This is a genomic window from Streptomyces sp. NPDC007901, from assembly GCF_042959465.1.
Classification (GTDB): domain Bacteria; phylum Actinomycetota; class Actinomycetes; order Streptomycetales; family Streptomycetaceae; genus Streptomyces.
The window spans coordinates 1-99,667 of sequence record NZ_JBIBKW010000029.1; the positions used below are offsets into that span (position 1 = coordinate 1).

Consider the following 99,667-nt stretch of genomic DNA (forward strand, 5'->3'; position numbering starts at 1 on the left):
CTGTAGGGGAGTTGGGGAGTGCTTCGCACTCCCGGGGGCGGGTCCGCTGCGCTCCCCCGCCTGACGGTCCGTCCGGCTTCGCCTCCCGAACCTTGAGGCCCGCTGTCGCGGGCCGGGCTGGTTGTGAGGGTAGGGGTGTCCCTCGTTCGTGTCGGGTTTCACGATAGCAGGTGCATCAGGTTGATGCGGCATGTACCGTTGGCGGAAACACGAGACACCCCCCAACCAGACAGAGCCGGGGCGCATTTGTGAGAAAGCGTCAGGCCGATGTTTCGGTCCATCAATTCACGCGAGGAATCAAGAATTGGGAAGTCGCGGACCTCAGCCGAAGAACGGAACCCCGGCTAACGCAAAGGCTGAATTACGGCGTGCGGAGGTACCGGAGCCGAACGGCCCCTCGGGCCGGGCGGCGCAACCGAGTTCCGGCACCAGCAACGCCTTGCTGGTGCTTGTGTCGTCACGGCCGGCACCACCCGAGACTCAGAGCCGCTGGCGCCGCCTACGGTCCGCAGCTGGCTCACGGAGCTGCACGCGAAGCCGCCTCAGCCCCGACGGTGCCCGGCCCGCGGCTTCTCATCCGACATCAGATAGGGGCAGAGCTTACGTTTCTGCTGGTCACGACGCTGCACGTGGGTCGCTTGTGACTCCTGACAACGGACACGGGGCCCTTCTTACGTCCCTTCTGGGTAGACAGATCGGCCTTGAAAAGTCGGCATACCTGACGTGCGGACGCGCGGAAGGTCAGGAATGCCGACCTCTTGGCGCACGGAAGGTCAGCAATGCTGACTTTCCGTGCCGGAAGTCGAGCTGTCGGTGCCACACCCTCATGGATGCCCCGGCGAGCAGGAGTTCGTGCAGGAGATGTGTCACCCCTGGGGGGACACAAGACTCGCCGGAAGTCAGAAATGCCGACCTGGAGGTCAGAACTACTGACCTTCTGCTACGTTGCTGGACGCCCGGGATCTTGGAGTTTTGGAGAGCTGCTCGTGTCCGAGTCACAGCGCCGCCGTAGTGCTGCCAGGCCCGCGCCGAACCCGGGGCTGGCGCCGGACGATCCCCTGCGGGCATTCGGCGAGCGGCTCCGGAAGATCGACGGCCTGGACGACCTGGCACGGTCGTACCCGGGCCGCGAGATCACGGTCGGTCGCCAGCGGCAGCAGTTGGAGTTCTACTCCGACCCGGACCGGCCTAACGCCTTTGCGATGGTGGCGCTGGAGTTCTTCCTGGTGATCGCCCAGTACTACCGCGAAGCGCTGCCGCTGCGGCTGATCCTGCTGCTGATTGCCGGACAGAGGGCCGGCGGGCGGATCCCCCTCACCCAGGACGACATGGCGCAGATCCTGGACGTCCCTCGCCAGAAGATCAACCTGGGGATGAAGGAGATCATGAGCCACGGCATTGTGATCAAACTCGGGCGCGGGGTCTACCAGTTCAACCCGCCGTACTCCTACGTCGCGGCCGAACTGGTCCGGCTGTCCGACGGGAGCACCGAGTATGTTCAGGTGGACCAGGCCGACGCTCTTGCGGAGCTGCGGGCCGCGAAGCTGCCGGACCTCGTCAGGTTCCCCTCGTTGCAGCACATGCGTGAGGCGATCGATGAGTTCCGCAAGGAGCGGGCACAGAAGCGTAGGGAGCGCCGGGAGCGGTTCGAGGCCATGACGACGGACAAGGAGGGCGATCGGTGAGCAGGGGCATGTTGTTCGCGCCGGTCAACGCGGAGGGCGTCGTCGCGGCCCTGGACCTGCCGGGGCCGGCCTACCGCGTCCTGCTGACCCTGCGGTCGCGGAGCGAGCCCGGCGGCCGCGTGGAGATGGGCCAGAACCAGATCGCCGTCCTGCTCGGGCTGAGCCGTCCCAGCGTCACGTCCGGCCTGCGCGAGCTGATACTCGCTCGGCTGGTGAAGAAGCAGCGCAACGGCGTCTACCGCCTTAACGCGATGCTCGCTTCGTACGAGACGCCGGCCGACGCCCGGGCCGCCATCGACGCCATGGACCCCGCGGACCGGCTGGACGACCCGCACTTCGTCGCCCGCTACCACCAGGCCGGCCAGGACTACCGCGACCAGCTCGCCCGCGACCGCCGCAAGAAGCTTCACGTGGCCTGACCGCGCCCGGCCGGCACCACGGCGCTGCACCAGATCCACGGTGCAGCGCCTTTCTCGTGTGCTTCCAGGGCGGTACATCCGGACGCCGACGACCTCGGGCACCGCACCCGCGTCCCGCTCGCCGGGCGCCGGCTCGCCGAGGCCCTGCTCACGCAGCTGCTCGCCGCGGAGCTCCCCGCGATCACCGAGGCGGAACTCGCGAGGTACGGACCGGAACCCAGCTACCTGACGGTGTCGATCGGCCGGGACGTCGGCACCGTGCCCCTGGACACCCGACTCGTACGCGGGCTGACCGCCCTGGCCGAACTCACGGCCGCGAACGAGTGCGGCCTGGACGGCGAGCGGTGCATCTGCACGACACGGCGGGCCGTGCAGCAACCGGAAGCAGCGGGGCGAGCGGTTCCGGTGCAGCGGAGCAGCACAACCATTTTCCGGGCGCGGCGGCCAGCGGTCCCGCTGCAGCGCGCGAGCAGCGCCGTGCCGGGACCTGTTGCTGCCCGACCGAGGCCGGCCTGCTGCTCGTGCAGCACCCTTGTGCCACACGGGTCGTGCGAATACTGCGCCACAGTCCCCGACCCCGGGCAGCAACCGTCCTTGCACCCTTCACCACCAGGAGCAGCAGCCGGTTGCCCAACGCTGCTGCACGCTGCAGGCCGGGAAGGGTGCAAGGGCACTGCAACGTGCAGCACGCAGCAACGGCGGACTTCACCAGGAGTAGTGGAGCCCTGCCCGGACGGGGGCTGAGCGACGGCGGATCTTGCACCCCATTAGTGGTTAGTGCAGACAACGGTTCTCTGCGGGTTGTAGATCCTTCCCCCTGAGAGCAGAGCTCGGTCCGGGAGCAGCCGAGAGCCACCGCGCGACGTGACGACGACGGCGAGACGATCGTGGAGCCGCACCGAGGGGATCAACGGCCCATCGGTCCCCCGGCGCTGTACGGCGCTGTGAGCGCCCCTGACGGCCTTGATCGCCCCCTCGGGGCTCGGAGGGCCTCAGAGCGCCACAGACGGCCGTACGGGGCCGGGAAGGATCATGTACGCGGGGCGCTGGCAGGCTGTCCTGTCTCACCGAAGGCTGATCGTTCTCACTGAAGATTGACCGCCTGGTCAGCGCCGCTTACCGAGTCCGGGCAGTCCGCCAGGCACCGTGCGAACGCTGCTAGAGGATTCGTCGGTGGCGTGCCGTTGGGCCGCAGGAGGAGAGGGCTTCCGCGGAGTTGTCAGCGATGGCATCAGAAGGGGTTCACCGCCCTGCGGGGCTGCCACGACGTCTCCTGAAGCTGAGCATGCAGCGAGTTCACCTGGGACCTGGTGGGAGTAGAGCCGCCCCGTCTGAATGTTGATCTTTGTCTTTGCACCGCAGTCGTCACATTCATGCCGGATGGCATTCGGGTTTCGCACTCTGCCCCCTACGAGTGGTCGCCGTCGGCGGACCTAATGCCGACTGGCTCCCATCGTGGCCCCTGAGCGCTGGCCTGCGGTAGGGCATCACGAGTTCCGACCAGTCAAACTCCGGTGAGAACGGTCAACCTTCAGTGAGACAGGACACAGGCCGTCGTCACCGGCGAGGGCAGATCACCGGGTCCCGTTCTGCGAGCTCTGCTCTCAGGGGGGAAGGATCTACAACCCGCAGAGAACCGCTATCTGTACTAACCACTAATGGGGTGCAAGATCGGTGTCACGCCACTCCATGCCGTCGGCGATCGTCTCGCAGTAGCCCAGGGCTGACGCCGTTTGCGTGAGGTCGCCCTCCGCCGCGGCCCGGCGCGCCAGCCACATCATCGTCAGCATGCTGTGCTCTGGCCCGTCCTCATCGGCGTCGGCGCCTTGCTCCAGGCGCTCGCGCAGCACGCGGTCGGCCTGGTCCAGGACGTCGGACCACACACCGCCGTACGCGGTCGGGTCGACGCCGGTCAGGGCCGTCAGCCACAGATCCGCGTGCGACTGGAGCACCTGCTCGGCCGGCCGGAAATCGAGGACCGTCCCGCACGGCATCGAGTCCTGGGCGGCGTGGGTCTGGGTGGCCGGCCACCCGGGCAGGCCATCGGAGTGCGCGGGGCACAGGAACGCAACCCAGGCCGTGCCGGGCCCGTCGCCTGCGGCCGGGCCTTCCCGGAGGACCGTCGACTTCGCCTTGCACTCCACGACGGTGCGCAGCGCAGTGAGCTGGCGGTGGGCGGACAGCTGCTGAACGAGGGAGGGCACACGGGCTCCTTCGGCGGCTAAACCTCGATGTAGGCGACGACCACGACGGTCCGCAGGGCGGTCACCCAGTACAGGAGGCGTACGCGCTCGACTTCATCGGTGTACTGGCGCAGCTGGGGGCCGGCGGTGCCACCAGGGAGCGGTTCGCCGACGTCCGGGTCGACGGAGACGACGACCAGGGCGCGGTCCAGGGCGTGGATCTCCGCCTCGCTGGTGATGTTCTCCAGCTGCTTGGCCGCGGAGTCGGAGAAGGCGATCCGGGCGCGGCGCGGGCCGTGCTGCGGGGCCATCAGGCGACGGCCGGGCGCTGGCGAGCGAGCCGCGCGAGGTGGGCCTCGCGCAGCTCCTCCCACGGCGTGCAGTCCTCCACTGAAGGCAGTCCGTTGGCCGCGATGTCCTCCAGGACGGCGGCGAACTGGTCGGCGTCCTCGCGGGTCTTTGCCGCGTACGCGCGCACCGCGTCGGCGGCCGCGGGCTCCAGCTGCTGCCGGGCGTGGTCGGCGGTGGCCGGCTGTTCGCTCATCGAGGGCTCCGTAGGGCGCGGAACTGGCGTATCCCCCAAAGGTATCGGCCGCCCCGCCTCCTGGGGACCACTCCGGACGAACCCGCCCGCACCCAGCACAGGGGCCCAGCTGCCTGGCCGGTGGGTCTGGCCGTCGGTGATGACACAGATCAGCTGAACAGTGACACAGACAGGCACGTCCACCTGGGCAAACAGGGGGGTGATGACACAGGTCGGCCGGACTGTTCATCACTCCTACCGCTCACCGCAGGCTGCTGCCCTCCAGGCGCCGCTCCCTGCTGGGCAGCCGGTAGGCCGGGTGCAGCCACAGCACGCTGGCGCACTCCCACCCAGCGAGTGAGGGTTCCTTGCCCAGGTACCGGTCCTTGTTCGCCGCGAACCCGTCTTTGGACACGTACACCGCGTCCCAGTCCGCTGCCGCCATCGCTTCCCAGTCGGGCGCGGAGAGGCCCATCAGGTGATCAAGCGGAAGCGGGAAGGCGGCAACCAGTCGGTTCAGATCGTCTTCGGTGTCGATGGCGTAGATCCGCGCCTCGGGTAGTGGTTCCACGACGATGGTCCAGGTGTAGGAGCCGTGCAACGAGGACGGCTTCCCGGTCAAGTCGCCCGGGTTCGCGCACCAGTCGGTCCAGGCTGTTCCTGTTCGGGTGACCGGGGAGCACCAGGTACCCCGTGCCGGCCTGTTGCTGTTCTCCAGATTGCTGACGTCCTCGAATGTGTCCGGGCGCGGTGGCCGGCCACCGTCCGCGAAGACGTGAGCGATCTGGGGCAGCAACTTGAGATCCATTGGCATCAATTCCACGCCGGGCATCCTTCCGCAGCTCGGATAACTGAACCCGGCCAACGAGCACGACGCCATGCAGCCTGTCCTCTGACACTGAACCTTGACCGGTCGCCACTGAAGGTTGATCGCCGCAGATCGGGGAGGTGGCACGGTGCCGGGTCTACAGCCGAATGAGACGGTCCCTCGAGCGGCAGATCTGCTTCACATGCCTCGGACCGAGATCATCTGGTCTACGGACTGCTGAAGCTTCGGCAGGAACGCCGTGATGGTCTCGTTGGTGGGTTCCTCACCGAGCAGTTCCAGAGCGGTCACGCGGGTGAGGACGATGTCGGCCTGGTAGACCAGGCCTGCGGCCCACACGTCCAACTCCGCTTCGGTGCCCTCGTTGCCAGGACCGTAGTTGATGTACAGAACGGGGAGCTCAGCGGAAGAGTCCAAAAGGGTACGGATGTCTGTGACGGTAACCTGCGGCGCTGGCCTGTCGACGGTCGGCTCCATGGAGTGACGCTCCTCCGGTTGATAGCCGAGTCAGCCTATGTCCGCTGCGACGATCGATCTTCAGTGTCACAAAACGGCGTTGGTCAACCTTCAGTGGCAACCGGTCAAGGTTCAGTGTCACGGGACACAGCCGGTCTGGCACCGACACGGACCGTAGTCGGGACCGGCCCGTGTCACGCTGATCGGCAAGGTGCCCAGGGCAGGGGCTGATCCCTGTCATCGTCGGCCGAACAGTCTGCGTGACACCCGGCGTGACAGCTGCGTGACACCCCTGGGGGTGACAGCGTGACAGTCACCTTCCGTGACTGTGGTCGGTGCTGGCCGTCCCGATAGCGCGGGCGAGGAATGCGGCGAGGTCGGCGGCGGCCTCGGGTTCGGCGGTGGCGAGCCGGGCCGCGAACGCCAGCTGGCCCATGTCCGCGGACGGGACCAGGCGGGCGAGTTCGGCGAGCAGCGCGGCGTGGGCAAGAACAGGTGGGGGCAGGAGGCCGCCGGCGGCCGTGCGCGCGGCAGGGTCGCGGTAGTGCCCGAGGTGCGCGGCCAGGGCGCGGGCGAGCCAGGCGTCGACGTCGGACTGGATGTACGGACCCGGCGCGGCGGGTGAGTTCGTTCCGGACGGCTTCGTCGCCCTCGCGGGGCTCGGCCTGCTCCAGCGTGCCGAGCTCGCGCAGCGCCTGGAGCTCATCGGCGCGGGCAGCGATCCGGGCGGCTTCGCGCAGTTCGGCTTCCCGGGCGGCGGCGGCCGCGGCTTCGGCGGCGAGCTCGTCCCGGACGGGCGGGTCGATGTCCGGGTCGTAGACCGTGTCCGGGGCCGCGGCGGCGAGCAGCTGGTCGATGCGCTCCCACTCCGCGAGCTCCGCCCGGCCGCGTTCGTCGTCGGCGAGGTGCTTGTGGCGGGAGTCCTGCCGAACGTCGAAGCGGGCTTCCTCGAGGGCCGCCGTGACGGCGGCCGCGGTCATCCCCCTCGCCCGGCGTCGTACCACCCTCCGGCCGATCCGCGCGTGGTCGCCCGGTTCGCGGGGCGCAGCCGCGCGGGGAACGGGACGGCGGACAGTGTGCCGGGGCGGCCAGGGGCTGCTCATCAAGGCCTCGCCTTCGGGGTGCGGAGTAAGGAGCGGGCCGCCGCCAGAGCGCTGTGCGACGGCCCGCAGAATATGTTTTATAGCAGGCCTTGAATTACGCGGGGTCAGAACTCTATCTCTATCGACTTCACGTGTGTGAAATCCGCTCGCAGCCCGGGGCAGCGGCTGCCCCAATTCGTGAAATAGGACTCGGTGATGGCCTCCGCGACGACCGGATGCAGGTCCTCCTCCGTCGCCCCTGCCTCCTGGAGACGGAGGATCTCGGCGGCGTGGGTGGGCGGGATCGCCGTGGTGATGAACCGTTCACGGCCGTCGTCGGAGCTGCCGGAGGCCTCGAACCCAAAGTAGGCGTACACCTTCACATGCATGCCGCCGGACGTGGCTGCGCGCTCCCTCGCCTGTGCCCTGACCTGTGGTTGCCACTCCGTGGCTGTCTCCTCCACCAGGGCTGCCTGGAGCCGCTTCTGAGGCTTCTTCAACTGCCCGGTGCGGTAGCGCTGCACCGTGCGCTGGGAGATGCCCAGACGTTCGGCCAGGGCCTTCGTCGACCCCTTCGCGCGCGTGAGGAGGAATTTCATCTGAGCCTTCGCGGATTTCGGCGCGGGCCGGGTGAACACCTTGCGCTCCGCCCGGGTGAGGGCGTCCAGGACCTTGCCGCCGCGCGCGGCCGGCTGCTGCGATTCGTGCTGATCATTCATGAGGACAGCCTCAGGCAGGTCGCCTGTGGACAGGTTCCGGCGAGCCCGGCCCTGGTGTCGAACCGGCGGCGGTGGTGACTCGCAGGATAGTTCGCCACTCGCAGTGCTATCTGGCCGCAACGGCGTCCTGGGCGGTCGTCTTGGCCCTGGAAGCCCGAGACCCCGGGCGAGGTCTGGATCGTAGTTGTGTCTGTTCCTGGGCGGGAGCGTCAGTCCCGTTCGACCTGTTCCGGGTTCGCCTGTTCCGGCAGGGGCGGTGATGGCGGGAACAGGTGGTCTTCCAGGGCGGGTAGCCCGAACAGCATGAGAAGCGGCACCGCTGGGCCGAGCAGAGCTATCACGATCACGGCGCCTCCCGCGAACTAGCGATCACGGCTGTTACTTGGCGGCAAGCCGGCCACGTTCACCGTGCGGCCGAACGGGGGACACCGCACATGGGGACGAGGCCCGTGTAGGCCGAACGGGTGATGTCTTGTCGTGCGGATGAATGGCCGGGCCGCGGTGGACCGCGGCGGCCTGGCGCGCTCCGGCAGCGCAAGTGCGGCTGAGCAACCCAGTCGCCCCGTGACACTCGGAGTCGCTGCCCTTGGAGGTGCCCGATGGTGAGGGGCCGACCGTCGGCCGCCCCCTGCATAAGGTGTGCAAATCTGACTGGCGGCAGAGGCTGGGGAACGGGTGACGACGCGGGAGGCACGCGATGCGTGAGCACTACCACGATGAACTGGATTCGATCACTGATGGCCTCATAGAGATGGCGAACCTCGTCGGCTCGGCCATCGGCCGAGCCACCACCGCACTCCTCGATGCCGATCTACAAGTCGCCGAGAACGTGATCTCAGGCGATGCGGAGATCGATGATCTACAGCGTGACTTGGAGGACCGCGCGATCGCGCTGTTGGCACGGCAACAGCCGGTCGCCACGGACCTACGGATCGTGGTCACCTCACTGCGGATGAGTGCCGATCTCGAACGGTCGGGAGATCTCGCCCAGCACGTGGCCAAGCTGGCGCGGCTGCGCTATCCCGAACAAGCGATTCCGCGCGACTTGCGCCGCACGATCCTGGAAATGGGCCAGCTCGCGCAGCGTCTGATGGCCCAGACCGCCGAGGTGCTCATGACCCGCGACGTTGACGCGGCGCTTCAGATGGAGCGGGACGACGACCGCATGGACGAACTGCACCGTGCGATCTTCCAGCACCTCATGGACGACCGGTGGCACCACGGGGTCGAGACGGCCGTGGATGCCACGCTCATAGGCCGCTATTACGAACGCTTCGGCGACCATGCTGTGGCGGTGGCCCGCCGCGTGGTTTTCCTCGTCACGGGTGAGCAGGCGGACGACCTGCTGACCGAACCGCCTGCGATCGCCTGACCGATCCCGGGGCGCTCGCACGCAGTAAACCCGGCCGGCCACGGCCAGCCGGGCTCACCAGGGAGGTCCGGACCACATCACCGTTCCTGACCTCCGCGTTTCCAGGCTACGCGCGCTCCGGCTGGTTACGCCCGCACCCGACGATCGGCGCGCCGCCGGATGACCGCAGGCGCAGGCTGGCCAGCTATCGCTGGAAGTCACAGGCGGTGTCGGCGGGTCGAACTACTGTTGGGGCCGTGACGACGTACCACTACCCCGACGATCTCCTCAAGGCGCAGCAGGACCTCAACGAGGTACGTGCAAGCCTCGAAGCCCTGGTCAAGACCCTGCCGTACTCCGTGGTGCCCATGGAGGCCTGGCAGCGTCCCGAGGGCTACTGGCTCTCCGCCTCCCCTTCGTACCCGGCCTCGCCGGGCTGGTCGGACCAGGAGCAGAAGGACGTCGCGGCACTGCGCGAGCGTGAACGTGACCTCGCCGCCGCGATCGTCACGCACGCGTTCTGGAACGAGGTCGCCGAGCCTCAGCGGCCCGATGCCCGCTCCCAGCTCAGGCACGCCCTCGAACGCGGGGACGGCGAGGGCCAGGAGGCCGCGTAGCCGTGGCGGTCACCCCGCCCGAGCTGCCGGCCGGGCACCGGCCTGGGCGTCGCGGGTTGGCCGTCACCGGTTGTGGGTGATGGCGGCGGTCCGGAGCATCTCGAACAGAGCGGGGATCTCCTCCTTGGTGGCCTTCGCCGACATCGCCAGGTACCCGATCACGGACAAGCTGAGCTCCCTGATCGCGGACCCTTCGGCGGTCTTGGCCCACTGCCGGTAGGCGTCGATCAGCACCGCGGTGACGGCTGCGGCGTGGTCGGCGTCCACCTTCGCGAAGGCCTCGGCCTTCTGGTCGTCGGCCAGGTCCTCGCCGATCCCGAGGCGGATGAGCATGTAGATCTGCCCGAAGCGGTCGGCGAGGTCGATGACCACGTCGATGATGTCCCGCTCGGAGTCTTCACGGCGGGAGAGCACGTCGACGGCGGTGTCGTCGCCGTCCCAGACTGCCTGGAGGTAGGCGACGGCGGCGAGGATCTCCTCCTGGGTCATGTCGGCCGCCGTCATGACGCCGGGCCCGTGGTGTAGACGGCTTCCAGGGCCCATTGGGTGCACACGTCGACCGCGGGCAGCTCGGACATCCGGCCGATGCCCCGCGCCAGCCCGCCCGAGTTGGCGGTCGGCGAGGTGGTGGGCCAGCGACGCGTCAGCCACGCCCACTCCGCGGCTGCCTCCCCCGGCGCGCCCGGATCCGCCAGCCCGAGGACCTGTCCCAGTGCGTGCACCGCCTGCGGTCCCTGTTCCAGGAGTTCGACCAGGTCGTCCGCACCCACCAGGTCGACGGGGCGGTCATCGCGCTCAGCGATTCCGGCGACGGCGACGGCCAGCACGCCGCGCACTGCCCGTTCGTCCCACGTGCCCGCCAGATGAAGGGTCGGCTCCGTGATCGTGGCCGCCCTCGCGACCGCCGTACGCCACCGCGCCGCGTCCATCTGCCCCGCCTTCTTCTGCCGGTCTGCGGAAACCGTACAGCGCGGATTTGTGCGGCAGACCCGCTCGACGCCGCGGAACACGCGGGTGTGGTGTCCGGCTGTGTGCCCTGTGCGTGCCGCTGCTGAGCTGGACCCCGCGCTCAGCCCGTTCGGCCGCGGCCTCGGCACCGGGGAGTAGCCCGGGAACAGCGGCGCGGTCAGAGGCTCCACACATCGCGAACAAGCAGGATGAGCAGGGTCGTTGCACGGCATCGGCGTCCCCAGCGGAAACCCGGTGCGCCTCGTTTCCGCCCGCGCGTACGCTGGCCGTGCCGCAGGCGTGACGACATCCCGCCCGGCACAACCCTGAAGGACTTCACGTGACCACGTCATTCCCCTTCCTGCAGGACTGGATGGACAAGGCCCCGCAGGACCACCCGCTGGCCGACCTGATCACCGAGGCCACCGGGAACAGCCCCGCGGACAACTTCGCCTTCGCCACCGTCGCGGCCTTCGAGAACATCATCGAGGCCCTGGAGAAGGCGCGGCCCGAGCGTCTCGCGGGGGTACGCCGCGACTTCCGCAACGCCCGCACCTTCAACAACGACCTGCTGATCGTGCGGGCCGAGATGGTCGCCGGAGCCAAGCTCGCGCGGGCCGGGATCCTCTTCGACTTCGGCCGGCGTAACGGCGCGACCGACCCGGACCTGGTGCTGCGGGAGATGAACCTGGGCATCGAGGTCAAGGCCCGCCGCCTGGACGGCCTGGAGGACCTGCGCGACGAACTCGCCGTCGCGCTCGCCGAAGTCGACACCAAGGTCCTCGTCACCGTCTGCCCCGACTCCCAGCCGCTCATCATCAAGGCCGACGTGCGGGCCAAGGTCGTCGCAGACACCATCCAACGGGTGCGCAGCGGGAGTCTGGGCAGTGCGGTGACCGAGGTGGAGCAACCTTGGTCGGCCCGTAAGCGCCTCCTGCTCAAGATCTCCATCCATGAGGCGGACAACTTGCCAAACGGGTCCCTGGTCACCGTCGTGAACGGCTTCTGGGACAGCGAGCCGGGCCCCCACATGCTGGACACGGAGGCACAGGTACTGGCCGCCCTGCATGACGAGCAGAAGATCCGACAGGCTCAGGCCATGCCCACCATCCTTCTGGTCGACGTGGCCCGCACGGGTTCCGCCTACATACGCTCCCCGAGGGTCTGGGCGCAGCGACTGGAGACGCTGCTGCCCGACACCACCCCGTTCGTGGGTGTTGCCGTGATGGTTCCGTCGGCCGACGACCCGGACGTGGGGATCTCCCTGGGGCTGCGCTCCAACTTGTCCGACCAGGATCGCGCCGCTGTGGACGAACTGACCCGCCGCCTCGGACTCACCGGAGTGTGACGCGGCCGGCCCCGGCGCCGGGGCGGATACGCGCGCGAGCCCGGGCCAACTGGTCCGGGCTCGCGGGCTGTTCGTGGGCCGTGCTGCTACAGGTCGAACTCGAGGTGTTCGATGTCGGTGAAGCGGACCTCCTCCAGCTGGCCGGCGCGGCGGCCGCTGTCCTGGAAGTACACCTCCTTGAGCGCCTCGGCCGCGATCTCCTTGAGCTGCTGCTCCGTTGCGCCGGCTTCCTGGGCTTCGAAGAGGCGGGCGGCGTAGCGGGGCGGCAGCGCGACGGTCAGGTGCCGAACACGGTCCTGGTCCGTCGACCCGATCGGCGCCGTGTACCCCATGCGGGCACGGGTGTCGATGACGATGCCGCCCGTGGTCGCCGCCTTCTGCCGGGCCTGCGCCCGGATCTGCGGCTGCCACCGGGCCTTCACCTCGCGCTCCAGGCGCGCGGCGAGGTCCGGGCGGGGCTTCTTGATCTGCTCCTTCACGTACCGTTCGACGGTGCGCTGGGAGACGCGCAGCATCTGGGCGACGGCCTTGGTGCCCTTGAGCTGCTTGACCAGGTACCGCATCTGCGCGCCCGCGCTCTTGGGCGCCGGGCGGGTGAACGCCTTCTGTACCGCGGCATCCAGGCCGTCCCCGAACAGGCTCATCGCGGTCTACTCCCCGCTGCTCTGGTGGTCGGTGGTGTAGGTGATCTCGATGTCGACCCATCCGTCGGCGGCGTAGTGCCAGTTCCCGGCATTCCGGGCGCCGTGTTCGGCGTGAAGCTCCAGGCTGGCCAGGAGCCGGTTCCAGGGGAGGTCCAGGGCGTCGGCTTCGTCCTCGGTGAGGCCGGCCACCGACTGCTCGGCCGCCCTGGAGACGGCGGACACGACGTCTTCGAAGGAGGCGACGCGAGCGGTGCCGGTGGTGACGCCGGATGGCGTGGTGAACGACCAGCGGGCCGCCCAGGAGCACGTGCCAGAGTGCATGGTTCCGTCCCTGCCTCGCATGTCTCCTACTCTCCGTTGTCGACGTTGGTGACGGTGCCGTCCTTGATGTACCGGGCGAGGTTGAGCTCCGGGGCCTTGAACTGCTCGCGCACGCCCTCGCCCCACAGCACCTCCTGGGTGCCCTCCCACTTCACCAGGCCCGGGTTGATGCCGAGCTTGAAGCCGCCGGGCAGCGGCTTGCCGTCCCGGTACGGCAGGAAGTCCAGCGGCGAGGCTCCGTCGACCGCGTACACGACGCAGTCGGTGAGGATCGCCACCGGGTACTGCCCGGTGAACGCCGCATGCTTGATGATCTTGCGGTGGAGGTTGACGCGGGTGCGGGAGATGACCGCCGCGCGGATGTCCGGCCGCCACGTCGGCCGGGACAGCGCCCGCCACGGCTCACCGGACTTCCAGCCTTCGCCCCGGGGCCGCTCGCGCATCTTGCCGATGCCGCCCTTGACGGTCGCCTTGACCGCGTTTACGACGATCGCCATCTCCGGGTCGCGGCCCTTGTAGCCGTTCATCGCCTCGAGGAAGTCGGTCGGCGCCATGTCCGCGTGGACGCCGAGGTCGGCCATGGTGGCGAGGAAGGCGTCGCGGAGCCGGTTGTACCAGGAGTCCAGGAAGCGGCCGTTGTCGTACCGCACGTAGGCCTCGATCGGCTTCACGTCGTAGCCGAGCTCCACCGCGTACGCCACGGAGGGCGTCGCGTACCAGGCCGGGCCCGTGGGGCGGTCGCCGTTCGGGGTGAACGGGCTCGGCAGCAGGCTGCCGTCCAGCTCCACCCACTTGTCCTTGGCGACCTTCACCCGCGACAGGTCGACGTGGGACAGGTCGACCAGCCACGCACCGGGCAGCTTCGCATCGAACACCGGCGCTTTGACGTACGTCGGCGCACCGAGGCCGACCACCAACCCGTTCGCCCCGGCCGCGAAGGCCATGTTCACGTCGATGCCCACCAGATGCCTCTTGGTGCATTCGGCGTCGGTGAGCGGGCGCGCCCAGTCGAACGACTCCTCGAACATCATCTCGCCGGGGCCGCGGACGTGGAAACGCGGCAGGTCCTTCAGCAGCGGGTGCCCGTCCGGCGCCTCGCACGGCGCGCAGTCCACCGGGTCCTTGCCCAGCGAGCCGGGGTTGTGCTCGGAGTGCCGCTTGCCGTCGGCGTCGGGCTCGGAGGCGCGGGTCGGCGGGTGGAATGCGGTCATCAGCTCCAGGCTGGTGACGGCGGCAGAGCCGCGCGGCGTCATCACCCGGGACGCGTACACGCCCAGGACCCGGGCCAGGTCCGCCGGCGCAAGCTCCGCGGCGTTGCCCCAGACGCGGGGATCGAGCGCCTGCCAGGACGGGATGCACAGCTGCACGCAGTTGCGCTCCGAACCCTGCGCCGGACGGTAGATCCGCGCCCATGGCCCGAACCCGCGCTTCGTGAGCTGCCACTCCGCGCGGGCCAGCTGCTTGACGACCTTGTGGCCCTCGGGGATCCGTCCGGCGTGCCGCTCCTGCTCCGTGAGGGCGGCGGGCAGGCCGTAGCGTTCCAGCGCGGACCGGGTCAGGACGATCAGCGGGTCGGCGTCCTTGCCCGGCCCGGAGAGCTTCGGCTGGCCGAGGCGGGCCTCCTTCAGTGTCCAGTCGACCAGGGACGGGAGGGACTTGGCGGGCACGTCCAGGATCAGGCCGCCGACGCAGTACGCGAGGACCTGGCCGTCCTCGTCGACATCGACGACGGCGAGCGGGCCGTTGACGAAGCGCGAGTCGACACCGGCCGGGGTGTTCGCCGGGGCCGCCTTCCGCGCGGCCGGGCGCCGCGACGTCGACGTCGGCCTGGCGGTGCGGGCCGGACGCGACGCGGCGCCCGGAGCGGGCTCAGGGGCGGGGGTGGGCTGGGCGTTCTGTTCAGTCTTCATGACCGCAGCCTCGGAGCCCGGGCCTGTGGACAGAGGCTGTGCTTCCGGCGCCGGGGCGGGAGTGCTCGCGAACGTCGCGGGAACGGCCGTTTCCTGGACGGGAGTTCCGGCGTTGGCCTCAGCGGGGTAGAGCTCCGCGAGCTGCTTCAGCAGACGGGCGTACGCCTCGCGCTCCTTGCCCCGCGGCTCGGTGGCCTTGGTGCTGGACTCCCAGCCGCTGACGGTCGCCCGGCGCACCTCCAGCGCTTCGGCCACCTCATCCAGGGTCAGGCCGTGCGCGGTACGCAGCCGCTTGCGCTCCGCCGGCGGCGGCAGCGGGGACCGGGACGCGACCAGTGCATCGACCCGGTCGAACAACTCGGACATGGAACACCTCCTGTCTCTCAAGTATAGAGGTAACCGTACGGATCGCGTACCAAATGCGTACGGATCGCGAACATATTGCGTGATCGTGCCGCTAGGGAGTCAACCGCCCCGGCCGGTCAGGCCCGTACGAGCGGGCCCGCTGCGGCGACGAAGGCGTTGTGTGCGGCCCGGGCGAGGCCTGCGCGCCGGTCGCGGTCGGCCCGGTCGGGGGCCTCGTGCAGGGTGAAGGTGACGTCGACGACCCGGTCGGCGAGCGCCAGGACGCGCGGGTCATCGGTCAGCAGCTGGAGCTCGGTCAGGGCCTCGCCCACGGCGGTGCGCGCTTCGAGCGCGGCCGTCTTGGCCGCCGCCTGGTCGCCCTCGGAGGCGCCGCCCTCCCGCAGGACGGAGCGCTCGTGCTGCAGGCGGCGCATCGCGGCGAGCCGGGAAAGGAAGCGCACGAACGCCTGCCGCAGCTCCTGGCGCTGCTGGACCTGCTGGGCGAGCCGGTCGCGGCGGGCGGCAGACCGCTCCTGCAGACGGAAACCGAGCACGGTCGCCAGCAGTGCTATCAGAGCGGCGACGGCGGACGAAGCCAGTTCCATGGTCATGTCTCCCCGGTGCGGAACGAGGTGGGCGGGCAAACGGCGAACCCCCGGCGCGCGGCCGGGGGTTCGGGCGGGACTACCAGGAGTTCGGCGCGTACTTCTCGATCAGGCCCATCAGCCAGGCGGGGGTCACGTCCTCGTCGATCCCGCTGCGCAGCGTGACGGTACGGGCGTCCATGTCGACGACGCCGTTGGGCAGGACGCGGTGGCCGGAGACGGCGGCCTCCCAGGTGGTCTCCGTGGCGCCGGCCTCGCGCCGGTAGGTGATCCACGCGACGTACGGGGCAACCCGCAGGTCGAAGGTCGGGTCGGCCAGGTGCGGCCGATCCGCAAGGCGCAGAATCTCGATGTGCTGCTGGGCGAGCCGCTCGCCGGGCGCGACCTCGGACCGGATCCGGGCCGCGGTGGTCACGCGGGTGGCGAGCTCGCAGAAGTACCGGTCCTGCGCGGTGCCGGTCTTGACGCCGGCCACCATCAGGTCACCGAGGAACCGGCAGAACGCCCAGGGGCTCAGGGCCTGCACGTACTCCAGGGCGGCCCCGGTGGCCTTCTCCAGGTAGATGAACCGGTGCCAGGCGACCGCCGCGGTGTAGCCGGCCGCGATGACGTCGTCGCCGTCCAGCGCGGCCTGGTCCCGGACGCGCTCGCGGGCGAGGCGGATGACCTGGTAGGTGAGGCGGTGCTGGTCGCGGCCCTGGTGAAACCGGGGCATGTCGGGGGTGAGCGCGAGCACCGCGCGCAGCCACCACGCGAAGTCCTCGGCAGCCTCTTGGTCGGCGGCGCGGGCCACCTCATCGGCGGGGGCGGTCGTCTTCGTGGTGCTGGAGGTGCCAGTCGCCTGCTGCATGGTGCTCTCCCATCCCGAAGAAAAGTGGCTTGCCACTAAAGTAGCCCCAACTCTTGAAAGTGGCAAGCCACTTATGTGATGATCTCTCCATGAGCAGTCAGCATCGAGAACCGGCCCTTACCATCCGGCCGCCGACAGACCTGAGAAAGGCCGTGTCGGGGGAGCTGAACGAGCGGAACCTCGAGGTGCAGGCCTTCGTCGTTGCCTGCTTCAACGCTCTGCTGGCCGACCCCGAAGGGTTCCTGGGAGAGCTCAGTGAGCACTGGCCTGACAAGAAGCCGCGCGGTCGCCCCCGCAAGACAGATCCGGCCAGAACAGAGTCCGCCCCGGAAGCGCCTCAGGGACATCAGTGACCGAGCAAAGCAGCAGTCCGGGCTTGCTGCCCGCGCAGGAGAGCTTCGAGGTTCTCCATCGAGTGATCCTCCCAGGCGCAGCACGGGCAGCCGTCCGGCAGGACCGGCCGGTCGTGGTCGTGGTTACCGGACAGCCCGGCTCCGGGAAGACCTGGATCGCCGATGTCGTGCAGGCGGCGCTGGACCGCCGCGGCGGCGCTGTGCGGGTCGGCCGGGACCCGTACAAGCGACTCCACCGTCACTACAGCCGCGCCCTGGCGGCAGACGTCCGTACGGCCGGCGCTCTGGTGCGGCCCGACACCGTCCGCTGGCAGGGCGGCGTCGAAGCCCACGTCCGCGAGATGGGCTTCGACGCCGTGGTGGAGTCGGCGCTTGACGACCCGGACGGCTTCCGCGCCTCCTCCGGCGCCTACCGCACGGCCGGTCACCGGATCGAGGTGGTCGCCGTGGCCACCCCGGAGGCATTGAGTCAGCTGGGCATCGTGGACCGCTTCCTCGCCGAGGCCGCCGCCGGTGGCGGCCGGTACGTGTCCTGGGAGAACCACGACACGTGCGCGAAGAAGCTGCTCAATACCCTGTCCGTCATCGAGGCCGAGCAGCTCGCCGACCGTGTCACCGTCGTACGGCGCGACGGCACGCTGCTGTACACCAACGAGCTGACGGCCGAGGGCGGTTGGCGTTGGCGCCCCGCAGCGGACCGGGCGGTGCGGTTGGAACGGGCGCGGCCCTGGACTGCGCCCGAGACCGCCGTTTTCCGTCGTGAACTGGCCCGCAGCGACCGGCGCGTGCACACCGAGCTGGCCGATGAGGACCGGCGCCTGGCCGTGCAACGTGACAGCGAACGCGCGGCCGCCTGGTCCGAGCCGGTCCGCCGCATCGCCCAGCCCACCGCAGCACCGCCCGGGGTCGCATATCACCGGCTGTCGGCCGATGAGCACCGGTGGATCTTCGACGAACTGATCACCCCGACGGTCCTGGCGGGCGTGACCCCCCAGGACGACCCGCGCGCCGTGTACGTCCTGGGCCAGCCCGGGGCGGGCAAGCTGTCGGTTGCCAGGATGATCCTGCGCGCGATGCGGGCCGGCACAACCAGGCTGGTCGGCGACGACTTCAAAGCCTCCCACCCCGACTACTTCCAGCTGTTGCGCGACGATCCCCGCGGCGCGGGGGCGGCGATCCGCCCCGACTACCGCGCCTGGTTCTCGAGGGCCGAGGCATACGTGCGGGGCCGCCGCGGCGGCGTCCTGATCGAGGCCGCTCCCGGCAGCGTGGAGGAGTTCCTCGACAGTGCACTGCCCTTCGCGGCCGACGGATATCCGGTGGAGCTCGTCGTCCTGGCCGTACGTGCAGCCGACAGCCGGCTCGCCACCGCACTGCGTTACGCCCGGGCGCTGCAGCTCGGCGGCACCGGCCGGTTCACCACCCGCTCCGGGCACGACACCTGTTTCAAGGCGCTCACCGATATCGTCGCTGCTGCCGAGCGGCACCCGCAGATCGCGGCCATCACCGTGATCCGCCGTGACGGGCAGGCCCTGCTGCGCCACGAGGCCGGCGGCTCCGGCCGGGCATCGTGGGCGCTCGCCGCGGAACGGCTGCGCCCGTACACCGAGCAGGAGGCTCTGTCCTTCCTCCAGCTCCACCATGCGCTGCGCCGGGCGCTACCCCGCCACCGCGGCGAACTGGACGACATCGCCGCGCTCGCCCGGCCCCTGATGCCCCCTCGGATGCAGCCGGCCCGCATCGACCGGCCGCACCCACCGGTGTGGCCCCTGCCCGTTCGGCGGGAGGCCTCCGGCTACGACTTCTTGAGCTCGCTCAGCCGGGCCGCGTAGGCGGCGGCGATCCGGGCCGCCTCCTCCGAATCGGCGGTCGCCAGCTGCGCCTGATCGGCGAGCGCGGCCTCGCGGCCGGCCTTCAGCGTCTCGATCCGTTCATCGTCGGGCACCGGTGCGCGGCGTGCCGCGACGATCTGAGAGTTGTACCAGCCCACCACCTCCCGCACGATGTCGTCGGCCTGCTGGTCCTCGCCCCCGCCCAGGCCGGAGAAGTCGGGCTCGTTTGATGTGCCGGACACGGCAAACTCCCTTTGATCTTGATTGGGCGGACATTGTCCCCTCCGCACGGCGGCCTCGCTCGGCAGGGCCACTAGCCCTGCCGAGCTTGTTGCAACTTCTCCAAGCGGCGGTATCTCCAGTCCCAGCGCCAGCTTCTCCAGCGCCAGCGCCACGCCCGGATACGCCGGTGGGCGCGACCGACCCGGCTGTCGAGCACGTGATACTCGGGACCGGCCAGGCGGACCAGGTCCTGGTCGACGCCCAGGGAGATGCCGAAGAATGTGCCGTCCTGGACTTCCTCGTACAAGACGACTCCGCTGACGACGACCGTGTTGATCGGCGCGATCGTCCGGTACGCCTCGCGTGCGCCGGGCAGCAACTGGGTGTGACGGATGTCCGAGTCGTCGAACCAGTCGGGGGCCACGGGAAAGGCGTTGTAGCCGAAGTCGTTGACTCCGACGTACCACGAGCGGTAGCCGCCGACGTTGCCGAAGTAGTGCTCCTCGAAGTATCCGTAGCGGCGGTTGCCGAGCCAGGCCCGATGGATGACAGCGCCCTCGCCGAGGCTCGCGAAGGTGCTCTTCCCCAGCCGGACCCGCGTCTCGTGGACGCGCATCCAGGGCCGGAACCACCAACTGGTCGTGGTGATCCCGTACATGACCACGATGTCGCCCTCACACCAGGTGACCAGGTAGCAGAGGTTCGACAGGAGCCAGGTCCGGACCGTGAGATCGACCTTCCGTTCCTCGTCACCGGCCTCTTCGGGCTCGATCGGAGGGAGCCGTGTGCAGTGCATCGTCGACTGCCACTTCGGCTCACCGAGCATGGACTCGACATAGTCGTGCCGGACACCCGGAGCAATCTTGCGGAGCCGGGTGGTGACGTAGCGCCGGCGGCCGACCGTACGGCGCCATCCCTCGGTCAGTGTCTTGGTGAGGGTCCAGGTGGCGACTAGGACGCCCGCCAGGGTCCAGAGGTTGAGCGTGGTGCTGTACCACGGCTCGGGATCGGGCTTCATCGCTGAAGAATGCCCTACTGCCTCGGCAGTCCGCGGCCCGGAGCAGGGCGGCCTCCCCAACCGGAGCGTGTCGGGCATAAGTTGGAGCCCGCAGGTGATCACCATCGGGGGTGGGTGTGGCAGGCCGGGATCTGAGGGCCCTGTTCAGCATGAACGACCGCAGCGTGGAGGCCGCCGAGGCGTTCACGAACCGGTCCTCGCAATGGGACACGGTCGCGGCCGCGCTCACCGAGCACCTCCAGCACGTCGGCGCCTCCGGCTTCGACCCGGAAGACCTGGAGGCGCCCCGCAACCACGTGCTCGTCTTCCACGGCGTGGGCGGCATCGGCAAGACGACCTTGTCCCGGATGCTGGAGGCGACGCTCGCGGACGCCGGGCGCCGCCCCTCCCAGTGGGGCGCGCCGGGCTGGCCGGCCGACCGGATCCTGCCCGTACGCATCGACCTCGCCCGCTCCGCCGGCACCGACTTCGAGCAGATCGTGCTGACCATCCGCGCCGCCCTCACGAGGATCGGACGGCCGCTGCCCGCCTTCGACCTGGCGCTGCGCCGCTACTGGGAGGCCAACCATCCCGGCGAGCCGCTGGAGGAGTACCTGCGCCGCGGCGGGCTCGGCGCCCGCTTCGGGCAGGCACTGCCGCAACAGATGCAGTCCGCGCTCGCCGACGTCGCCCAGACCCTCATGCTGCCCGGCACCATCGGCTCCGCCGTCGGCCAGCTCACCGGCGCCCTCGTCAGCGCGCTGCGCGAACACCACCGGACCGTACGCGCCCTGGCGGGCTGTGCACGGCTGGCGGACCTGCTGGAGGCCGAACCCGACCTGGACACGCTGTCCTTCTCCCCGCACCTGCTGGCGTGGGAGCTCGCCCGCCTCCCCGACGGCAAGCGCGTCGTCCCGGTCGTGCTGCTCGACACGTTCGAGGACACCGGCGACCGCACCCGCCGGGACCTGGAGCGGCTCATCCAGCGGACAGTGTGGCTGCTGCCGAACGCCTTCTGGGTGATCACCGGCCGCTCACGCCTGCAGTGGGCCGACCCCGCCCTGCAGGGCCAGCTCGACTACACCGGCCCCGCCGCCTGGCCCGGCCTCGCCCACACCACCGTGCCCGCCGCCCGCACCCCGGGCCGACCTGCCGCCGGACGGCAGGTGCTGGTCGGCGACTTCTCCCTCGAAGACTGCGACGACTACCTCGCCCAACGCCTCACCCGCGAGGGACAACCCCTCATCGGCGAGAACATCCGGCAGGTCATCACCGCCCGCTCGCACGGCCTGCCCCTCTATCTCGATCTGTCCGTCGCCCGCTTCCTGGAGCTGCGCCGCACCGGCAGCAGCCCGCAGCCCAGCGATTTCGACCACGACTTCCCCGCCCTGGTCGCCCGCACCCTGACCGACCTCACCCCCGACGAACGCCACGTCCTGCGCTCGATCAGCCTGCTGGACGCCTTCGATGTCCCCCTCGCCACCCGCGCCGCCGGCCTCACCCACGAAGGACCCGCCCTGCGGCTGACCGAGCGCCCCTTCATCCGCGAAGACCCCTTCGGCCTGTGGCCCTTCCACCTGCACGGCCTGATCTGCTCCGCCGTACGCAACGCCGACGACACCACAGACGACCGCTGGAGTGAGGCAGATTGGCGGCAGGCCGCCCAGCGCGCCTTCACCGCCCTGGGCGAACAGCACCACAATCCCTCCGGCCCCGGCCGGCTACTGCTGATCGCCTGCCTGCGCCAGGGCCTGCGCCTGGCCCGTGACCACCGCCTGGACCTCGACTGGCTCACCGAAGCCGCCTGGACCTATGTCAGCGACTCCGTGTGGGAGCCGCTCGCCCCACCCGACACCGACACCGCAGCAGGCCTCGACACCGCTGCAGACGCCCTGGTCGAACTCCTCAGCGCGCTCGCCCGGCGCCAACACGAACACCGGGCTCGCACCGTCAGCCGGCTCACCGCCGTCCTCGTCGCCGAACTGCTGCCCGCCGACCTGCAAGAGATGGCGCTCTACTACCGGGCCAAGTCCCTGCGCGACACCGGCCAGGCCACCCCATCCCGCCGCGACTACCAACAGGTCGCCGACCAGGGCGGCCGCCTCGCCCCGGCCGCCCGCCGCGGCCTGGCCCACGCCGCACGCCTGGCCGGCGACTTCCCCACCGCCCTCGCCGCCGCCCAGAACCTCGGCTGGGAAGGCCGCCACCACCGAGTGATGGGCGACGTGTACTGGCTCCAAGGCCAACCCGAGCGCGCCGCCGCGGCCTACCTCGCCGGACGCACCGAAGCCGAACGGCATGGCAAGGCCGGCGAGGCAGCCCACAGCCAGGCCCTGCGCGCATTCGCCATCGCGCTCTACGCCCCCGACCAGGCCACCGCGGAAATCGACCTCGCCCACCAGCTCTTGGCCGGCCTCAATCTGCGCGCCACCACCATCAACGTCCGCCGGGCCGAACTCATCCGCGATGCCGGCAGCGACAGTGTCGACGACCGGATCGCCACGCTGCGCACCGAACTCGATATCGCGGGCCTCGCCTCGCTGACACCTGCGCTCGAGCTGGCCGGGGCCTTCCACCAGGCCGTCCTCGACGACCGCATCGCACTGAACGCCACCCTCATCCGGCTACGAGAACAGACGTCCGACGAAGATCACGCCTACTTCGTCGACATCGCCCACTTCATGGCCGGCCTCCCGCTCCCCGCCGACCACACCGCCCCGCAATGGCTCGACGGCGAACCGGCCACTCGCGCACGGTGGCACAACCTCGTCACCGCCCGGCGCGACTTTCTGCACGCCAGGCGGTGACCCATGGATGCCGGACTGGCAGGTCTTCTCGGTGGTGTGATCGGGGCAGCTGTGGGAGCGATCGGCGCAACGGCGTCGGCGTACATCACCGGCCGCAAGGCGGAGCAGCAGACACGAATCCAGACCCAGGCCCAACTGGCACAAGCCCACTGGCAACTCCGCCTGGAGTACCTCAACCAGCGTCATGAGCCCCGGGCACAGGCGTACACGGCCGTCCTCACCCTCGCTGCCGAGGTCCAACAACTGCTGGAGCGGGCCCTTGGCTGCATGGAGGCGAACGACAGTGCCCAGTACCCGGCCGTCGTCCAGCAGATAGAGGAGAAGCTGAAGGCCTTCGCTCCCCTGTATGCCAGGGTCCGGGTGGAGGGCCCCGAGTCGATGCTCTCCCCGACCCGGGTCATCGAGGCCTACCTCCATGATTTCCTGTGGCCGATCGAGACCTTCTTCGAGTTTGACCAGGGCGAAGGACTCGAGGACTACCGCAACAGCGTGACCACCGCCGTTTACGAGTTCGAGAAAGCCGCCCGCAACATACTCAACGACGACCTTCTGACCAGCCGCCTAGCCGCTGCGTTCGAGCCTCCCCAGTAGCCCCGCTCAGGCACGTACGAGCGCGACCGCGGCTGCGACGAAGGCGTTGTGCCCGGGCCGGGCCAAGTCTGCGCGCCAGTCTCGGTCGGCCCGGTCGGGGACCTCGTGCAGGGTGAAGGTGACGTCGACGACGCGGGCGGCGAGCGGCCGCCATGGCCGACCGACCCCAGCCCCACGGACTCGCCATCCACTGGCCCGAGGAACACGCCGTCCTTGCCCACTGGCGTGCCCTGGTCCCCGCCCGCCAGGAACTCCTTGCAACGGTCCCACCCCGGCATGAACGCCCTGGACGGTCAGACCGTCCGGACAGCGGGTCAGGGCTTCCACGTGCGCAGGAGGACGGCGATCTGTTCGGCGGTGCAGCGAGGGCTGTTCAGTTCGCGGGCCAGCGCTGAGAGCTGTTCCCGGGTGGGGTCGACCGGGATGTTCGACGCCGCAAGGTACATGACGGCGACCGCGCAGGCGACGGTGAGGTTGGAGCGCTCCAGCCACCGGCAGCGTCCCAGGGTGTGTACCAGGGCGGCGGCGCGTGCGTAGGGGCCGTCGTAGACGGAGCGGTCGAAGAACTCGCCGCGGTGACGGGCGACGGCCGCGACCGGAACGCCGTAGTCGTCCACGCCCGGATCGCGATGACCGGCCCGTTCCGCAACTTCCAGGATCCAGGACTCGTCGACGTGCACGATCACGCCGCGGCCCCCGGACGCACGTCGCCGCCCGGCTCGTCGAACTGACGCTCCAGGTCATCGAGGAAGCCGCCGTGCTGGTCGATGAGGCGCTGCGCGGCCTCCATGCCGGCGGCCCGCGCCCCGGTCGTGTCTTCCACGATCAGCCGCTCGACGTACTTGTTGAAATCGAGTCCGCGGGCCTTCGCGGCGTCCTTGCCGGTGGCGAGGACGTCAGGGGACAGGCGGAGCTGGGTCTGCTTCCGGTCAGAGGCCATACGGCATGGTAGCAGGGTGGTAGCAGGCGAGCGGTCCGTGACCGGATCACGGACCGCCCGGCAGCCCGTTGGGCGCCCGGGACGAGCGCGGCTCCCGCGCGGAGGCGTGCTCGCCAAGGGCAGTAGCCGTGGCGGATGAAGGGAGGTGCCGGGCTCCGGCTCGGTGGGTGCCCGGGCCCCACCCCACTGGGGCCGGCTCATTGAGGGCAGGGCAGACGGCAACGCGCAGTCCGCGGTCACCGCCGTGCGCCGCCGCTCGCGGATGCCGGCGTGCCGGTCCTCGCCCCATGCTCGGCAAGCCGACCGGACAGTTTCATGCCGGTGGCGCCGTCGGTTCCTCAGCGCGAACACGTCTGCCCGTCGGGCACTTCCAGGACCTCGGGACCGGCTTGGGGGTCGTCGCGGAGCAATGCGCTCACGTGGCGGGCGAAGCCCGGGCCAGGCAGGGGAATCTCGAAGTCGTGACGGAGGTAGCCGATGTCGACGGCGGTCGGCAGATAGGCCATCAGGTCGGTGACGGCACTCGCCCGGTGGTGGCTTCTGGCCAGCTGGCGCAGGACACGCAGCATGGTGGTGGGGAACTCGCCGAGAGGATGGCTGGCAGGTGCCCATTCCCTTTCACAGGCGGGTGTCTGGGCGGAGGTGTCGTCGGTGGGCACGGGTGCGGCGATGGCATCGGTCTGCTGCTGCCACCAGTCCGCGATGTCATCCTCCCCGTTGGACAGGTGGTGCAGGTGGAGGCAGTAGGCGGCCGCGCTCTGGCCTGCGCCGGCCGCGTACTGCCACCAGAAGCGGGCGCCGTCGGCGGTGTCGGTGAGCTGCAGGACGCAGGCCAGCGCGAGGGCGCTGCGGGGACCGGGGACCTGGTCAGTCACGAAGTCGGCGACGTCGGCCGGCGAGGTGTGCGACAGGACGGTCTCGCACAGAGCACGCAGGTCTTTGGCCGCCTCGGCTGCCCCGCACCCGTCCCCGGCCGCATCCGGCGCGGGCAGCGGGGTCGAGGCGGCCGGGACGACGTCGGGGGGCACGATGCGGTCGCGTGCCAGCAAGGCACGCGACAGGATGTCTTCGATGCAGGTCACGAGAGGGTCCCTTCCGGGTCGGTCGGCGGGCAGCACAGGATGCTGTCGAGGAAGCGGATCGCGTGGCGCTCGTCGGAACGCACGGTAGCCAGCGGGACACCGAGCAGGTCGCTGACCTCCTCTTCAGCCATCCCGCCCAGGGAGCGCAGGACGACGACATCGAGCTGGTGGCCGGGTAGCCGGCTCATCGCCCGGAACAGGGCCTCGGTCTCGGTGAGCTGTTCCACGGCGGCCTCGACGTTCTCGGGGCCCGTCAGGCTGCGCAGGGCAACGGTGTCGAACGCGGTGTGCATGAACTGGGGACGGCCGTCGATGAGAGGTGTACGGGACATCACCGTGGCGCGCAGCACGTTCCAGGCGTGGCGGCGGGTGTCGGCGCTCGCCAGCGCCTTCGTCCACGACAGCCAGAGCTGGTCGTAGGTGTCCCGTACGGCGGCCTCGCGCTGCGGGTCGGTCAGGAAGACACCGGCGTAGAAGTCGTACCCGGTCTCCGTCAGAGCGCGGAACGCGGTGTGATCCATGGGCGGGGCGGGCCGGACCGCGACGGCCTCGGAGGAACGCTCGTCGTGCCACGACCGGGACTTGCGGCGGAGCTCCGGGGCGGCCTGCCGCCACAACCGGTACAACGGCCCGGCCGGAACCCCGAGTTCGGTAGCGAGCGCCCCCAGCAGTTCCCAGCGGGGATACAGGCGACCGCTCATCAGCTCGGAGATCTTCGACTTGGCCATGAGCAGATGCCGGCTGAGCACGCTCATCGTCAGCGGGGACTCCAGATAGGCCTCGCGCAGCGGCTCCAGCCACGCGCGGTGAGCCGTGTCGCAGCCCTCCACGATCGGTCCCAGCGGCCGGCCGGCCCGGCCCGGCCGGGAAGAGGGAAGATCGTCGCGCGATGCGCCGGCGGGCCGGACGGACGGGTCATCGGGCGGACCGTCAGGGGCCTGGGGCGGGTCGGGGGGTGTCACGGCGCACTGTCCTCCTCACGGTCCACTGCTTCCTCCACCCGCCGCTCCGAGGACGCGCCGGCCTGCGGGCGGAGCGCGCTGGCGATCTGCTGCACCGTCACCCCGAGCGCGGGCGCCAGCGTCGCGACCGCCGCGACCTGGCCCGCCACGGCCATCACCACGCTCCACGCGAACACCGTCAGTGCGACGGCGATGATCACGCGCCCTATCGGTCGAAACTCCACAGACGTATCTCCTCAAGGTGGTCGGCCCGGAGAGCCAGTCGCTCCCCGCCCGCCAGCCCATCCGGAAGCTGGCAGGTTCCCCGGCCCGGACGGGTGCCGAATCCGTCCAGCGGGAAGGTCAACCAGCATTACGCGCCCACAAGTTGCTACGCCACGTGATCACACATTCACGGAACAATGAACTTCGATCCCGCCCGCCCACCGCCCACACCTGATCGGCCCGTGGCCCCAAGACGAGCACCCCGTACGCCGTGTGGTGAGAAGTTCCCAGTTTTCCTTGCAATCCGGCGCTGCACCAACGTCAATGGGAGACAAGGCACCCTCGGTGTCGGCCTTCCATCCGGAAGGGCCCGCCCCCGTGCCGAGACTCAACCAGGGGGCGAGCAGCATCCGCTCCCGCCTGACCCGGCGAATGGGTCAGGCGGGAGCGGAGCGGTCTACACGAGACAGATCCGACCGTAGCCGACCCCACTGACAGCGCACCCCGCCTGTGCCCCCAGAGCCTCCATGCGCCCCGGCGCACTACCCCCGGTCGCAGATCATGCGGGTCCGTCAGCACTACCGTGTGATCAGCCCGGCATCGTCGCCTTCGCCCCGCCGAAACAGGTCCGGCCCGCACCCCGGGGAGCAACAGACCAGCGGCACTGCGGAGTCGACGGCGAGTCCGGCGAACGGCGGCGCCGTCGTCGGGCGCCCCACCCTCCCGTAGAGCGTGTTCTCCACGGCATCTGAATCGCGTCGCGACCGCCTGCTCCCGGACGCCGGGTACGAGCGTGCGGCACCGCCGACATGACGACAGGAGAATCAGGCCGCCGCGCCCAGGCGGTGTGATTAGTTCGCCAGGCGGGTGAACCCGCATGCGACTGGCCGTCATACTGCTGCCCCGGCCGCTACGAAGATCACAACCTGTTCGTGATCTTCGAAACGGAGACCCGGCCGTGCGCCTCGCCCGTACCCGACGCACCCTGATCGCCGCGCTGTTCGCGCCGCTCGCCCTGCTCATCCCCACCACCAGCACCGCCGCCCACGCCGCCGAGGCGCCCGCGCACCAGCCCGTGCGCCACGTGCCGGGCGAGACGGTCACCCTGCCGGTCCGGGACGCGCTGGCCGCGCTGACCGTCGCGGACGAGAGCCGCGCCGGCTACTCCCGGGACAAGTTCAAGCACTGGACGGACGCGGACAAGGACGGCTGCAACGCCCGCGCCGAAGTCCTCCTGGAGGAAGCCGTTACCGCCCCCGAGGTCGGCGCGAAGTGCGCGCTGACCGGCGGCAGCTGGTATTCGGCGTACGACGACCGCTACTTCGACAGCGCGAGCAAGCTGGATGTCGACCACCTGGTCCCGCTCGCCGAGGCCTGGGACTCCGGCGCCTCCGCCTGGACGGCCAAGGAGCGCGAGGCCTACGCCAACGACCTCGACGACCCGCGTGCACTGATCGCGGTCTCGGCGGCCTCCAACCGGTCGAAACTCGACAAGGACCCGGCCCAGTGGCTGCCCCCCTACAGCCCCTACTGGTGCACCTACGTCACCGACTGGGTCGCCGACAAGACCCGCTACCAGCTGAGCATCGATCCCGCCGAGCAGGCCGCGCTCGCCGAGCGCCTCACCGCCTGCCCCGACCAGCCCATCACCGTCACCCTCGCCCACTAGACACACGTCCGGGCCCGCCGCTACGGGGGAAAGCGACGGGCCCGGACTTCTGCCACGCTCCCACACCACCGCCGCCGGCGCACGGCCTTCGCATCCTGCATTCCCGGCCGGCCTCGGCCGGGTCACTGGCCGCCCGGTCAGCTGAGGCCGAGGCGGGTGAGCGCGGTCGTCCAGTCGGTGACGATGGCCTGCTGCGCGGCGGCGAGGGTGACCTTGCCGGAGCAGACCGCGGTGTGCAGCTTCGTCTCGACCGGGTCCTTGAGGTTGTTCACCCCGGATCCCTTCTTGTGGCCGGGGTCGGTCGGCTCCACCCACAGATTGCGGTAGTCGTTAGGGTCGCCGCCGAGCTGAAGGCTGATCAGATGGTCGTACTCGGCGTCCCGCATGCTCCCGGTGAACCCGTAGGAGGCCGCGTTCAGTTTCTTCTCCTTGCCCGTCACGTAGGTGGAAGGGCGCACCCCGGAGGTGTAGCCGCCCTTGCGGCAGATCGTCGACGCCAGGTTCGCCTGGGTGACGGCCGGGGAGACCGCGCCCGGCGTGCACGCCGGGTCCTCCAGGGGCTCGCCCTTCTCGTACCGGTAGTGGCACGACCCCGCCGCCGGCTGCTGCTGGACCGTGTACTTCTTCTGCGGACCGGCCCCCACCGCGATCGCCCGGCCCGCTCCCTTCGCCCCCGACGCCGCTCCCGGCGCGCTCGTGGTCCCGGACGGCGACGAGCCGCCCAGCGAAGCGGACTTGCAGCCCGCGAGCAGCAGACAGGACAGCACCACGGTCATCGTGGCGCGGCGGGTGAATGACATGACAGCCCCTCATGGTCGGGCGACAGCTGCCCAGATGCTGCCCTACCAGGCCGGCGCCGTAGCGCACGGGGTGGGGCGCGCGGACGCACACCCGGCGTACACCCGCCCGCAGAGCTCAGAGCGAGGGACCTGCACCGGCACGGACACGGGCCTCACCGTGCTGGCGTGGACGTACGGGCTAGAGCAGGCGCCGGGTTGCTGGCGATCGGGTGGCAGTTGTCTCGCCCGGTCGGCGGCGGACACCGATCGCTCCGGATCCGGCGGCGCCCCCTGGAGCAGGGAGCGTCGCCGGACCGGTGTGCCGTAAGCCGGGCCCGGGGTCACCGGTCGCCGGCACCGCCGGGTGGGTCAGCGGCGCGTGGCGCCGCCGTTGCGGTGTTCCCCGCGGTGCTGGCCCCAGGTGACCTCGTCGACGACACGGTCGTGGTTGTTGCGCAGGATCGCGGTGTCGGCGTCGTTGTTCCACACGTAGGCGCGGCGGTCCTGGTACACGTCGGTGGCGCTGTCGCGGCCCTCACCGGTGTGGACGCGGACCGTCGCCCGGCCCTCCAGGCGGAAGTGGCGGAAGGTGAAGGTGTGGCCTGCCTCGTCGGTCAGCGTCCAGTCGTCCAGGTTCACCGCCCGGCGGGTGGAGTTGGTGATGTCCAACCACTCCTTGTTCAGCGAGCGGTTGGAGCGGTCGTCGCGTCCCGGGGAGTCGTACTGCACGGCGCTGATGACCACGTCGTGGTGCGGGCGGGCCGGGTGCTGGCCCACGGCCGCGGCGGGCAGCGCGAACGTCCCCATAACGGCGGCGGCCACGGCAGCGGCGGCGGTCAGACGACGGGCGGAAACGGATACGGACACGAGGTCCCCCTTCTCGGGGCCGGACACTCCTGGGAAGGCGACGGAAAGTCGCAGGCCACTTGGGGTGCGTTGTACGGTTCGGCGGCCGGTCGGCCGTGCACCCACACACTGCCCACGGTGCGGAGGAAATGTGATGGACAAGCGAACGTCATGACAGTTCCGTCATATTTCCATGACTCTCACATGCAACATCCATGTATGCGTCGAATGCGTGATGTTGACGGAGGCTCACCGATGAATCCTTTGGGGCCTACGGCTTCTCCGGGGGTCGCCACTCCTGTACGCAGTCTCCGCCGTCTTGGCCGTCACCCGAAAGTGCGCAACAGGCACCATGCCCCATACGGACCTCCACACCCATGACTGCGGCGGCTGTCGCGCGGCCAGAAAGAGTAGGTTGGCGCGTCGCCCTTCGCGCAGGCTGAACCTGTTGCCTGTCCAGGGGCCACAGCCGGGCGCGACAGCGAGTTTCTGGCGGTATCCGGCTGCCGCACTGGAGGTCCAGTTGGCCGCCGCGCTCACACCGGGGCCGAAGTGCAAGGTGTTGTCGGCGTGCGCGTGCACGGGAGAACCCATTGGACAAAAGTTGCGTTGTTGCATGCGGCGATATCCAGCGGAGCACGTCCTGAACCCTGGATGATGGGTAACTAGCCGGTGACGGAAAGTGAAGAGAGGCGATGCTGTGGGGGCTACGATGACCACGCAGGAGACCGATCACGCGGGGGACTTCCCTCCGCGCTGTTCCTCCGAGCAGCACCTGGGCGGAGCGCACCGGCGTCCGCGGTCCGATGGCGGCCGGGCTCTGTCGTCCGCTGTGTTCATAGCCGCATGCACGGTCTTCGGGCTCGCCGTGGCCGCCGCGGCGGTTCTGGCCGCGCCCCGTCATGAGCGTACGGCGGTGTTTCTGGCCGTACAGGCTGCGGCGACCTTCCTGGCAGTGATCCTGGGACTGCTGCGCCGCACACGCCGTGCTTCAGATACTTCGTCCGGCGTTACCTGGGCGGCCGCGGGCGAGTATCAGGGCACGGCCGTCAACGGCGGCGGTGCGATCCCTGGCCCCGGCTAGAACTGCGGCCGCCTCCGCGCCGTCCCGGCCCCCCGCGCTTTCCGGAGTGGCTGGTGCTGCGGCGGCGGCTCACGGTTGCCACGCCCACTCCGCCAACCGATGTCGCCGTTCCCGAGGCGATTGCCCAGCCGGGGACGCCCGCGGCGTGAGCGGCCATCACGGTTGCGATCAGTGATGCTGGCAGCAGCAGCACGAGCAGGGCGAGCTGGAACACGGCAGGCCACGCCGTGTCATTTTTCGTGAAGACCCGTTCCGAAAATCGGTCCAGAAAATCCAGAAAGCTTTCAGGCGGGGTACCGGAACGGTCATTTGGCGTTCCCGTTCCCCGGCTATAGATATGTGCAGCATCCGCAGAAGAGGGGCGTCCCGTGCCGTCCCGCCCTGAACCGCGGCGTCCATTCGGGCGGGCCCCGTTCTGCGAGGGAATATCCGACGTTCCGGAACCGGACTCAGGCATCCCTGATGCCGTGGGAACAGGATCGGGCACCGGGAACTCCTGACTGATACACACCAACATGAAGCAGCGTGAGCCGCCCCCACCGCACCGAGCAGCAAACCAGCCCCCGGTCACAGGCAGAACGCATCCGCATCGGGCACCGCCTGCGGCGATCCTCTGATCGTCTTTGCCCATCCGCACGTCGTCACGCCATCGGCCCCGCGTGACAGCCACGCACGGACGGAAGCACAATCTATAGCTCCCGGACTCCCGGCACGCGTGCGCTCAAGAATGCGGAACCGGCAATCGGTGAACCTCTCGCACCCCCGGCTCAACAACAACACCCTCTACATGCCTGTTCGGACTCCCGAACCCGCGACGGGGTTCCTGAAACGCAGCCTTTTCACCCCGGGGAGTGACACCGCCCGGCCCAAGACAGGAGGTTTCCTCCGTGGCTCCGGACACCAGCAGGGACTCAAAAACTAGTACGTGAGGCGCTAACCGACTGCAGGACCCGATCTTCATATCTGACCGGTGACCTGCCGGGCAGTTCTGACCGGTGACCCGCCTGGCAGTATCAGCTGACGGTGATCAGGATCCCGAGATCCTCTCCTTCGGCGGCGAGCTCGACTCACTGCCCACTCCTCTGCCTGCGACCCGGGCCAGGCCGCCGAGATCATTCGCATTGCGCTGGAACAGGGCGGGTCAGCACACCGAACCGACCGGACTCAGACTTGAGGCAGGGGGCCGAGATGGCGAGAGGCCGGTGCGTGATGGCGGAGGAGATGGGGGCCGCGCTGTCCCTGTTCCTGGAGCGGTCGCACACTGCCTCGCCGCTGCAGGTAGCGCAGCTGGTCGACGAGGCGGCCCGCCGGCTGGGCATGTTGTCGGCAGTCGTCTACCTGGCGGACGTGCAGGAGGACCAGCTGGTGCCCCTGCCCAGCAGCGACCGGCAGGGCGACGTCGCTCTGCCGGTGGAGGGGACGGTGGCGGGATGGGCGTACCGGACCATGTCGCTGCGGCTCTCCCGCCGCCGGCCGCTGGCGGTGTGGCTGCCGCTGGTCGACGGCATCGCGCGGATCGGAGTGCTGCGCGTCACCGCCGACCAGCTCACCCCCGCAGTGCTGGACGGCGCCACGCAGCTGGCCGCGGTGACCGCGCTGACCATCGTGTCCAAGAGCGGATTCAGCGACCTGTTCAGCCGAACCTCCCGCCAGCGCCCGATGACCACCGCGGCGGAGATGGTGTGGGCGTTCCTGCCGCCGCGCACCCTGGGCACGGACAAGGTCACCTCCAGCGCCGTGCTGGAGCCCGCCTACGAGGTCGGCGGGGATGCTTTCGACCACGGCCTGGACGACGGACGCCTGCACCTGACCGTGGTCGACGCGATGGGCCACGACCTGGCCGCGGGACTGGCCTCCGCCGTCGCCCTGGGCGGCTGCCGGTCCACCCGCCGCGCGGGCGGCACCCTGACCGACATCACCGACCGGATCGACGAAGACCTGCACCGATGGCGGCCCGGCGGCCTGCTCACCGGCGTCTTCGCGCACCTCGACCTCGACACCGGACAACTGGACTGGATCAACGCCGGCCATCCGCCGCCGCTCCTGATCCGCGCCCACCACATTGTCCCCGGAGCGCTGGAAGCCCGCGGCGAGCTGCCGCTCGGCCTCGGCCCGGGCTACCATCCGTCCCGGACCGTGCACCAGGCCTACCTGGAACCCGGCGACCGCGTCCTGATCCACACCGACGGAGTCACCGAGGCCCGCTCCGGAGCCGGCCGGCTCTTCGGCGAGGACCAGCTGGTCGACTTCGTCACCCGCGCGCTCGCCGCCGGCGAACCCGCCCCCGAAGCCCTGCGCCGCCTCATCCACGCCATCCTCGACCACCACCACGGCCACCTACAGGACGACGCCACCATCCTCCTCGCCGAATGGCACCCGGACACCGACGCCCGCCCGCGATAACCCACCGTCGACCCCGAGCACCGCACCGGCACCCCCGCGCACATCGAGGCCAGCCGCTGCCTCCGTCTGTACCCGCGAAGCCGTGCCCTGGCAGCCGTCGCCACCACCACCTGGCTCCCCTACGGCGACCTCCACCACTACGCACACTCCGCCTGCCCCGGTGTGCGGTGGAACTACCTACCCGTCTTCGAACGCCACCTCACCCCGCCCCACTACACCCCTGACGCACTCCTGCTCGGGACAGACACCGTCGCCCGCCGCTACCGCCAGGCGCTCAACGCCGCCGCTACGGCACCGCATCCACAGACCGTCTGACCAGGCACAACGGCTGCGGCCCTGAACACCGGAGAGGTGTTCAGGGCCGCAGCCGTATATGCGGGAAGGCTCAGACGGCGTCCGGGTCGATACCCTGCGCACGGGCGAGAGCGAACAGGACCCGTTCGATCGAGTCCAGACGTTGCGCGATCGGCCGGTCCCCCGGCGCGCCGATGGCGTTGGCGAGGGAGTCGATGTTCCCGAACGCCGTGCGCTGCTGCTCACGGATCGCCGCCAGCTCTTCGCTGTGGTCCGCGAGCGTGCGACCGGTGCGGAACGCTTCCGCTTCCAGGTCCCGCAGCCGTCCGTCGTACGTCCCCGCCTCATTCGCCATGCTCACCATCCTGTCAGACCAGCGCCCCGGACATTGCCCCGCTGACACACTCCGCGAACGGTCAGCACGGTTCGCTGCCCAGCTGACGACCGTCGGGAGAGACCGGTTACACGATCAGTCGGTGACGTGCACGGTGACGTACAGGTCCCCGGGCATTCCGCCGTGCTGCCCCGGCGCACCCAGCTCCCTGAGCCGGACCTTCTGCCCGTCCTTGACGCCGGCGGGGATACGGACCTTGAAGGTGCGCCGATCGCGGACGACCCGGCCCTCCCCCTTGCACGTGGTGCAGGCCAGCACCCTCGTCTCGTCACCTCTGGGGGCGCAGTCACGGCAGTTCTCATGGGAGGTCATGCGCAGGGGAATGACCACACCGTCGGTGGCTTCGTCCGGGCGGAGGTGGACCTCGGAAGTGATGTCGGCGCCGCGGCTGGCTGGAGGGTCACCGATGGGCCGCGTCTCACCGAAGTAGCTGTCGCTGATGTCCTCGAGGCGGTCGTAGACCTCATCGGCGCTGTCCAGCCGCTGGGCGGGGTCCTTGGCCAGGAGCTGGCTGACCAGCCGTTCCAGTTCCGCAGGCGCGTCCGGGCGCAGGGTGCGCAGCGGGGCGGGCGGTTCCTTGAGGTGCTGGTTGATCAGCTGCCAGGACGTGCCGGTGAAGGGCCGGCGTCCGGTGACCGCCTCGAAGAGCACGCATCCGAGCGAGTACAGGTCGGAGCGGTGGTCGAAGGAGCCTGACAGCGCCTCGGGCGCCATGTAGGCCGGGGTACCGATCAGGACACCGGTGGTGGTGATGTCGTGCCGCGCGTCGCTGCCCTTGGTGATGCCGAAGTCCACCACCGTCGCCTCACCGTCGTCGTCCAGGACCATGATGTTGGACGGCTTGATGTCCCGGTGGGTGAGGCCCGCCTCGTGCGCGGCGCCCAGGGCGTCGGCGACACACGACGCCGTGTACAGGGCCGTCGGCAGGGGCAGTCGGCCGGCTTCCAGGACGGAGCTGAGGGACTTGCCGGAAAGCAGCTGCATCACCAGGTACGCGTACGGCCGTCCTCGGTGCACCGCGGAGCCGAAGTCGTGCACGGTGACGATGTGCGGATGGGACAGGCCGCCGGCGACCGCGGCCTCGCGGGCGAACCGGGCCACCTGCCGGTCGTGGTCCGCGCTGCCGTCACTGGTGAGGACCTTGACCGCCACCAGGCGGTCGACCCGCGGATCGTGCGCTCGCCAGACCTGCCCGAAGCCGCCCGCACCGACGGGCTCGATCAGCCGGTAGCGGCCGTCCAGCACGGTCCCTGCCTGCACGGCTCCCCCTTCTCGGTGCGCAACGCGACGCACGGCGTACCAGCCATGTACCCGTAACGCTACGCCGGGACAACTACCAGTAACAGGGGGTGCTGATCTATGAGTTGGGCTCACGCCGTGGTCCGCAGCGCACCCGCCTCCCGGACGGCGGCCGCCGTCCCGGCCTTCCGGGCCGCACGCTCCTTCCGGGCCCGGCGCAGGGCGGCGGCCTCGGTCGCCGCGGCCTGGCGGCGGCGCTCGGCACGGGCCGTCTCGATCGCGGCCGGAGCGTCGTCCGGCGGCTCGGGGAAGGCGCGGCGGCTGAGCGCACGCATCGCGCGGGTCTGACGGGCGACGGCCTCCGCGATGCCCGGGTCGATCCGGCTGGGCGGCGCGGCGGACCGGTGCGCGGCAACGGCCTGGTGGTAGCCCTCGGGCGCTGGCCTCCGGGGCTCCACCGGCACATCGAGGGCGGCCGCGGCCGCCGGGGCGGGCTGCGTTGTACGACGCTCTGGCGCGGCGCCGGCGGGCAGGACGCGGATCGTGTGCACGGCGTCGGTGTCGGCCGTGTGGTTCGCCATGGCGATGATCCGGGCGGTGATGAGCCGGAGCTGGGTGGCGTAGGCGGGCGAGTCGGGGAGCAGGTCCAGCTGCCGGGTCGCCGGGTTGTAGGCGACGGCGCTGACGTGGCTGGGCAGCTGTGGCGAGATGCCGGCCGCGATGTCGGGCCAGCGGTCCAGCACGGTGCCGCCGGCGGCCGGAACCTCCCAGGCCCGGTCGGCCATCAGGCCCTGGAGCACGGCGGCGAACCCGCTCGGTTCCCGCCCGTCGCGCCGTACGGCGGTCTGCTGGCGGCGGCGCGGGGTGCGGGCCTCGCTGTCGCCGCGCTTCTTGGCGGCCTCGCGGGCCTGGTGCAGGGCGACCCGCGCGAGGTCGACGCCGGACACCGCCGGGGCGGTGCCGCTGGTCTGCTCGGCAAGGTTGATCGTCTCGGTCACGTGGTCCTCCTACCGGTATCGGATGGTCGTCAGCGAGCTGTGGGCGAGGCGCTCGATCTGCTGGGCGCGTCGCACCAGGTCCGCGCCGAAGATCCGCAGCGCCGTCTCCTTGCCGAAGCCCGTGATCAGCGTCGTCTCGCCCTGCATCAGCTCGCCCTCGGCTGTGGCGATCAGCGCGGCGAGCTCTTCGGCGCCCAGCTCCAGGCCCGCGTCCTGGCCGTCGCCGACGTCGCCCGGGTCCTGGCGCCGACCACCGTGATCCAGTTCCCTGACCTGGGCGAACGCAGCCTCCACCTCGAGGCGGACGGAGCGGCTGACCGGGGCCTGCCAGTCGCCCTCGTACCGCTCGGTGCGGGCCCGGACCTGCCGGATGCGGTCACGGCGGGCGGCCTCCTGGGTGCCGCGCCACTGCTCGATCGCAGCGGTGCGCTTGGCGGGGGTGTCCAGGACGTTCTCCGCGTTGGCCAGCAGCACGGCGAGCAGGCCGGAGCCCCGACGGACGTGCGCCGCCTCGCCGCGGAAGTGCAGCCAGGCCTTCACATCGGTGAGGGTCCATCCGGCATCGGCGACGGTACGGGCGACCCAGGCGATCCGGGGCACCGAGTAGCCGCGCAGCCAGCCCAGCTCCTGGGTGAGCTCCCTCGCCAGCTGGAAGCGACGACCGACGGTGTTCAGCTTCCGGCGACCGCCGGCCTTGGCCTTGGACTTCTTCGGGGTGGGGGACTTGCTGACCCCGCTTGCGAGCTTGCTCTCAGGGGGGAGGGAAGTAGAACCCGCAGTGGAAAGACCTGAGGTACCGACCTGCATTGGGGTGCAACGGACCTCATCCGAAACAGCCGTCACAACCCTCTGCTCAGCACCCCTGCGGGCACCCTTCGCCGGGGCCTTCGACGACGTCTTCGAGCGCGGCTTGCGGACCTTGCGGGCCGCCTTCTTCGCGAGCTTCGCCATCAGCTCCCGGCCGGCCTCCGCGATCCCGCACGCCGCGCGCGTGTACGCGGGCGCGTCCTCATCGCGCAGCACCGTGCGGATCCCCAGCGCCTGGTCGAACTCCACCGGGACCATCCGCGTGAACTCGCTCGCCTGCGCCGTCTCCCCGGAGATACGGGTCCCGCGCACGATGTACGCGAGCAGCCCGGCCTCCCGCAGCATCCCCAGGTGGTACTCCACCGAGCGCTCGGACAGACCGGTGCGGCGCACCAGGTACCCGACGCCCGGACGGCACGGGAACAGCTGCGCGAGCTCCTGGGCTACCCGCACCGTCGTCGGCCCGAACGAGCGCGGCCCGTGCGACCGGTACCGCCGCGGCTTGTACAGCCCGGATCCGGCGACCCAGTGGACCGCCTGCATCCACGAGTAGCCCTCCGGCGCGATCCGGCCCGTCGACGTCGACAGCCACTGATCCGCCTCCGGCACGTACAGCGCGGGCAGCACAGCGACCGCGACGTCGTCGGACGACGAACGCGCGGCGGGAATCATCGCGACGGCCGGTGCCGCCACGGTGCTCACCGGTCCGCCCGGAAGGACGTCAGGGCATGATCCATTCGGCGACCATGGACCAGGTCACCTGTGGACAGAATCTGCTGAGCGGCAGCAGGCCTGTGGATGACGGTTCCGGACGCGGATGCGACGGGAGCCGGGGAGAGGTGCACACCTTCTACGGGTGTCGAGATCGCGTCCCGTGTGACACCGAACGTGCGCGAGATCGCAAAGCCGCCCCGAACAACAGGACGTACCGGGCGAATCGGGCTGTGAGATTGCGTCACACGGGATGTCGTGGGCGAGCAAAAGCGCACGAAACAGGCATAAGCGGGCTGGCGAAAGCCCGCGCGGTCGTGCAGAATGACGACGTCCTCCTTCTATGAGGGTGGAAATGGCGAAGCCCCTCGTGGCGCTTCGTGGTTCGGCGAGAACCAGAGATCGAACTGTTCGACCGGGTGCGAACCGGACGGACAATCCCTTCGGAGGGCGTGCGAAACCCTCCGGAGACAGATGGGGCGCCAGCCGGGGTGATTGCGAGTCACCTGGGTAGCTGAGCGTCCCGGCGGCGAAGCCGCCCCAGACCTAGGTCATCTCAACCCCCTCTGCGGAGGGCTGGTCGGGGTGCGCGGGAACGCGAGAAAGCCCCGCTGACGTGCATCGCGAGTGATCGCGGATACGGCGGGGATCTTGTGTGCGGGCGAAGGCCCACGGGTACAGTGGTGCCATGAACACCGAGGACCTCCAAACCAGGTTCTCTACACCCCCGGTGCTTACCAAGGCGCCGGGGTTTTCCATATTCAGATAGATCTTGATCGCAGCCACCATACTCCGCTGATCACGCTTCGCGTAGAGGGGGGCGTGGGCGAGTCGGTGAGACGTGTGTGAAAGGGGCATCTCGCGGTGCTGGAACGTGGGCTGACGGTGGCTCAGGGCAAGATGAGCGGCATGCCTGACTCCCCCGCGGACATCCTTCCAACCACGTACGCGACGGCCGCGCAGCAGCGCACGTACATCGCCACCATGGAGAAGATCCGCGCAGCTCGGAAGCCCGGCGATCCCATCCGCGTCTACATCTGCGCCTCGCCGCACATCGCGCGACGCCCGCAGTGGGACGAACGAGTCGCGAAGATCCGCCACCGCCTCCCCGGCGTGGAGCTGCTGCAGTTCGACGACGTCTTCACCCCGGAGAACTACGCGCAGAAGTGGCCGGAGCTCGCACCGACCTTCGACGGCCTGGTCGTCGTCGGTCCCACCAAGCGAGGCGCGAACGGTCACGTCTACCTTCTCGGTGAAGTCGCCCGCCTCGAGGTCATCGACATCGTCAAGACCGGCAAGCCGGTCCTCCTGCACGCCCGCCGGTACGGCCTCATCCCGTTCGTCGACTGCAAGATCCACCGTGTCGGCACGCCAGAACGACTCCGCACGAAGGTCACTGCTCCGGCCGGCTGGGACCCGAAGGACTACGAGCCGACTCTCCAGGCCGCCCTCCGCGCACTGCGGCCACGCCGCACCGACACGGAGAAGATGCACGACGACACTCCCCCGCACCTGGCCCATCCGTTCGCCGCACCTCCCCGATGACGTCGTCGACCTGTTGTCGACTAAGAACGTGCAGGTCGCGCTTGTAGTGCCCATGATCCGAGCAGACTTTTCCGGATTCGCCAAGAGGGTTATGCCGGATTCGCCGGATCTCCCGTCCAGCGGGCAACTTTCCCAGTTGGCCGCCCGCCTGACGGGAAGCAGAGGACCAGAACAGCATTCACGATCAACGCCCGATGCACCAGGAAGAGGGGCTTCCGGTAGGAACGTACAAATGCTTTGGTCGATCCTGCCTGGAGGCTGCAGAGCCGATGCATCGGACCGTCGGGTTGACGTCACTGGCCACCCCGAAGTTCGCGAAGGTGAGCGACGAAAGCCTGCGCCTCGGAGGCGTGCGCGTAGCGGGACTGGAGCGCCTGCCCGAGGTCGGCGGCCACCATCGCGAGCGACGGCAGAGACTTCCGGTCCCCGGCCAGTGCCTTCTCCCCATATGCGAGGGCGGTGTCGAGATCGCCCTCACGGGCCGCGACGACACCGAGAGTCACTCGCGCCTCCGCGTTCCGCATAGGTGAGCGTTCCGTACCGTCGAAGTCAGTCCCGGCCCGGATCACCTCATTCGCCAGCTGCTCCGCGAGCCGGTTCTCGCCCGACTTCCTCAGCGCGTCCATGCGGTAGAAGTCGTACTTGCCCGGGTCAACGACGAAGTGATTCTCGATGTTCTCCGGGTACGGGAGGCGCTCCAGGAGCTGCCGTCCCTGATCGAGCGCGACCTCCGTCTGGGATCGATCCCCCAGCCGCGCCCACGCCTTGGCCTTCTGCGCATACAGCTGCGCGGCGACGCTCTCGTTTGGCGCGACTGAGATGCCGGCGTCCGCGGCGGCGATGACACCGCGGTAGTCGCCGCGCGTCAGTGCGAACCAGGCACGCATCTCGTGCGCCCAACCCTGCACACTCAGCTCCCCGGCCTCCTGACCGAGCATCAGCGCGGCCTGCCTGGTTGCCTCCGCGTCGCGCGGTCGTCCCGAGTCGTACTCCACACAGCCCACCAGGAGCGACAGCTTCCCGGCGAGCGCGATGAGCTCGCGGTGCTGAGCCAGGCTGACCCGCTGGTGCTGGAGACCTACGACCCGGGCCAGCCACGCCTTGCCTTCAACGAGCAGCTGGTCGGCGGGCATGTACGCGTACTCGCAGCACAGCCGATCGGCCGTGATCCGTAGCGCGTCCAACGTCGCCACGTCCACGTCGGACGCGCGCAGCCGGGCGATGATGTCCACGGTGTCCATGCCGCTGACCTGCAAGACCTCGGAACGTCCGTCACGCCGGCCCTTCTCGGGGAAGAACGCGCCCGTGGTCGTGCCGAAGGTCTGAGCGATCACCGACCGATACTTCGAGGGCTGAGCCTCACCGGCCTCCCACCGCTTCCACTGACGCAACAGGTCCTGCTCGCTCACGGCCTGGTCCTCGGGGAGGCGGGCCATCATGGCGCGCACCGCGTCGGTCTGCGACCACTCCCGCGCCGCCCGCTCCTCAACCATCCGGCGTGCCCAGTCAGGACGCTCGTCAGCAGTCATCGCCAATCCCCTTCCCCGTGCGGTCCCGCAGCGCAGCCTGCGCCCCGACAGGGTGATGCCCGCGGAGCGGAAGCCGGCCCTTCTGCGGCCGAGCATGGCACGCCCCCTTGATCGCGCGGAGGTGACAAGTGGCGGTGACATTCTGAATGTCACCGACTGCTGTCACTTTCCGTAGCCGCAGGACCCGAGCACGGTCATGGTCATCAGGTGCCAGGAGTTGCGTGCGGGAGGTAGGGGTCAATGCGGTCCGCCATCCATGGAGGGACGTGCACGGCGGAGCGTGGCCAGCACGCTCTCCGGGTTTCCGTCGTACACGATGTGCGGCTCATCGTCGGTCGGCGGGGAGAAACGGCCCGCATGCCTGAGCAGATCTTCCTCGCTGAACTCGATGCTGTTCGCGTCGACCAGCGATTGCTCGTTGCGCTTCCGGATCCGGTCCCAGCGTTCTTCATGCGGTACAGGCAAGTAGATGAGAACGGGCTCGCCGCCGGCCTCCATCACGGTTGCTGCCCACTGTGCCCGCTCTTCCGGAGTCCAGAAGCCGTGGTCGACCACGGTGTCGTGTCCAGCCGCCAGGAGTCCCTGGAGCTCAAGGGCGATGTCCTTAAGTACGGGCGCCTCCCTGATCCTGAACTGGCCGCGGGGAAAGTCCCTGCCGTAGTGGCCGTAGCGGCGGAACATCTCCTCATCAGGGCAGAGGCGCCGAAACCCGGCCTCCTCCAAGGCGCGGGCAAGGGTGGTTTTGCCAGCGCCCTGGAGACCGGACATAAGAATCGCGCGAGGCGCGGGGCCCGGTCTGCCGGACATAGCGGCGGAGATGCGCGTGATCTCGAATCGTCCTTCCAGTGTGAGGGTGTCGGTGTGTTCGGCTCGAAGGAGCTGACCGAGGCGGGCTTCGAGGCAGGAGACGAGCGTGTCGTCCAGTACGGCGGCGTCGCACCTGGTCACCGCCGCACCTCTGACGTCGTGCGACGGGTGCGGCCCGGGGCGCCCAAGTCCACGCCGTACTCCAGCAGCTCGCCGTCGGCGTCCAGGAAGCGTGCGGTCAGCACAAGGATCGCCGCGACGGTGTCGGCCTCCAGCTCTAGGAGCTCGAGGTCGCGTTCCGTCGCGATGCGAGCAGTCTCCTCATCCACGCGCTTATCGACGTGCCGCCCGGTCGCCCGAGCGATCAAGTCGAGCGACAACCCGCCCTTGAGTCGCTCGCTTCGCGCCAACTCGGGTACGACCTGGGCGAATTCGGCCGGGATCCACGAAGTTGAGTGGGAGACGATGCCATGACCGTCCCGGTAGACACGGCTACGGCGAATCACGTCGTCACCAGGCGAAATACCCAGCACGTCAGCGACGTCCTCGGGAGCTTCGACTATGCCGGCGGTGTGGCCGGACGACTTCTCACCCACGCCCCACGACGACTTTGTCTTGCTGCTGCGGTCGTGGCGCTCCGCCCCGGAGGACAGCGAGATGGGGCGTGCCATCACCTCAGTCCCGACGCCCGGGATGCCCTGCACGAGCTTTTCTTCGCGCAGCAGTCGCATGGCCCGGTCGGCGGTGGCTGTGCTGACCTCCCACTCGTTCGCCAGCGTCTTGATGCTGGGCAGGAGGTCGCCCGGCGAGAGCTCCCCAGAGCTGATCAGCTCGCGGTAGTGGCCCGCGATGCGCGCATACGGCGGCCGATTGTCGGCTCGGGGTGGCCCTGACATGTGCCTTCGCCTCCTTCGTTTTACCTCTGGGTGCCTCACTATACCGCTTGACACCTGAGGGTACCTGATGCAACCTGATGTATGTAAGACGTCGGTGATCCTCCGGGAGCACCGAGTGAGCACCACCGCAAGACCGCAGTAATCGCCACCTCGGTGGCCCCGGAGTCTTTGCACCACGAGGCACCACTAACTCCTCCGGGACCTGAGCCCTTTGGCTTAGGGGCTGCTGCGTGAGCAGCGCTGATGCGTTGTCCGTCCTGCGGGACGCCGGCCTAGCCGAGCGTCCTGCGGTGGCGGAGAGAGCACCCGCGATGCCGTACCCCGCCCGCTCCGTACGTGAGGAGTCCACATGTCTGCTGCCACCACCGAGCGCACCGCCAAGGAACGTGTCCGTCGCACCCGTTCCCGCGGCCGCAACGAACTCGCCCCGCTGCGTGTTTCCGAGCTCGCCGTGCACGAGTACGACCTGGACCCGGCCTGCGTCTCGCTGGTGTGCCCCTCCTGCCGCACCTGGGTTCCGATCAACCGGCCGAACGGGCAGCCCGGACGTACGCGACTGGTGCCCCATCACACGGAGAAGGCCGGCACGGCCGCTCCGGTCTCCTGCAAGGGCGGCAGCCACCGGCGCGTCATCATCGACGTAGAGATCGAGCATTGGCGGCAGCGCCTGGTGGAAGGGACCGCGGAGACCGACGGGCGTCGCTCGAACCGCGTCACGCGTAAGCCGAAGGTCGCGGTGGCCCCGGCCGTCGCCCAGATTCAGGTGGCGCTGGACCAGAAGGACACGCTGAAGGCGCTGCAGACACACCTCAAGGCCTGCCCGACCTGCACGTCAGGCCAGTCCCACTGCATCGAGGGAGACCGCCTCGCCCGCTTCCACGTGCACCAGCTGCGCACCACGGAAGAGCGCGAAGAAATGATCAAACGGCAGGAGATCGAGGCGGAGCAGCGTGAGCCCGGCCTGCGTGAGCGCCAGTGGGAGCTGACCGCAGACGCGGTACGAGGGGCCGACATCCAGCGTGTTCACGATGCGCTGGAGATGACGCTCAAGCAGCACAGCGAAAAGCTGAACGACTGGGAGCGGGCCGACCTCGCAAGCGCGATCACAACGCTCGCGACGAAGCTGGAGCAGTTGCACCGCCTGTAACCCACCCGCACGAACGACCACGGCCCGGCCGACCCGATTACCTCGGGTCGGCCGGGCCGTGGCTGCTCGTACGACCAGCCGACTCCCCAACGGGGGAGTGAACGCGACAGCCCCGGCGACTTGGAACCCCCCGGGGCTGTCCAGGACCTGACTGGAGGACCTGTGCAGACCAGCATGACACTCCCGGCGCCCGCCGCCGAATCCGACCCGATGATCCTCGAAGCCCTGCGCCGGGTCGTCGACGACCAGATCGGCCCCCGCACGCCCGGCTCCATCTACCAGAACGTCGACGGCGCCTTCGAGGTCCTCGCGGTGATCCGCGACCCGCAGCGTGCTCGTGAGTTGCTGGGGCGCCGGGGCGCGCAGTGGGCCCTGGTCGTGAAGGACGTGCTGCGGCCCGGTGCCGAGCCCTTCGCGATCGGCTCCGCGTGGACGACGTCGGACCACCTGGTCCACGACGCTGCGGCAACCGGAGAGGTGAAGTAATGGACTGGCGTCACAACGCGGTCTGCCGCGAAGAGGACCCCGAGCTGTTCTTCCCGATCGGCAACGTGGGGCCGGCGCTCCTGCAGATCGAGGAGGCCAAGTCCGTCTGCCGCCGCTGCCCGGTCATGGACCAGTGCCTCCAGTGGGCGCTGGAGTCCGGACAGAACGACGGCGTCTGGGGCGGGCGCTCCGAGAACGAACGGCGCTCGATGAAGCGCCGCGCCGCCCGTGACCGCGCCCGGAACGCGGGGTGACGGTATGAAGAGGGCCACCCGTGGGCGCTTAGCCGCCGTCTTGCGCCTGGTCCTGGCCGTGACCGGCCAGTGCTCCGAGTGCGGTGGACGATTCGAGGGCTGGTCGGGGGGCGTTTGCGACGCCTGCCGGAACCGCGGGTGATCGTCGTGCCCGACGATCTACTTGCCCGCTACATGAGGGCCGACACTGCCAACCGCGCGCACGGTGAGACCTGCACTGAGTGCTCGCCGGACGTGCGGTGCGAGGTCGGCCAGCGTCTGCAGGAGTCGTTCGAGCGACTCCAGGACGCCTACCTCGCTCAGCAGAAGAAGCGGATCTGACCCGCAGGACGGGACGGAACCCCAACTCCCTGCCCGCGCGACGCTGTTCCACCAGGCCGGCCGCCCGCACCACGGGCGGCCGGCTTTTCGCACGTCTTCCGCCCGGGAAGGTCCCGGGATCGTCCTCCCCGCAGGAGTCCCCATGGACAGCACCGCCCAGCTCGACACCGCGACGACGGCGACCGGCACCACCACGCTGCCGGACTCGCTGTGCACGCACACGCCGAAGTGCCCGTCGGCCGACAGCCCCGACCGGGAGGCCGCGCACGCCGTGGCCAGCCACCCGGAACAGGGCTGGAGCTTGCTGTGCAACGGCGTCCTGATCTTCGACGACACCGGCGAGCTGCTCCCCGACGGCCGGGTCGTCGCCCCGCACCGTCACCTCACGGTCGTGGCCTGACGGCTGCCTGATCCGCCCGCACCGACCGCCGATCCTCCGGCGGCTGGGTCGGGCGGTGACTGGGAGCCGGACAGTCCGGACCCGCTGGCCTTCGGGCCGGTGCTCGCGATGCGAGGAGAGCACGTGACCCAGCAGTCACAGACGCAGGCCACCCAGTCGCAGACCACCTACACCAAGGGCGACATGGTCCTGTTCCGCGACGTCGAACGCTTCTGGCTCGGGCTGCCCGGCCACACGTTCGTCGGCCGGGTGGAGCGGGACTGGCGGCACGCCGACACCGGCAAGGTCCTCTACGACCTGACCGAGCTGAGCAGCAACCGGGCCCGCGCCGGGATCGACCCCGCCTACATGCGGCTGCTCCCGCCGGTCGATGCGATGCGCGACATCGACACCGCGCCGCTCACCGAGCCGGACAGCGGCGCGATGACCCCGGCCGCCGTCGCCTGGCTGACCCAGCACCTCGCGAAGGACAGCCGCACGCTGCCCGCCCCGCGCTGACCACTGCCTCGACAGAACGGCCCTCCGAGTCCTCGGCATTAGCGCTGCTGGGGCCTCGGAGGGCCTGGTCACGACCCTACCGACCGCCAGTGATCCACGGTGCCCCTTCTGCACGGAGGCGCCCGGAAGAAAGGACACCCCCGTGGCCACCACCAAGACAACCCGCCGCCGGCGCCAGCCCGCGACGACACCGAAGCCCCGCGGTGGGCGCACCACGACGACGACGGCGGTGGCCGTTCCCGTGCAGGCCACCGCACCCGAGCCCGAGACCGCTGCTGCTCCGGTGGTGTACCCCGAGGCCGACCCGCAGCTGGCCGACGCGGTCGACCGTGCCGCCGACCTCCGGGCCCTGGCCGCCGCCGACGCTCACCGGATCCTCGCCGACGGCCAGGAGCGCGCCGGTGAACTGCTGGACGCGGCCCGCGAGGAGGCGGCCTCGATCACCGAGGCGGCCATCACCGAGCAGGCCCGGATCCTCGCCGACGCCCAGGTGTCCGCCGACCAGGTCCGTGCGGACACCGCGACCAGCGCGGCCGCCGACGCCGACCAGGTGCGCACGACCGCCGAAGCGAAGGCGGAGCAGCTGCTCGCCGACGCCCGCTCGGAGGCCGGCGCCCTCGCCGCGGCTGCGACCGGCAAGGCCGACCAGGTCCTCGCCGACGCGCGCCGTCAGGCGCAGGACGTCGTCACCGAGGCGAGGGAGGCGGCCCGCGAACTGCGGGCGGCCGCCGACCGGGACGCGGCTACGGTCCGCGCGGATGCCGAGGCCCGGCGCACCGAGCTGCTGGCTGACGCGGACCGTGCCGCGACCGAGATCCGCGCCCGGGCCACCCAGGATGGCGACCAGGTCCTTCAGCGGGCCCGCGCAGACGCCGACCGGATGCGCGAGAGCGCGGACGACCAGGCCGCGCAGGTGAGGGCCGGAGCCGAGAAGGTCGCCGCGGGTCTCCGCCAGGACGCCGACCGGGCCCTGGCCGGCGCCCGCACTTCCGCTGATGAGCTGCGGGCCGCTGCAGAAAAGGACGTCGTCCGGCTGCGGGAGCAGGCGGAGACGGACGCGAAGACGGCCCGGGATGCAGCGGCGAAGGCCGTCGCCGACCAGGCCACCGCCGAACGCATCCTGGAAGAGGCGACGCAGCGCACCGTTCAGCGGGCCCGGCGCCGCCAGATTCGCACCGATGCCCGTGCCGCCCGCCGCAAGGCACGCCACGACGCCCGGCCCGTCGGCGGTGTCCCGCCGCTGTCCGGGCAGGAACTGCTCGGGGCCGTCGCGATCGTGCTGGCCGCCGCGGCCGTTTCCACCCTCGGGCTGCTGTCCTCCTACACCGCGCTGGAGACCAAGGCTTCGGGGTGGGGCTGGGACTGGCCGTGGCTGCTGCCGGTCGGCATCGACGTCGCGATCCCGGCCTTCACCGGCGCCAACCTGTTCCTGATCCGCATGGGCATGGAACTGCGCTGGATCCGTTGGGTGCCCCGGGCGTTGACGGCGGTGACCGTCTACCTGAACTGGAACGCCTCGCACTCCGCCTCGGGCCGGATCGGCCACGCCGCCCTCACGCTGCTGTGGGTGATCTTCTCGGAGATCGCCTCCCACGTGTACGCCACGAGGATCGGCGCGGTCACCGGCAAGGTGCGGATGGAGACGGTGCGCCGCTCCCGCTGGATCCTCGCTCCGATCCCCACCGCTCGGCTTCGCCGCCGGATGATCCTGTGGGAGATCACCTCCTACGAGGACGCGCTCACCCGGCTCCAGCAGGAGACCTGGCTGCGCGCGCAGCTGCGTGAGGAGCACGGTCTGCTGTGGCGGTGGAAGGCTCCGCTGGAGCAGCGGATGGCGCTCAAGCTCGGCAGCGCGCCCGCCGCGCTCGCCGACACGCTCACCCCGGACGACGCTCACACGATCGAGCGCGTGGAGGAGACCGAGCACGCTCACCCCGACGCGAGCGCGCTCACGTCGGGCGAGGTTCGCGGGGAGCGTGAGCGCCCGGCGCTCACCTCCGGCGCTCACACGGGTGAGCGCAGTACGGGGGGCGGTGGCGCTCAGCGAGCGGAGGGCGCTCGTACGCGCAGTGAGACGGAGGCGCTGACCGAGCGTCGCCACGCACGTGTCCGTCTCCTCTACACCGAGCTCGGGCGCCGACCCGAGTGGACGGAGATCCGTGACGCGCTCACCGACGCAGGTCTGTCCCCCGACGGACCGGTCTCCCGCCCGACCGCTCAGCGGCTGCGCGCTCAGGTCGAAGGGGCCGCACCGGGCGGGCAGTGAGCGCCCGGTGAGCGCCTGAGCGCCCACCCCCTGGCGCGATGCCCTGCCGCTCATGGTCGCCACCGGCCCGAGCCCACGCGTGAGCGTGAGCGCGGACTGGTGACGGCCACGGCCGGCAGGCCGATTTCCCGTTCCCGCCCCGAGCAGGAACGGCCCCCGACCCGCATCGGTGCCGACCGATCGCATCACCCCCGCAGAGGAGAAAACCCCTGATGAGCAGCAACAACCAGCCGCGGTGGACCCCCGACTTGCTCGCCGAAGGCCCCGAGAAGCGCCGTGTGTTCATCGAGCAGCGCAGGGCGTTCCTGGCTCCCCTGCTCGCCGAGTCGAAGGCTCTGCTCGCCGAGATCGAGGCCGACCTGGGGGAAGTCGACAAGCTGCCCGGTGACCTGCCGTTTCAGGCGAAGCTGCGGGCCCACCACACGGTCCGGCCGCTCGCGAAGGTCATCGAGGACCTGGAGGACGTGATCGTCCAGCTCACCACGTACAGCGCGCGGTACCGGCGCAGCTACGAGGAACTGCCCGAGAAGCGGGCCGCGAAGGAGGCTGAGAAGCAGCGTCTGAAGGAGCTGAAGGCAGGCGGTGGGCAGCCGCAGATCGACGCGCCCGCGCCGAAAGCGGAATCCGCTGAGGACACGAACCCGTTCTTCGCGCACCTCAACAAGGGCGCGTGATGACGGGCAAAGATCCCGCCCGGTCGAAGCGCCTCACCTTCGAGCTGTGGTCGCCCCGGATCCACGGGGCGACCACCCCTCGCGACCGCGTCGTCGTCCTCGTCGACGCGGCCCGGGCACACCTTCCGGACGACGATCCGATGTGGGCGGCGCTGGACGAACAGCTCGGCAAGTACCTGAAGGAGAAGGGCTTCGGCTCGTAACTCTCCGCGTTCAAAATCAACGTTCAAATTAAGGAATCCGGCCGCTGAGGCTGTCGCCACACGCGCGCGTCACGCGCGCGCTTACGCGAGGCGAGCGGTTACGTCAAGTGAGGACGAAAAGATGGCCGACGACGGTCGGGGCGCGGACGTCATCACGCTCCCCATGCTCAATCTGTCGCCCCCCGGCGGCACTTCCGACGACGGGACGCCGCCCCCTCCGGAAGCCGGTGACCTGGCTCCGCCCCCCGACTTCTTCCTGCCGTTCCTGACCCCCGGCGACGACGACGATTCGAGCACCGTCGACCCCGACGACGTCGCCCCGCAGATGATCGCCAACGCCTCAAGCGGAACCGGAACACCCGCCCGCGCGACGGCCTCGATGGCCATGGTCACGATGGCGGCGATCGCCGTCGCGGCGCTGCGCGGCACGTGGTCGGTGGCGAACTACCTGAAGGCGCGGCGCGAGCATCACGACGCCGTCGCCGACAAGGCGCGCGGGGCGGCCGACAAGCAGAAGGTCGCCAACGCTGCGAAGGCGGGCAAGGTGCAGTCCGGGCCCGAGTTCGGACGCGGCGCGACCGGCAAGGGCGGCGGCGGTCGCTCGGGCGGGTCCGGCGCCGGCGGCGGCTCGGGGCGTGGCACCTTCGGGCAGCAGCAGAAGCCCTCCCCGAAGACAGGCGGCCGGGGCAGCTCAGCCAACGGCTCCACCGGGGCCGGCGGCCGCGGCACGGGGCCGAAGGGATCGAACGGAGCTGCCGGTGGCGGCTCGCGCTCCTCCGGGCCTGGCTCATCGGGCAAGGGCTCGAAGGGCGCGGCCGGGGGCGGCACTGGGTCGTCGGGCTCCGGCTCGGGATCGGGCAAGGGCTCACCGAGCGGGGCGAAGAAGTCCCCCGGCGCGCTCGGGAAGCTCGCGACGGGCCGTCAGCAGCGCAAGAACGACGAAGCGAAGGCGCAGCGCCAGGCCGCGGCCGACCATCGCAAGGCTGACCTGGACGACCGCGCGGCGGCCCGGAAGGAAGCGGCGGCCGAGGCCGCCGACCGGCGCAAGCGCAAGGCCGAGAAGCGGCAGGCGAAGCGCGAGCGGCAGCGGGAACGGGAGAAGGCCGGCGGCACCAGCCCGAAGGAGACCGGCAAGGGCAAGCCCGACGAGACGGTCGACCTGACCAAGAAGCCGAAAGCTGATGACGGCACTGGGACGAAGAAGGAGGACACCGAGAAGGTCGACCTCACGAAGAAGCCCAAGGCCGGTGACGGCACGGAGGCGAAGAAGGACGACACCGAGAAGGTCGACCTGACCAAGAAGCCCAGGCCCGACGGCTCGAAGGGCGGGACGAAGAAGAAGCCGAAGCCGCCCCGGAAGAAGAAGCCCCGCACCGGGCGCCGGAAGCCGAAGGGAAGTACGACGGGACCGAGGACGGGTCGGCGGCGCAGGAGGGGCCGCACCACGACCGACCCCGGATCGATGCCCGGTGCTGATGGCGAGTGGCTGCGCCCCCCGCCCGGCTGGGACGTCGAATACAAGGTTGAGGACATCCGGGCCGAACAGCGGCGACGACAGCCCGCTGGGAGCATCACCACAGGTCGCAAGGGCCTGCCCGCCGGATCCTCCGGTCAGGTCACGCCCACCCGATCCGTACCGAAAGAGAGCCCGATCGTCATGGGTACAGCCGCTGCAGTCGGCGAGGTCGGCGACACCCAGTTCGTCGACGCCGAGCTGACCGTGTACGACCTGATCGACTCCGACGAAGAGATGAGCGAGCAGATCCTTCAGGGCGTTGAGCACATGAACCTCGTTGCCGCGAAGTGCGAGGGCCTGAAGTCCGGGCTCGAATCGCTCTACGCGATGTGCCTCGAGAAAAAGGTGCCCGGGGTCCTCACGAAGTGGTGCATCCGCCTCATAGAGCGGGCCGGCAGCGTGCAGGACAAGGCTGAGGCGCTGCGGGACTCCCTGCCCCGCGCCTCCGAGGCGATCCTGACGGCGCGAGACACCGCCGTCGAAGCCGACAAGCTGCGCGCCGACCGGGTGAAGGAAGCCGGGCACGTGGCACCGGCTGAGCGCGAATACCACGACCGAAGCGGGGTGTGACCATGAGCACTGAAGCCGAAGCCTCCGCCGGGAGCGGCGGCGCGATCGAGCCGACCAACGTACAGACCAGCTCGGAGGTCACCGCGTCCGGTGCGTCCGACCTGCCGGCCCCCGGAGAGGGTTCGGACGGCGGCGGCGAGCTTGCCCCGCTGAACAGCGGCCGGATCGTCGACGTCATCGCGGACGCCCTCACGTTCATGCTCGTCATCGCCCGTCTCGGGATCGCGGCTGCGGCGATGAGGCTGCTCTCGCAGGCCGTGAAGGGCGCGTACTCGTACGTTGAGGACTGCGCACAGACCGTTGACGGGCTCGCCGACGTCGCCGCGTCGCTGGCCGTCGACGACTCGGTCACCTCTTCGCACCACGACGCGGCAGCCACGATGCGCGAGTCCCTCGAACTGGCCGACGCACTCTCCGCCGAGGCGGCCGAGATGTCGACCGAGTTCGACAACGCGGCCCGAGACCACGCGAGCGACTACGGCGACGTCAACGAGGCGATGCAGTCCGGCACCGCCGACGTCGCCGAACGCGAGTGGTACAGCAACCGCTGACCCAATCCGGCCCCGAAGGCGCCCGGCCCCCCGCACGAGGGGCCGGGCGCCTTCCGCATACCTGAAAGGAGTGCCGGCGATGATGCCGCTGCGCACGTACATCGAAACCACCCGTGCCGGGTCGGTCGTAAGCCGTGCCGGGTCGGCCGCAGTCAGCGGCGTCGGCCGGCTTGCGACCCTCGCGGGCGGCACCGCCATGACGGCGGGGCTGTTCACCGACGCCGGCACCTTGCCCGCGATCCTCGCAACGATCGCGGCCGGGCTGGGCGGGGCGTTCCTGTCGCCCCGGTTCCAGCTCGCCCACCCGATGAAGAAGCCGATCGCGTACACGATCTACCTGACGCCGCACACCGTGCTCGCCGCGAACCTCATCACCGAGCTCGCGTGGGACGCGACCGAGGGCCGCCTGGTCCAGGGCGGCGTCGCCGTGCTGTGGACGGCTGGGGTGTGGTGGCTGCGTCCCGGGAAGCTCGCCAAGCGCGTCGCGAAGTGGCCCGAGCCGGTTGTCGAGACCGACGACGCCGAGGGCGGCCAGGACGGCGCGGGTACCGAAGCCGAGACTGCCGTCGCGCTTCCCGACGATCCGGCTGGCCGGTGGTGGGCCCTGAACGCGGCCAGGGAGGGCGGCGTTGCCGAGGGCACGCGCGTGATCGACGTGCGGGCGATCGAGGACCGGCGCCGCGTCGCCGTCGCGCTCACCGCGATCGAGAAGGGTGAGCCGGTGCCCGACATCAAGATCAAGCGCCTGTCGGCCCTGATGAACGTGCCTGTGGAACTGCTGGAGATACAGGAGATCCCCGGGCACGGCGCCGGATTCGCGATGCTGCTGATCGGCCCCAAGCCCGAGGCGGGCCCGGCGCCTGATGAGGACGTCTGGTCGGAGATCGGCCGGTCCGCGCTGCCCGGCGTGACCCTCACCGAGATCAACGAGTACGACATGTCGAAGGAGTTCAACCCGTGACGCCGGCAGCCCTCGCGAAGCAGCACGTTGAGGAAAAACAGCAGGTGATGCGCGAGTACATGCTGCGCACCCGGCCGGGCGGCGTGAAGGGCGCCGACCACGACGCCCTGTGCGACCTGCTGGAGGTCGACGACCCCAGCCGCGTGATCTTCGAGCAGGGGCGGGGCCGCCAGGCCGTCGTCCGCGTCTTCCCCGTGAACCCGCTCGCGAAGATGCGCGCGATCACCCTCGAAGACCTCCAGTTGGATGAGAACGGCTGCATCCGGATCGGCTCGTACTACGACGGCGAGCCGCTGCGGATGCGGGTGCACGACCCCGAGACCGGCAACGCCCAGCGCATCATCATCTTCGGCACGACCGGCGCTGGTAAGAGCCGTGCCCTCCAGGCGTTCCTCGCCGCGTGCAAGCGCAACGGGATCGTCGTGCACCTCGCCGACCTCAAGGGCGGCCAGTCCGTACCCGAGGCGAAGGGCAACGTCGCCACGCACGTGCGGACGCTGGAAGAGGCGATGGGCCTGCTGCGGGCCGCCGTCGCGAAGGCCGAAGCGCGGTTCAACCGGTACGCCGACATGGGCCGCTCCGGGTTCCTGATCAACAACCCGGACCCGCTCGAATACGTCGTCATCGACGAAGCCAACCGCCTGCTCGAAAAGGGCAGCCCGTTCCGGGCCGAGGCGGCCCGGCTGATCAAGGAGATCGGACGGACCGGGCGCAGCGTCGGCATCGGCATCGTGCTCGCCGCGCAGGCCGGGCACCTTGACGAACTCGGCGGCAGCGACACATTGAGGGCCATGTTGAAGGAAGGCGAGGTCGTCCTCCTCAGGTGGAGCTCGCAGATGATGGCCTCACTCGTCGGCGACGGCCTGCTGCCGACCGGTGAGAACCTTCAGCCCATCCCGAAGATCCTCGGAGCCACCCGCAGCATCCAGCGCTGGGGAGCGCCCGTCGACCGCAGCAAGGAGAAGCCGAACAGCCAGGGCATGTGCTACCACCTGACGTCGGCCCGGCCGACGTCGATGGCGCGCTACTTCCTGGTCGGCTCGCTCTCGCCGCACGAGGGGTTCGACCCGGTGATCCGGGAGCTGTACGGCGACGCACCGCCCCCGGGTAAGCCCCTGAAGCTGATCTTCCCGCCGCCCAAGGACGGCAAGGGAGGCCAGGCCGCAGAGGACAGCTACGACCTGGAGTACGGCGACGGCGACGAAGATGAATCGCTGCCAGCGATGCCGAGGACGCTGAAGGAACGGATTCTCGCCGCACTTGAGTCCGGCCCCCTGTCCGAGGCAGACCTCCTCGCGGCCCTCGATGAGGACGGCGGGAAGGACGCCAAACGCGGCTCCGTGCGCACCACGGTCAGCACCCTTCGGGGCGAGGAAAAGCTTGCCCCGAAGGACGCCTCCGGCCTGATCAGCCTGCCCATGTGATCACGGGCGCCCCCGGCGCCGACCTCGAGGCGCCCCCGCGCCCTCCTCGCCACCACGGCGGGAGGGCGCTCCGCATCTCCGTCATCAACGCCGGCCTCAAAGGCGGCCAGCCCGTCGCTGAGGCGTACGGGGCCGCCGACCTTCCCGAAGGAGTTCCCTACCGTGGCGCTGACCGTCTCCCTGGTCGTCCTCGCCGGAGTCGCCGTGCTGATCCTGCTCCGCACCGGCTACCTGCGTATCTGGCCCGCCCTCGCCGCCGGCCTGTTCGGCTTCACCCTCGCCTCCACCGGCATCGCCCCCGCCATCACCAACGCCATCAGCAGCATCGCCGGAATGCTCAGCAGCCTCGGCTGAACCGCCCCGCTCCCCCACCCTCTGCGCCCTCCCCGCCACCACGGCAGGGAGGGCGCCCCCGCATCTGCACGGACGGAGAACACCGTGAACTTCGAGCACATCACCCGCCCGCTGACCGACGACGAAGCCAAGGCCGAAGCCGAGCGGATCATCGCCCGGTCGTACTACGGGCCAGAGGCGCCCGCTGTACGGCACATGCCGACGTCGTTCCGCGACGACACCCCGCTGCCCGCCTACGGCGACACCCCGCCCGTCCATCAGGACGACAAGCGGATCGTGCCCGCCTGGGCGGCCGGGATCGCCGTCGCGTCCATCGGGGTCGGCGCCGGCTCCGTCGGACTCGGCTGCTGCGCCTGGCTGGTCCTCAACGGCCTCGCCTCGGTCACGCTCAACAGCGTGCTGATGGTGACCCTGCCCTTCGGGGGTTTCGCCATGGCCGTCACCGCGATCGGCGGCGCGATCAGCAAGGCCCGCAGCGCCGTCACCAAGAACGTGTACGAGGGTCCGGTCACCCAGAACACCGAGATCAACAACACCAGCAACCAGCGTGGGATGTTCTCCCGCACTCGCAACGACGTTCGCTGACCCCGGCCGCCCTGCCTCGCATCCGACACCCCGCCGCACGAGCAGGGCTTCGGGTGCGGGACAGACCGTCCGGCCTCGCGGCCAGTCGCAGCCGATCCAGACGCGGCCATGGTCATCGACCTCGGCACCCCGGATCTGCTTGCCGACCGCCGCCGTCGCCTCCGGGCCCGCCGCTCACCGCGTGGCCCCTTTTCGCACGCTCCGTGAACACCCCACCGACACCTTGGAGTTGCCCCGTGCAGTCCCACGACAACACCCCCGGCCAGAACCACCAGGAGCTCACCTACCTCCCGGTGCCCTTCACGAAGGCGCCGCCCAAGCAGCCGCGGTTCGCCGCGCTACGCGCCTGGTGGGACACCGCGTGGGACGAAGACGGCGTCCTGCACAACATGTGGGAGGACGTGCTGCGCGCCCCCGTGGTCGGCTTCCGGCACATGGCCCCCTGGCTCCGCGCCGTCCTGATGGTGGCCGGAGTCTCCTTCGTCGTGCTGATGGCCAAGACCGCCAGCGAAGTCGTCCTGGACGCGCTGCACCAGCTACTCACCACCGTGCCCAAGGTGCAGGTCGGCGTCGACACCTCCGGCGGTGTGTTCGCCGTCGTCGACCAGCCGGTGCGCACGTACATCGCGCAGCACGCCGCCGGCCTGCCCGTCGCGGCCTCCACCGTCTACACGCTGTGGCTGCTCACCGGCATCGTCGCCCTGGTCCTCGGCTTCCTCTCCAAGAACAACGGAGTGCGCGCGACGTGGGCGGCACACGGCGCGGCCACCGCGTGGATGGTCTGGACGGCCACCCCGGACACCAGCCGCCCTGTCGCGGCCGCCCTCGCCGTTCTCGCCTGGACATTCCTGTCTGCGTTCGCGATGCGCGGCCTGACCCTGCGCCGCCGCGTCGTCGTCGGCCGCCCGGCGGAAGTCACCGTCAAGCCCGAGATCCACATTCCGGTGCAGCCCCCGGCCGCGCCCGCCGACCAGCACAACGGCTGCTGCCCTTTCCGGGACTGACCTCCGGACGCTCCGCCTGGTCCTCGCCCACCCGCCCCGGCGCGGTGGGCGAGGACCGGACAGGCCGTCCGGCCTCACGCACCACCGTCCCTGTCCCCACCGCCCGCAAGGAGATCGCCATGCCGACCAACACCCAGACCCCGAAGCCGGTGCAGGGCTGGTTCATCCCCGCGCAGCCCACCGCCCCGGCCAAGCCGAAGATGCCGCTGCTGAAGCGCCTCGCGCTGGCCGCCGCGGCCGTCCTCGCGATCGTGCTCGGCTCCCACGCCAACGCGGACGGCCAGCCCGCCACCCCCGCCCCGAGCCCGTCAGCCACGACGACCGGGCGGTGACAGCCGTGGAACTCAAAGTCCCGTGGATGAGCCGCTCCGACCGGCGCCGCTGGCGGTCCGCCCGGACCATCAGCGACCTCGGGGAGCTGATGGCCCTCTGGCTGGAAGGGAAGATTGCTTCCCGCCCCGGCTACCAGCCGCGGTACGGCCCCGACGATGAGACTGCGCACCTGGTGCCCACTCTCGCTGCCCTGTGCCGGGCCGGATACGTCACGACCTGCTCGCAGCCCGGACTTGTCGGCACCGGTGCGGACGGCCTGTGGTGGGAGCAGCGTGCCGCAGTCGAGCTGGTGGTCACCGACCCGAAGCTGTTCCACCGCCTGGTCGACGCCGCGTACGCCGCTGGGTTGATCGTCCGGATCAACGACTACCGTCCCGGTGGCGGTGCCCAGGAGCAGCCCGTCGTCGTCACCACCCGCGACGGCGAGGCCGTCACCGCGTTCGGCGGACGAATCAGCCGCGCGGACATGGCCATTCAGTGGCCCGGCCTGGACCGCGACCTCTACCTCGAGGTCAGCACCGGCACGTACCTCTCGATCGTCGCCCCCGAGTACGGGACCGCCGGCGAGTGGATGTGGGTCGTGCTCGATTTCCTCACCGGCCTGCGCCGCAATGACCCAGCCGACCCGTGGGCGAGCAGCATCCAGCCGACCGGCCCCGCCCGCGGCTGACCTTCGCCCGAGCTCCGGTCGTTCCGCCTGGTCCTCGTCCACCCGCCCCGGCGCGGTGGGCGAGGACCGGACAGGCCGACCGGCCGCCAGCACCACCCCGCGCCCCGCCGACACATGCCGCGTCGGCGGGGCGTGCTGCTTGCTGCCCACCGACGTCTGGAGGACCCGCCCGTGCTCATCCCCCGACCGCGCCGCCGGATCGGCCGGCCCCGGCCCCTTCGTCCCGGTCTTCGCTACCCGCAGCGCCCCGCCCGGCTTCCCGGCGCCTGGAGGGCGTGATGGACCGCCCGAACGAAGACGACCTGGTCGACGTCGACCTCTACGACGACGGCAGCTTCCCGGAGTACGGCTTCCTTCAAGCCCCGGGTGCTGTCGCGGTGTTCGCAGCGTTACGCGGGACCGGGCCCATACCCGAGACGGGACTCGTGACCCGCCGCCAGCTGCGCGCGCTGGGCTTGAGCCCCGGCGGCCAGGAGCCCATAGCGGGACTCACGTGGCGCAACGGGCTGCGAAAGGCCTGGTTCTACCGCATCGAACTGGCGGTTCCGAAGCGGACACCCACCCTCGCCCAGGAGATGGCCCTGGACCGGGCGATGGCGGCGAGGCAGACGTGCCCCGAGTGCCGCAGGCGGTACTACGCGTGCCTCCCGCTGCGCACCCAGGGCCGATGCGACGCCTGCGAAAAGGGCTTCGAGCCCAGCCCCGACACCGTCATGATCCCGGCCCCGGACACACACCGGCTCGCCGCCTGACCAACGACCAGCCCTGAAGGAGAGCCCCCATGTTCCGCCTGTTCACCCGCAACCGCAGCACGATCGCCGAACCGTCGGCCCCCGAGCCGGAGCCGTGGCCGGAGAACTGGGCGCCCGACGGCGTCATGGTCACCGAGCGCTATCACAACCAGGTCCTGGCCGTCGTCCTCGTGTACACCACCGACGCGAACGGTTCCTCCTGCGCGGTCGCCTGCCTGGGCTGCCACTACCAGACCATGAGCAACGGCCGGAGCGCCTACCGCTCCCTCTACTCGCTGGCCGACGCGGCGAAGGTCGCCAACGAGCACGCTTCCACGTGCCGGGCACTGCCCCGCCCGCTGCTCCCTCGCCCGGACGACAACGACGCCCGCGACCTGCTTCACAAGTGGGTGCACGGCAGCCGCAGCCGGAAGGAGGACGTCACCTTCCACCTCTGCGACTTCGACCTGGGGCGCCTGACCCTCCAGCGCACCCGCACCTGGATCGAGACCGAGCTGGAGCTCCTGGCCGCCGCCGAGCCCGACGTGCTGCACGCCAGCCGCTGCGAGTACAGCGGGGCCCTGGTTCTGCACATCCTCCGCCATCCCGATGACCGGAGCTGACCAGTGCGCACCCGAACAGCCCTGCTGCTCGCGGCCGCCGTTCCGCTCACGGTCACGGCGGCCTCCGTCGCACTCAAGGCCGGCTCCTGGGAACTGGTCGCCAACCGGCACGAGATCCGGCTTTCTCCCCGGCCCCGGCCGGACTGCCCCGACTGCCGAGGCGAGGGCGGCTGGTGGAGCGAGGGTCTCTACCCGGGCGGCGAACTGTGCTGGTGCTGGGACCGGCCGACACGGACCCTCCGGCTCCTGCCGCGACGGGACCCCTGGCCGGACGAACCCCCGTTCTGACGGATCCCCGTGCCGTCCCGACCAGCGACAAGCGCTGGCCGGGGCAGTGCGGAGGACCGGACAGCCCGGTCGCTCCGGAACCCCGAAGGAGCTGCACATGACCGAGACCCTCACCGCGCCCACCGTCGCCGCCGGTGCGGACTCGCCGCTCGCCCTCCTCTTCGACATCGCCCGTGAGATCGGCACGGTGGGCGAAGACGAACAGCGTGACGACGCCGAAACCGCCGCCCTGGACCACATCTGGAACGTCTACCCCGACACCCTCGGCAAGGTCTTGCACGCAGAGGACTGGAGCGGCCGGCCCGCCCTGGCCGGGGCCGGACTCCAGCCGTGCGCCGTCGCCTACCTGGACGGCGGCCTGTGGCTGCACCACTCCAGCGACGGAGACCGCGAGCACGGCGTCCTCACCCTCATCGCGCCCTGCACCTGCGGACGCGGCTACATCGACACCGTCCTGGACGGCGAGTCGGACCTGCTGCAGGTCCTCACCGAGCTGCGCGCCACCGAAGGCCGCTTCCCGCACCACGGCGACGACCTCGACTGCGACAGCCAGCACCGTCTGCGCGCCTGGAGCGACGTCCGGCCGTGACAGCACGAAAGGGGCGGCTGGCGCGCTCGAACCGCGCCAGCCGCCCCAACGCCCCATCACTCATTGCGAGATCAGGAGAACACCAGCATGCCCCGTCTGCCCCTCACCACCGAGCGCCTGGCGCTGTTCGCCACGCTGCTGGCCACGTTCGGTGAACTGCACCCGTTCTGCGACCACTGGGTGCAGGGCTCGAAGTCGGCGTCCCGGAAGCGCCTGTACGGCGAGGACCTGGTCCACGCCGACGGCTCCCCGGCCGACCCGGACTCCCCCCATCCGACCATGACCGAAAGCCAGCTCGGCAGGCGTGCCGTGGCTTTTCACGTCGCCTCCTACACCGCCGTACAGGTGGCCGCGACCGTCGCGGTCACCCGGGCGTTCGGCTACCGCGTCACCCCCGGGGCGCTGCTCGCTGGCACGGTCATCAACGCCGGGACGCACGCCGCGATCGACCGCGGCGCCTTACTGATGTGGCTCGCCCGCAAGAGCGGCAAGACCGGCTACATCGAGCACTGCAAGGCCGTCCGCGTCGACGACAAGGACCAGATCATCTCCGAGTTGACCGGGCCGGGCAGTGCGTGGATGGAGCTGGACGCGGCCCTGCACCGCGCGATCGGCGTCGGTGCCGCCGCCGTCACCACCTGGCTCACCACCCGCCCCGGCTCCCGCCGGTGAGCCGTACCCGCCTGGAACGCGTACGCGCCTCGGTCGGCATCGCCCAGCTCGCCCTCCAGCAGATCGAGGACGACCTGAGCGCCGACGACGTCGACCAGGCGGAGCTCGCCGCGATCCTGCGCGAGCTCATCGAGGACACCGACCCGCCCGGCGGCCTCATGGCGTCCCTCGCGCAGCTGGTCACCGCCGCCGCGCGCCGGGCTGCGCAGATCGAGCCCGACCGCGACGGCGACGCCTCCTGCCCGCTGCACGAGGCCGCCGACCTGATCACCGACAACGCCGGGCAGCTCCTGATCTGGGCTGCCCGCGCCCTTGCCCCCCCAAGGAGCCACCAAAAGTGACCGCCCTCCTCTACCCGGACCTGCCGAAGAACGCGCTCGTGGTGCTGATCGGTGCCTCCGGCGCCGGGAAGTCCGTACTCGCCGCGACCTGGCCGCCCAGCCAGGTCGTCAGCCTCGACAGCCTGAGGGGCGTGATGGCCGACGACTGCGGTGATCAGAGCGCCACGGCCGACGCGGTCGACGCGATGCTCCTGATCGTGCACCGCAGGATGGCCCGCGGCCTGAACACGGTCGTGGACGCCACGTCCGTCCTCGCAAAAGACAGGGCCCTGCTGGTCGACGCGGCGAAGAAGCACAACATGCCGGTCATCGCGGTCATCGTCGCCACCCCGCTGCCGGTGTGCATCGCGCGGCAGCAGACCCGGCCCGCCAACCGGGCCGTGCCCGACAATGTGGTCGCCAACCAGCACCGGGCCATGGTCGCCTCCCACCCGAACCTGCGCTCGGAGGGCTTCAACGAGGTCTTCTTCTCCGACAGCCTGTACCGGCTGGAGCCGCTCCTGGAGCAGATCAGCAACACCCGGGTCCTGGAGCTCGGACAGGGAGGCGACGACGGCCTGGGCGACCTCATCGTGCCGCGCCGGTTCTTCGGCCCCGAACTCATGCCGCTGTGGCGGTGGCAGGACGGCTCCCGCCTCGCCGGAGACGACCGCGTCGCGGAGATCCGCATCGGCCAGCAATACCTCACCCTCGCCCTGCGTACGGACATCGACGGCGAGGGCAGCATCGGCTTCGAGGTCCTGCTGCCCTGCCCCTTCGACGACGAATGCGAGGGCGAGGCATGGGCGCCGGCCTACACGGTCACCGACCTGTGGGGCGCGCTCACCGGCGACCGCGACCAGGACCCGGACATCGTCTGCACCGTGCACGGCAGCTTCGACGACGTCGACCAGGAGGCCGACGACCACGACCAGGACGACGACCCCGAAGGCCGCGCCGACCTCGAGGCGCAGTACGCGGAAGCGGTCCGCGCGTGAACCGTGCCGCACCCGGGCCGCACCCACACCCGCTCACCACGCCGCCCGCGGCCCGCTCACCACGCGGGCCGGGGGCGGCACGGCGGCCCTGCACGATCCACCTCGACTACCTGTAAGGACGTCGCCCATGGCCACCCAGACCCGCAGTAACACCGACACCTTCGCCGCGCTCAGCCAGTGCTTCACCACGGACCTCGCCGTGCTCACCAACGAGGAACCGCCGGCCGCCATCACCCCGACCGGCTTCGTCGACCTCGTAGAGCGCGCCATGCACGTCTTCAGCTCAGCGAACCGCGACCACCTGCAGCGCGCCGGCGAGGAACTCGACTACGCACGCAGTCACCTCATCGACGCGCTGACCCTCACCGGGGCCGACCAGCGCGACCGGCTGGCCCGGGCGCGCACACATCTGCGGTACGCCATCGAGACCACCCGCTGACACCGCGCGTTGAGCGCACTCTGTGCCGCCCCGGCCCCCGGCAACCGTCGGGGGCCGGGGCGGTCGCAGTGGCCCCTCAACCACGAGATGCACGAAGGGAGATGGACGTCATGGGCCTGCCCGTGTACGAGGTCGACGTCCCGATCAGGAGCATTACCCTGCCCGGCCTGAGCGGGGTGCACGTCTTCACCGGCCCCGCCGACAGCCGCAGCGCCGCCCTGCGGATCGCGCACGAGGCCTACGCCGCAGCACGCGCCGCACAAGAGGCCGGACTCGAGATCCCCGGCAAGCGGCCGGACGGCTGGGGAGCACGCGGATACCGGCCCGGCTGGGAGGCCGACTGGCTCTCCGCCACGGCCGGCCGCTGGAACAACCCGTACAGCTGGATCCGCGCCGACAACGATGGCGACTTCGACCTGTAACTACGCCCCGGGACAGCCGCTCTGCTTGCCGGCCGGACGACTGCCCCGGGCCCAACCCACCCCGTACGAGACGAGAGGGAGATCCTCATTATGGGCTCAGCCCTGCGCGTGCAGGCCCTGTTCGGGCAGCGCGCACTCTTACTGACCACCGCCGCGGTTCCGTTGACCGGCTGGACCGTGCACGCCATCGCGCTGCACCGGCGCCTGGAAACGGCCCACCGCGACCAGCTCACCGGCCTCCACGCCCGCCCCGGCTACGTCCAGCACGCGACCCGCCGTCTGAACCGCCACGGCGACAAGACGATGCTCGTGTTCCTGGACGCGGTCGGCTTCAAGGCCATCAACGACACCCTCGGGCACGACGTCGGCAACGCCCTGATCATCGCCATCGCCTCACGCCTGGAGCAGTGGGTCGGCGACGACGGCATCGCCGCGCGCCTGCACGGTGACGAGTTCGCCGCAGCTCTCACCTGCCCCGTGGCTGACCGCGACCGGCGCCTGGCGCAGCTGCACCACGTGCTCCACCAGCCGGTCGACGTCGACGGCCAGGCGGTCGACGTCGCCGTGTCGATCGGCGCGTCCAGCCCCAGCTACCTGCACTCCCGTGACTACACCTACGTGCTGCGCAGCGCCGAAGGGGCGATGTACGAGCACAAGCGGGAGGGCACCGGCCTGTACCGCATCGGCACCGCGAAGCACGCCAACGAGCCGACGGTCAACGGTCGGCGCCTCGGCCGCAGGGGCACCACCGCCCACCCTCTCGCCTCGGAGGACCCGCGATGACCCTCTCCCCCGTCGCGGACACCGCCCTGCTGGCCCGGTTGTCCCGCGAAGCCATCCCCACCGGCACCTACTTCCGTACCCGCACCCCGTCCGGGACGCTGCCGCTGACCCCCCAGCAGCAGCGCACCAACTACGAGGCGCTCGCCACGGTCTCCAGCCGGCCGCAGACGGCCCCGGACCACGACCTCACCCCGATCCGGTGCCTGACCATCAGGCCGCCCTGGTCGGACCTGATCGCGTTCGTCGACGACCAGGTCGCCAAACGCATCGAGAACAGGGTGTGGAGCACCCGGTGGCGCGGCACCCTGCTCATCCACGCCGGATCCGAAGTCGACATGCAGGCCCTGGCCCTGGCCGCCGTACGGGAGACGCTGGACGACGACTACGAGCTGGTGCGCGGGTCCGTGGTCGCCGTCGCCGACCTTGTCGGCGTCCACGCCGACGACGGCGAGTGCACCCGCTGGTCCCAGCAGGGCTGCTTCCACTTCGAGCTCGCCCGGGTACAGCGGCTGACCACGCCCATCGGGGCCCGCGGCGCCCAGCGACTGTGGAAACCCACGCCGAAGCTGCTGCGGAGGATCGGCGACGCCAACCCGCACCTGCGCGGCCGGCTCGCCGACGCGAACGCGGGGGTCGGCGCGTGACCATCACCGACACGACAACGCGGCCGGCCTCCGAGGCGGAGCAGCCGGTGGCTGCCATCGTCGACCGGGCCCGCGGCGGCGACCGCGAGGCGTTCGGCGTCCTGTACGCCCGCTACCAGCCGCAGATCTACGCCTACCTGCTGCGCCGTACCGGCGACCGGCAGCTGAGCGAGGACCTGACCGGCGACGTGTTCGTACGGGCCCTGACCCGCATCGGCACCTTCACCTGGCGCGGCAGCGACATCGGCGCCTGGCTGAACACGATCGCCCGCAACCTGCTGTTCGACTACTTCAGGAGCTCCCGGTTCCGCCGTGAGTGGCCGACCGCGGACATGCGCGACCACGACCAGGCCGTCACCGACGCCGTCGACCAGGTCACGGACAGGCTCGCCCTGGCGCCCGTCGTCGGTGAACTCCGCAAGGCGATCACCGGGCTGACCCCCGACCAGCAGGAGTGCCTGCGGCTGCGGTGGTGGCACGACCTGCCGTTCGCCGAGGTCGGCCGCCGTATGAACCGCTCCGGGCACGCCGCCCAGATCCTCCACCGGCGCGCACTGAGCAATCTGAGCGCCCCGCACATCAAGGCCGCACTGTCCGGCCCGGCCAGGCCCGAAGCCGGGATCCCGCCCGGCACCTTCGCGGCCAGCACCACCTCGCCCCTGCTTCCCGGCCAGAACACCCCCGGAAGGACCCGCCCCATGGCGACCCCCGACGCCACCGTCACGCTCACCCCGCTCACGGCCAGCCAGGCCGTGGCACTGGTCCTGCTGCGTGAGGGCTACCGCGAACGCAGCATCACCCAGCGCACCGGCGTCACCGCCGACACCCTGTACCCGCTCGCCGCCACCCACCACATCACCGCCCCGCACGGCACGGTGGAAGGCCACCGCTGCCACGAGGCCGCCGACACCGAACCGTGCGACGGGTGCAGCCTCGCCGACGGCCGCGACCAGGCCCGCGCCCGCGCCCGGCACCGCAAGTCCCTCGGCTCCCTGCCCCGATCCCTGCAGAGGCAGGCCACCCGCCGCACCGCACACCGGACGGCGGCACGCTGATGGAACCCATCCCGTACGCGCTCACCGGCTACCTGGACCGCGGCGTCGTCTCCTGCACCCGCCCCGGCACGGCGGCCTGGCGGCTGACCTCATCCCCCCACGACTGCACCGAGGAACAAGAAGCGATCATCCCGTGCACCACCAGCGACCCGGCCCTCGCGGACAGGGTGCTCAGGTGCCAGACCGGTGACCTGCTGCGCGTCAGCGGACACCTCACCCTCCCCGACACCGCCGACGGCTACATCCGGCTGGACGTCGACACCCTTGAGGTCCTGTGGGAGGTGGCGCTGGAACTGGAGCAGCCTCTGCCGGAAGAAGACGACGCCGAGCCGGACGCACCGGAGACCGCAGACCACAGCGGCCGGCCCGCAGCAGTCCAGGCCCTGGCCGAAGCCCTCACCGCGCTCCCCCACCAGCCCGGAGACCAGCCAGGAATACGCCTCGTCATCGGCCCCGTCGACGACAACGCCCTGGACCTCACCCACGGCCACATCATCGACATCACCCCGGCCACCACCCACGAACTCGCCCGCGCGGTCACCGCGATGACCGCCATGCTCGCCAGCCTGCCCCCGCAGGACGCAATCAGCCTGGACCCGCTGACCATCGCAGAACTCACCGACTACTTCGACGACCTGGACCTCACCGAACTCACCCGGGCCGTCCTCGATGAGACCCGGCCCGAGGACCGGCTCGCGGTCACCCGCGCCCTGGACGACCTGTTCGGCGACATCCCCGTCACCGGCATCGACGACAACGACCAGTAGACCGCCGCCCGCGGTCCCGAACACCAGCTTCACCGGCCTGGGCGGGCCGCCTCCACCTCGAGGCGGCCCGCCCAGGCCCTTTCACGCCCCCGCAGCCACGATGAAAAGGCCCTGATGAAACTCACCATCGACACCGACAAGCTCGCCGACGCCGCCCAGTGGGCGCTGCGCGCCGTCCCCGGCACCCCGCCCATCCCGGTGATGGCCGGCATGCGGCTCGAAGCCGCCGACGACAACACCCTGACCCTGGCCGGGTACGACCACTACCGCTCCGCCCGCGCGGCTGAGGACTGCGAGGTGTCCGAGCCCGGCACGCTCCTGGTCCCCGGCCGTGTCTTCACCGACCTCGTCAAGGCCTTCCCCAAGGGCAAGCCCACCACTCTGGCCCTGGACGGAACTGACCTCGCCCTGTCCTGCGGCACGGCGCACATCCTCCTGCCGACCCTGCCGCTGGACGACTACCCGACCCTGCCGACGATCTCCGCCGCGAGCGGCACGGTCGACGGCGCCACCCTGGCCGCAGCCGGCGCCCGGGTTGCGGCGGCCTCCTCCACTGACGAGACCCTCGTCAACCTGACCGGCGTCCAGTTCGGCCTCAGCGACACCACGATCACGCTGTCCGCGACCGACCGGTACACGTTCCACGTCGCCGACATGCCCTGGACCCCCAACCCGGATCTCAAGGGCAAAGGCAAGAACAGGCCCCGCGTCGCGGGCAACACGCTCGTACCGGCCGACGCCGTGCGCGACGCAGCCCGCATCCTCGCCGACGCCGACACCGCGGAACTCACCATCACCGACTCCCAGTTCGCCATCAGCGTCCCCGGCCGATGGGCCACCAGCAGCCTGCTCGAAGGCGGACTCCCCAAGTACGCCACCCTGTTCCCCACCGAGTTCGAGTCCGTCGCCACCACCGGCACCGAGGCCCTGATCGACGCCATCAAGCACATCCAGCCGCTGCTGGGCAAAGCCGACCCGATGCTCCTCGAAGTCGCCGACGGCCAGATCACCGTGCGCGCCGGCACCGACGACAAGGGCCGCGGCCGCGACCAGGTCCACGCCGACCTCGAAGGCGCCCCGCTGACCATCGCCTTCAACCCCGGGCTTCTGCTCAGGACCCTCCAGCAGATCGACGCGCCCTTCACGCAGTTCAACTTCACCACCCCGACCAAGCCCGTCCTGCTGCACGCCCCCGAGCAGGCCGACACGTTCCGGGGCCTGATCATGCCGATCCGCCTCACCAGCATCAGCGGCTGAACCACCCGCCCGGACCACGGGCGCCACCCTGGCTGCGGGGCGGCAGTCGACACCGCTCCGGCCGCCCCGCAGCACCACCCGTCCCAGCACGTCTGACCCCAACATCCCGGAGATGAGGAAGCGCATGAAGGCCCGCGCATTCTGGAAGACCGTCCACCGTCTCACCGCCCTCGGTACCGACGGATACATACGCGACCAGGAGGACGCCCTCCGTCCGAAGATCGTCGTGCTGTGCGGATCGACCCGGTACTGGGATGAACTCGCCGAAGCCAACGGCTACGAGACCGCGGCCGGCCGGATCGTCCTCGCGCCCGGCTGCAACCTCAAGCAACCCCACCCGCTGTGGGCCGACCCCACCCAGGCCGACCGCCTCAAGGAGGTCCTGGACGACCTGCACCTGCGGAAGATCGACCTCGCCGACGACGTCCTCGTGGTCAACCCCGGCGGATACATCGGCCAGAGCACCCGCCGCGAGATCGAGTACGCCCGCAGCCTCGGCAAGCCCATCCGCTACACCCACCCCGTGGGCGGCGAGGACGGCCGTGGCTGACAGCACGTCCATCGAGTGGACCGACAGCACCTGGAACCCGGTCACCGGCTGTACCAAGGTCAGCCCCGGCTGCGACGGTTGCTACGCCGAAACCTTCGCCGAACGGTGGCGCGGCACCGCCGGCCACCACTTCGAGAACGGCTTCGACATCACCCTGAGGCCGGAGCGCCTGCGGCTGCCGATGACGTGGCGCACACCGCGCCGCGTCTTCCTCAACAGCATGTCCGACCTGTTCCACACCGACATCCCCGACCACTACATCGCCCAGGTGTTCGCCGTCATGGCGCTCACCCCGCAGCACACCTACCAGGTCCTCACCAAGCGGCACGGCCGCATGAAGACACTGCTGTCCAGCCCGGCCTTCTGGCATCTCGTGGCTGAGCAGGGCCGTGAGCACCTCATCGGCTGTCAGCAGGACTGGCTCGCCGTCGGCGCGATGCTGGACGGGAAGCCGCTGCCCAACGTGTGGCTGGGCGTCTCGGTCGAAGACCAGAAGTGGGCCGACATCCGCATCCCCGCCCTGCTGGGCACCCCGGCCGCCGTGCGGTTCCTCTCCTGCGAACCGCTGGTGGCGCCCGTCGACCTCAAGCGGGCCGTCATCACCATGGGCAGGGAGCACGGTCACGGTCTCACCGCCTCCTTCGTGCACGCCAGCGGATGCTGCCAGAACGGCCTGCACGGCATCGACTGGGTGATCGCGGGAGGAGAGAGCGGACCCCGGGCACGACCCATGCACCCGCAGTGGGCCCGCCACCTGCGTGATCAGTGCGCATGGGCCGGGGTGCCGTTCTTCCTCAAACAGTGGGGGGAGTTCGCACCCGAGGACCACGGACACGACCGCGGCCGCGTCGCCCTCATCGACACCCAAGGCCGGAGCTGGACGGAGCGGGAAGCACCCGCCCCACAGGACACGGTCCGCATGCGCCGCGTGGGCAAGACGCGGGCCGGACGGCTCCTGGACGGCCGGCACCACGACGGCTTCCCGGCCCGGTGAGCGGAATGACCGGCCGGGTGTACCTCGAGCGCGGCCAGCCCGTCACCGTGCTCATCGCGTACTGCGCCCGCCGCGTTCCCGACATCACCGGCGACTGGCTGCACTTCCACTGGCCCGGCCCGCGACCCGCCGCCGGGCCACGCAACGTGGCGATCCGCCGCACCGACGGATCGATCGCCGTCAGGCCATTCCGGGGCCTCACCCGCAGCATCCCGGACGACGGCGCACCCACCCCACGCCCCCGGCGCCCACGCGGCGCCAACAGCCCAGGCCCACCGCACCCGAGGAACCCATGACCACCACCCATCCAAGCCCCTACACCACGGCCTCCAAGGCCGCCGACGCCCTGCTCGCCACACACCCCGACCTCTCCGCCACGTCGGTGGACGTCGCCCACGTGCGCGGCCTCGGCCCGGCCGCCCTGATCCAGGTCGAGAACAAGTCCGCCCTGAGGGCCTGGGCGCAGGCCCTGAACACGACCGCCCGGTACACGGGCACCAGCGCCTACGGCACCACCGAGCCCCGCCAACAGGCCGGCCTGCCCGAGTGGATGTGGTGGCGGATGACGTTCATCGACACAACCGTCGGCCAGATACCCATCCGGCTGTGGACGCTCGAAGTCACCGACCACCCACGAGCCCTGGCCACCTTCCTCGCCTCCACCGCACACACCCCCGTACACACCACCACCAAGTAGCAGCCACACCCCGGAGCGGGGGGGGCCCCCCCCCCGGGGGGGGGGGGGGCCCCCCCCGCCCCCCCCCCGGCGCCGGGCCCCCCCCCCCCCCCCCCCCCCCCCCCCCCCCCCCCCCCCCCCGCCGCCCCCCCCCCCCGGGCCCCCCCCCCCCCCCGGGGGGGGCCCCGGCGCTCCCCCTTTCAGCAATGCCTGTCGGGCGGCCGCCGACACCGACTCCGGCCGCCCCGCAGCACCACCCCATCCGGAAGGAACCCGAGAAGCCCATGACCGCCTCCCCCGCCGCCGGCCAGCCCACCGTGCCGGACTGGCTCGCCGCCGCCGAAGCCGCCCACCAGGAACAGCAGATCGACACCGTGGCCCAGAAACTGCAGCGCGCACAGCGCCACGCCGACCTGATCAACGCCCGCCTCGCCGAACTCGGCATCGAGCCGCTCGAGGCCGCCGGCATCGACGACCACGGCGACCTGCGGCCCGCCCGGCTGACCCAGCCCGAGTACGAGCCCTACGCCTACTACGAGGTGCGCGCGGCCTGGAGCGAGGACGACAAGGAAGTCGAACTCCACACCGCCGACTGGGAGGCCGACCACCCCCAGTTCGGCCGCGTCAGTCTGCTGAACTCGCTCGCCGACGTCGCCGCCGCCCGCCGCGAATGGCCCACGTTCCCCGAGCCCCGGTGCGACTACCGCCGCGAGGCGATCGGTGCGATGGAGCGTCTCAACGCCGACAGCCTCAACCACGCCGGCGTCGAAGCGATCGCGAACGCCATCCACGGCAACACCGCGGCGCTGCTGCACCTCGCCGACACCATCGCCCGCACCAACACCACCGTCTGAGCACACGCCCCGCCCCGCAGAGCCAGCCCACTCACTGAAAGAGCCCTCATGACGGACACCACCACCCGCCTCACCCGCCTGCGCACCCGGCTGCTGAGCGCGGCCTACGCCAACGCGGACTTCTGGACGCAGCGCTCGGCGCTCCTCACCGACCAGGCCCTGGCCGCCCTCGCCGACCGCGACCCGGCTGCCGCCGAAGACCTTGCACACCGCCAGATGGACCCGGACTTCCTCAACGACACCCGGGTCCTGGGCGCGGCCATTCAGGCCGGGATCGACACCAGCCACTGGGAGGAACGCCGCGACAAGATCCGCGACTACGCGCGCGAAGCCGACTGGCTGAACACGGGGACCGACCCCGACACCGAGGCGAAACGGCTGTGGGCATCGCTGTACGACCACTACCCCGCCATCGCGCAAGCCCTGGCCGCCTTCCTCACCGGACTGCCGCCCACCTGGCACGAGGACCTGTTCACCCGCACCTACCTCTTCCCCGCCCCCAACGGCCCGGCCAAGCCGCAGCTCCCCGGACCGGAGACCGCCCCATACGACGAACAGAGCTGGGAGGACTGCCCGGCCTGCACCGAAGCCCAGGACTCCTGCCGCTTCCACAAGGGCGTCAGCGTCGGCATGGACTACCAGGCCAACCTGATCAAAACGCTGCTGGCCGACCACCAGGCCACCGAGTACGTCCAGCAGCGCCACTCCGAACTGGAGGCGCGCGCCGCCCAGTCGGCGACGACCGACACGAACACCTCCACCACCCAGTGAACGCCCGGGGCGGCCGTCGACATCGAGTCCGGCCGCCCCGGCGCCCACCGGCACCACGAAGGGAAACCCGTGCCACCGACCCCCATCGAGCTGACCTCGTTCGGCTACCTCCACCAGCCGACCGGCACAGACGGACAGCCCGTGCCGCCCACCGCCGACCGCACCGAGGACATCCGCGAGCGCCTGCGCGATCCCGCCGCCGCCCGCAACATCCTGGACCTGGACGGCCGCCACCCCGACGTCCAGGCCGTCGTCCTCGCCACCCCCGGCGCCCCCGAGTTGCTCGACAACCTCACCGCCTACGCCCTGCTCCCCGCCGGACCCCGCCGCATCGCGATCGGGTGCGCCGGCGGAAAGCACCGCGCATGCGCACTGGTCGAACTGCTCGCCCCACGCCTCCTGGAGCACGGCGTCCCGGTCACCATCCGGCACCTCCACGCCCACCTGCCCCGCGTGCTGAAAACACCCGCCACCAGTCCCGAGCAGGAGCCCACACGATGAAGCGTCTCTTCCGCCGCTGCGGCCACGCGCCTGGCACCCTCGCCCCCGAGGACCAGGCCGCCGTCGACCAGTTCCGCGCGCTGCTCGCCGCACTGCGCGACATGGAGACCTGGACGCCCGGCCTCTACCGGGACATCGCCGTACGCGTCGGCCCGTTCGTGGAACGAGCCCACCCCCGCCCGGGCGACGACCACGGCCCCGACCTGATCGCAGTCTCCCTGGTCCACCCCGACACCGGCCACGCCGCGGCCTACCTCCACGGCCACCAGCTCGGCTACACCGGCAAGGGCTGGCTGCGCTGCGAGACAGACAAGATCCTCGGACTGTGGCACCCGGCCCTCACACCGCTCACCCACGCCGCGGCGGGCCTCGACATCCCCGACGACGTCGGCATGAAGCCTGCGCACTACGCCGTCCACGTCGAAGCCCGCCGGAAGGACAACTCCGGCCGCATCCTGCTCCGCATGGGCCCCTACACCCAGACCTGGCTCGCTTCCCGTGACGCGGAACGCCTCAACACCCTGCTGGAGGGCAGGGCGGCCACCGTCATGCCCGGGTACACGGTCACCGCGAAGGACACGGTCTTCCACGTCAGCGACCACGCCTCCTACAGCGACCCGCACGAGGCCGACGCCTGCGAACTCCTGGCGGCCCTCCTCGAGGACGTGAACGCCCCATGGTGACCACGGCCCTGTACGAGATCGAGACCAGCGAAGCCGACGACGGCACGACTGTCCCTGCTGAAGGCATCTGGACCCCCAGCAGTGAGGACGCGGCCGACAACGGATTCATCGCCCACGGCGAGTTGTACATCGCTGGCATCGGAGCACCGGACGACGACAGCCTTTACCCGGACAGGTTCGTCGTCCTCGGTCACCACCGGTGGGCACACATCATCGAGGCCGCCGCCGCGTACATGGACCGCGTCCACGGCTGGCGCAACCTCCACCTCTACCCCGGTGACGACCCAGAGGTGCTCATCCCTCGCATCCCGCGCGCGGTCCTCACACACGGCGTCTTCTTACGGCACCCGCATCAGGACCACCCGTGCGGCTGTGAGTGGGAGGACACCTGGCGCGTGGTCTGGGCACCTGAGACCGAACCCGGCGCGGTCCCGATCACCGCGATGCGTCATCCGGCCGCACCGAGGACCGCGGCAGACCTCCCCAACCCGGACCACGGAGCCGTGCCAGCAACTTGGGCCCCTTGATCAGGATCGCCCGCCACACCAAGAAGGCCCGTACCCCCGCCGATCGCGGGGATACGGGCCTTCTTGCGTTTCAGGGCCGTGGGAACTCAGGCAGGCTGCTGCTCTTGCTGGGTCAGCTCCTGGAGCAGCGCGCCGTACGCGGCAGGGTGCTGTTCGCGCAGGATCCTCAGCCACACGCGAGCGCCGTCAGCGAAGACCGCTGGCTCCATCTTCAGATGCAGGTGGGTGACCACCGAGAAGGCATCGTCGTACGGCAGTTGCCTCGGCTGTCCGGCCTTGGACTGCGCCGCGATCTCCGGCCCCTGAGCCTCCTGGGTATTAACGGCGTTAACGGCCGGCGGTGCGGGAGAGCCTGTCGACGCCTCGCCCTCGGGGGTATTAACGGCGTTAACGGTTGAGGTCTCGCTTGTCTGTTCCGCTGCGGGCTTGCGCCGCTGGCGTGGAGCCTTGGCGGCCTCGATGGCCTTCTTCGCCTCGCCTGCCTGCTGAGCCTTGGGGAGCCGACCGATTCGACGTGCCGGTTCCACCTTCAGCTCACCGGTCTCCACCTGTTCCTGGAGCTCGGGCGTGAGCTCCAGGAGCGCCAGGCGCTGAGACACCCAGGGAGGTGTCTTCCCCAGTCGCCTGGCCACCTCGCCCTGAGACCCATGTACCTTCACGAGATCCTGGATCGCCCTCGCCTGGTCCAGGGGAGCCACATCCTCGCGGTGAATGTTGGCGATCAGCGCGGACTCCAGGAGGTCCGCCGCGCTTGCTGCGAGGTCGTCGTTGACGTCGATCCGCAGCTCTTCGAGGCCGGCCAGATGGGCGGCAGCCAGACGCCGGTTGCCGTCGATGACGACGTACTCGGCTTCCCCGAGCGCCTCTTCCTGCCCGGGGTGCGCCGTCAGGAAGGCAGCTCGCCGCGCCACGGTGACCGGTTGGATCTGTCCCTTGGCCCGCAAGGAAGCTGCGGTCTCCTCGAGGTTGGTGAGCTCTTCGCGAGGGTTGAACGGATTGTGCGCCAACAGCTTCAGCGCCACCGAGGCCGGGGGCCTCTTGCCTTCCCCGTTCATGATCTGCGAGCGAGTCCGGACGCGACGGGGAGCTTCCTTCTCTCCGTCTTCCCCGTTCTCGTCAATGCTGAAGCCGCGGGTCACACGCGGCTGGCCGTCCTTCTTGTTGGTGTTCCTCATACCGCCAGTTCCTTCGCCAGCTCGCGCATCGCCTGCGCATGTTCACTGTCCGGTGCGTACTCAAGCAGCGGGATCTCGCCGTCCGCGGCCTCGCGGCCTTCCTTCAGGTCGCCGATCACGGCCAGAACGGGCGGGGAACTGCTCTTCTCCCACTCATCCTTGTTCTCCTTGACGAGCTTGCCGCGGCGGCTGTCGTACGCGTTGATGATCAGCCCCAGGTAGTCGACCTGGATCCGGCCCTTCTTGCACAGGTCGTCCTTCTGGGACTTCAGCAGGCGGAAGGCACGGTGAGACGCCTTGTTGGCCCAGACCGGGGTGATGAGACCTGATCGGTCCGCAAGTTCACCTTCGCGGCGGCGGACGTAGTACAGGGCGGTGTCCATGTTCAGACCGAGGCTGGGCGGGCCGTCGATGATGATGACGTCGTAGTCCTCCTCCAGCGGCTCCAGAGCGCGTTCCAGGGCAGCCTCGCTGAAACTCACCTTCGACAACGCGACGTCCCGGAGGAACGCGTCGTCCGACGCGGGAAGCAGGTGCAGCCGCTCACCGAAGCGCTCCTGGTCCAAGGCGACCAGCAGGTCGTGGATGTCACCCTTCGCGGTGCCGTCCATGTGCATCATCAGCGTCTCAACATCGTCCTCGTACATGAGGTCTTCGAAGCCGAGCTCGGCAGTGAGGTGTCCCTGCGGGTCGTAGTCGATGATCAGGACGCGATGGCCGGCCTCTGCGAGAGCCTGGGCAATGCCGGAGGAGATGAACGTCTTGCCGACGCCGCCCTTCTGGTTGGCCACTATGACCCGCAGGACCGGCTGTGACACCAACGGGGTCGTGGGGGAGGGATGGTTGCCGAGCCACAGAGTCAGTGCCTGTGCGAGCCCCTGCACGTAGGTGATGCCGCGCTGCGAGCAGACCGTCTTGAATTCGTCAGGGCCGCCGACGGGCAGGAACGTCCCCCAGGTCTTGGCTCCATCGGTGTCGACTTCGGGGACGTCTTCGGCTTCGTACCAGGCCTTGATGGCGTGCTCGGTCGCGTCCTGGATGTCCATTCCGTGCTCAAAGGCGCGGATCTTCAGGTGCCTGCGTAGCTTCGGAGTGAGAGCAGTAATTAGCTTCTCTCGCTCTCCTCTGGGGCTAGGGATGCTCATGCGGCCGAACTTTACTAGGTCCGCTGCGAGCTGAGAGGGAGACTGACTCAGGCATCACCTGTTGAGGCTCGTGCAGCGGGCGTACCGCTGGGGAAGCGAGGAACAGCCAACGACAGGTCAACACCCGAAATGGCCCTGCCGCAACGCGTGTTGACGCGTACCCCAACTCCGACGACAGAGTGCGTGCTGATCGGCGGTGGAGTCGACTCCTGCGGGGCGGCGTGGCGGGTTGAGATGTAGGTGCCTGAATGCCCCGCAGTATTCGCACGACGTCGTCAGACGTCCTCGTACAGCCGCCGCATCACCTCCGCCCACTGCTCGGGCCGGGCGGCCTCGCAGCTGACGCAGCGGTACCCGGTAACCCACACGCGGGCCGGGTGGTCCTGTTGGGCGGAGGGGCGGGTGCGCCCGTACTCGATCCGGAGCGGTCGGCGGCACGGCGGGCAGGGGGCTCCGTAGAGCGGTTCGAGGTTCACGCGGCGGACTGTGCACAGACCCGTGGCTTACTGTCGCGGGCTGGAGCGACGGCCCGCCTGGCGGGCGTGGCGGTAAAAATCTGGTGATGCCCTCCCGCCCGGCGGGAAGCACGCCGGATCCCGCTTTTATGCAGGTCACGGGCGGGTTTCCATGGCCGGGTGACAATCAGCAAAGCGAAGATCGGCCCGGGAGGGTGGCCGTACTACTGCAACGGCGTGATGGTCGGCGACGGCCACCGCCCGGCGGGCAAGCCGCTGCGGGATGCCCAGGACGAAGCGGGTGTCCCGCCCGGGTTCTGGACGGGCCGAGGCCTGGCTGCGCTCGGTCTGGCGGCCGGCGACGTGGTGACCGAGCGGCAGGCCGAACTGCTCCTGGGGGAAGGCCGGCACCCGGACGCCGACCGGATCGAGCGCGAGCACCTTCAGGAGGGCAAGAGCCCGGCGAAGGCGCGGCGGGCGACGGTGCTGGGCAGGCCCATCGAGCACAACAAGTCGCCCAAGACCGAGAAGGCGAAGGAACGGTCGCCCTGGCTGGCCATGGATCTGACGTTCCGGGCGCCGTCGACCGTTCACATCGCGTGGGCGCTGCTGGACGACGTGATTCGCAGTGTGCTGGAGCTGTGCCAGGACATCGCCCGGGACAAGGCACTGGCGTGGCTGGAGGACTCGGTCGCGGAGATCCGCTGGGGGAGCGACGGCAAGCACCGCAAGCCGGTGAAGGACGGGCTGATCGTCGCGGTGTTCCGGCACTACGAGTCCAGAGCCGGAAAACCGCTACTTCACGATCATGCAGTGATTTCCATCCGTGCCCGGCGCCCGGACGGCAAAGGCACATGGGGCAACTGGTCCGCGGACTCGATGCTGGAGCACATCGTCGTGGCCGACACCCTCTACACCCTCTACTTCATGGAGGAGGTGTCCGCCCGGCTCGGGTGGGCGTGGGAGCCCCGCGAGGTGACGCCCGGCAGAAGGCCGGTCCTTGAGATCGCGGGGATCGACCAGCGGCTCATCGGCTGGCAGTCGACCCGCCGTCAGCAGATCGCGGACGCGCTGCCCATCTTCACGGCCGACTACGAAGAGGCACATGGCCACGCGCCGGGGGAGCGGGCCGCCAAGGCGCTGGACCGGCAGGCCGCCGACCGGACCCGCCCGCCGAAGCGCAAGGTGGCGCGCTCGCTGTCAGAGCTGCGCGAGGGCTGGCGGAAGTCGGCGATCCGGGCGTTCGGCGCCTGCACGGTGTACCGGCTGGCAGAGCGGGCGCGGGCGGCGGCCGCGGCGGTGTGGGCGCGGGTGCGGCCGGTCGTCGACATCGTGTTGGCGGCCGTCGACATCACCGCCGTGGTGTACGTGCTGCGCGGCGCGTTCAAGCGCCACCATCTGCTCGCCGAAGCACGCCGCCACCTCGCCTACGTCCTGCGCGGCCGACCCCATGAGCCGGGCCTGGACGACCAGATCGTGCAGGCGGTCGTCGACGACTACGTCCGTCCCGTCGGGCGCGGCCGGATGATGACCGCCGACCTGCGCGCCCTGTACCCGCGCGACACCGAGGACCAGGCCGCGCTGCGCCCGCTGACTCGCAACCGCACCGCGGCACCGTACGAGCGGGCCCGCCTCGCCGCCGGCGCCCTGGCCGCCCGGGTCCGCGCCGCGCGTCGTGCGGAGCGCCTGGGCTCCAGCCCCCGGCCGTATGCCGTCGCCGTGCCCGCCGCCTCGAGGTCGCACCCGCGGCCGTTCCGCTCCGGCCGGAAGGACGGCCGCCTCCTGGAGCCAGAGACCGGCGTCGACACGGTGGAGCAGACCCGCCGGACCTTCGAAGCCGCCGTGCAGTTGGCCGCCAGGCTCCAGGACGGCAAGCGGGAGCGCGCCGTTGCTCACGGCCCCCGGCCACAGCCCGCCCCGGCGACGGCCCGGCCGTCGCACACCCAGCAGCCCGGCACCCAGCACCCACCGGGCCGGACCACAGGAGGAGTCGCGTGAGCATCCCGGAAGAACGCCCCAACGCCGACGACGCACTCGCACGTGCCCACGCGGCCCGCGCGAAGATGGCCGCCGCGCTCAACGAGGACCAGGAGCCCGAGCCCGATGAGCCGCTGGGGTGGCAGCAGATCTGGAAGCGGCCCCGGAAGCCGAAGTCGAAGGCGGACAGGAAGAAGGAGCTGCGCATGCAGCGGAAGCGACTCCAGGAAGCTGGGAAGCGTCGCCTCGCCGCCGCGCAGTCGCGCCGGCCCCGCTCCCGGCAGAACCGGATCGGCAACGCGGCCGCGCGCCGCGACGCCCGCGCCCTGTCCCGGGTGCGGCACTCCACCGCTTGGCTGTGGTGACGATGCCGGGCATCGTCACCGCGTGGAGCCCAGGATGTTCAGCATCCAATGGCGATGCACGATGTCGGGTGGACTCCACTCCGGTGCGCCGGATGACGATGGATGCCACCGTGCTGTGCGCCGCGATGGTGCGCCACCGCACCCGGTGCGCCGCGCCTGGCGATGCCCGGCACTCTCTCGCACGTGCCCGGTGCGCCGCATCCGATGTCCCGCACCGCGCCGGTGCGCCTATCGCCGGCCGCCCCTTGACCAGGTGCGGCCGGAGGCGCGCGACCCCTTGTCCAGCTCCGCTACACCCCCTTGTCCAGGTCTGCTACCGAGGACGTTTTCCCTTGACGCAGGCGGTTTCGGCTGGCGATCAGGTCGCGGTCAAGGGGGTGTGTGATAGGGGAGCCCGCCCGGCTCCGGCGCGCGGTCGGTGCGGTGCGGCGATGCCGATGGAGCGCGCCACGGTGCGGTGCGGGCGGCAGTGGTGCGGGCCTGATGCGCGCCGCGCCGCACCACCGCTGTCCCGGTGCGTCTACGCGACGGTCAGGCGCACCGGAAGCGAGCCGGCCGGTGCGGGGTGCGCATCGAGGGCTTGGCCCACGCCGACGGCCTCCAGTTGGCGCAGGGTGTCGGCGACGTCCTCGTGGTCCTCGGTGAGGAACTGCGCGGCGAAGTCGATGACCGCGCGGGCGATGCCCTCCGCCGCGTCCGGCCCGGCCTGTGCCCAGATCCGGAGCGAGGTCACGAAGACGCGCCCCAGGGCCTCCAGGGCGAAGGTGTCCGCGCATGGCTCGCCAAGGTCCGGGCCGGGCAGCGCGGTGACCGGGACGACGATCCGGGTGGCGACGTCGACGAGCAGCTCGGGCATCTGCGGTTCGGTGTCGGCGAACTCGCGGGCGGCGTCGACGTCGTCGGCCTGGATGGCCCGGAGGTAGTTGAAGGTGCTGATGGCCGCGTGCGGGGTCATCGGGGCGAGCGGCGTGATGTCGGGCATGGTGGGCTCCTGAACGTACGGGCCGCCCCGCTGATCGCGGCGGCCTCGAGCACCACCCTCGAACCGCGGCCCTGTGGACAGAGTCCGGTCGTTGAGGGGGGAGAACTCTCCCCCCTCCGGTTTGATCACGATGCGGTCACGGCGGAGGGGTTTTCCCGGACCGGCGTCACACGGAGCCCGAATTCCACACCTGTACGGGGTGAATGGCGGGATAGGCCCGCCCCACCTCCAGGAGCACCCTGTGGCGAGCACCGCTGACGAGCCCGAGCAGCCCCTTGACCGGACCGGAGAGGCCCCCTCCGTGGACCCCTCCATCACCCCCTCCGCGCCCCGTCGCCAACGGCCCGGAGTTTCCGCAGGCCAGGACCGGCGAACAGGGGGCCGTCGCAGGTCCGACAACCCTCATGTACCGAGGAAGCCACAGCACAGGAGGACTTCGACCGAGCCTCGACGCCGGGAGCTCCTGCAAGCACTGGGGATCTTCCAGAGGGCTACGCCCGATCAGTTGTGGAAGCTGACCCGTCCGGACAACAAGCACGACAAGCTCACGCGGGACAACCTCCTGGATCTGGAGGACCACCACCTGGTGAGGATCGAGTTGGTACGCGAGGACCAGCGGCAGGTGTGGGTGCTGACCAAGCGCGGACACGGCGAGGCGAAGCAGCTGCTGGAGCCGAAGGGCATACGGGTCTCGGTACTGCGCGAAGAGAAGTACGACCCGGTCACGGGGGAACTGCTCGGCACCAGCTACGACGACCACGCCGCGGCGGTCACCTCGACGGCCGCCGAACTTCATCGCGCCGGGATCGGCCACCGGCTCGGCTTCCAGACCGAGATCGGGCACCGGCTCAGCAACAGCTACGTGCAGCGGGCCGACCTGGTAGTGCGGGCGCCGGAGGCCGGGGTGCCGGTGCTGCTGCTGGAGATCGACCGCCGAACCGAGGACGCGCACGACCTGGTCGCCAAGCTGCGCCGGTACTGGGAGTGGAGCCGGCTGCTGCCGAGGGACGCGGACAAGCACACCGTGGACCTGGTCCGCTCACGGCCGGACGCGATCGACCACGTCAACCACGAGAAGCGGCTGTGGCGCCGGGTCTACCCGCCGACCGACCGGGAGGGTCTGGTGCCTGTGGCGTTCGTGTTCGCGGACACCACCGAGGCGAAGGTGGCCAACACGGTCGCCGTGCTGGAGGAGGCTGGCCGCCGCTACTGGGCACCGCGCCGGTACCGGACCCTCCACCGGGGGATCACGGCGAAGGACTACGGCCAGGCGGTGCCCGTCGTCGTCACCACCCTGGAGCAGCTCCAGGAGCACGGCGCGGACGCGGCGGTGTGGCGGCGGCTGGGACGTAAGGGCGAGCAGACGCTGACGGCCGCGCTGGACAACCCCGACGGCGACGTCCTCTTCCGCGACCAGGAGGCCCGCGCCGACGCTGAGGAGGAGCAGCGCCGTGCTGCTGAGCGGGAGGCGCAGCGTCCCGTGTGCAAGCGGTGCGGGCAGAAGTTCACCGACCAGCGCTGGGAGGAGACCACCGCGCACCGGACGGCCTGGAACGCCGGGAACGTGTCCGTGTGCGGCGTCTGCCACGCCGACGACGTCACCCGCGAGGAAGCCGCCGCCGAAGCCGCCCGCCTCCAGGCCACCGCACCGCCGGAGCCGGAGGACGAACCCGAACCGGACCGAGGCCGCGGCTGGTTCCGCCGGCGGACCTGACCTCACAAGCCCGCTGTGCGGTCGGGAGCCGCCAGGCCGCACAGCGGGACCGCCCCCGAAGTCACCGCACCAGCAGGCGGGACGGACGGGCCCATCCGACGGCGACAGCCCACCGGAGGCCCTACACAGGCCGTATGAGACGCAGCCGAGAAGAGACCGCACCCCAGGATCTGCCGGGCGACCTGTGGCACGCCCTGGCCCGGCTCCAGCGCACCCATCCCGAACCCGTGGGCCGGATCGGTCCGCTCGTCAGGCCGGCCGCGCTGGTGTCCTTCGCCCCCGTCACCGACATCGTGCTCTCAGCTCGCATACACGTGTCCGGCGCGGAGACCATGCACGACCTGCACGAGACGATTCGCACGCTGACCCACGGCTCCTCCTGGGACACCCGTTACACCGGCCCTGACGTCGCGCTGGAAGTCACGCTCGGCAAGCGGCAGGAACTCCCGCTGCACGCGTTCCACACTGTCGGCCTCACCCGGCTCTTCCAGAACGCCGTCGGCACTATTGGTGCCCGCAGCACGCCGGGGGGAGGCCGGTGTCTCCACTGCGACGGGACTGGGCTTGCCCGCTCGCTGTGGGAGCCACCTCTGTCAGATGGCCACGACGTCGCGTAGTTCCCGTACAGCGCGCTCGCGGTGGTGCTGGGCGGGGATCGCCTCGAACAGGTCCAGGGCGCGGCGGCGGACCAGGCCGGTGCGGTAGTCGACGGGCAGCGCTGTCAGGGCGGCGATGGTGCGGCGGCACGCCTGCTCGGTGTCGCCGTCGTGATGGGCACAGGCGGCGCCGTCGATGGTCAGCAGGGTGCGCGTCATGGTGCTGGTCGGCGCGGACAGCTCCAGGGCGCGCTGCTGGCTCTCCCGGGCGCGGCCGGTGTCCCCGAGGGTGGTGAAGGCGTGGCTGAGGTGGACGTGATGCTTCTGCTCGCCGTACGTCAGCCACGTGTCCGACCGCTCGGACTCGGGGAGCCGGCTCATGAGGGCGTCGGCTGCGGTGAGCGCGGCGCGGGCCTGTTCGCTCTCGTGGTTGAGGGCGTAGGCGCGGGCGGCGACGGCGGCCGCCAGCACCGCGGCGGCGGTCGGCCGGGAGCCGGCCGCCTGCCGGGCCTGGTCGGCGAGGTCGGCCGCTGCCCTCGGAGCGCCGTAGTTGAGCGGCACCATCGCCTCCCGGGCGAGGACCCACGCGTGCAGCTGCTGGTCGCCGGATTCGGCGGCGGCCCGGGCGGCGGTGGCGAACCAGGCGCGGGACTCCCGGCGGCTGCCCAGGTCGTGCAGGACGATCGCGGTCATCCCGGCCATCTGCCCGGCCGTCCGGCACAGCCGGGCCCGGACGGGTGCGGGCTGAGGGACGGTGAGCAGCGGGCGCAGGGTCGTGAAGTCGGTGACCAGGTCGGCCAGAACACGGGTGGGTGCCTGGCCGTGGTAGCCGTATCCGTAGCTCTCGGCTGCGGCCTCGAGGTCGGCCAGGTCCTGGGGAGCGCCGGGGGAGAGGGTCTGGTCGACGTCGGTCCGGGCGGCGGTGAGCGCGGCGAGGGCCGGAGCGGTGAGGCCGGCGGCCAGCGCGCCACGCAGCAGGTTGCGGCGCTTCATCGGATCTTCTCCATGGTCGGACTCCGTGCTGTGAACGGCGGTGTCCTCCCAGGGTTGCGCAGCCAGCCCCAGGAGGGCACCGGGAATGCGCAGTCCGGCGGCGATTCGCTCGACCGTCGTGAGCGCGGTGACAGCTGTGGTGCCCCGGGCGATCTGGCTGACCCGCTCGGCTTTGAGCGCGCAGGCTTCGGCGATCCGGTTGAAGGAGATCCCCGCGTCGTGGGTCATGGCGAACACCGTGCTGAAGTCCCGCTGGTGCAGGGCCCGGACGAACGCCGGGTCGGTCAGCAGGCGGTGCGGCACTTGGGCGGGTGACGGCGGTAAGTCGTCCACAAGTCCCCCAGAACTCTCGTGGAATGACAGTGCGTCAGCCCAACGACCATACCCACCGTGGGGGCCCCGTCACGGGGTTATCGCCCGCGTGGTCCGCGGCTGTACTGGCGGTGTTCGCGGCCGTGCCGACAGGGCCCGGCCGACCGATCAGGAGGAGGGTCCTCATGCAGAGTCCCGCCACGCCCCCGCCCGCCGTGCCGTCGACGGGCGGCCTGGTCCGCTCCCGTCGGCTGATCGTCGCCGCCCGGGGCCGCAACGCCATCCCCTCGGACGGCGGCGGCACCGGCAAGAGCGACGGCAACGACTGACGATCGGGAGCCCTGACGCGATGACGCACACGTCCATCGCGGCGTGCCTGGGCGAGGACTTCCTCGCCCAGGCACTGCACCGCGAACACCGCCACGCACCCGGCGCCCTCGACGTCGCCGGGATCATGACCTGGGATGGCCTCAACCAGATCCTCGCCGCCCACCGCCTGGAACCGCCCCGGATGCGGCTGTCCCGCGACGGCGAGACGCTGCTGGTCGGCGGCTACACCACCCCGGTCGCCACCCGCCGCCACACGGTCTGGCACCGCCTCCACCCGGCCGAACTGCACACCCGCCTTATCGAGGGCGCCTCCCTCGCCCTGGACAGCATCGACGAACTCCACCCGCCCCTCGCCCGCCTCTGCGAAACGATCGAGCGCGAACTGCGCACCCGCGTGCAGGCGAACCTCTACGCCTCGTGGACCAGCACCGAGGGCTTCGGTGTCCACTGGGACGACCACGACACGATCGTGGTCCAGCTGGACGGCGCGAAGAGGTGGCGGATCTACGGCACCACCCGCCCGTTCCCGCTGTACCGCGACATCGAGGACCCAGGCGAGGCGCCCACCGAGCCGGTCGCCGACCTGGTCCTGTGGCCGGGCGACGTCCTGTACGTGCCGCGCGGCGTGTGGCACGCGGTCTCCGCCGACCGGGGCACCCGCTCGCTGCACGTCACCTGCGGCCTGCAGACCCACACCGCGACCGACCTGATGGCGTGGGTGTCCGAGCAGCTGCTCACGCACGAGGACTGGCGGCGCGACCTGCCGCTGCTCGCCACGCCGGACGTCCAGGCCGACGCCGTGGACGGGATGCGCAAGCGGCTCGCCGAACTGCTGGACGACCCCACGCTGCTCGCCCGCTACCGCAGGTCGATGGACGGGCAGGCCGTCGGCCGGATGGTGCCGAGCCTGCCGTACATCGACACCGTCCCCGCCGACGGCGGTCTGCGGGTGCGGCTGACCACCGCCCGCGCGGTGCTGAACGTCGGCGAGGACACGGTGACGCTGTCCGCCGCCGGCACCGTGTACGAGTTCGCGCCCGAGGCGGAAGCGGTGCTGCGCCCGCTGGTCGACGGCCGGACCATGGACCTGGCCGCGCTCGCCGACACGGCCGGCCTCGCCCTGGAGGACGTCGCCGCCCTGGTCCAGGAGCTCGTTGCCGGGCAGGCCGCGACCGTGGGGAGCCTGCTGTGACAGCACAGCTCGCGCTGGGCACCTACCGGTGCCAGGCGATCCCGGAGGCGGCCGTCCGCGCGGCCGCCTCCGGCGCGCAGTGGATCGACACCGCCCCCAACTACCACGCTGGCCAGGCGCAGACCCTCCTGTCCCCGGTCCTGGCCGCCCACCCGCACATGCGCATCGCCACGAAGACCGGGTTCTTCACCGCGGCCACCGGCGCCGCCGCCGTGAACGACGGCGCCCTCACCGAGGACCAGGTCGCCGCCGGGCACAGCCTCGCCCCCGGCTACGTGCGCTGGCAGACCGGCCGCAACTGCGAGCAGCTCGGGCGTGAGCGGCTGGACCTGGTCCTGCTGCACAACCCCGAGCGCGCCCACCCCGGCGACCGCTTCGGCCTGCAGTGCGCGATCCGGGAGGCCTTCGTCGTCCTGGAGGATGCCGTGGCGGCCGGGCACGTGGACGGGTACGGCATCGCCACGTGGGCGGGCTTGGAGGAGGAGGCGTTCACGGTGGGGGAGTTGCTCGCCCTGGCCGCCGAAGCCGCGGGCGGCCGGCACCACCTGGTCGCGGTCCAGCTGCCGGTCAGCCTGGTAATGATGACGCCGATCGTCCAAGCCCTTAACGGCCGGGGGCCGCTCCCGGCCGCCGCAGGCGCGGGCCTGCGGGTGATGGCCTCCGCGCCGCTGCATGGCGGGGAACTGCCCGCCATGGTCGACCAGGAGCTCGCCGACCTCATCCGTCCGGGCCTGACCTCCGCACAGGCGTGCCTTCTCGCGGTCGCGTCCTGCCCAGGAGTGACGGACGTCCTTCTGGCCGCCTCCGGTGCGCCACACTGGAGGGAAGCGGCTGATGCCGTTGCGCAACCCTCCCTGACCGCCGCCAAGTTGCGGGAGATCACTGGTGTACTCGCCTCCCCCTGACCCGGACACCGAAGAGCGCATGCGCGCCCACCACGCCCACGCCGCGCAGGCCCTGGACGTGCAGACCGAGCCCGGCGGGGAGTTCTGGGGGTGGGCCGGGCGCACCCTGGGCACCCCGGCCCGCACCGCCGCCGGCGCCCCGGCCTGGCTCCGGCTGGTGTCGGCCCCGGAGAACAAAGCGTCGGGGAAGCTGTGGGACGGCGCACTGGACGCACAGCACGCCTTCGGCGACCTCGACGGGCACCGGCCCGCCCTCCTGGGCGTGCACGACGCCTTCGACGACACCACCGCCTACCGGGCGGAGCTGTCGGCCCGCGTCGACCAGCCGGTCCTGTCAGACGATCCGATCCTCCAGCACGCCCTCCAGCTGCCGGACTCCTGGTGGGCCGACCTCGCAGGGACGCTGGAGAAGGTGTCGGTGGTCGCCACCGAGCGTGTTGCCGTACGGCAGCAGTACATGGACCGGGCCATCCCCGAGTTCCTCGGCATCCCGGCCCCGGCCGTGACCTGCTGGACCTCCGCCCACGCCGACCTGCACTGGGCGAACGTCACCGCACCGCTGAAGGTGTTGGACTGGGAGGGCTGGGGGCGAGCTCCAGAGGGGTTCGACGGCGCCACGCTCTACGCCTACTCGCTGCTCCAGCCGGACACCGCCACCCGCGTCCGCGACGCCTTCCCCGTGCTCGGCAGCGCGGCTGGCCTCGCCGCCGAAGCGACCGTGTGCGCCCAGCTGCTCCAGACCGTGGCCCGCGGCGACAACCTGGTCCTCGAAGTCCAGCTCCGCATCTGGGCTGAGGAACTCCGCCACCGCTGAGCAGACCCCCTGCCGTCACGCGGACGTGGCTTTCCTCCCGGATGCGAGGGGAGCCACGGCCGCCGACGCTGGAAGAATGAGGGCCACCGCTACCTGGTCGGGCACCATCGCTTTCGGGATGGTCTCGATTCCGGTCCAGCTCTACGCGGCTACGGAAGAGCACACCGTGCGGCTCCACGAGATCCATACGGCCGACGGCAGCCGTGTCCAGCACCGCCGCTTCTGCGCTGCGGAGGGTCGCGAGATCCCCTATTCCGAGGTCGGGCGCGGTGTCGCCCTCCCGGACGGCCGCATGCTGCCGCTCACCGAGGACGACCTGGCCCGCCTGCCGCTGCCGACCAAGCGCACGATTACGGTGGTGGGCTTCATCGACCCGCACGGCGTGGTCCCGATCAGCTACGACCGGCCGTACTACGTCGCTCCCGCATCACGGGATGGAGGCCGGCCATACGCGCTGCTGGTGGAGGTCCTAGCCCGGACCAAGCTGGTGGCCATGGCCAAGGTCGCGATCCGCAGCCGCGAGCGCAGGGCGGTGGTCCGGCCGTATCGCGGTCTGTTGCTGTTGCAGACGCTGCGATGGGGCGATGAGATCCGTGATCCCGGCGACCTCGCCCACCTGGTTCCCGACGTCCCGCTCAGCGACCGTGAACGGCGGCTGGCGGAGGTGCTGGTGGAGGAGATGATCGGCGTGGACGACAGCGTGGACCACGACGGGTACGCCCTCGCCCTGGAGCAGCTGGTTGACGCCGTCGTCACCGGAAGCGAGCAGGAAGAACCCCCTCAGCCCCCGCCCGCCGTCGACCTGATGTCCGCGCTGCAGCAGAGCGTCGATGAGGCACGGTCCGCGCGGCATCCCACGAAGGCCGACCGGGCCGGGGAGTGATCAGCCCGCCCACCCGATGTCACGGACCTCGATCGCTCCGGCGTGCGGCAGGTACTGAATCCAGCACCGCCGGCCGAACGCCTCCCGGATCTCCTCCACCGAGCCCGGGTCGCGGACATCGGGCCAAGCCCGTGGATCCAGCCGCGCGACCTCCACCAGTGCCATCACCTCCCGCCGGGCCCGGTCGTCGGGCAGCTGCGCCATGACCTCCACCGCGAGTTCCTCCACCACCACGCCGTACCGCATCCCGCACACCCCCGTGTGATCGACTAGGGCAGCAGCGTACGGAGGAACCGACGACCCGGCTCCGGCCTGTGGATAACCCTGTGCTTCGCTCCGGCGGGTGATGCCGTCCCGGGACTCAGTCGATGATGTGCAGTTGGGTGTCGGGGTGGCAGATCGGGCAGGCCGGTACTCCGTCTGCGGTGAGGAGCCGGCGGGCTTCGTCGCGGCCGATCGCGCGGTGCCGTCTGCCGGTCATGCCGCACTGGCCGTCGTGGACCTGGAACGGCTCGCCTTTGTCGTTGGTGAGTTCGACGATCCAGTCCGGGGGCCGGGGCCGGTTGCGCCGTCCGTGCTCCTCTTCCGCCTGTCGCTGCCGGAGCTGGGCGATCTTGCGGTCGATCTGTTCGAGGCACCGGGCCGTCCAGATCCGCAGGGTCTGCAGTCGCTCCAGGTCAGGCGGAAGATCATCGAACACATTTGCGAGTCTATGCCCTCGGATCGCGCCTCGCGCCTCGCGTGTTCGAATAAGTGTTCGGTAATGTCTGGCCTGGGAGGTGGGTGCCGTGAGCGTGAACGGGCATGCCGGTCGGGCGGCGACGGTGATGCATGTGCGCTGTCCGCAGAGGGTGCGGGAGGAGACGTACCGACAGGTCCTGGAGCTGCTCGCGGATCTGTCCGCAGTCGTGCAGGCCCTGCCGCCCGCCGCGGCTCTGGTCGAGCTGAAGGGGGCAGTGCGCTATCACGGGGCCGACGGGCGCCGGCTGGCGGAGGTGGCCCGGTTGCGGTCGGTGGCGCGGCTGGGGGTGGATCTGCAGATCGGGGTCGCGAGCTCCTGGACGGTCGCGGCGACGGCTTCGGCGCAGGCGCCGGTGTCGGGAGGCATCGTGGCGGTGGCCCCGGAGAACACCGTGCAGTGGCTGGGCGTGCTGGAGGTGGAGGCGCTGCACGGGATCGGTCCCCGACACGCAGCAGTGCTGCGCCGGTACGGCATCGACACGGTGGCACGGCTGGCCGCGCTGCCGACGGGGACGGTGCAGCAGATCCTGGGCGCGCGTGCCGGGCGGATCGCCTCGGAGCGGGCCCGCGGCTGGGATCCCCGCCCCGTCACCCCCGCCGCCTTGCCGGTGTCCGCGAGCGTCCGGGCCCGTTTCGAGCGGGACCTGCTGGACGGGGCGGAGGTACGGGCCCGGCTGCTGGAGCTGGTCGTGCGGCTCGGTGTCACGCTGCGCGGCCGGGGCCAGGCCGCCCGAGCTGTCACGCTCACCCTGCACTTCGCGGGCGGTGCGCGGTGGGAGAAGAGCCGCCGTCTGCGGGAGCCGTCCGCGCACGAGGATGACCTGCGCACGGCGGTCTTTCAGCTGATGGATGCGGCCGGTCTCCAGCGCGGGCGGCTGAGGGGGATCGTGCTGAAGGGCGACGATGCGGTCGCGGCCGATGCCGTGGCCGAGCAGCTCAGCCTCGATCCCCGGCGCGAAGCCCGGCTGGTCATGGAGGAGGCGGCCGACCGGGTCCGCGCCAAGTTCGGGCCCCACGCGATCGGCCCGGCCGGCGCCACCCGGCGCGCCTCCTGACCACCCGTGAGGGAACGATGAAGCCTCCAGGCAACCGGCCCCCGGAGGCTTGTCCCTTGCTCCGCAGACCCGTTCAACGAACGAGGCCTGTCGGCGTCACGCCGCGGCGGCCTGCTTCGCCAGCGCCGCGAGCGGGGAGCGCTGGCCCTTCTTGACCGCGCGCGCCCCGACCATGAGCCCGACCACGGGGCCAAACCAGGCACCGCTCACCCCGACCACGGCTGGTCAGCGGGCTACGCCTGCCCGCGCCCGGGCTCGGTCCAGCCGACTCGCTGACCGGGCTCGTGAACGGGGCGCCACACGGGTGCGGAGGGGCCGTGGTGGAGCAGGTCGGCCAGCGGCGCCGCGAGCACGGGGACGTCCCGCAGGAACGGCGCCAGCGGCCTGGCGGCCGCGCGCAGAGCCGTGATCCGGTTCTCGACACCGGCGGGCCCGGTGCCGTCAAGGACGAACAGGATGCGGGGGAAGAGCGGGTAGCGCCGCCGCCAGTCCTCCACCGCCGGTTCCCGGAGGGTCGGCCGGCGTCCCGGGACCACGGGCACGTAGCGGTGGAGGCGTTCGTACGCGGTGAGTTTGGCAGCGAGGCGTTCGGGACCCATGGTGGCCCGGTCGACTTCCACGAACGCCCGCAGCATCGACCCGCCCTCGCCGCCGACGGAACCGCGCCGGTAGTACAGGAGGGCGTCGGGGACGACGGCTTCGCGGTTCCCGATCGGGTGGTGCACTTCGGGGATCCAGTCCAGCGGCTCGCACACATCGCCGCGGCGGCGGGCGTCCTCGAGGAAGACGAGCGCGGTCTCGGTCACCGTCAGCGTGTGGCCAGCCTTCAGCCGCACGGCGGTCGGATCGGACACAGTCCTGGACGGTCGGCGCCCACGCAGCTCGGGCCACTCACAGGCGAGTTGCACGCCGTACGCGGTCGGGAACCACACCCGGGTCCGCCCGGCCTGCGGCAAGGTGATGCGGCCGACCAGCCCCTCCTCCCGCAGCCGGGCCAGCCGCCGCCGCGTCTGCTCGACACGCACCTCGGGCGCGATCACCCGGTGCAGTTGCTCGGTGGTGGCCATCCGGTACTGCGCCAGCACACCCAGCGCCAGCCGGTCCCCGCTGCCCACGTCCACGCCGATCATCACGGACCGCTCGCTTCCCGTCCGGTGCGGCACCGGCCTGCCCGGCGCCGCGCGTCCCGGTCACAGCAGCAGCCGGCCCCGACCAGAGCCCCGACCACGAAGACCCGACCACGGTCACGAAGCGACAACACCCCCGTGGACCAGACCCACATCCCCGCCGACAACCCGTCCGACAACCGCCCGCGCCCTCTGCCGCCCCGTCCGTGAATCCGCAGGTCACCACGCTGACCTTCCCGCGGTCGGGAGGCCGACATCCCCTCTACGCCCCCGAATCCACGCCCCACAGCAGGAAGAAAAGAGAAGTGGGTGGGTGGGACAGGCCCGGGCGGCGGGCGAGGGGATCGGGCGCCGCCGGTGTTCCTCGCGCGCGACGGCGGGGCCGCGCGCGACGACGGGCGGACAAGCCGCCATGACGGCGTCGTGGGGAGCGCAGCGGGTCCTCCGGGCCGGGCCGACTTCAGCACGCGGTCGGATATCCGGCACCACAGCAGCTGCGACGGCCTTCACCCGCTGCGCCACGACGAAGGGGCGGGCTGCCAGCACCGGCAGCCCGCCCCTTCGTCACGACTTCCGCGCGTCAGGCCAACGGCACGCTGCGGTCGGCGTGGACGACCGTCCCGTCGGCCAGCTTCACGTAGGGCCGCATCTGCGCGTACGGGATGCGCTGCTCTCGCTCTACCCGCCGCAGCTCATCGACTCGGACCCAGAACTGCGCGGGAGGGGCGCCGGGGGCGAGTACATGCGGGAGCGGCGTTGCCCAGTTCTCGCCTCGCGTGACGAACATGCGCCGGTCACCGGGGAGCTCGATGCCCCAGCTGGTGATGGCAATCGGTTGGTCTCCGGTGTTGACCGCCTCCACGCTGACGAAATCGTCGCCCAGGTCCTGACTGCCGTCGGGCAGGTCGTAGACCGGGATGGAGTAGGAGACCTTGACGAGGACCCGGGGGCCTATGGGAGCGGGCAGGTAGCTCGCGATGTGGAAGCGGTTCTCCTGCTGGTTGTGGTTTCCGACCTGCAGAGCGGCGGGGCCGTTGAAGGTGTTGCCGACCACGCCCTGTCGGGCCGCGAACGCCTGCTGCTCTGCCACCAGCGCCTGAAGTTCGGTCGCGGCCTGCTGCCGCTCGGAGTTCTCCAGGTTCTCCAGGAGCGACTCGAAACGGGTCTGCCACGATGCCTCCTGGCGAAGGCGCGCCCGCTCCGTCTCGCCGGCGGCATCGGCTTCCTCCAGCGCCTGCGCGGTCCGGTCCAGGCGCTCCAGCTCCGCTCGCTCGCGCTGAGTGTCTCCGCGCCCCAGGAGACGGGCTACGCGTTGCCGCAGACCGGTCCATGCGTCGGTGCCGGCGGCTTGGACGACGGCGGTGCCGCCTGCTCCGGCCACGGCCATGAGTGCTTCGGTGAGCATGTACCAGTCCTTCGAGTCCGGGAACGCTGACCCTCAGGCTGCGGCGCTGAGGCTTGCCACCAGTGTCCCGGGCACCACTGACAACAGGGCCCTGGTCAGCGGTGCCATCCCAGTTCACGAGGCCCCGGCCTCAGCCCCCGAGGGCGTGTGCATACTGCTGGCCATGACGTCCCCGCTCGGCACCCGTGTGTACATGATGACCGTCGCGCTGCTGGTGTGCGTGGTGAGTAGCGGAGCCTGCTTCGGCTTTGTCCTGGACAACTGGTCGGGGGCCGTGGTGGGCGCGACTACCACCGCCCTGGGCGCGGGATTCGGCATGCTCGCCCGCCCCCGGCCCGCGGTGACTTCCGTCCAGGCCGTCAGCGGCGACGGCTATGCGGAAGGGATCGCCGACACGGTCCTGCTGAGCATCGCGATGTACGAGGCCGCGGTCTTCCCGCTGACCTCCGACGGGGCGAGCGATGAGGAACAGGAGGCCCGCCGCACCGTCGCGTACCGGCTCTCCGCCTATGACGGCCTGCCCCGTTCCGTTCGGGTGTCGGCGGCCGCCGCGTTGGAGGCCCTTGACGACGGCCTGGACGCCGAACGTGCTCGGGCCGCGGTGAAGGATCTGTCACTCGCGGTCTACGACTGCCGCGGCAACCGGCACCCGGGTTCCGAGCTTCGCTGATCCGACACAGCCGCTCACATCCCGAACAGGCCCGGTCAATCTGCGCCGTGATGACGTTGATGTCTCCGCCGCCTTCCGCGAACGTGCTGGACTGGCGGCGTCCCGCTGTCCGTCCGGCTGTGGTGGCACCCCTACTGGGAGACCGTCCCCTCGGTGCCGGCGGCGCGCTCCGAGCTGCGGCAGCTGGCCCGCGTCCAGCGGGCCGTCCAGGCGGCGTGACCGCGCCTCGGTCGACCAGGAGCACGGGGTTGCGCCAAGGGTTGCGCCTATCTGTTGCGCTGGAGGTTGCGCCAAGGGTTGCGCAGCCTGCAGGACCGTCCCCGTGTCCGTGCAGGTCACCACGCGGTTTTTCCGTGGTCGGCCCGCTGACATCCCCGTTGCGGCTGCTGAGTGGTGTGAAGGAGGAAGGGACGGGCGGGATGGGCGGTGCGGCCGCGGCCGGGGATCGGGACGCGCTCAGCCGGTTGCGCGTCGCCGGGGCCGCCGCGCCTGTGCCGCCGTCAGCCGCGGCGGTGGAGGCCGGGACGGAAGTCGCCGACGCCTCGGTGCTGTCCTCCCGGCGTCGAGCCCCATCAAGGGGCGGCGGGATGGGTAACCCTGTCGCTGAACGTCAAGCGTATTGCCACACTCTGTTACTCGGTGGTGTACTTGGCCGCCTTGGATGATCTAGGGGGTGTGGGTGCGAGCCACAGGGTCGTCAGCCAGTTCTGTGTCGCCTTACGGGTGCCTGACTCATCGGAACGCCGATGTCTGCAGCGCCGGCTGACGGCGGACGCCGAAGTCGGCGCGGCTTCGCCTACCAAGACGCGGTGACGCTTCTGGACTGCCTCGACATGCATGAGGGCATGTGGACTCAGGTCTCCTGGGAGGACCTGGAAGACATCGTCTGTAGAAACGGTGACGCGCCCGCGTACCGTCAGGTGAAGACCATCGAAGAAGCCGGCAAGCGGCACAGTGTCGCCAACGTGTGTACACCGGACATTCCGAAGAAGCCAGAGACGAGCTACTTGGGAAAGCTCTTCCTCGGGAAACCTCTCCCACCCGAGACTCGGTTCACCTTCATCGTCAACGAGAGTCCGCAGGCCGACTTCCATGCGTTCGTCGTCGATCGCGGACAGCAGCGTGGGCCTGTCCCGTCGAAGATTCGTGACGACATCATTGTTCGGCTCAAAGGCGTGGGTCTTCCCGATGCCCGCGACATCGGCTGGTGCGTCGACCGTCTAGAGGTCCTTGTTGAGGGCCGCACGATCGAGCAGGTTGAGGACAGGGCCCTACGTCGGCTCGGACCGATCGTGACGAAGGTTCTGGGGGAGCCGCCCTTGACCACTGACATCGAAGACGTCCTGGTCTGGCTCGGAGTTCGCATCGCACGCGACGCGCTTGCTCCAGTGCCACGCAAAGTGCGCCCCAGCGACTTCCAAGACATGCTCCACGAAGCGATCACACGGGCCACCGGGCGTAGGCCGGACGGAAGCACTGCGCCTCTCACGAAGCTCACTGACAAGCTCGCGGTCGCCGGAATCCCGGCAGACGAGGCGGTAGGGCACCTGGACAACGCGCTGAAGTACCGTCGGGCCTGGCGTGCCAGCCTCGGTCCAGCCCGCGAGGCGATGGACGCCTTCGCCGACGAAGTCCACGCCATCTGCTCACGCGTCATGGCAGAACGACGCGCCGGACGCATCCCCGCCGGCTCAGAGGCATACTTCGAGACCCTGACCCGCGTAGAAGGCCTCCCCGCGGTGAGTAGCGGCACCGTGTCCCTCGCCCGAGCTCACGCCGTCCTTGCGGACATCACCGCCCGCTGTCAGAACCGGTACGCCGATGCTTCATAACATCGGCGCGAGTGCCGTCCCGCCGCCTCACCGGCCATGGGACCCCGACGACTCGCCAGACTTTCACGCCTCGCGGCTACTGCTCCTGGTTGCCGAGTGCGGCAGCGCCCCCGGTCCTCATATCGCCGGCCGTACCAAGCTCGCGAAGCTCGACTTCTTCCTGCGCTACCCGGCTTTCCTCGAGCGAGCGCACACGGAACTAGCCGACACCCTGAGGGGACAGGGCGCTTTTCGTGCATCGATGCCCGAGGAAGTAGAGGCTCCGATGATCCGGTACCGGTTCGGCCCCTGGGACCCTCGCTACCGCCAGTTTCTGGCCTTCCTCATGGCCCGCGGTCTCATCACCATCACCTCCAGTCACAGACCAGAGCGCGTCCGCTTGACCTCGGGCGGAAAGCGAGCGGCCGCAGCACTGGCAGACATGGACGAATTCCAGCCCATCGTCACTCGATGCCGCGCCATGAAGGACAACCTGGCGCAGTGGTCCGGGACCGACCTGAAGAACCTTGTCTACCAACTCTTCCCCGAGGAAGTGGCGGACCTCGCCTACAACCAGGAGATCAGGCCATGACGACGCCCCCGACACCCTCCCGCAAAGGGCTGAGAGTCGAGTCGGTCACGCTGGTGCACATGTCGGGCGAGATGGACACGTACGCGTTCAACACCGTCGGCCTCAGCGTTCTGTCTGGCGTCAGGAACAGCTCGAAGACCACCACGCTCAAGGCCATCGACTACTGTCTGGGCAACCGGGACAGCCCGACCAAGGCCCTCAAGGCGGCCGTAGCCGACGAGTACGTAGAGGTCAGCATCGAACTGACCCTAGACGGCGCTCCAACGGAGATCCGGCGCAGCCTCCAGTACGGGCGCCAGAACAAGGTCGTACTGGACGGCGACGAATTCCCTGTCGGCGAGTTCTCCGACCGCATCCTGCACAAGCTTGGCTGGCCGATCCTTAATATTCCCAAAGGCATCCAGGCCACCACCGCCACCGAGCTCACACCTCTGACGTTCCGCAGCGTGCTGCGCCACATCTACCGCAACGAGGACTCGTGGACTCAGTTCGCTGACCAGGAACAAGACTTTCTGAGGCGAGCCGTCATCAGCTACCTCTTGGGCTTCGCCCCGACCAGGTACAGCAACCACGACTTCGAGGTTGCGGCAGCACAACGCCGACTCGCACAGGCGCAGGCGGCCGAACGAGAGGTGCATGACAGCACAGACCGAGCCGTCGCAGCCGTCTGCGAGAACCTGCAGCTGCCCACACCCAGGAGCGAACAGCAGGTCAACTCCATCAGAACCGACTTGCGGGCCGAGCTCGACGCGGTTGTCAGGCAACGTTCCCAGCTGACCAGCGAAGTGGAGCAGCTTGTTGCCGGACGACGCCAAGAAGGCGATGCCGGGGCAGTGAGCCATGGCTACGACGCCACCCTGTCGCAGCAGTACGAGCAGGCGACCCAGAACCTCACGAGCACCGCCGAGACCGTCGCCGGCCTCGAGCAGGTCCTGACTGCCCACATGCAGTCCCACAACACGGTCCGGGCAGAGATCGCCCGCATGGAACGCCTTCTAGCCTCCGTCGACATCTTCGACAGCCTGCCGGTGCGCCTGTGTCCTGCCTGCGAGCAGAAGATCGACATCCATCGCGATCACCCAGAGGGCACCTGCTACGTATGCACCCAGCCAGTGACAGAGGACCAGCGCAGACGACGCGGAGAACTGGAGAAGCGGTCCCTGGCCGCAGAGGCCGACGACCTCCAGGAAGTCATCGCCCGAACCAGCCGCGACCTCGACCAAGCAAAAGCCGACCACCGGCACGCCCAGAGCACCCATCAAGACATCGCCAGGCAGCTGAACGTCGACCGGGCCGCCCGCCTCGCACCGTTCATGGCCAGACTCGAAGAGATGGCCGCCCAGACCGCCGCCCTGGAACAAAAACTCATGGCGCTGCCCGCCATCGAGCAGATGCTCACCCGCAAGACTGCCGCCACGCAGACGAGCCAGGCGGCCCAAGACAGATTGAACCGACTGAAGCAGCAACTCGATGAAACCCCCACCACAGGGAGAACTACCATCGACCGCTGCGCCCTGTTCGCTGACCGGATGAACGAATTCCTCAACCGCCACCGCGATGATGTCTGGGTGGCAGGGAATGTGATGATCAGCGAGGACGACCTAACCTTCTACGTCGGGACCCGCCCCTGGAATCATGTTCTCGGGGCCGAGGCCCGAGTGCTGTTCTTCCTCGCCTACAGCAGGGCCCTGCTGTTCCTGGCCAGGGATCTTGGGGAAGACTGCCCGTACCCGGGACTCCTCATGCTCGACAACCCCTTCCAGCAGGGAATCGCAAGCGACGTCGTTCACGAAGTTCTCCGTGACATTGCCGATGCCGCCCAAGCCACAGGCGCACAGGTGATCTCCACGCAGGCTGTACCAGTACCACGCCTTTCCCCTGGCATCGAACAGATCATTATGCCGAACACCTACATCGGTGAACCCGAGAGCTGACGGCCACATCTGGACAAGGAGGGGCAGGCCGCGGCGCTCCACGACCGGCTTCCTCTTGCTATGTCTTACGCCCACTCCACGCCCAGCTCCCGCAGCGCGGCCAGCTGGTCCTGGGCGAGCTTGTCGCGCCTCGATTTGGTGTTCGAGACCCACACGCCCAGTTTCACGGCCACCGGCTCCGCCTCGCCGTCGACCGCGATCTCTTCGCTGTGGCTCCTCGGCACCGGCCGGTCCGAGCCCTCCCGTTCCACCCACTGCGCGAGGGCCGTCAGGCCTCGCTGAAACGCCTGCTGCGCCTTGCCGTGGCTCTTCGTCGCACCCCTAGGGGCCGGGGCGGGAGACGGTGCCTCAGCGGGCGTGACGCCCAGACGGGACAGCCGCTCCTGCTGTTCGATGGAGAGCTGCGCCCAGGTGCCCGGGTGCTTCTGCCGCTCCAGCCACTTGCCCAGGTCGTCGCCCTCGAACAGCACGCCCGGCTGGATGGCCGGCAGGACGCCGTCGGCGTCGACCAGGTCCGCGAGCACCCGGTAGTGCCGCTGCCAGTCCAGCGGCCACGGGCAGTCCCAGTCCGGGTCGACCGCCGCCAGCTGCTGCGCGCGCTCCGCTGCCCGGGCCGGGTCCTTTCCGAGGCCGCCCTTGCGCCGGAGATTGGCGACATGCTGCCCGACCGGCACCATCGCTTCGCCCTCGCCCCAGACCGCGTCCTGGCGCGGGGCAAGGTGCCCGGTGGCCTGCCGGTACGACCGCAGCGCGGCGAGCTTGGTCTCCCACGCCTCTTCGCCCGGCTCCCACACCATCCCGGCCTCGGGCGCGTCCAGCAGCTCCTTGCGCCGCTCCTCCAGCTCCCCGGCCCGCAACGCCTTCCGCTGCTGATGGACCCAGCGCCCAAGCGGAAAATCTTTCGTCACCCCCACTTCGACCTCAACGTCGTAGGGAACGGCGTACACACCGGTGATTTCGTTCTCGGCCCGCCAGCGGAGCAGGGCCTGGTAGCCCTCCAGCCACACCAGCGACTCCGGCCGGTACACGCGGGTGCGCAGGAATGCGGCGATGGTCGCCGCGTCCCGGGGGGTGCTGAAGTGGAGCAGGGCTGATTCGGCGGCGGCCTGGGTGTCGTCGTGCTCCTGGTCCTCGCCGTCACCCGTGCCGTCGGCGCCGACGATCCGGCCTTCCTCATCGCGCTGAACGTGCACCTTGCGCTTCCCGCTGGTGAGCGCGCGGGAGGCGAGCTGCTCGACGAGTCGTTCATCATGACTGCGGAGCCCTTGAAGGATCGCGACAAGGGGGCGGAACGAGGCGGAGGCGACCATGTCGTTCGGGTCCTCGTTCGGCTCCAGGAAGATCGGCACGATGATCCTGGCAATTTTCGTGCTGCCGTCGCGGTTCAGCCTCAATGCGCGGCCGATGTTCTGCACGATCTCGACCTGGGAGCCGCGGGTGTCGGCGAAGCAGATGGCTTCTACTCCGCGCTCGCCTGTGATGTCGACGCCTTCTCCGAGGACCCGTACGGAGGCGAGGAACGCCCTGTGTACGCGCCGGTTGTTGGCGTTGATGCCGTTGGCGAACTGGCGGATCTTCTCGCGCCGTTCGGCGACGGTGTGGTCGCCGCACAGCCACGCCGACCACACCCGGTCCGGGGGGACGTGGCGGCCGGCCTCCAGGCCGTAGAACTCCGCGTCGATCGACGACTTGGGCAGTGTCGTCTCCGCCGTGACCATGGTCTCGTCATCGGTGTCGGTGAGGTACAGCTCGGCAGCGGTCTTCGGCAGCGCCTCCGCGAAAGCCGCGGCCTCCTCCACCTTCTGATGGAAGGTCATGACCGTACACAGGTTGTACGCCGCGGCGTGCTCCAGGAGGGCGGTCTGCAGCAGGGCCAGGCGCCGGCCGCGCTGAGCGTCCTCGGACTCCCCGAGGACGGGGGAGGGGTCGCGGATCTCCAGGACGTCGATCTCGAACCCCGCGAGGATTTCGCGCTCGATCGCCTCGCTCAGCCCGAGTTCGGCCAGCCACGACCCGTAGGTGCCGTCCGGGTCGTCGGCCATGCTCGCGATCTCCAGCTCCTGGCCGTCCGCGCCCTTCTGCGGGCGGGCCGCGGCGAGGATGCGCGGGGTCGCGGTCAGGTAGAGCCGGAAGTCGGCGGGGATGCGGGCGTTGTCGTGGATCGCCGCCCACGGCCTGCCAAGATCACCCGCCGTACCATGGGCTTCGTCCACGATGGCGAGCGAAAAACCGTCCATGCGCTGGCCGTACAGGCGCTCTCCGCCCGCCAGAGCGGCCTCCAGAGGCCCGCGAACCTTCCCCTGGCCCATCGGGTCGTCGAAGTCCTCGCGGTCCACGAGAGAGGCGTACGTGGCGAATACGATGACCGGCCCGTGGGCGGCCCACAGGGCGAGCTGGATCGGGTTGGTGGTGGTGCGCACCCCCAGCTCTTCCAGCACCGGGTCGTTGTCCAGCGAGCACACCGCGACCATGGGGGAGCGGTGACCGACCGCGCGCCACGCTTGGGCGGTCTGCACGAGCAGGTCCAGGGTCGGCACGGTCACGAGGATCCGGCCCTCGGGGAAGCACTCCAGCGCGCACGCAGAGGCCATGATCGTTTTGCCTGACCCGGTTGCTGACACGATCGTGCCACGGGCGCCCTGAGGGGGCACGGATGACCTTGCAGGGAATCCGACCCACTTACGGAAACTCGACTTCTGGTCGATCTGGTGTTTCTTGAGTGGAATCCTGCTCATCGCCCGTCCTCCTCTCCCGTGTCGTACAGCCAGCTGTTCTGAAGCCTTTCCAGCGCGGTTTCCTCCTGGCCCTGCTTCGTCCAGATCCCTTCGAGCCAGAGCGGGGTCGTCTCGATCCTCTCGCACAGCGCGAAGCAGCCGGGCAGGTCGATCATCACGACCTCGCCCGCGAACATGCCGTCGGGCCCGTAGCGCTGCCAGAGCCGCTCCAGCCGTGCCCGGCGCTCGTGCAGGTACGTGTCCAGGGTCTGCGGGTAGGCGTCCCGCTCCGCCATGCGCACGGTCCGCAGGGCGATGCCGACGACCTCCTGGGCCGACTCCTGGTCCCACTGGTCGGAGCTGGTGCAGGTCACGGCCGCGTAGTGCTGTCCGCAGATGTCCAGGACGCGCTCGACAAGTTCCGCCGGTGCCTCGCCGCCCTCTGCTTCGCGGGAAGGCCGGCCTTCGCTCACCGGCGACGGAACGGACTGGTCACCGGCGCGGACGGCCGCTTCCAGGTTCAGGCCGTAGTGGTCCAAGTAGGCCAGGAGGAACAGGGCCAGGGCGCGGCCGGGGTCGCTGGCGTGCTCGATGTAGGGCTGTTCGCTGGTCCAGCCGAACGTGGCCTGGTGGGGCCTTGGGTGTACGCCGGGGGTATGCGGGTCGGGAAAGGTGACGGCGCGGGTGAAGAAGTCGTCCAGGCGGCTGACCAAGTCCGCGTCCGGGGCCTCCGGCTCGCGACCGCGCACGGTGGCGGTGGCGTTCTCCAGGATGGTGGTCAGGTACCGCCGGCGGGCTTCTTCCTGCTGCCGGAGCTCGCTGGACGGGCTCTCCTCCACCACCTCCACCACGCGGTACATGCCCTGGTCCCCGTACAGACTGTCGGGCTTCTCCAGCGCCTTCCGGACCTTCGTGAGGGCCTCCTCGACCGACCGCCCATAGGCGTAGTTCGTCAGCCGGACAGCGCCCGGGTGCTCCGGATCGGTCCGCTGCGCCACGATGCGGTAGCGGATCAGCTCAGGGTCCGGGGCCACGCCGCTCGCGCGCGCCTGACGCTCCTGGTGCGCCTGTAGCCAGCGCTGTACGTCCGGGTCGCTGTCAGGGGAGTAGGACTGCCAGCAGTCCTCGGTCATGAGGGTCCAGATGCGCTTCAGCTCGTTGCGCCGGACCGCTGCCAGCTGGTCCTCCGTGCTGAACGGTTGGGGCTGGTCCTCTCGATTCTCCAGGCCGCCAGCGGCCACCCAGAGTTCGTGAATCTGCTCCACCGTCATTCCGGTAACCTCACGGTGAATTTCCTTCCGCGCCTCAAAGCGCCTTTCGAAGCCCAGCGAATTCAATGAGTCCTCGCTTCCCGCGTCCCGCCCGGGTTGGTTGGGGGGTGTCTCGTGTTTCCGCCAACGGTACATGCTGCATCAACCTGATGCAGCTGCTATCCTGAAACCCGACACGAACGAGGGACACCCCCACCCTCACAACCAGCCCGGCCCGCGACAGCGGGCCCCAAGGTTCGGGAGGCGAAGCCGGACGGACCGTCAGGCGGGGGAGCGCAGCGGACCCGCCCCCGGGAGTGCGAAGCACTCCCCAACTCCCCTACAG

At 70.3% G+C, this 99,667-nt stretch carries 111 protein-coding genes; 71 read left to right on the forward strand and 40 right to left on the reverse strand.

What is annotated here, in order from left to right; all coding sequences use genetic code 11:
* Positions 1-986: 986 nt before the first annotated feature.
* Complete coding sequence (locus tag ACFZDK_RS49025) at positions 987-1,685, forward strand: hypothetical protein (protein ID WP_390983969.1); 699 nt, start codon at positions 987-989, stop codon at positions 1,683-1,685.
* On the forward strand, positions 1,682-2,104 hold the full coding sequence (locus ACFZDK_RS49030; RefSeq protein WP_390983972.1) for a MarR family transcriptional regulator: 423 nt from the start codon (positions 1,682-1,684) through the stop codon (positions 2,102-2,104). Before ACFZDK_RS49025 ends, ACFZDK_RS49030 begins: the two co-directional genes overlap by 4 nt.
* Positions 2,105-3,759: 1,655 nt before the next feature.
* Here the strand turns inward: ACFZDK_RS49030 and ACFZDK_RS49035 are convergent.
* The 5 genes from ACFZDK_RS49035 to ACFZDK_RS49055 form a co-directional block, all read right to left on the reverse strand.
* Positions 3,760-4,308, reverse strand: coding sequence for a hypothetical protein (locus ACFZDK_RS49035; RefSeq protein ID WP_390983975.1), 549 nt, complete (start codon positions 4,306-4,308; stop codon positions 3,760-3,762).
* Between the two features lie 17 nt (positions 4,309-4,325).
* Positions 4,326-4,598, reverse strand: coding sequence for a hypothetical protein (locus ACFZDK_RS49040; RefSeq protein WP_390983978.1), 273 nt, complete (start codon positions 4,596-4,598; stop codon positions 4,326-4,328).
* On the reverse strand, positions 4,598-4,831 hold the full coding sequence (locus ACFZDK_RS49045) for a hypothetical protein (RefSeq protein ID WP_390983980.1): 234 nt from the start codon (positions 4,829-4,831) through the stop codon (positions 4,598-4,600). Before ACFZDK_RS49045 ends, ACFZDK_RS49040 begins: the two co-directional genes overlap by 1 nt.
* A 241-nt stretch (positions 4,832-5,072) precedes the next feature.
* The gene (locus tag ACFZDK_RS49050) at positions 5,073-5,633 is read right to left on the reverse strand and encodes a hypothetical protein (protein ID WP_390983983.1); all 561 of its coding nucleotides are present in this window, start codon (positions 5,631-5,633) and stop codon (positions 5,073-5,075) included.
* A gap of 183 nt (positions 5,634-5,816) precedes the next feature.
* Positions 5,817-6,113: a hypothetical protein gene (locus ACFZDK_RS49055; RefSeq protein ID WP_390983986.1), complete on the reverse strand. Its 297-nt coding sequence runs from the start codon at positions 6,111-6,113 to the stop codon at positions 5,817-5,819.
* A gap of 301 nt (positions 6,114-6,414) precedes the next feature.
* On the opposite strand from ACFZDK_RS49055, the gene ACFZDK_RS49060 reads away from it, so the two are divergent.
* Both ACFZDK_RS49060 and ACFZDK_RS49065 read left to right on the forward strand, forming a co-directional pair.
* Positions 6,415-6,717 carry a hypothetical protein gene (locus ACFZDK_RS49060; RefSeq protein WP_390983988.1) on the forward strand — a complete coding sequence of 101 codons (303 nt, stop codon included), beginning with the start codon at positions 6,415-6,417 and terminating at the stop codon, positions 6,715-6,717.
* Entirely contained in the window at positions 6,692-7,288 is a 597-nt protein-coding gene (locus ACFZDK_RS49065; protein ID WP_390983991.1) for a hypothetical protein, read from the forward strand. Before ACFZDK_RS49060 ends, ACFZDK_RS49065 begins: the two co-directional genes overlap by 26 nt.
* Before the next feature lie 11 nt (positions 7,289-7,299).
* Here ACFZDK_RS49065 and tpg (ACFZDK_RS49070) read toward each other — a convergent pair whose 3' ends face one another.
* Complete coding sequence (tpg, locus tag ACFZDK_RS49070; protein WP_390983993.1) at positions 7,300-7,893, reverse strand: telomere-protecting terminal protein Tpg; 594 nt, start codon at positions 7,891-7,893, stop codon at positions 7,300-7,302.
* A gap of 697 nt (positions 7,894-8,590) precedes the next feature.
* Between tpg (ACFZDK_RS49070) and phoU the strand changes: the two genes are divergently transcribed.
* The gene (phoU, locus tag ACFZDK_RS49075; RefSeq protein ID WP_390983996.1) at positions 8,591-9,265 is read left to right on the forward strand and encodes a phosphate signaling complex protein PhoU; all 675 of its coding nucleotides are present in this window, start codon (positions 8,591-8,593) and stop codon (positions 9,263-9,265) included.
* Between the two features lie 236 nt (positions 9,266-9,501).
* Positions 9,502-9,861, forward strand: a complete 360-nt coding sequence (locus tag ACFZDK_RS49080) for a nucleic acid-binding protein (RefSeq protein ID WP_390983998.1) — start codon at positions 9,502-9,504, stop codon at positions 9,859-9,861.
* 63 nt (positions 9,862-9,924) lie between these two features.
* Here the strand turns inward: ACFZDK_RS49080 and ACFZDK_RS49085 are convergent, their stop codons facing one another.
* Entirely contained in the window at positions 9,925-10,350 is a 426-nt protein-coding gene (locus ACFZDK_RS49085; RefSeq protein WP_390984000.1) for a hypothetical protein, read from the reverse strand.
* Positions 10,351-10,361: 11 nt separating this feature from the next.
* Complete coding sequence (locus tag ACFZDK_RS49090; protein ID WP_390984003.1) at positions 10,362-10,790, reverse strand: hypothetical protein; 429 nt, start codon at positions 10,788-10,790, stop codon at positions 10,362-10,364.
* Positions 10,791-11,149: 359 nt separating this feature from the next.
* Here ACFZDK_RS49090 and ACFZDK_RS49095 point away from each other — a divergent pair, with 359 nt between their 5' ends.
* On the forward strand, positions 11,150-12,157 hold the full coding sequence (locus ACFZDK_RS49095; RefSeq protein WP_390984006.1) for a hypothetical protein: 1,008 nt from the start codon (positions 11,150-11,152) through the stop codon (positions 12,155-12,157).
* An 86-nt stretch (positions 12,158-12,243) separates the two neighbouring features.
* Here the strand turns inward: ACFZDK_RS49095 and tpg (ACFZDK_RS49100) are convergent, their stop codons facing one another.
* The 5 genes from tpg (ACFZDK_RS49100) to ACFZDK_RS49120 all read right to left on the reverse strand — a co-directional run bounded on the left by tpg (ACFZDK_RS49100) (position 12,244) and on the right by ACFZDK_RS49120 (position 16,832).
* Complete coding sequence (gene tpg, locus ACFZDK_RS49100) at positions 12,244-12,801, reverse strand: telomere-protecting terminal protein Tpg (protein WP_390984009.1); 558 nt, start codon at positions 12,799-12,801, stop codon at positions 12,244-12,246.
* A 6-nt stretch (positions 12,802-12,807) separates the two neighbouring features.
* The gene (locus ACFZDK_RS49105) at positions 12,808-13,122 is read right to left on the reverse strand and encodes a hypothetical protein (protein ID WP_390984012.1); all 315 of its coding nucleotides are present in this window, start codon (positions 13,120-13,122) and stop codon (positions 12,808-12,810) included.
* A 26-nt stretch (positions 13,123-13,148) separates the two neighbouring features.
* Complete coding sequence (tap, locus tag ACFZDK_RS49110) at positions 13,149-15,398, reverse strand: telomere-associated protein Tap (protein ID WP_390984015.1); 2,250 nt, start codon at positions 15,396-15,398, stop codon at positions 13,149-13,151.
* Between the two features lie 116 nt (positions 15,399-15,514).
* Entirely contained in the window at positions 15,515-15,982 is a 468-nt protein-coding gene (locus ACFZDK_RS49115) for a hypothetical protein (RefSeq protein ID WP_390984017.1), read from the reverse strand.
* A 79-nt stretch (positions 15,983-16,061) separates the two neighbouring features.
* Positions 16,062-16,832, reverse strand: a complete 771-nt coding sequence (locus ACFZDK_RS49120; protein WP_390984020.1) for a hypothetical protein — start codon at positions 16,830-16,832, stop codon at positions 16,062-16,064.
* A gap of 89 nt (positions 16,833-16,921) precedes the next feature.
* Between ACFZDK_RS49120 and ACFZDK_RS49125 the strand changes: the two genes are divergently transcribed.
* Together ACFZDK_RS49125 and ACFZDK_RS49130 are read left to right on the forward strand one after the other, a co-directional pair.
* Entirely contained in the window at positions 16,922-17,185 is a 264-nt protein-coding gene (locus ACFZDK_RS49125) for a hypothetical protein (protein ID WP_390984023.1), read from the forward strand.
* 113 nt (positions 17,186-17,298) lie between these two features.
* Complete coding sequence (locus ACFZDK_RS49130) at positions 17,299-19,017, forward strand: zeta toxin family protein (RefSeq protein WP_390984026.1); 1,719 nt, start codon at positions 17,299-17,301, stop codon at positions 19,015-19,017.
* Here ACFZDK_RS49130 and ACFZDK_RS49135 read toward each other — a convergent pair.
* Together ACFZDK_RS49135 and ACFZDK_RS49140 are read right to left on the reverse strand one after the other, a co-directional pair.
* Complete coding sequence (locus ACFZDK_RS49135; protein WP_390984029.1) at positions 18,981-19,259, reverse strand: hypothetical protein; 279 nt, start codon at positions 19,257-19,259, stop codon at positions 18,981-18,983. The genes ACFZDK_RS49130 and ACFZDK_RS49135 overlap by 37 nt on opposite strands.
* A 71-nt stretch (positions 19,260-19,330) precedes the next feature.
* Positions 19,331-20,257 (reverse strand): ETEC_3214 domain-containing protein, encoded by a 927-nt coding sequence (locus tag ACFZDK_RS49140; RefSeq protein ID WP_390984031.1) that lies wholly within the window; start codon positions 20,255-20,257, stop codon positions 19,331-19,333.
* Between the two features lie 149 nt (positions 20,258-20,406).
* On the opposite strand from ACFZDK_RS49140, the gene ACFZDK_RS49145 reads away from it, so the two are divergent.
* Together ACFZDK_RS49145 and ACFZDK_RS49150 are read left to right on the forward strand one after the other, a co-directional pair.
* Positions 20,407-23,043, forward strand: a complete 2,637-nt coding sequence (locus ACFZDK_RS49145) for an ATP/GTP-binding protein (protein WP_390984034.1) — start codon at positions 20,407-20,409, stop codon at positions 23,041-23,043.
* Between the two features lie 3 nt (positions 23,044-23,046).
* Positions 23,047-23,634, forward strand: a complete 588-nt coding sequence (locus ACFZDK_RS49150) for a hypothetical protein (protein ID WP_390984036.1) — start codon at positions 23,047-23,049, stop codon at positions 23,632-23,634.
* A gap of 314 nt (positions 23,635-23,948) precedes the next feature.
* Here ACFZDK_RS49150 and ACFZDK_RS49155 read toward each other — a convergent pair whose 3' ends face one another.
* The 5 genes from ACFZDK_RS49155 to ACFZDK_RS49175 form a co-directional block, all read right to left on the reverse strand.
* Complete coding sequence (locus ACFZDK_RS49155) at positions 23,949-24,320, reverse strand: fic family toxin-antitoxin system, toxin component (protein WP_350784388.1); 372 nt, start codon at positions 24,318-24,320, stop codon at positions 23,949-23,951.
* Positions 24,317-24,574, reverse strand: a complete 258-nt coding sequence (locus ACFZDK_RS49160; protein ID WP_390984040.1) for a hypothetical protein — start codon at positions 24,572-24,574, stop codon at positions 24,317-24,319. The genes ACFZDK_RS49155 and ACFZDK_RS49160 overlap by 4 nt, the downstream gene beginning before the upstream one ends.
* Positions 24,575-24,912: 338 nt before the next feature.
* The gene (locus ACFZDK_RS49165) at positions 24,913-25,656 is read right to left on the reverse strand and encodes a hypothetical protein (RefSeq protein ID WP_390984043.1); all 744 of its coding nucleotides are present in this window, start codon (positions 25,654-25,656) and stop codon (positions 24,913-24,915) included.
* Positions 25,653-26,618 carry a sigma factor-like helix-turn-helix DNA-binding protein gene (locus ACFZDK_RS49170; RefSeq protein ID WP_390984046.1) on the reverse strand — a complete coding sequence of 322 codons (966 nt, stop codon included), beginning with the start codon at positions 26,616-26,618 and terminating at the stop codon, positions 25,653-25,655. Before ACFZDK_RS49170 ends, ACFZDK_RS49165 begins: the two co-directional genes overlap by 4 nt.
* Positions 26,615-26,842: a hypothetical protein gene (locus tag ACFZDK_RS49175; RefSeq protein WP_390984049.1), complete on the reverse strand. Its 228-nt coding sequence runs from the start codon at positions 26,840-26,842 to the stop codon at positions 26,615-26,617. Before ACFZDK_RS49175 ends, ACFZDK_RS49170 begins: the two co-directional genes overlap by 4 nt.
* 938 nt (positions 26,843-27,780) lie before the next feature.
* Between ACFZDK_RS49175 and ACFZDK_RS49180 the strand changes: the two genes are divergently transcribed.
* Positions 27,781-28,491, forward strand: a complete 711-nt coding sequence (locus tag ACFZDK_RS49180; protein WP_390984052.1) for a DUF1524 domain-containing protein — start codon at positions 27,781-27,783, stop codon at positions 28,489-28,491.
* A gap of 137 nt (positions 28,492-28,628) precedes the next feature.
* Here the strand turns inward: ACFZDK_RS49180 and ACFZDK_RS49185 are convergent, their stop codons facing one another.
* Both ACFZDK_RS49185 and ACFZDK_RS49190 read right to left on the reverse strand, forming a co-directional pair.
* Positions 28,629-29,291, reverse strand: a complete 663-nt coding sequence (locus ACFZDK_RS49185; protein ID WP_390984055.1) for a hypothetical protein — start codon at positions 29,289-29,291, stop codon at positions 28,629-28,631.
* A gap of 348 nt (positions 29,292-29,639) precedes the next feature.
* Entirely contained in the window at positions 29,640-30,077 is a 438-nt protein-coding gene (locus ACFZDK_RS49190; RefSeq protein WP_390984247.1) for a lamin tail domain-containing protein, read from the reverse strand.
* A 751-nt stretch (positions 30,078-30,828) separates the two neighbouring features.
* Here ACFZDK_RS49190 and ACFZDK_RS49195 point away from each other — a divergent pair.
* The 3 genes from ACFZDK_RS49195 (at position 30,829) to ACFZDK_RS49205 (ending at position 33,918) form a co-directional block, all read left to right on the forward strand.
* Positions 30,829-31,200: a hypothetical protein gene (locus ACFZDK_RS49195; RefSeq protein WP_390984057.1), complete on the forward strand. Its 372-nt coding sequence runs from the start codon at positions 30,829-30,831 to the stop codon at positions 31,198-31,200.
* Positions 31,201-32,388: 1,188 nt separating this feature from the next.
* Positions 32,389-33,603: a SpoIIE family protein phosphatase gene (locus tag ACFZDK_RS49200; protein WP_390984059.1), complete on the forward strand. Its 1,215-nt coding sequence runs from the start codon at positions 32,389-32,391 to the stop codon at positions 33,601-33,603.
* A gap of 162 nt (positions 33,604-33,765) precedes the next feature.
* Positions 33,766-33,918 carry a hypothetical protein gene (locus ACFZDK_RS49205; RefSeq protein ID WP_390984062.1) on the forward strand — a complete coding sequence of 51 codons (153 nt, stop codon included), beginning with the start codon at positions 33,766-33,768 and terminating at the stop codon, positions 33,916-33,918.
* Between the two features lie 70 nt (positions 33,919-33,988).
* Here ACFZDK_RS49205 and ACFZDK_RS49210 read toward each other — a convergent pair whose 3' ends face one another.
* From ACFZDK_RS49210 to ACFZDK_RS49225, 4 genes are all read right to left on the reverse strand, one after another.
* Positions 33,989-34,252, reverse strand: a complete 264-nt coding sequence (locus ACFZDK_RS49210) for a hypothetical protein (protein WP_390984065.1) — start codon at positions 34,250-34,252, stop codon at positions 33,989-33,991.
* Positions 34,253-34,366: 114 nt separating this feature from the next.
* On the reverse strand, positions 34,367-35,551 hold the full coding sequence (locus tag ACFZDK_RS49215) for a protein kinase (protein ID WP_390984067.1): 1,185 nt from the start codon (positions 35,549-35,551) through the stop codon (positions 34,367-34,369).
* Between the two features lie 110 nt (positions 35,552-35,661).
* Entirely contained in the window at positions 35,662-36,528 is an 867-nt protein-coding gene (locus ACFZDK_RS49220) for a DciA family protein (protein ID WP_390984070.1), read from the reverse strand.
* A gap of 9 nt (positions 36,529-36,537) precedes the next feature.
* Positions 36,538-38,007, reverse strand: coding sequence for a winged helix-turn-helix domain-containing protein (locus ACFZDK_RS49225; protein ID WP_390984249.1), 1,470 nt, complete (start codon positions 38,005-38,007; stop codon positions 36,538-36,540).
* A gap of 948 nt (positions 38,008-38,955) precedes the next feature.
* Here ACFZDK_RS49225 and ACFZDK_RS49230 point away from each other — a divergent pair.
* Positions 38,956-39,591 carry a hypothetical protein gene (locus tag ACFZDK_RS49230; RefSeq protein ID WP_390984072.1) on the forward strand — a complete coding sequence of 212 codons (636 nt, stop codon included), beginning with the start codon at positions 38,956-38,958 and terminating at the stop codon, positions 39,589-39,591.
* Between the two features lie 293 nt (positions 39,592-39,884).
* On the opposite strand, the gene ACFZDK_RS49235 is transcribed toward ACFZDK_RS49230, so the two are convergent.
* The 3 genes from ACFZDK_RS49235 to ACFZDK_RS49245 all read right to left on the reverse strand — a co-directional run bounded on the left by ACFZDK_RS49235 (position 39,885) and on the right by ACFZDK_RS49245 (position 42,823).
* The gene (locus ACFZDK_RS49235; protein WP_390984075.1) at positions 39,885-41,120 is read right to left on the reverse strand and encodes an XRE family transcriptional regulator; all 1,236 of its coding nucleotides are present in this window, start codon (positions 41,118-41,120) and stop codon (positions 39,885-39,887) included.
* A gap of 237 nt (positions 41,121-41,357) precedes the next feature.
* Entirely contained in the window at positions 41,358-42,068 is a 711-nt protein-coding gene (locus tag ACFZDK_RS49240; RefSeq protein WP_390984078.1) for an AAA family ATPase, read from the reverse strand.
* Positions 42,065-42,823, reverse strand: coding sequence for a GntR family transcriptional regulator (locus ACFZDK_RS49245; RefSeq protein ID WP_390984081.1), 759 nt, complete (start codon positions 42,821-42,823; stop codon positions 42,065-42,067). Before ACFZDK_RS49245 ends, ACFZDK_RS49240 begins: the two co-directional genes overlap by 4 nt.
* Positions 42,824-43,172: 349 nt before the next feature.
* Between ACFZDK_RS49245 and ACFZDK_RS49250 the strand changes: the two genes are divergently transcribed.
* From ACFZDK_RS49250 to ACFZDK_RS49450, 41 genes are all read left to right on the forward strand, one after another.
* Entirely contained in the window at positions 43,173-43,970 is a 798-nt protein-coding gene (locus tag ACFZDK_RS49250) for a hypothetical protein (RefSeq protein WP_390984084.1), read from the forward strand.
* Positions 43,971-44,144: 174 nt separating this feature from the next.
* Positions 44,145-44,456 (forward strand): hypothetical protein, encoded by a 312-nt coding sequence (locus ACFZDK_RS49255; RefSeq protein WP_390984086.1) that lies wholly within the window; start codon positions 44,145-44,147, stop codon positions 44,454-44,456.
* A complete protein-coding gene (locus tag ACFZDK_RS49260; protein WP_390984089.1) occupies positions 44,456-44,710 on the forward strand; it encodes a WhiB family transcriptional regulator in 255 nt (84 codons plus the stop codon). The genes ACFZDK_RS49255 and ACFZDK_RS49260 overlap by 1 nt, the downstream gene beginning before the upstream one ends.
* 174 nt (positions 44,711-44,884) lie before the next feature.
* Positions 44,885-45,031: a hypothetical protein gene (locus tag ACFZDK_RS49265; RefSeq protein WP_390984092.1), complete on the forward strand. Its 147-nt coding sequence runs from the start codon at positions 44,885-44,887 to the stop codon at positions 45,029-45,031.
* A 208-nt stretch (positions 45,032-45,239) separates the two neighbouring features.
* Positions 45,240-45,431, forward strand: a complete 192-nt coding sequence (locus ACFZDK_RS49270) for a DUF5999 family protein (protein ID WP_390984251.1) — start codon at positions 45,240-45,242, stop codon at positions 45,429-45,431.
* 123 nt (positions 45,432-45,554) lie between these two features.
* Positions 45,555-45,929 carry a hypothetical protein gene (locus ACFZDK_RS49275; protein ID WP_390984095.1) on the forward strand — a complete coding sequence of 125 codons (375 nt, stop codon included), beginning with the start codon at positions 45,555-45,557 and terminating at the stop codon, positions 45,927-45,929.
* A gap of 142 nt (positions 45,930-46,071) precedes the next feature.
* Positions 46,072-48,195, forward strand: a complete 2,124-nt coding sequence (locus tag ACFZDK_RS49280; RefSeq protein WP_390984098.1) for a DUF2637 domain-containing protein — start codon at positions 46,072-46,074, stop codon at positions 48,193-48,195.
* 212 nt (positions 48,196-48,407) lie between these two features.
* Positions 48,408-48,869, forward strand: a complete 462-nt coding sequence (locus ACFZDK_RS49285) for a hypothetical protein (RefSeq protein ID WP_390984100.1) — start codon at positions 48,408-48,410, stop codon at positions 48,867-48,869.
* A complete protein-coding gene (locus tag ACFZDK_RS49290; RefSeq protein ID WP_390984102.1) occupies positions 48,869-49,072 on the forward strand; it encodes a hypothetical protein in 204 nt (67 codons plus the stop codon). The genes ACFZDK_RS49285 and ACFZDK_RS49290 overlap by 1 nt, the downstream gene beginning before the upstream one ends.
* Positions 49,073-49,193: 121 nt before the next feature.
* Complete coding sequence (locus ACFZDK_RS49295; RefSeq protein WP_390984104.1) at positions 49,194-51,158, forward strand: hypothetical protein; 1,965 nt, start codon at positions 49,194-49,196, stop codon at positions 51,156-51,158.
* 2 nt (positions 51,159-51,160) lie between these two features.
* On the forward strand, positions 51,161-51,709 hold the full coding sequence (locus ACFZDK_RS49300) for a hypothetical protein (protein ID WP_390984106.1): 549 nt from the start codon (positions 51,161-51,163) through the stop codon (positions 51,707-51,709).
* Between the two features lie 79 nt (positions 51,710-51,788).
* Positions 51,789-52,670: a hypothetical protein gene (locus ACFZDK_RS49305; protein WP_390984109.1), complete on the forward strand. Its 882-nt coding sequence runs from the start codon at positions 51,789-51,791 to the stop codon at positions 52,668-52,670.
* A complete protein-coding gene (locus tag ACFZDK_RS49310) occupies positions 52,667-54,094 on the forward strand; it encodes a DNA/RNA helicase domain-containing protein (protein ID WP_390984111.1) in 1,428 nt (475 codons plus the stop codon). The genes ACFZDK_RS49305 and ACFZDK_RS49310 overlap by 4 nt, the downstream gene beginning before the upstream one ends.
* A gap of 162 nt (positions 54,095-54,256) precedes the next feature.
* On the forward strand, positions 54,257-54,448 hold the full coding sequence (locus tag ACFZDK_RS49315) for a hypothetical protein (protein WP_390984114.1): 192 nt from the start codon (positions 54,257-54,259) through the stop codon (positions 54,446-54,448).
* A gap of 84 nt (positions 54,449-54,532) precedes the next feature.
* A complete protein-coding gene (locus ACFZDK_RS49320) occupies positions 54,533-55,033 on the forward strand; it encodes a hypothetical protein (protein ID WP_390984117.1) in 501 nt (166 codons plus the stop codon).
* Positions 55,034-55,269: 236 nt separating this feature from the next.
* Positions 55,270-56,037, forward strand: coding sequence for a hypothetical protein (locus tag ACFZDK_RS49325; protein ID WP_390984120.1), 768 nt, complete (start codon positions 55,270-55,272; stop codon positions 56,035-56,037).
* 119 nt (positions 56,038-56,156) lie between these two features.
* Positions 56,157-56,369 (forward strand): hypothetical protein, encoded by a 213-nt coding sequence (locus ACFZDK_RS49330; protein WP_362578225.1) that lies wholly within the window; start codon positions 56,157-56,159, stop codon positions 56,367-56,369.
* 26 nt (positions 56,370-56,395) lie between these two features.
* On the forward strand, positions 56,396-57,040 hold the full coding sequence (locus ACFZDK_RS49335; protein WP_390984123.1) for a DUF6919 domain-containing protein: 645 nt from the start codon (positions 56,396-56,398) through the stop codon (positions 57,038-57,040).
* Positions 57,041-57,318: 278 nt separating this feature from the next.
* Complete coding sequence (locus ACFZDK_RS49340) at positions 57,319-57,792, forward strand: RRQRL motif-containing zinc-binding protein (RefSeq protein ID WP_390984126.1); 474 nt, start codon at positions 57,319-57,321, stop codon at positions 57,790-57,792.
* A 29-nt stretch (positions 57,793-57,821) separates the two neighbouring features.
* Positions 57,822-58,394 (forward strand): hypothetical protein, encoded by a 573-nt coding sequence (locus ACFZDK_RS49345; RefSeq protein WP_390984128.1) that lies wholly within the window; start codon positions 57,822-57,824, stop codon positions 58,392-58,394.
* Positions 58,395-58,397: 3 nt separating this feature from the next.
* Positions 58,398-58,682 (forward strand): hypothetical protein, encoded by a 285-nt coding sequence (locus ACFZDK_RS49350; RefSeq protein ID WP_390984131.1) that lies wholly within the window; start codon positions 58,398-58,400, stop codon positions 58,680-58,682.
* Positions 58,683-58,779: 97 nt separating this feature from the next.
* On the forward strand, positions 58,780-59,271 hold the full coding sequence (locus tag ACFZDK_RS49355) for a hypothetical protein (RefSeq protein WP_390984134.1): 492 nt from the start codon (positions 58,780-58,782) through the stop codon (positions 59,269-59,271).
* 87 nt (positions 59,272-59,358) lie between these two features.
* Positions 59,359-59,943, forward strand: coding sequence for a hypothetical protein (locus ACFZDK_RS49360; RefSeq protein ID WP_390984136.1), 585 nt, complete (start codon positions 59,359-59,361; stop codon positions 59,941-59,943).
* Entirely contained in the window at positions 59,940-60,284 is a 345-nt protein-coding gene (locus ACFZDK_RS49365) for a hypothetical protein (protein ID WP_390984138.1), read from the forward strand. The genes ACFZDK_RS49360 and ACFZDK_RS49365 overlap by 4 nt, the downstream gene beginning before the upstream one ends.
* Positions 60,281-61,261, forward strand: a complete 981-nt coding sequence (locus ACFZDK_RS49370) for an AAA family ATPase (protein WP_390984141.1) — start codon at positions 60,281-60,283, stop codon at positions 61,259-61,261. Before ACFZDK_RS49365 ends, ACFZDK_RS49370 begins: the two co-directional genes overlap by 4 nt.
* Positions 61,262-61,388: 127 nt before the next feature.
* Positions 61,389-61,700, forward strand: a complete 312-nt coding sequence (locus ACFZDK_RS49375; RefSeq protein ID WP_390984144.1) for a hypothetical protein — start codon at positions 61,389-61,391, stop codon at positions 61,698-61,700.
* Between the two features lie 110 nt (positions 61,701-61,810).
* Positions 61,811-62,122 (forward strand): hypothetical protein, encoded by a 312-nt coding sequence (locus tag ACFZDK_RS49380; RefSeq protein WP_390984146.1) that lies wholly within the window; start codon positions 61,811-61,813, stop codon positions 62,120-62,122.
* 90 nt (positions 62,123-62,212) lie between these two features.
* Positions 62,213-62,905, forward strand: coding sequence for a diguanylate cyclase domain-containing protein (locus ACFZDK_RS49385; protein ID WP_390984148.1), 693 nt, complete (start codon positions 62,213-62,215; stop codon positions 62,903-62,905).
* Positions 62,902-63,549 carry a hypothetical protein gene (locus tag ACFZDK_RS49390; RefSeq protein ID WP_390984151.1) on the forward strand — a complete coding sequence of 216 codons (648 nt, stop codon included), beginning with the start codon at positions 62,902-62,904 and terminating at the stop codon, positions 63,547-63,549. The genes ACFZDK_RS49385 and ACFZDK_RS49390 overlap by 4 nt, the downstream gene beginning before the upstream one ends.
* A complete protein-coding gene (locus ACFZDK_RS49395; protein ID WP_390984153.1) occupies positions 63,546-64,604 on the forward strand; it encodes a sigma-70 family RNA polymerase sigma factor in 1,059 nt (352 codons plus the stop codon). The genes ACFZDK_RS49390 and ACFZDK_RS49395 overlap by 4 nt, the downstream gene beginning before the upstream one ends.
* Positions 64,604-65,371, forward strand: coding sequence for a hypothetical protein (locus ACFZDK_RS49400; protein ID WP_390984156.1), 768 nt, complete (start codon positions 64,604-64,606; stop codon positions 65,369-65,371). Before ACFZDK_RS49395 ends, ACFZDK_RS49400 begins: the two co-directional genes overlap by 1 nt.
* Positions 65,372-65,485: 114 nt before the next feature.
* The gene (gene dnaN / locus ACFZDK_RS49405; protein ID WP_390984158.1) at positions 65,486-66,628 is read left to right on the forward strand and encodes a DNA polymerase III subunit beta; all 1,143 of its coding nucleotides are present in this window, start codon (positions 65,486-65,488) and stop codon (positions 66,626-66,628) included.
* A gap of 112 nt (positions 66,629-66,740) precedes the next feature.
* Positions 66,741-67,178, forward strand: coding sequence for a hypothetical protein (locus tag ACFZDK_RS49410; protein WP_390984161.1), 438 nt, complete (start codon positions 66,741-66,743; stop codon positions 67,176-67,178).
* The gene (locus ACFZDK_RS49415) at positions 67,171-68,172 is read left to right on the forward strand and encodes a DUF5131 family protein (protein ID WP_390984164.1); all 1,002 of its coding nucleotides are present in this window, start codon (positions 67,171-67,173) and stop codon (positions 68,170-68,172) included. The genes ACFZDK_RS49410 and ACFZDK_RS49415 overlap by 8 nt, the downstream gene beginning before the upstream one ends.
* On the forward strand, positions 68,169-68,468 hold the full coding sequence (locus tag ACFZDK_RS49420; RefSeq protein WP_390984167.1) for a hypothetical protein: 300 nt from the start codon (positions 68,169-68,171) through the stop codon (positions 68,466-68,468). Before ACFZDK_RS49415 ends, ACFZDK_RS49420 begins: the two co-directional genes overlap by 4 nt.
* Positions 68,465-68,869, forward strand: coding sequence for a hypothetical protein (locus ACFZDK_RS49425; protein ID WP_390984170.1), 405 nt, complete (start codon positions 68,465-68,467; stop codon positions 68,867-68,869). The genes ACFZDK_RS49420 and ACFZDK_RS49425 overlap by 4 nt, the downstream gene beginning before the upstream one ends.
* A 263-nt stretch (positions 68,870-69,132) precedes the next feature.
* Complete coding sequence (locus tag ACFZDK_RS49430) at positions 69,133-69,702, forward strand: hypothetical protein (RefSeq protein ID WP_390984172.1); 570 nt, start codon at positions 69,133-69,135, stop codon at positions 69,700-69,702.
* Positions 69,703-69,750: 48 nt separating this feature from the next.
* The gene (locus ACFZDK_RS49435) at positions 69,751-70,473 is read left to right on the forward strand and encodes a hypothetical protein (RefSeq protein WP_390984175.1); all 723 of its coding nucleotides are present in this window, start codon (positions 69,751-69,753) and stop codon (positions 70,471-70,473) included.
* 69 nt (positions 70,474-70,542) lie between these two features.
* Positions 70,543-70,974, forward strand: a complete 432-nt coding sequence (locus tag ACFZDK_RS49440) for a hypothetical protein (RefSeq protein WP_390984178.1) — start codon at positions 70,543-70,545, stop codon at positions 70,972-70,974.
* A complete protein-coding gene (locus ACFZDK_RS49445; RefSeq protein WP_390984180.1) occupies positions 70,971-71,657 on the forward strand; it encodes a hypothetical protein in 687 nt (228 codons plus the stop codon). The genes ACFZDK_RS49440 and ACFZDK_RS49445 overlap by 4 nt, the downstream gene beginning before the upstream one ends.
* Complete coding sequence (locus ACFZDK_RS49450) at positions 71,651-72,184, forward strand: hypothetical protein (RefSeq protein ID WP_390984183.1); 534 nt, start codon at positions 71,651-71,653, stop codon at positions 72,182-72,184. Before ACFZDK_RS49445 ends, ACFZDK_RS49450 begins: the two co-directional genes overlap by 7 nt.
* An 86-nt stretch (positions 72,185-72,270) precedes the next feature.
* Here the strand turns inward: ACFZDK_RS49450 and ACFZDK_RS49455 are convergent, their stop codons facing one another.
* From ACFZDK_RS49455 to ACFZDK_RS49465, 3 genes are all read right to left on the reverse strand, one after another.
* Positions 72,271-73,359 carry a ParB/RepB/Spo0J family partition protein gene (locus ACFZDK_RS49455; RefSeq protein ID WP_390984185.1) on the reverse strand — a complete coding sequence of 363 codons (1,089 nt, stop codon included), beginning with the start codon at positions 73,357-73,359 and terminating at the stop codon, positions 72,271-72,273.
* Complete coding sequence (locus ACFZDK_RS49460) at positions 73,356-74,504, reverse strand: AAA family ATPase (RefSeq protein WP_390984187.1); 1,149 nt, start codon at positions 74,502-74,504, stop codon at positions 73,356-73,358. The genes ACFZDK_RS49455 and ACFZDK_RS49460 overlap by 4 nt, the downstream gene beginning before the upstream one ends.
* 275 nt (positions 74,505-74,779) lie before the next feature.
* On the reverse strand, positions 74,780-74,980 hold the full coding sequence (locus ACFZDK_RS49465; RefSeq protein ID WP_390984190.1) for a hypothetical protein: 201 nt from the start codon (positions 74,978-74,980) through the stop codon (positions 74,780-74,782).
* 219 nt (positions 74,981-75,199) lie between these two features.
* On the opposite strand from ACFZDK_RS49465, the gene mobF reads away from it, so the two are divergent.
* Positions 75,200-76,957 carry a MobF family relaxase gene (mobF, locus tag ACFZDK_RS49470; RefSeq protein ID WP_390984253.1) on the forward strand — a complete coding sequence of 586 codons (1,758 nt, stop codon included), beginning with the start codon at positions 75,200-75,202 and terminating at the stop codon, positions 76,955-76,957.
* Positions 76,954-77,301, forward strand: coding sequence for a hypothetical protein (locus ACFZDK_RS49475; RefSeq protein WP_390984192.1), 348 nt, complete (start codon positions 76,954-76,956; stop codon positions 77,299-77,301). The genes mobF and ACFZDK_RS49475 overlap by 4 nt, the downstream gene beginning before the upstream one ends.
* Before the next feature lie 520 nt (positions 77,302-77,821).
* On the opposite strand, the gene ACFZDK_RS49480 is transcribed toward ACFZDK_RS49475, so the two are convergent.
* On the reverse strand, positions 77,822-78,283 hold the full coding sequence (locus tag ACFZDK_RS49480; protein ID WP_390984194.1) for a hypothetical protein: 462 nt from the start codon (positions 78,281-78,283) through the stop codon (positions 77,822-77,824).
* A gap of 505 nt (positions 78,284-78,788) precedes the next feature.
* Between ACFZDK_RS49480 and ACFZDK_RS49485 the strand changes: the two genes are divergently transcribed.
* Together ACFZDK_RS49485 and ACFZDK_RS49490 are read left to right on the forward strand one after the other, a co-directional pair.
* The gene (locus ACFZDK_RS49485) at positions 78,789-79,997 is read left to right on the forward strand and encodes a hypothetical protein (RefSeq protein ID WP_390984196.1); all 1,209 of its coding nucleotides are present in this window, start codon (positions 78,789-78,791) and stop codon (positions 79,995-79,997) included.
* 134 nt (positions 79,998-80,131) lie between these two features.
* Complete coding sequence (locus ACFZDK_RS49490) at positions 80,132-80,614, forward strand: hypothetical protein (protein WP_390984199.1); 483 nt, start codon at positions 80,132-80,134, stop codon at positions 80,612-80,614.
* On the opposite strand, the gene ACFZDK_RS49495 is transcribed toward ACFZDK_RS49490, so the two are convergent.
* A complete protein-coding gene (locus tag ACFZDK_RS49495; RefSeq protein ID WP_390984201.1) occupies positions 80,591-81,889 on the reverse strand; it encodes a hypothetical protein in 1,299 nt (432 codons plus the stop codon). The genes ACFZDK_RS49490 and ACFZDK_RS49495 overlap by 24 nt on opposite strands.
* A 194-nt stretch (positions 81,890-82,083) precedes the next feature.
* Here ACFZDK_RS49495 and ACFZDK_RS49500 point away from each other — a divergent pair, with 194 nt between their 5' ends.
* The 5 genes from ACFZDK_RS49500 to ACFZDK_RS49520 all read left to right on the forward strand — a co-directional run bounded on the left by ACFZDK_RS49500 (position 82,084) and on the right by ACFZDK_RS49520 (position 86,022).
* On the forward strand, positions 82,084-82,227 hold the full coding sequence (locus ACFZDK_RS49500; RefSeq protein WP_167357511.1) for a hypothetical protein: 144 nt from the start codon (positions 82,084-82,086) through the stop codon (positions 82,225-82,227).
* A 20-nt stretch (positions 82,228-82,247) separates the two neighbouring features.
* On the forward strand, positions 82,248-83,420 hold the full coding sequence (locus ACFZDK_RS49505; protein WP_390984206.1) for a JmjC domain-containing protein: 1,173 nt from the start codon (positions 82,248-82,250) through the stop codon (positions 83,418-83,420).
* Entirely contained in the window at positions 83,417-84,325 is a 909-nt protein-coding gene (locus ACFZDK_RS49510; RefSeq protein ID WP_390984209.1) for an aldo/keto reductase, read from the forward strand. The genes ACFZDK_RS49505 and ACFZDK_RS49510 overlap by 4 nt, the downstream gene beginning before the upstream one ends.
* A gap of 19 nt (positions 84,326-84,344) precedes the next feature.
* A complete protein-coding gene (locus tag ACFZDK_RS49515; RefSeq protein WP_390984211.1) occupies positions 84,345-85,139 on the forward strand; it encodes a hypothetical protein in 795 nt (264 codons plus the stop codon).
* A gap of 76 nt (positions 85,140-85,215) precedes the next feature.
* Entirely contained in the window at positions 85,216-86,022 is an 807-nt protein-coding gene (locus ACFZDK_RS49520; RefSeq protein ID WP_390984214.1) for a Ku protein, read from the forward strand.
* On the opposite strand, the gene ACFZDK_RS49525 is transcribed toward ACFZDK_RS49520, so the two are convergent.
* Both ACFZDK_RS49525 and ACFZDK_RS49530 read right to left on the reverse strand, forming a co-directional pair.
* Positions 86,023-86,268 carry a hypothetical protein gene (locus tag ACFZDK_RS49525; RefSeq protein ID WP_390984217.1) on the reverse strand — a complete coding sequence of 82 codons (246 nt, stop codon included), beginning with the start codon at positions 86,266-86,268 and terminating at the stop codon, positions 86,023-86,025.
* Between the two features lie 115 nt (positions 86,269-86,383).
* Positions 86,384-86,722 carry a DUF6233 domain-containing protein gene (locus tag ACFZDK_RS49530; protein ID WP_390984220.1) on the reverse strand — a complete coding sequence of 113 codons (339 nt, stop codon included), beginning with the start codon at positions 86,720-86,722 and terminating at the stop codon, positions 86,384-86,386.
* 88 nt (positions 86,723-86,810) lie between these two features.
* On the opposite strand from ACFZDK_RS49530, the gene ACFZDK_RS49535 reads away from it, so the two are divergent.
* Positions 86,811-87,818, forward strand: a complete 1,008-nt coding sequence (locus ACFZDK_RS49535) for a hypothetical protein (RefSeq protein ID WP_390984223.1) — start codon at positions 86,811-86,813, stop codon at positions 87,816-87,818.
* A 233-nt stretch (positions 87,819-88,051) separates the two neighbouring features.
* Here the strand turns inward: ACFZDK_RS49535 and ACFZDK_RS49540 are convergent, their stop codons facing one another.
* Positions 88,052-88,948, reverse strand: coding sequence for a replication-relaxation family protein (locus ACFZDK_RS49540; protein ID WP_390984256.1), 897 nt, complete (start codon positions 88,946-88,948; stop codon positions 88,052-88,054).
* A gap of 577 nt (positions 88,949-89,525) precedes the next feature.
* On the reverse strand, positions 89,526-90,350 hold the full coding sequence (locus ACFZDK_RS49545; RefSeq protein WP_390984226.1) for a hypothetical protein: 825 nt from the start codon (positions 90,348-90,350) through the stop codon (positions 89,526-89,528).
* Between the two features lie 163 nt (positions 90,351-90,513).
* Here ACFZDK_RS49545 and ACFZDK_RS49550 point away from each other — a divergent pair, with 163 nt between their 5' ends.
* The 4 genes from ACFZDK_RS49550 (at position 90,514) to ACFZDK_RS49565 (ending at position 95,357) form a co-directional block, all read left to right on the forward strand.
* Complete coding sequence (locus ACFZDK_RS49550) at positions 90,514-91,020, forward strand: hypothetical protein (RefSeq protein ID WP_390984229.1); 507 nt, start codon at positions 90,514-90,516, stop codon at positions 91,018-91,020.
* A gap of 746 nt (positions 91,021-91,766) precedes the next feature.
* Positions 91,767-92,852 carry a dsDNA nuclease domain-containing protein gene (locus tag ACFZDK_RS49555; protein ID WP_390984232.1) on the forward strand — a complete coding sequence of 362 codons (1,086 nt, stop codon included), beginning with the start codon at positions 91,767-91,769 and terminating at the stop codon, positions 92,850-92,852.
* A complete protein-coding gene (locus tag ACFZDK_RS49560; RefSeq protein ID WP_390984235.1) occupies positions 92,842-93,423 on the forward strand; it encodes a hypothetical protein in 582 nt (193 codons plus the stop codon). Before ACFZDK_RS49555 ends, ACFZDK_RS49560 begins: the two co-directional genes overlap by 11 nt.
* Positions 93,420-95,357, forward strand: a complete 1,938-nt coding sequence (locus tag ACFZDK_RS49565; RefSeq protein ID WP_390984238.1) for a hypothetical protein — start codon at positions 93,420-93,422, stop codon at positions 95,355-95,357. The genes ACFZDK_RS49560 and ACFZDK_RS49565 overlap by 4 nt, the downstream gene beginning before the upstream one ends.
* A gap of 65 nt (positions 95,358-95,422) precedes the next feature.
* Here ACFZDK_RS49565 and ACFZDK_RS49570 read toward each other — a convergent pair whose 3' ends face one another.
* Together ACFZDK_RS49570 and ACFZDK_RS49575 are read right to left on the reverse strand one after the other, a co-directional pair.
* Positions 95,423-98,092, reverse strand: a complete 2,670-nt coding sequence (locus ACFZDK_RS49570) for a Helicase associated domain protein (protein ID WP_390984241.1) — start codon at positions 98,090-98,092, stop codon at positions 95,423-95,425.
* On the reverse strand, positions 98,089-99,342 hold the full coding sequence (locus ACFZDK_RS49575) for a hypothetical protein (protein ID WP_390984244.1): 1,254 nt from the start codon (positions 99,340-99,342) through the stop codon (positions 98,089-98,091). Before ACFZDK_RS49575 ends, ACFZDK_RS49570 begins: the two co-directional genes overlap by 4 nt.
* Positions 99,343-99,667 lie beyond the last annotated feature (325 nt).

What these genes read in the sequence shown, in the direction of transcription:
- ACFZDK_RS49040 (WP_390983978.1), bottom strand. Translation starts at nt 4,598, where the DNA reads ATGGCCCCGCAGCACGGCCCGCGCCGCGCCCGGATCGCCTTCTCCGAC.
- ACFZDK_RS49045 (WP_390983980.1), bottom strand. Translation starts at nt 4,831, where the DNA reads ATGAGCGAACAGCCGGCCACCGCCGACCACGCCCGGCAGCAGCTGGAG.
- ACFZDK_RS49055 (WP_390983986.1), bottom strand. Translation starts at nt 6,113, where the DNA reads ATGGAGCCGACCGTCGACAGGCCAGCGCCGCAGGTTACCGTCACAGAC.
- ACFZDK_RS49065 (WP_390983991.1), top strand. Translation starts at nt 6,692, where the DNA reads ATGTACGGACCCGGCGCGGCGGGTGAGTTCGTTCCGGACGGCTTCGTC.
- tpg (WP_390983993.1), bottom strand. Translation starts at nt 7,893, where the DNA reads ATGAATGATCAGCACGAATCGCAGCAGCCGGCCGCGCGCGGCGGCAAG.
- phoU (WP_390983996.1), top strand. Translation starts at nt 8,591, where the DNA reads ATGCGTGAGCACTACCACGATGAACTGGATTCGATCACTGATGGCCTC.
- ACFZDK_RS49085 (WP_390984000.1), bottom strand. Translation starts at nt 10,350, where the DNA reads ATGACCCAGGAGGAGATCCTCGCCGCCGTCGCCTACCTCCAGGCAGTC.
- ACFZDK_RS49090 (WP_390984003.1), bottom strand. Translation starts at nt 10,790, where the DNA reads ATGGACGCGGCGCGGTGGCGTACGGCGGTCGCGAGGGCGGCCACGATC.
- tpg (WP_390984009.1), bottom strand. Translation starts at nt 12,801, where the DNA reads ATGAGCCTGTTCGGGGACGGCCTGGATGCCGCGGTACAGAAGGCGTTC.
- ACFZDK_RS49105 (WP_390984012.1), bottom strand. Translation starts at nt 13,122, where the DNA reads ATGCACTCTGGCACGTGCTCCTGGGCGGCCCGCTGGTCGTTCACCACG.
- tap (WP_390984015.1), bottom strand. Translation starts at nt 15,398, where the DNA reads ATGTCCGAGTTGTTCGACCGGGTCGATGCACTGGTCGCGTCCCGGTCC.
- ACFZDK_RS49115 (WP_390984017.1), bottom strand. Translation starts at nt 15,982, where the DNA reads ATGGAACTGGCTTCGTCCGCCGTCGCCGCTCTGATAGCACTGCTGGCG.
- ACFZDK_RS49120 (WP_390984020.1), bottom strand. Translation starts at nt 16,832, where the DNA reads ATGCAGCAGGCGACTGGCACCTCCAGCACCACGAAGACGACCGCCCCC.
- ACFZDK_RS49125 (WP_390984023.1), top strand. Translation starts at nt 16,922, where the DNA reads ATGAGCAGTCAGCATCGAGAACCGGCCCTTACCATCCGGCCGCCGACA.
- ACFZDK_RS49140 (WP_390984031.1), bottom strand. Translation starts at nt 20,257, where the DNA reads ATGAAGCCCGATCCCGAGCCGTGGTACAGCACCACGCTCAACCTCTGG.
- ACFZDK_RS49145 (WP_390984034.1), top strand. Translation starts at nt 20,407, where the DNA reads ATGAACGACCGCAGCGTGGAGGCCGCCGAGGCGTTCACGAACCGGTCC.
- ACFZDK_RS49150 (WP_390984036.1), top strand. Translation starts at nt 23,047, where the DNA reads ATGGATGCCGGACTGGCAGGTCTTCTCGGTGGTGTGATCGGGGCAGCT.
- ACFZDK_RS49160 (WP_390984040.1), bottom strand. Translation starts at nt 24,574, where the DNA reads ATGGCCTCTGACCGGAAGCAGACCCAGCTCCGCCTGTCCCCTGACGTC.
- ACFZDK_RS49185 (WP_390984055.1), bottom strand. Translation starts at nt 29,291, where the DNA reads ATGTCATTCACCCGCCGCGCCACGATGACCGTGGTGCTGTCCTGTCTG.
- ACFZDK_RS49190 (WP_390984247.1), bottom strand. Translation starts at nt 30,077, where the DNA reads ATGGGGACGTTCGCGCTGCCCGCCGCGGCCGTGGGCCAGCACCCGGCC.
- ACFZDK_RS49195 (WP_390984057.1), top strand. Translation starts at nt 30,829, where the DNA reads ATGACCACGCAGGAGACCGATCACGCGGGGGACTTCCCTCCGCGCTGT.
- ACFZDK_RS49200 (WP_390984059.1), top strand. Translation starts at nt 32,389, where the DNA reads ATGGCGAGAGGCCGGTGCGTGATGGCGGAGGAGATGGGGGCCGCGCTG.
- ACFZDK_RS49210 (WP_390984065.1), bottom strand. Translation starts at nt 34,252, where the DNA reads ATGGCGAATGAGGCGGGGACGTACGACGGACGGCTGCGGGACCTGGAA.
- ACFZDK_RS49225 (WP_390984249.1), bottom strand. Translation starts at nt 38,007, where the DNA reads ATGATTCCCGCCGCGCGTTCGTCGTCCGACGACGTCGCGGTCGCTGTG.
- ACFZDK_RS49230 (WP_390984072.1), top strand. Translation starts at nt 38,956, where the DNA reads ATGCCTGACTCCCCCGCGGACATCCTTCCAACCACGTACGCGACGGCC.
- ACFZDK_RS49235 (WP_390984075.1), bottom strand. Translation starts at nt 41,120, where the DNA reads ATGACTGCTGACGAGCGTCCTGACTGGGCACGCCGGATGGTTGAGGAG.
- ACFZDK_RS49245 (WP_390984081.1), bottom strand. Translation starts at nt 42,823, where the DNA reads ATGTCAGGGCCACCCCGAGCCGACAATCGGCCGCCGTATGCGCGCATC.
- ACFZDK_RS49250 (WP_390984084.1), top strand. Translation starts at nt 43,173, where the DNA reads ATGTCTGCTGCCACCACCGAGCGCACCGCCAAGGAACGTGTCCGTCGC.
- ACFZDK_RS49255 (WP_390984086.1), top strand. Translation starts at nt 44,145, where the DNA reads ATGACACTCCCGGCGCCCGCCGCCGAATCCGACCCGATGATCCTCGAA.
- ACFZDK_RS49260 (WP_390984089.1), top strand. Translation starts at nt 44,456, where the DNA reads ATGGACTGGCGTCACAACGCGGTCTGCCGCGAAGAGGACCCCGAGCTG.
- ACFZDK_RS49265 (WP_390984092.1), top strand. Translation starts at nt 44,885, where the DNA reads ATGAGGGCCGACACTGCCAACCGCGCGCACGGTGAGACCTGCACTGAG.
- ACFZDK_RS49285 (WP_390984100.1), top strand. Translation starts at nt 48,408, where the DNA reads ATGAGCAGCAACAACCAGCCGCGGTGGACCCCCGACTTGCTCGCCGAA.
- ACFZDK_RS49290 (WP_390984102.1), top strand. Translation starts at nt 48,869, where the DNA reads ATGACGGGCAAAGATCCCGCCCGGTCGAAGCGCCTCACCTTCGAGCTG.
- ACFZDK_RS49295 (WP_390984104.1), top strand. Translation starts at nt 49,194, where the DNA reads ATGGCCGACGACGGTCGGGGCGCGGACGTCATCACGCTCCCCATGCTC.
- ACFZDK_RS49300 (WP_390984106.1), top strand. Translation starts at nt 51,161, where the DNA reads ATGAGCACTGAAGCCGAAGCCTCCGCCGGGAGCGGCGGCGCGATCGAG.
- ACFZDK_RS49305 (WP_390984109.1), top strand. Translation starts at nt 51,789, where the DNA reads ATGATGCCGCTGCGCACGTACATCGAAACCACCCGTGCCGGGTCGGTC.
- ACFZDK_RS49330 (WP_362578225.1), top strand. Translation starts at nt 56,157, where the DNA reads ATGCCGACCAACACCCAGACCCCGAAGCCGGTGCAGGGCTGGTTCATC.
- ACFZDK_RS49335 (WP_390984123.1), top strand. Translation starts at nt 56,396, where the DNA reads ATGAGCCGCTCCGACCGGCGCCGCTGGCGGTCCGCCCGGACCATCAGC.
- ACFZDK_RS49340 (WP_390984126.1), top strand. Translation starts at nt 57,319, where the DNA reads ATGGACCGCCCGAACGAAGACGACCTGGTCGACGTCGACCTCTACGAC.
- ACFZDK_RS49345 (WP_390984128.1), top strand. Translation starts at nt 57,822, where the DNA reads ATGTTCCGCCTGTTCACCCGCAACCGCAGCACGATCGCCGAACCGTCG.
- ACFZDK_RS49355 (WP_390984134.1), top strand. Translation starts at nt 58,780, where the DNA reads ATGACCGAGACCCTCACCGCGCCCACCGTCGCCGCCGGTGCGGACTCG.
- ACFZDK_RS49360 (WP_390984136.1), top strand. Translation starts at nt 59,359, where the DNA reads ATGCCCCGTCTGCCCCTCACCACCGAGCGCCTGGCGCTGTTCGCCACG.
- ACFZDK_RS49375 (WP_390984144.1), top strand. Translation starts at nt 61,389, where the DNA reads ATGGCCACCCAGACCCGCAGTAACACCGACACCTTCGCCGCGCTCAGC.
- ACFZDK_RS49380 (WP_390984146.1), top strand. Translation starts at nt 61,811, where the DNA reads ATGGGCCTGCCCGTGTACGAGGTCGACGTCCCGATCAGGAGCATTACC.
- ACFZDK_RS49385 (WP_390984148.1), top strand. Translation starts at nt 62,213, where the DNA reads ATGGGCTCAGCCCTGCGCGTGCAGGCCCTGTTCGGGCAGCGCGCACTC.
- ACFZDK_RS49390 (WP_390984151.1), top strand. Translation starts at nt 62,902, where the DNA reads ATGACCCTCTCCCCCGTCGCGGACACCGCCCTGCTGGCCCGGTTGTCC.
- ACFZDK_RS49400 (WP_390984156.1), top strand. Translation starts at nt 64,604, where the DNA reads ATGGAACCCATCCCGTACGCGCTCACCGGCTACCTGGACCGCGGCGTC.
- dnaN (WP_390984158.1), top strand. Translation starts at nt 65,486, where the DNA reads ATGAAACTCACCATCGACACCGACAAGCTCGCCGACGCCGCCCAGTGG.
- ACFZDK_RS49410 (WP_390984161.1), top strand. Translation starts at nt 66,741, where the DNA reads ATGAGGAAGCGCATGAAGGCCCGCGCATTCTGGAAGACCGTCCACCGT.
- ACFZDK_RS49425 (WP_390984170.1), top strand. Translation starts at nt 68,465, where the DNA reads ATGACCACCACCCATCCAAGCCCCTACACCACGGCCTCCAAGGCCGCC.
- ACFZDK_RS49430 (WP_390984172.1), top strand. Translation starts at nt 69,133, where the DNA reads ATGACCGCCTCCCCCGCCGCCGGCCAGCCCACCGTGCCGGACTGGCTC.
- ACFZDK_RS49435 (WP_390984175.1), top strand. Translation starts at nt 69,751, where the DNA reads ATGACGGACACCACCACCCGCCTCACCCGCCTGCGCACCCGGCTGCTG.
- ACFZDK_RS49445 (WP_390984180.1), top strand. Translation starts at nt 70,971, where the DNA reads ATGAAGCGTCTCTTCCGCCGCTGCGGCCACGCGCCTGGCACCCTCGCC.
- ACFZDK_RS49450 (WP_390984183.1), top strand. Translation starts at nt 71,651, where the DNA reads ATGGTGACCACGGCCCTGTACGAGATCGAGACCAGCGAAGCCGACGAC.
- ACFZDK_RS49455 (WP_390984185.1), bottom strand. Translation starts at nt 73,359, where the DNA reads ATGAGGAACACCAACAAGAAGGACGGCCAGCCGCGTGTGACCCGCGGC.
- ACFZDK_RS49460 (WP_390984187.1), bottom strand. Translation starts at nt 74,504, where the DNA reads ATGAGCATCCCTAGCCCCAGAGGAGAGCGAGAGAAGCTAATTACTGCT.
- mobF (WP_390984253.1), top strand. Translation starts at nt 75,200, where the DNA reads ATGGTCGGCGACGGCCACCGCCCGGCGGGCAAGCCGCTGCGGGATGCC.
- ACFZDK_RS49480 (WP_390984194.1), bottom strand. Translation starts at nt 78,283, where the DNA reads ATGCCCGACATCACGCCGCTCGCCCCGATGACCCCGCACGCGGCCATC.
- ACFZDK_RS49490 (WP_390984199.1), top strand. Translation starts at nt 80,132, where the DNA reads ATGAGACGCAGCCGAGAAGAGACCGCACCCCAGGATCTGCCGGGCGAC.
- ACFZDK_RS49500 (WP_167357511.1), top strand. Translation starts at nt 82,084, where the DNA reads ATGCAGAGTCCCGCCACGCCCCCGCCCGCCGTGCCGTCGACGGGCGGC.
- ACFZDK_RS49505 (WP_390984206.1), top strand. Translation starts at nt 82,248, where the DNA reads ATGACGCACACGTCCATCGCGGCGTGCCTGGGCGAGGACTTCCTCGCC.
- ACFZDK_RS49515 (WP_390984211.1), top strand. Translation starts at nt 84,345, where the DNA reads ATGCGCGCCCACCACGCCCACGCCGCGCAGGCCCTGGACGTGCAGACC.
- ACFZDK_RS49520 (WP_390984214.1), top strand. Translation starts at nt 85,216, where the DNA reads ATGAGGGCCACCGCTACCTGGTCGGGCACCATCGCTTTCGGGATGGTC.
- ACFZDK_RS49525 (WP_390984217.1), bottom strand. Translation starts at nt 86,268, where the DNA reads ATGCGGTACGGCGTGGTGGTGGAGGAACTCGCGGTGGAGGTCATGGCG.
- ACFZDK_RS49540 (WP_390984256.1), bottom strand. Translation starts at nt 88,948, where the DNA reads ATGATCGGCGTGGACGTGGGCAGCGGGGACCGGCTGGCGCTGGGTGTG.
- ACFZDK_RS49545 (WP_390984226.1), bottom strand. Translation starts at nt 90,350, where the DNA reads ATGCTCACCGAAGCACTCATGGCCGTGGCCGGAGCAGGCGGCACCGCC.
- ACFZDK_RS49550 (WP_390984229.1), top strand. Translation starts at nt 90,514, where the DNA reads ATGACGTCCCCGCTCGGCACCCGTGTGTACATGATGACCGTCGCGCTG.
- ACFZDK_RS49555 (WP_390984232.1), top strand. Translation starts at nt 91,767, where the DNA reads ATGTCTGCAGCGCCGGCTGACGGCGGACGCCGAAGTCGGCGCGGCTTC.
- ACFZDK_RS49560 (WP_390984235.1), top strand. Translation starts at nt 92,842, where the DNA reads ATGCTTCATAACATCGGCGCGAGTGCCGTCCCGCCGCCTCACCGGCCA.
- ACFZDK_RS49565 (WP_390984238.1), top strand. Translation starts at nt 93,420, where the DNA reads ATGACGACGCCCCCGACACCCTCCCGCAAAGGGCTGAGAGTCGAGTCG.
- ACFZDK_RS49570 (WP_390984241.1), bottom strand. Translation starts at nt 98,092, where the DNA reads ATGAGCAGGATTCCACTCAAGAAACACCAGATCGACCAGAAGTCGAGT.
- ACFZDK_RS49575 (WP_390984244.1), bottom strand. Translation starts at nt 99,342, where the DNA reads ATGACGGTGGAGCAGATTCACGAACTCTGGGTGGCCGCTGGCGGCCTG.